At 67.3% G+C, this 105,173-nt stretch carries 91 protein-coding genes (1 of these 91 only partly in view); 53 read left to right on the top strand and 38 right to left on the bottom strand.

Going from position 1 to position 105,173, the window contains the following annotated elements; genetic code table 11:
- The 6 genes from IMX13_RS02080 to cyoD all read left to right on the top strand — a co-directional run.
- A partial coding sequence (locus tag IMX13_RS02080; protein ID WP_193395647.1) for an autotransporter outer membrane beta-barrel domain-containing protein occupies window positions 1-602 on the top strand: 602 nt, incomplete at its 5' end.
- A 415-nt stretch (window positions 603-1,017) separates the two neighbouring features.
- Window positions 1,018-1,605, top strand: a complete 588-nt coding sequence (locus IMX13_RS02075; RefSeq protein ID WP_181452134.1) for a hypothetical protein — start codon at window positions 1,018-1,020, stop codon at window positions 1,603-1,605.
- Between the two features lie 373 nt (window positions 1,606-1,978).
- Window positions 1,979-3,019, top strand: coding sequence for a ubiquinol oxidase subunit II (cyoA, locus tag IMX13_RS02070; RefSeq protein WP_193395646.1), 1,041 nt, complete (start codon window positions 1,979-1,981; stop codon window positions 3,017-3,019).
- 2 nt (window positions 3,020-3,021) lie between these two features.
- Window positions 3,022-5,019, top strand: a complete 1,998-nt coding sequence (gene cyoB, locus IMX13_RS02065) for a cytochrome o ubiquinol oxidase subunit I (RefSeq protein ID WP_053518988.1) — start codon at window positions 3,022-3,024, stop codon at window positions 5,017-5,019.
- A complete protein-coding gene (gene cyoC / locus IMX13_RS02060; RefSeq protein WP_065174633.1) occupies window positions 5,016-5,654 on the top strand; it encodes a cytochrome o ubiquinol oxidase subunit III in 639 nt (212 codons plus the stop codon). The genes cyoB and cyoC overlap by 4 nt, the downstream gene beginning before the upstream one ends.
- On the top strand, window positions 5,654-5,995 hold the full coding sequence (cyoD, locus tag IMX13_RS02055) for a cytochrome o ubiquinol oxidase subunit IV (RefSeq protein WP_053518984.1): 342 nt from the start codon (window positions 5,654-5,656) through the stop codon (window positions 5,993-5,995). The genes cyoC and cyoD overlap by 1 nt, the downstream gene beginning before the upstream one ends.
- A gap of 115 nt (window positions 5,996-6,110) precedes the next feature.
- On the opposite strand, the gene IMX13_RS02050 is transcribed toward cyoD, so the two are convergent.
- Entirely contained in the window at window positions 6,111-8,168 is a 2,058-nt protein-coding gene (locus IMX13_RS02050) for a bifunctional diguanylate cyclase/phosphodiesterase (protein WP_053518982.1), read from the bottom strand.
- A gap of 149 nt (window positions 8,169-8,317) precedes the next feature.
- Here IMX13_RS02050 and radA point away from each other — a divergent pair, with 149 nt between their 5' ends.
- From radA to IMX13_RS02035, 3 genes are all read left to right on the top strand, one after another.
- On the top strand, window positions 8,318-9,694 hold the full coding sequence (gene radA, locus IMX13_RS02045; RefSeq protein WP_053518980.1) for a DNA repair protein RadA: 1,377 nt from the start codon (window positions 8,318-8,320) through the stop codon (window positions 9,692-9,694).
- Between the two features lie 198 nt (window positions 9,695-9,892).
- Window positions 9,893-11,749, top strand: coding sequence for an ATP-binding protein (locus IMX13_RS02040; protein WP_193395645.1), 1,857 nt, complete (start codon window positions 9,893-9,895; stop codon window positions 11,747-11,749).
- Between the two features lie 48 nt (window positions 11,750-11,797).
- The gene (locus IMX13_RS02035) at window positions 11,798-14,104 is read left to right on the top strand and encodes a tetratricopeptide repeat protein (protein ID WP_193395644.1); all 2,307 of its coding nucleotides are present in this window, start codon (window positions 11,798-11,800) and stop codon (window positions 14,102-14,104) included.
- A 78-nt stretch (window positions 14,105-14,182) separates the two neighbouring features.
- Here IMX13_RS02035 and ccsA read toward each other — a convergent pair whose 3' ends face one another.
- Window positions 14,183-14,977 carry a cytochrome c biogenesis protein CcsA gene (gene ccsA / locus IMX13_RS02030; protein WP_053518974.1) on the bottom strand — a complete coding sequence of 265 codons (795 nt, stop codon included), beginning with the start codon at window positions 14,975-14,977 and terminating at the stop codon, window positions 14,183-14,185.
- 122 nt (window positions 14,978-15,099) lie between these two features.
- Here ccsA and ffh point away from each other — a divergent pair, with 122 nt between their 5' ends.
- The 11 genes from ffh to IMX13_RS01975 all read left to right on the top strand — a co-directional run bounded on the left by ffh (window position 15,100) and on the right by IMX13_RS01975 (window position 22,632).
- On the top strand, window positions 15,100-16,476 hold the full coding sequence (gene ffh, locus IMX13_RS02025; protein ID WP_053518973.1) for a signal recognition particle protein: 1,377 nt from the start codon (window positions 15,100-15,102) through the stop codon (window positions 16,474-16,476).
- A 93-nt stretch (window positions 16,477-16,569) separates the two neighbouring features.
- Complete coding sequence (locus IMX13_RS02020) at window positions 16,570-17,004, top strand: hypothetical protein (protein WP_128989447.1); 435 nt, start codon at window positions 16,570-16,572, stop codon at window positions 17,002-17,004.
- A 78-nt stretch (window positions 17,005-17,082) separates the two neighbouring features.
- Window positions 17,083-18,159 carry a nitronate monooxygenase gene (locus IMX13_RS02015; RefSeq protein ID WP_193395643.1) on the top strand — a complete coding sequence of 359 codons (1,077 nt, stop codon included), beginning with the start codon at window positions 17,083-17,085 and terminating at the stop codon, window positions 18,157-18,159.
- Entirely contained in the window at window positions 18,156-18,938 is a 783-nt protein-coding gene (locus tag IMX13_RS02010) for an aminotransferase class IV family protein (RefSeq protein WP_193395642.1), read from the top strand. Before IMX13_RS02015 ends, IMX13_RS02010 begins: the two co-directional genes overlap by 4 nt.
- A gap of 136 nt (window positions 18,939-19,074) precedes the next feature.
- A complete protein-coding gene (gene rpsP / locus IMX13_RS02005; protein WP_005415733.1) occupies window positions 19,075-19,335 on the top strand; it encodes a 30S ribosomal protein S16 in 261 nt (86 codons plus the stop codon).
- Between the two features lie 44 nt (window positions 19,336-19,379).
- Window positions 19,380-19,892 (top strand): ribosome maturation factor RimM, encoded by a 513-nt coding sequence (rimM, locus tag IMX13_RS02000; protein ID WP_053518968.1) that lies wholly within the window; start codon window positions 19,380-19,382, stop codon window positions 19,890-19,892.
- A 2-nt stretch (window positions 19,893-19,894) separates the two neighbouring features.
- Entirely contained in the window at window positions 19,895-20,653 is a 759-nt protein-coding gene (gene trmD / locus IMX13_RS01995) for a tRNA (guanosine(37)-N1)-methyltransferase TrmD (RefSeq protein ID WP_065181130.1), read from the top strand.
- A gap of 154 nt (window positions 20,654-20,807) precedes the next feature.
- Window positions 20,808-21,209: a 50S ribosomal protein L19 gene (gene rplS / locus IMX13_RS01990; protein WP_053518963.1), complete on the top strand. Its 402-nt coding sequence runs from the start codon at window positions 20,808-20,810 to the stop codon at window positions 21,207-21,209.
- 82 nt (window positions 21,210-21,291) lie between these two features.
- On the top strand, window positions 21,292-21,672 hold the full coding sequence (locus IMX13_RS01985; protein WP_053518961.1) for a DUF6404 family protein: 381 nt from the start codon (window positions 21,292-21,294) through the stop codon (window positions 21,670-21,672).
- Between the two features lie 79 nt (window positions 21,673-21,751).
- Entirely contained in the window at window positions 21,752-22,186 is a 435-nt protein-coding gene (locus tag IMX13_RS01980; protein WP_193395641.1) for a DUF1801 domain-containing protein, read from the top strand.
- A gap of 38 nt (window positions 22,187-22,224) precedes the next feature.
- Complete coding sequence (locus tag IMX13_RS01975; RefSeq protein WP_053518959.1) at window positions 22,225-22,632, top strand: DUF1801 domain-containing protein; 408 nt, start codon at window positions 22,225-22,227, stop codon at window positions 22,630-22,632.
- Window positions 22,633-22,651: 19 nt separating this feature from the next.
- Here IMX13_RS01975 and IMX13_RS01970 read toward each other — a convergent pair whose 3' ends face one another.
- The gene (locus IMX13_RS01970) at window positions 22,652-24,109 is read right to left on the bottom strand and encodes an MATE family efflux transporter (RefSeq protein WP_053518957.1); all 1,458 of its coding nucleotides are present in this window, start codon (window positions 24,107-24,109) and stop codon (window positions 22,652-22,654) included.
- 62 nt (window positions 24,110-24,171) lie between these two features.
- On the opposite strand from IMX13_RS01970, the gene IMX13_RS01965 reads away from it, so the two are divergent.
- Together IMX13_RS01965 and IMX13_RS01960 are read left to right on the top strand one after the other, a co-directional pair.
- The gene (locus IMX13_RS01965) at window positions 24,172-24,408 is read left to right on the top strand and encodes a hypothetical protein (protein WP_053518955.1); all 237 of its coding nucleotides are present in this window, start codon (window positions 24,172-24,174) and stop codon (window positions 24,406-24,408) included.
- 9 nt (window positions 24,409-24,417) lie between these two features.
- Window positions 24,418-24,825 carry an RNA-binding S4 domain-containing protein gene (locus IMX13_RS01960; protein WP_053518953.1) on the top strand — a complete coding sequence of 136 codons (408 nt, stop codon included), beginning with the start codon at window positions 24,418-24,420 and terminating at the stop codon, window positions 24,823-24,825.
- Window positions 24,826-24,933: 108 nt separating this feature from the next.
- Here IMX13_RS01960 and katG read toward each other — a convergent pair whose 3' ends face one another.
- The 3 genes from katG to mutS form a co-directional block, all read right to left on the bottom strand.
- Entirely contained in the window at window positions 24,934-27,174 is a 2,241-nt protein-coding gene (gene katG / locus IMX13_RS01955; protein ID WP_193395640.1) for a catalase/peroxidase HPI, read from the bottom strand.
- A gap of 147 nt (window positions 27,175-27,321) precedes the next feature.
- Entirely contained in the window at window positions 27,322-27,930 is a 609-nt protein-coding gene (locus IMX13_RS01950; RefSeq protein ID WP_053518949.1) for a DUF937 domain-containing protein, read from the bottom strand.
- Between the two features lie 137 nt (window positions 27,931-28,067).
- Entirely contained in the window at window positions 28,068-30,623 is a 2,556-nt protein-coding gene (gene mutS, locus IMX13_RS01945) for a DNA mismatch repair protein MutS (RefSeq protein ID WP_227255212.1), read from the bottom strand.
- A 294-nt stretch (window positions 30,624-30,917) separates the two neighbouring features.
- Here mutS and IMX13_RS01940 point away from each other — a divergent pair, with 294 nt between their 5' ends.
- Together IMX13_RS01940 and IMX13_RS01935 are read left to right on the top strand one after the other, a co-directional pair.
- Window positions 30,918-31,493 (top strand): DUF6624 domain-containing protein, encoded by a 576-nt coding sequence (locus IMX13_RS01940; protein ID WP_227255211.1) that lies wholly within the window; start codon window positions 30,918-30,920, stop codon window positions 31,491-31,493.
- Between the two features lie 152 nt (window positions 31,494-31,645).
- On the top strand, window positions 31,646-34,510 hold the full coding sequence (locus IMX13_RS01935) for a pitrilysin family protein (RefSeq protein ID WP_193395638.1): 2,865 nt from the start codon (window positions 31,646-31,648) through the stop codon (window positions 34,508-34,510).
- Between the two features lie 18 nt (window positions 34,511-34,528).
- Here the strand turns inward: IMX13_RS01935 and IMX13_RS01930 are convergent, their stop codons facing one another.
- The 5 genes from IMX13_RS01930 to IMX13_RS01910 all read right to left on the bottom strand — a co-directional run bounded on the left by IMX13_RS01930 (window position 34,529) and on the right by IMX13_RS01910 (window position 41,351).
- A complete protein-coding gene (locus IMX13_RS01930; protein ID WP_193395637.1) occupies window positions 34,529-34,810 on the bottom strand; it encodes a hypothetical protein in 282 nt (93 codons plus the stop codon).
- Window positions 34,800-35,456: a chemotaxis protein CheW gene (locus IMX13_RS01925; protein WP_193395636.1), complete on the bottom strand. Its 657-nt coding sequence runs from the start codon at window positions 35,454-35,456 to the stop codon at window positions 34,800-34,802. The genes IMX13_RS01930 and IMX13_RS01925 overlap by 11 nt, the downstream gene beginning before the upstream one ends.
- Before the next feature lie 229 nt (window positions 35,457-35,685).
- Window positions 35,686-37,071, bottom strand: a complete 1,386-nt coding sequence (locus tag IMX13_RS01920) for a GGDEF domain-containing phosphodiesterase (protein ID WP_193395635.1) — start codon at window positions 37,069-37,071, stop codon at window positions 35,686-35,688.
- 51 nt (window positions 37,072-37,122) lie between these two features.
- A complete protein-coding gene (locus tag IMX13_RS01915; RefSeq protein WP_193395634.1) occupies window positions 37,123-39,000 on the bottom strand; it encodes a S8 family peptidase in 1,878 nt (625 codons plus the stop codon).
- 59 nt (window positions 39,001-39,059) lie between these two features.
- Window positions 39,060-41,351 carry an ESPR-type extended signal peptide-containing protein gene (locus IMX13_RS01910; RefSeq protein ID WP_193395633.1) on the bottom strand — a complete coding sequence of 764 codons (2,292 nt, stop codon included), beginning with the start codon at window positions 41,349-41,351 and terminating at the stop codon, window positions 39,060-39,062.
- A 202-nt stretch (window positions 41,352-41,553) separates the two neighbouring features.
- Here IMX13_RS01910 and IMX13_RS01905 point away from each other — a divergent pair, with 202 nt between their 5' ends.
- Window positions 41,554-42,936 carry a HAMP domain-containing sensor histidine kinase gene (locus IMX13_RS01905; RefSeq protein WP_193395632.1) on the top strand — a complete coding sequence of 461 codons (1,383 nt, stop codon included), beginning with the start codon at window positions 41,554-41,556 and terminating at the stop codon, window positions 42,934-42,936.
- Here the strand turns inward: IMX13_RS01905 and IMX13_RS01900 are convergent.
- On the bottom strand, window positions 42,878-43,573 hold the full coding sequence (locus IMX13_RS01900; RefSeq protein ID WP_227255210.1) for a response regulator transcription factor: 696 nt from the start codon (window positions 43,571-43,573) through the stop codon (window positions 42,878-42,880). The two genes, IMX13_RS01905 and IMX13_RS01900, sit on opposite strands and share 59 nt — an antisense overlap.
- A 292-nt stretch (window positions 43,574-43,865) precedes the next feature.
- On the opposite strand from IMX13_RS01900, the gene IMX13_RS01895 reads away from it, so the two are divergent.
- Window positions 43,866-44,228, top strand: coding sequence for a glycine zipper 2TM domain-containing protein (locus IMX13_RS01895; RefSeq protein ID WP_081284341.1), 363 nt, complete (start codon window positions 43,866-43,868; stop codon window positions 44,226-44,228).
- Window positions 44,229-44,294: 66 nt separating this feature from the next.
- Here the strand turns inward: IMX13_RS01895 and IMX13_RS01890 are convergent, their stop codons facing one another.
- From IMX13_RS01890 to IMX13_RS01870, 5 genes are all read right to left on the bottom strand, one after another.
- Window positions 44,295-45,419: an ABC transporter permease gene (locus IMX13_RS01890; protein ID WP_053517363.1), complete on the bottom strand. Its 1,125-nt coding sequence runs from the start codon at window positions 45,417-45,419 to the stop codon at window positions 44,295-44,297.
- Window positions 45,416-46,603 (bottom strand): ABC transporter permease, encoded by a 1,188-nt coding sequence (locus IMX13_RS01885; protein WP_193395631.1) that lies wholly within the window; start codon window positions 46,601-46,603, stop codon window positions 45,416-45,418. Before IMX13_RS01885 ends, IMX13_RS01890 begins: the two co-directional genes overlap by 4 nt.
- A complete protein-coding gene (locus IMX13_RS01880) occupies window positions 46,588-47,598 on the bottom strand; it encodes an efflux RND transporter periplasmic adaptor subunit (protein WP_193395630.1) in 1,011 nt (336 codons plus the stop codon). Before IMX13_RS01880 ends, IMX13_RS01885 begins: the two co-directional genes overlap by 16 nt.
- On the bottom strand, window positions 47,591-48,943 hold the full coding sequence (locus IMX13_RS01875; RefSeq protein WP_227255237.1) for a TolC family protein: 1,353 nt from the start codon (window positions 48,941-48,943) through the stop codon (window positions 47,591-47,593). Before IMX13_RS01875 ends, IMX13_RS01880 begins: the two co-directional genes overlap by 8 nt.
- Window positions 48,944-49,075: 132 nt before the next feature.
- Window positions 49,076-49,969: a LysR family transcriptional regulator ArgP gene (locus tag IMX13_RS01870; RefSeq protein WP_065181141.1), complete on the bottom strand. Its 894-nt coding sequence runs from the start codon at window positions 49,967-49,969 to the stop codon at window positions 49,076-49,078.
- Window positions 49,970-50,075: 106 nt separating this feature from the next.
- Here IMX13_RS01870 and IMX13_RS01865 point away from each other — a divergent pair, with 106 nt between their 5' ends.
- Window positions 50,076-50,690 (top strand): LysE/ArgO family amino acid transporter, encoded by a 615-nt coding sequence (locus IMX13_RS01865; protein WP_193395629.1) that lies wholly within the window; start codon window positions 50,076-50,078, stop codon window positions 50,688-50,690.
- On the opposite strand, the gene map is transcribed toward IMX13_RS01865, so the two are convergent.
- The 5 genes from map to IMX13_RS01840 all read right to left on the bottom strand — a co-directional run bounded on the left by map (window position 50,687) and on the right by IMX13_RS01840 (window position 53,918).
- Window positions 50,687-51,469 (bottom strand): type I methionyl aminopeptidase, encoded by a 783-nt coding sequence (gene map / locus IMX13_RS01860; protein ID WP_111185887.1) that lies wholly within the window; start codon window positions 51,467-51,469, stop codon window positions 50,687-50,689. The two genes, IMX13_RS01865 and map, sit on opposite strands and share 4 nt — an antisense overlap.
- Before the next feature lie 7 nt (window positions 51,470-51,476).
- A complete protein-coding gene (locus IMX13_RS01855) occupies window positions 51,477-51,689 on the bottom strand; it encodes a ParD-like family protein (RefSeq protein WP_053517372.1) in 213 nt (70 codons plus the stop codon).
- A gap of 70 nt (window positions 51,690-51,759) precedes the next feature.
- Entirely contained in the window at window positions 51,760-52,119 is a 360-nt protein-coding gene (locus IMX13_RS01850) for a VOC family protein (protein WP_053517396.1), read from the bottom strand.
- Between the two features lie 62 nt (window positions 52,120-52,181).
- Window positions 52,182-53,312 (bottom strand): metallophosphoesterase, encoded by a 1,131-nt coding sequence (locus IMX13_RS01845; protein WP_080375256.1) that lies wholly within the window; start codon window positions 53,310-53,312, stop codon window positions 52,182-52,184.
- Window positions 53,313-53,480: 168 nt separating this feature from the next.
- Window positions 53,481-53,918: a helix-turn-helix domain-containing protein gene (locus IMX13_RS01840; protein WP_111185849.1), complete on the bottom strand. Its 438-nt coding sequence runs from the start codon at window positions 53,916-53,918 to the stop codon at window positions 53,481-53,483.
- An 81-nt stretch (window positions 53,919-53,999) separates the two neighbouring features.
- Between IMX13_RS01840 and IMX13_RS01835 the strand changes: the two genes are divergently transcribed.
- From IMX13_RS01835 to IMX13_RS01825, 3 genes are all read left to right on the top strand, one after another.
- The gene (locus IMX13_RS01835; protein ID WP_193395628.1) at window positions 54,000-55,208 is read left to right on the top strand and encodes an MFS transporter; all 1,209 of its coding nucleotides are present in this window, start codon (window positions 54,000-54,002) and stop codon (window positions 55,206-55,208) included.
- A gap of 219 nt (window positions 55,209-55,427) precedes the next feature.
- A complete protein-coding gene (locus IMX13_RS01830; RefSeq protein WP_193395627.1) occupies window positions 55,428-57,677 on the top strand; it encodes a TonB-dependent siderophore receptor in 2,250 nt (749 codons plus the stop codon).
- Window positions 57,678-57,834: 157 nt separating this feature from the next.
- Window positions 57,835-58,815 carry a cation diffusion facilitator family transporter gene (locus IMX13_RS01825; protein ID WP_053517376.1) on the top strand — a complete coding sequence of 327 codons (981 nt, stop codon included), beginning with the start codon at window positions 57,835-57,837 and terminating at the stop codon, window positions 58,813-58,815.
- Window positions 58,816-58,822: 7 nt separating this feature from the next.
- On the opposite strand, the gene nfi is transcribed toward IMX13_RS01825, so the two are convergent.
- A complete protein-coding gene (gene nfi, locus IMX13_RS01820) occupies window positions 58,823-59,497 on the bottom strand; it encodes a deoxyribonuclease V (RefSeq protein WP_193395626.1) in 675 nt (224 codons plus the stop codon).
- 93 nt (window positions 59,498-59,590) lie between these two features.
- Here nfi and gpmA point away from each other — a divergent pair, with 93 nt between their 5' ends.
- Together gpmA and IMX13_RS01810 are read left to right on the top strand one after the other, a co-directional pair.
- Window positions 59,591-60,340: a 2,3-diphosphoglycerate-dependent phosphoglycerate mutase gene (gpmA, locus tag IMX13_RS01815; protein ID WP_014036448.1), complete on the top strand. Its 750-nt coding sequence runs from the start codon at window positions 59,591-59,593 to the stop codon at window positions 60,338-60,340.
- Window positions 60,341-60,487: 147 nt separating this feature from the next.
- Entirely contained in the window at window positions 60,488-62,581 is a 2,094-nt protein-coding gene (locus tag IMX13_RS01810; RefSeq protein ID WP_193395625.1) for a M13 family metallopeptidase, read from the top strand.
- A gap of 78 nt (window positions 62,582-62,659) precedes the next feature.
- Here IMX13_RS01810 and IMX13_RS01805 read toward each other — a convergent pair whose 3' ends face one another.
- From IMX13_RS01805 to rlmJ, 4 genes are all read right to left on the bottom strand, one after another.
- A complete protein-coding gene (locus IMX13_RS01805; protein WP_065181148.1) occupies window positions 62,660-63,271 on the bottom strand; it encodes an HD domain-containing phosphohydrolase in 612 nt (203 codons plus the stop codon).
- Window positions 63,272-63,323: 52 nt separating this feature from the next.
- Window positions 63,324-66,788, bottom strand: a complete 3,465-nt coding sequence (mfd, locus tag IMX13_RS01800; RefSeq protein WP_193395624.1) for a transcription-repair coupling factor — start codon at window positions 66,786-66,788, stop codon at window positions 63,324-63,326.
- A 125-nt stretch (window positions 66,789-66,913) separates the two neighbouring features.
- Window positions 66,914-67,459: a GNAT family N-acetyltransferase gene (locus IMX13_RS01795; protein ID WP_053517384.1), complete on the bottom strand. Its 546-nt coding sequence runs from the start codon at window positions 67,457-67,459 to the stop codon at window positions 66,914-66,916.
- A gap of 95 nt (window positions 67,460-67,554) precedes the next feature.
- Window positions 67,555-68,412: a 23S rRNA (adenine(2030)-N(6))-methyltransferase RlmJ gene (gene rlmJ, locus IMX13_RS01790; protein ID WP_053517399.1), complete on the bottom strand. Its 858-nt coding sequence runs from the start codon at window positions 68,410-68,412 to the stop codon at window positions 67,555-67,557.
- A 34-nt stretch (window positions 68,413-68,446) separates the two neighbouring features.
- On the opposite strand from rlmJ, the gene creB reads away from it, so the two are divergent.
- From creB to IMX13_RS01755, 7 genes are all read left to right on the top strand, one after another.
- Window positions 68,447-69,166, top strand: coding sequence for a two-component system response regulator CreB (gene creB, locus IMX13_RS01785; RefSeq protein WP_180875692.1), 720 nt, complete (start codon window positions 68,447-68,449; stop codon window positions 69,164-69,166).
- Between the two features lie 3 nt (window positions 69,167-69,169).
- Window positions 69,170-70,630: a two-component system sensor histidine kinase CreC gene (gene creC / locus IMX13_RS01780; protein ID WP_193395623.1), complete on the top strand. Its 1,461-nt coding sequence runs from the start codon at window positions 69,170-69,172 to the stop codon at window positions 70,628-70,630.
- 81 nt (window positions 70,631-70,711) lie between these two features.
- Complete coding sequence (gene creD, locus IMX13_RS01775) at window positions 70,712-72,031, top strand: cell envelope integrity protein CreD (RefSeq protein WP_193395622.1); 1,320 nt, start codon at window positions 70,712-70,714, stop codon at window positions 72,029-72,031.
- Between the two features lie 10 nt (window positions 72,032-72,041).
- Window positions 72,042-72,452 carry a hypothetical protein gene (locus tag IMX13_RS01770; RefSeq protein ID WP_065181152.1) on the top strand — a complete coding sequence of 137 codons (411 nt, stop codon included), beginning with the start codon at window positions 72,042-72,044 and terminating at the stop codon, window positions 72,450-72,452.
- 98 nt (window positions 72,453-72,550) lie between these two features.
- Window positions 72,551-74,149 (top strand): M28 family metallopeptidase, encoded by a 1,599-nt coding sequence (locus IMX13_RS01765; RefSeq protein ID WP_193395621.1) that lies wholly within the window; start codon window positions 72,551-72,553, stop codon window positions 74,147-74,149.
- Between the two features lie 90 nt (window positions 74,150-74,239).
- On the top strand, window positions 74,240-75,643 hold the full coding sequence (gene gltX, locus IMX13_RS01760) for a glutamate--tRNA ligase (RefSeq protein WP_053517391.1): 1,404 nt from the start codon (window positions 74,240-74,242) through the stop codon (window positions 75,641-75,643).
- A gap of 33 nt (window positions 75,644-75,676) precedes the next feature.
- The gene (locus IMX13_RS01755; RefSeq protein ID WP_053517393.1) at window positions 75,677-76,168 is read left to right on the top strand and encodes a Fur family transcriptional regulator; all 492 of its coding nucleotides are present in this window, start codon (window positions 75,677-75,679) and stop codon (window positions 76,166-76,168) included.
- Between the two features lie 74 nt (window positions 76,169-76,242).
- Here IMX13_RS01755 and IMX13_RS01750 read toward each other — a convergent pair whose 3' ends face one another.
- The 4 genes from IMX13_RS01750 to IMX13_RS01735 all read right to left on the bottom strand — a co-directional run bounded on the left by IMX13_RS01750 (window position 76,243) and on the right by IMX13_RS01735 (window position 82,116).
- Entirely contained in the window at window positions 76,243-77,403 is a 1,161-nt protein-coding gene (locus tag IMX13_RS01750; protein ID WP_193395620.1) for an HlyD family secretion protein, read from the bottom strand.
- A gap of 10 nt (window positions 77,404-77,413) precedes the next feature.
- The gene (locus IMX13_RS01745) at window positions 77,414-79,087 is read right to left on the bottom strand and encodes an MFS transporter (protein ID WP_065174667.1); all 1,674 of its coding nucleotides are present in this window, start codon (window positions 79,085-79,087) and stop codon (window positions 77,414-77,416) included.
- Window positions 79,087-79,653: a TetR/AcrR family transcriptional regulator gene (locus IMX13_RS01740; protein ID WP_053518751.1), complete on the bottom strand. Its 567-nt coding sequence runs from the start codon at window positions 79,651-79,653 to the stop codon at window positions 79,087-79,089. Before IMX13_RS01740 ends, IMX13_RS01745 begins: the two co-directional genes overlap by 1 nt.
- A 273-nt stretch (window positions 79,654-79,926) precedes the next feature.
- On the bottom strand, window positions 79,927-82,116 hold the full coding sequence (locus IMX13_RS01735; RefSeq protein ID WP_193395619.1) for a TonB-dependent receptor: 2,190 nt from the start codon (window positions 82,114-82,116) through the stop codon (window positions 79,927-79,929).
- A 134-nt stretch (window positions 82,117-82,250) separates the two neighbouring features.
- Between IMX13_RS01735 and IMX13_RS01730 the strand changes: the two genes are divergently transcribed.
- The gene (locus IMX13_RS01730; RefSeq protein WP_053518754.1) at window positions 82,251-82,664 is read left to right on the top strand and encodes a MerC domain-containing protein; all 414 of its coding nucleotides are present in this window, start codon (window positions 82,251-82,253) and stop codon (window positions 82,662-82,664) included.
- Between the two features lie 110 nt (window positions 82,665-82,774).
- Window positions 82,775-82,954, top strand: coding sequence for a 30S ribosomal protein THX (locus tag IMX13_RS01725; RefSeq protein WP_004150462.1), 180 nt, complete (start codon window positions 82,775-82,777; stop codon window positions 82,952-82,954).
- Window positions 82,955-83,152: 198 nt separating this feature from the next.
- On the opposite strand, the gene IMX13_RS01720 is transcribed toward IMX13_RS01725, so the two are convergent.
- The 3 genes from IMX13_RS01720 to IMX13_RS01710 all read right to left on the bottom strand — a co-directional run bounded on the left by IMX13_RS01720 (window position 83,153) and on the right by IMX13_RS01710 (window position 86,477).
- Window positions 83,153-84,403 (bottom strand): ectonucleotide pyrophosphatase/phosphodiesterase, encoded by a 1,251-nt coding sequence (locus tag IMX13_RS01720; RefSeq protein WP_193395618.1) that lies wholly within the window; start codon window positions 84,401-84,403, stop codon window positions 83,153-83,155.
- Between the two features lie 107 nt (window positions 84,404-84,510).
- Window positions 84,511-85,002 (bottom strand): methylated-DNA--[protein]-cysteine S-methyltransferase, encoded by a 492-nt coding sequence (locus IMX13_RS01715; RefSeq protein WP_180875687.1) that lies wholly within the window; start codon window positions 85,000-85,002, stop codon window positions 84,511-84,513.
- Complete coding sequence (locus IMX13_RS01710) at window positions 84,999-86,477, bottom strand: DNA-3-methyladenine glycosylase 2 (protein ID WP_193395617.1); 1,479 nt, start codon at window positions 86,475-86,477, stop codon at window positions 84,999-85,001. Before IMX13_RS01710 ends, IMX13_RS01715 begins: the two co-directional genes overlap by 4 nt.
- Window positions 86,478-86,637: 160 nt before the next feature.
- Here IMX13_RS01710 and IMX13_RS01705 point away from each other — a divergent pair, with 160 nt between their 5' ends.
- The 4 genes from IMX13_RS01705 (at window position 86,638) to ubiM (ending at window position 90,074) form a co-directional block, all read left to right on the top strand.
- On the top strand, window positions 86,638-87,801 hold the full coding sequence (locus tag IMX13_RS01705; protein WP_193395616.1) for a hypothetical protein: 1,164 nt from the start codon (window positions 86,638-86,640) through the stop codon (window positions 87,799-87,801).
- Between the two features lie 58 nt (window positions 87,802-87,859).
- Entirely contained in the window at window positions 87,860-88,414 is a 555-nt protein-coding gene (locus tag IMX13_RS01700) for a DUF4019 domain-containing protein (RefSeq protein WP_193395615.1), read from the top strand.
- A gap of 11 nt (window positions 88,415-88,425) precedes the next feature.
- Entirely contained in the window at window positions 88,426-88,815 is a 390-nt protein-coding gene (locus IMX13_RS01695; protein ID WP_053518762.1) for an MAPEG family protein, read from the top strand.
- A gap of 80 nt (window positions 88,816-88,895) precedes the next feature.
- The gene (ubiM, locus tag IMX13_RS01690; protein WP_193395614.1) at window positions 88,896-90,074 is read left to right on the top strand and encodes a 5-demethoxyubiquinol-8 5-hydroxylase UbiM; all 1,179 of its coding nucleotides are present in this window, start codon (window positions 88,896-88,898) and stop codon (window positions 90,072-90,074) included.
- 11 nt (window positions 90,075-90,085) lie between these two features.
- Here ubiM and IMX13_RS01685 read toward each other — a convergent pair whose 3' ends face one another.
- Window positions 90,086-90,307: an RNA-binding S4 domain-containing protein gene (locus IMX13_RS01685; protein WP_014036469.1), complete on the bottom strand. Its 222-nt coding sequence runs from the start codon at window positions 90,305-90,307 to the stop codon at window positions 90,086-90,088.
- A gap of 267 nt (window positions 90,308-90,574) precedes the next feature.
- Here IMX13_RS01685 and IMX13_RS01680 point away from each other — a divergent pair, with 267 nt between their 5' ends.
- From IMX13_RS01680 to IMX13_RS01655, 6 genes are all read left to right on the top strand, one after another.
- A complete protein-coding gene (locus IMX13_RS01680) occupies window positions 90,575-92,509 on the top strand; it encodes a DEAD/DEAH box helicase (RefSeq protein WP_193395613.1) in 1,935 nt (644 codons plus the stop codon).
- A 149-nt stretch (window positions 92,510-92,658) separates the two neighbouring features.
- Window positions 92,659-95,082: an EAL domain-containing protein gene (locus IMX13_RS01675; RefSeq protein WP_065174677.1), complete on the top strand. Its 2,424-nt coding sequence runs from the start codon at window positions 92,659-92,661 to the stop codon at window positions 95,080-95,082.
- Window positions 95,083-95,190: 108 nt separating this feature from the next.
- Complete coding sequence (locus IMX13_RS01670; protein ID WP_193395612.1) at window positions 95,191-96,855, top strand: GGDEF domain-containing protein; 1,665 nt, start codon at window positions 95,191-95,193, stop codon at window positions 96,853-96,855.
- 34 nt (window positions 96,856-96,889) lie between these two features.
- Window positions 96,890-97,612, top strand: coding sequence for a pseudouridine synthase (locus IMX13_RS01665; RefSeq protein ID WP_053518769.1), 723 nt, complete (start codon window positions 96,890-96,892; stop codon window positions 97,610-97,612).
- A gap of 74 nt (window positions 97,613-97,686) precedes the next feature.
- On the top strand, window positions 97,687-98,757 hold the full coding sequence (locus tag IMX13_RS01660; RefSeq protein WP_193395611.1) for a sensor domain-containing diguanylate cyclase: 1,071 nt from the start codon (window positions 97,687-97,689) through the stop codon (window positions 98,755-98,757).
- Window positions 98,758-98,862: 105 nt separating this feature from the next.
- Window positions 98,863-100,023, top strand: a complete 1,161-nt coding sequence (locus IMX13_RS01655; protein ID WP_065174679.1) for an AAA family ATPase — start codon at window positions 98,863-98,865, stop codon at window positions 100,021-100,023.
- A 9-nt stretch (window positions 100,024-100,032) separates the two neighbouring features.
- On the opposite strand, the gene IMX13_RS01650 is transcribed toward IMX13_RS01655, so the two are convergent.
- From IMX13_RS01650 to IMX13_RS01640, 3 genes are all read right to left on the bottom strand, one after another.
- On the bottom strand, window positions 100,033-100,980 hold the full coding sequence (locus IMX13_RS01650) for a DMT family transporter (protein WP_193395610.1): 948 nt from the start codon (window positions 100,978-100,980) through the stop codon (window positions 100,033-100,035).
- Between the two features lie 60 nt (window positions 100,981-101,040).
- Window positions 101,041-101,796, bottom strand: coding sequence for a DUF72 domain-containing protein (locus IMX13_RS01645; RefSeq protein ID WP_227255209.1), 756 nt, complete (start codon window positions 101,794-101,796; stop codon window positions 101,041-101,043).
- 68 nt (window positions 101,797-101,864) lie between these two features.
- A complete protein-coding gene (locus tag IMX13_RS01640; RefSeq protein WP_128990037.1) occupies window positions 101,865-102,308 on the bottom strand; it encodes a VOC family protein in 444 nt (147 codons plus the stop codon).
- 110 nt (window positions 102,309-102,418) lie between these two features.
- Here IMX13_RS01640 and IMX13_RS01635 point away from each other — a divergent pair, with 110 nt between their 5' ends.
- Window positions 102,419-103,978, top strand: coding sequence for a serine hydrolase (locus IMX13_RS01635; protein ID WP_065174683.1), 1,560 nt, complete (start codon window positions 102,419-102,421; stop codon window positions 103,976-103,978).
- Window positions 103,979-104,108: 130 nt separating this feature from the next.
- Window positions 104,109-105,173: the 5' portion of a multidrug efflux ABC transporter SmrA gene (smrA, locus tag IMX13_RS01630; RefSeq protein ID WP_128990033.1), read on the top strand. It continues 768 nt past the right edge of the window; only the first 1,065 of its 1,833 coding nucleotides appear in the window; it begins with the start codon at window positions 104,109-104,111; its stop codon lies off the right edge, out of view.

Genomic DNA, 105,173 nt, shown 5'->3' with positions numbered 1-105,173 from the left:
ACGCGCGCGGTTATCTGTCCGCGGCGGTGCGCTACACCGACCTGCGCCACGACACCCGGCGCAGCATCGCCGGCATCGAGGGCCTGCAGGATCCGCTGCGTGCGAAGTACAGCAACGATGCGATCTCCGCGCGGGTGGAACATGCGTTCTCCTTCACCAGCGGCAAGGGCGTGGTGATCCAGCCGCTGCTGCCGGTGGCGGACTACGCGCGCACCTCCGCGACGCGGTTCAACGAAGGGCAGGGCGTGGCGGCGCTGGCCGGGCATGGCGGCAGCCTGGAGAGCATCCGGGTCGGTGCGGGCCTGCAGCTGTTCAAGACCTTCGAGGGCAACAACGGCGAGCGCATCACCCCGCGGGCGCGGGTGGTGTGGCAGAAGGAGCTGGGGGATACGCAGGCCCGCTACAGCACCGGCTTTGCGGCGGCGCCGGATCTGGTGTTCGGCAGCAACAGCCAGACGGTGGGCGAGCAGGTGCTGAGCTGGAACCTGGGTGTGACCAGCCGGGCCAGCGAGCGGCTGTCGGTGATGGTCGACTATGTGGGCGAGCGCCGCGACGGTCAGCTGCAGAATGGCGTGCAGTTGGGCCTGGGTTACCGGTTCTGAGTGGCCGGCCGCACCAGCGATGTCCGCATCGCCGGTGCCGCTGGCGCTACCCTGCAATCCTGACCGATGAAGTGGTCAGAGAGACCATCCGATGCACCCTCGACGTACCGCTGAGCCAGCGGGACGCTTTCCTCTGCTGTGACTGCTGCCGGTCCCGGTGTCCAAGGGCGCATGTCGCTTCCCGATGGATTATGGTGAAGCTTCTGGAAGCGCTGTCCCAGATGCGAAGGGCCGGCGATTGGATCATTTGTCCAGAGGATTTCCTCGCCGGGTGGACACACGGGCGCGGCACTCAAGCGAAATTCAGACGTCGACAGGGGGCAGGATGAACGATGCATCGGGGCAGACAGGACGGAAGTCATTCTGGTCGAGGTTCGGACGGTACGTGCTGGGATTGGGGTCGATAGTGGTGGCAGTGGGCACCAGCCTTTTTCTTGCCGAGGTGAGGGCATGGACATGCCTGGATGCTCCCAAGGCCGATGAGCTGCGGTATCCGGAGGCGAAAGGCAGTGTCTCCTACCGTGAGCTGGCATCGCAGTCGCTGCAGCCCTCCTTCGACGGAAGGGAAGTAACGTTCAATGCGAAGGCATACGGTGAGTATGATCGGACTGCATATACCGCCTATATGACCCCTGCACGCAGGAGCAGTTCAATCGCCTACGTGGTGGGGACGGACGAGAAGGTGCAGGAGGGACCGTTGGGACGCGAGATGCCGAAGGTGGCGGTCCTGCTCTCGCCGGAGCTGTCCAAGCAATGGAGTGCGCTCGCCAATGGCAGTGGGGTGCGGATAGATGGCCGCGCGGAGTTTCTGCATGACGCACCTCCCGGGTCTGACATGGCCAGAGGGCAGGAATCCATGCGCAGGCTCGGGCAGGACCCGTCAGTGATGCGGGTTCCGGAGTTTGCCGACTTCTGGGTAGTGGCGACCAGGATCACCCCTTTGAAAGCGCTGAACGACCCGCGTGATCGCCTCATGTGCAGGTGGCGCACTTTCGAGACGTAACCGGTACGCGGCGCAATGTCGTGCATGCCGGGTGCTGCAACTGCTGCCTGCCCAGCGACTGGGCAAGCAACTCCCGTCCGCAGTCTGAACACGTTCATTCGACTTTGCCGAACGAGGGATTCCGGCGTGGCGACACCTGCGGCTGCGATGCTCCGCGCCCCATTGCGCGCACGGTGCGACAACGTGTCGCAGCCAGAATGGGGCCTTTCCTGCGGAGGATCATTGTCAATGCCTTTCTTAAATGGTGGGTGACGGCCTAAAATTGCAAGGCTGACTCGACCCCACCTCCCTGCCTGTCTCCGGACGGGTGGGACCGGCTTTGACCGGAGCGGGCAGGACGGGGAACGGCATTCCCTCGCAATTGGATCGACCGATGATTCCGTTGAAAACCCTTGGGCGCTGGTTGCGCCCGGGCCTGCTGCTCGCAGTGCTGGTGATGCTCACCGGCTGCGATGCCGTGGCCATCCTCAGTCCGAAGGGCCAGATCGGCCAGGATGAGAAGACCCTGCTGATCACGGCCACCGTGCTCATGCTGCTGGTCGTCATCCCGGTCATCATCATGACCCTGACCTTCGCGTGGAAGTACCGCGCTTCCAACACCAAGGCCCGTTACGAGCCGAAGTGGTCGCACTCGACGGCGATCGAGGTGGTGGTGTGGTCGATCCCCTGCATGATCGTGCTGGTGCTGGCCGTGCTGACCTGGCGCTCCTCGCACGCGCTGGATCCGTACAAGCCGCTGGAATCGGACGTCAAGCCGGTCACCATCGAGGCGATCTCGCTGGACTGGAAGTGGCTGTTCATCTATCCGGAAGAGAAGATCGCGGTCGTCAACGAGATCAAGTTCCCGGTCAACACTCCGCTGAACTTCAAGATCACCTCCGACACGGTGATGAATGCCTTCTTCATCCCGCACCTGGGCAGCATGATCTATTCGATGGCGGCGATGGAGACCAAGCTCCACCTGATCGCCAACGAAACCGGTGAATTCCCGGGCATGTCCTCGCACTACAGCGGTGCGGGCTTCGCCAAGATGCACTTCACTGCCTATTCGGTCACCGATGACGAGTACCGCCAGTGGCTGGACCAGGTCCGCGCCGGTGAGCAGACGCTGGACAAGACTTCGTTCAAGGCCCTGGGTGAAGCGCGCAATGCCGAGTGGTATCCGGTGACCTACTACGGCCGGTCCGAGGAGGGCCTGTTCGACTGGGTCATCGCCAAGCACATGGGCGACAACAAGCACTACGGCATGAAGCACGCCCATGCGGGCGCCGCTGCCGCCGATGCTGCCAGCCATGAAGGGCACGAAGGCCACGCCCCGAGCGAAGAGCACAAGTCCAAGGAGTCCGGGGAAAACCTGGATGCCACTGAACACGAGCACGCCGGCCACGCCGGTCATGCGGGCTCGGGAGAATGAACATGCTGGGAAAACTCTCTCTTGAGTCGATCCCCCACGATCCGATCGTGCTGACCACACTGGTCGGTGCGGTGCTGGGTGGCCTGGGCGTCGTCGCCCTGATCACCAAGTTCAAGCTGTGGGGCTATCTGTGGAAGGAGTGGTTCACCTCGGTGGATCACAAGAAGATCGGCGTGATGTACCTCATCGTCGCCTTCGTCATGCTGCTGCGCGGTTTCTCCGACGCGATCATGATGCGCACCCAGCAGGCCATCGCCGTCGGTGGCTCCGAGGGTTACCTGCCGCCGCACCACTACGACCAGATCTTCACCGCCCACGGCGTGATCATGATCTTCTTCGTGGCGATGCCGTTGATCACCGGCCTGATGAATCTGGCCGTGCCGCTGCAGATCGGTGCGCGCGACGTCGCGTTCCCGTTCGTCAACTCGCTCAGCTTCTGGCTGTTCGTCGCCGGTGCGGTACTGATCATGCTGTCGCTGTGGATCGGTGAGTTCGCCGCCACCGGCTGGCTGGCATTCCCGCCCTTGTCGGGGATCGAATACAGTCCAAGCGTAGGCATGGACTACTACATCTGGGGTCTACAGGTGGCGGGTCTGGGTACCACGCTGAGTGGTATCAACTTCTTCATCACCATCCTCAAGATGCGCACGCCGAGCATGAAGCTGATGCAGATGCCGGTGTTCACCTGGACTGCCCTGGTGACCAACGTGCTGATCGTCGCTGCCTTCCCGGTGCTGACCATCACCCTGGTGCTGCTGACCCTGGACCGTTACCTGGGTACGCACTTCTTCACCAATGACGGTGGCGGCAACGCCATGCTGTACATCAACCTGATCTGGATCTGGGGCCACCCGGAGGTGTACATCCTGGTCCTGCCGGCGTTCGGCGTGTTCTCGGAAGTGATCGCCACGTATTCGCGCAAGGCCCTGTTCGGTTACAAGGGCATGGTCTACGCCACCGCCTGTATCGGCGTGCTGTCGTTCATCGTGTGGCTGCACCACTTCTTCACCATGGGTTCGGGTGCCAACGTCAATGCCTTCTTCGGCATCACGACGATGATCATCTCCATTCCCACGGGCGTGAAGATCTTCAACTGGCTGTTCACCATGTTCCGCGGTCGCGTGCAGTTCACCACGCCGGTGCTGTGGACGATCGGCTTCATGGTCACCTTCACCATCGGCGGCATGACCGGCGTGATGCTGGCCATCCCGGCCATCGATTTCGTGCTGCACAACAGCCTGTTCCTGATCGCGCACTTCCATAACGTGATCATCGGCGGCGTGGTGTTCGGCATGTTCGCGGGCATCACCTACTGGTGGCCGAAGATGTTCGGCTTCCGCCTCAACGAGTTCTGGGGCAAGTGCGCGTTCTGGTGCTGGTTCATCGGCTTCTACGTGACCTTCATGCCGATGTACGTGCTGGGCTTCATGGGCATGACCCGTCGCCTGCAGAGCACGGTCAATCCGGCCTATGAGCCGCTGCTGCTGGTTGCTGCTGCAGGTGCCTTCATCGTCGGTGCCGGCATCCTGTGCCAGATCATCCAGGTGGCCGTGTCGATCCGCGACCGCAAGAAGACCGTCGACCTGACCGGCGATCCGTGGGATGCCCGTACGCTGGAGTGGGAAACCTCTTCGCCGCCGGCGTTCTACAACTTCGCCACGCTGCCGGACGTCACCGAGCTGGACGATTTCTGGGAGCGCAAGCAGCGCGGTGAGGCCTGGCCGAAGCCGGCGAAGTACACCGACATCCACATGCCGCGCAATACCGGCACGGGTGTTGTCATCGGTGCCTTCAGCCTGGTGTTCGGCTTCGCGATGATCTGGCACATCTGGTGGCTGGCCATCGTCGGCTTCGTCGGCATGATCGCCACGTTCATCTACCGCACCTTCGACCAGGACGTGGACTACTGGGTCCCGGCCGCCGAGGTGGAACGCATCGAGAACGAACACCGCAAGCACCTGGAAGCCCAGGGCCTGGTGAAGTCGGAGCTGAAGGCATGAGCACCAATACCTCGACCCTGAGCCACGGGCACGCCGCGCATGCGGCGGCCCATGGCCATGACGACCACGAGCATCACGACACCGGCGGCAACACCGTCTTCGGTTTCTGGGTGTACCTGATGAGCGACTGCCTCATCTTCGCGTCGCTGTTCGCCACCTATGTGGTGCTGGCCGGCGGCACCGATGGTGGCCCCGGTCCGAAGGACCTGTTCGAACTGTCGTTCGTGGCCTGGGAAACCGCGCTGCTGCTGACCTCCTCGCTGACCTTTGGTCTGGGCATGATCGCCCTGCACCGCAAGCAGGTGGGCCAGATGTACCTGTGGCTGGCAATCACCTGGCTGCTGGGCTTCGGCTTCATGTGCATGGAAGTGTGGGAATTCCAGCACCTGATCCACCAGGGCTATGGTCCGGACCGCAGTGCCTTCCTGTCGGCGTTCTTCGCCCTGGTCGGTACCCACGGCCTGCACGTCAGCGCCGGCCTGTTGTGGCTGCTGGTGATGTTCGTGCAGCTGAAGAAGTACGGCCTGACCCCGACCAACAAGACCCGCATGGCGTGCCTGAGCCTGTTCTGGCACTTCCTGGACCTGATCTGGATCGGCGTGTTCTCCGTCGTCTACCTCAATGGAGCGCTGTAATGGCACATGACAACCACGCACACGATCATGGCACCGGTGGCGAAAGCCACGGCAGCGTGAAGTCGTACCTGATCGGCTTCGTGCTGGCAGTGGTGCTGACCGTCATCCCGTTCTGGATGGTGATGTCGGGCGACTTCTCCCGCACCGTCAACGGTGTGGTGATCGCGATCACCGCCGTGCTGCAGATGCTGGTCCACCTGGTGTTCTTCCTGCACCTGGACCGCTCCTCGGAGAGCCGCTGGAACGTCAACGCTGCTGCCTTCACCATCGTGGTGATCGGCATCATCGTGGTCGGCACCCTGTGGGTCATGCACAACATGAACGTGCATATGATGCACTGACGTCCCCGCGACGTTGCCACGCAGAAAGGCCGCCCCCGGGCGGCCTTTCTGTTGTCGGGTGGATGGGGTCGGATCCCATGTCGCAGGCGAGGGCTCCGACCTCGCACGCCGGGCCTCACCCCACCTTGCGCAGGAACTCCTCGGCATCCATCGGCCGACCCAGGTGGTAGCCCTGCAGCTGGTCGCAGCCCAGTTCGCTCAGATACTCGCGCTGGGCCTGGGTCTCCACGCCCTCGGCCACCACCTGCAACTGCAGCGTACGGCCCAGGGCGATGATCGAGGAGACGATCGCGGCGTCTTCGGCATTGCGTTCCAGGTCGTGCACGAAGGCCCGGTCGATCTTCAGCTCGGTGGCCGGCATGCGCTTGAGGTAGAGCAGGCTGGAATAGCCGGTGCCGAAATCGTCGATGGCGATGTGCACGCCCATCGCGGTGAGATCGTTGAGAATCGCCAGGCTCGCGTCGACATTCTTCATCGCAGTCGTTTCGGTGATCTCAAGCGTCAGCAGAGGCGGATCGATGGCGTGTCGTTCCAGCGCCGCACGCACGCTGGCCAGCAGCGTCGGCGAGGCGAACTGCAGGGGAGACAGGTTGACCGCCATCGTCCAGCCGCGATGGCCGGCATCATGCCACGCACGCAGCTGGGCGCAGGCGCGATCCAGCACCCAGTCACCGATCGGCAGGATCAGCCCGCTGCGCTCGGCGATCGGGATGAACACGTCCGGTGCCAGCAGGCCCAGTTCCGGGTGCTGCCAGCGCAGCAGCGCTTCGGCACCGCTGGCGGGGGCATCGGCGGCGGGAAATTTCGGCTGGTAGTGCAGCACCAGTTCGTCCCGGGCGATGGCCTTGCGCAGATCCTGCAGCAGCCGCAGCTGGCGGTTTGCACTGAGCTGCATCGAGGGAGTGAAGAACGTGTAGCCGTTCCGGCCGGTGTCCTTGGTGTGGTACATGGCTGCATCGGCGTGGGCCATCAGCTCGCGTTCGTTGCCGGCGTCGTCCGGGTACAGGGCGATGCCGAGGCTGGCGCTGACCTGCAGCTCTGCCGCGTCGAGAATGAAAGGCTCGCTGGCCGCGGCGATGATGCGCTCTGCGACGACCACGGCGTCATCCGGGATGTCGATCGCCAGCACGATCACGAATTCGTCCCCGCCCAGGCGCGCGAAGGTGTCCTGCGGTCGCAGCAGGCCGCCGATGCGTTGCGCGACGGCGACCAGCAGGCGATCACCCAGTTGATGACCGTAGGCGTCGTTGACCGCCTTGAATCCGTCAAGATCGCAGAACATCACGGCCACCGCGTGCTGGTGCCGGCAGGCCTTCTCGATGGCCTGTTCGATGCGGTCCTGCAGCAGCATGCGGTTGGGCAGCTGGGTCAGCGGGTCGTGCAGCGCTGCCTGGATCAGCCGGTTGTTGGCGTGCGCGAGCGAATCGGCCAGCAGCCCGGTGCGGACCCGCATCTGGCGATCGAACAGGGAGGCCACCAGCGCGATGCCAAGCGTCGCCACGGTGGTGACGATGACCAGTACCGCCAGCCAGCGGGCATCGATGCCGCCATTGACCACGGCACCGCAGATGCTGCCGTCCGCGAAGCGTGCGGCCGCCATGCCGGTGTAATGCATGCCGACGATGGCCAGCCCCATCACCAGCGAGGCGAGCAGGCGCAGGCGCAGCGTGTTGCGCTGCTCGGTGCGCAGGCGGAAGGCGATCCACAGCGCAGCGCCGGCTGCGCCGATCGCGACCACGATCGATGTCGCGAACCATCCTGGGTGGTAGTCGATGCCGGGCTGCATGCGCATGGCGGCCATGCCCAGGTAATGCATGGCCGCGATGCCGGTGCCCATCAGCACCGCACCGGCCAGCAGCCGCCGTCGCGGCAGGCTGGGGCGGGAGACCAGCCACAGCGCATAGGCCGATGCGCCGATCGACACGGCCAGGGAGTAGAGGGTGATGGCCAGGTCGTAACCGATCGGGATCGGCAGGTCGAACGCCAGCATGCCGATGAAGTGCATCGACCAGATGCCCAGGCCCATCGCGGCGGCGCCACCAGCCAGCCACCAGCGGGCGACGCGTCCCTGCGCGCTGGCGACACGCCCGGCCATGTCCAGGGCCGTGTACGAAGCAAGAATGGCCACCAGCAGAGAGATGGCGACCAGGCTCTGACTGTAACTTCCAGTCATGTTGAATCCAGTGGGAAAGGGAGGGGCGCCCGCAAGGCGCACGCCCGCGACCCCTATCGGCGCAGGTGGGCGGTACTTGAGCGGTCGCAGCACCTGCGACCGGGCTCGGCTATCCTGCCACGCCCGTCCCCGCCGCAGGAAATTCCCAGATGGCAAAAGCCCGCACCGCCTACGTCTGCAATGAATGCGGCGCCGAGTACAGCAAATGGCAGGGCCAGTGCACCGAGTGCAATGCCTGGAATTCGCTGTCGGAAATCGTCCTGGAAAGCGCGGCGGCGGCCAAGGCGCCGGCATCGCGGCGGGCCGGCTGGGCGGGCAAGGTCGATCCGCCGAAGATCACCGCCCTGAAGGACGTGGAGCAGACCGAGCATCGCCGGGTCAGCACCGGCATCGGCGAGTTCGACCGCGTGCTCGGCGGTGGCCTGGTGGAGGGGGCGGTGGTGCTGGTCGGCGGCGATCCCGGCATCGGCAAGTCGACCCTGCTGCTGCAGGCGGTCGCCAGGATGGCGGCCGAGCTGCCGGTGCTCTACGTCACCGGCGAGGAGTCTTTGGCCCAGGTGGCCGGTCGCGCGCATCGGCTGGAACTGCCCCTGGATGGCGTCAACGCGCTCGCTGAAACCGGCGTCGAGTCGATCCTCCAGCACGCGGCCAAGGCCGGCCCGCGCCTGATCGTGGCCGACTCGGTGCAGACGCTGTGGACGGAAAGCCTGACCGCCGCACCGGGGTCGGTCAGCCAGGTGCGCGAGAGTGCCGCACGGCTGGTGCGTTTCGCCAAGGAAACCGGCACCGCCGTGTTCCTGGTCGGCCACGTCACCAAGGAAGGTGGCATCGCCGGCCCGCGTGTGCTGGAACACATGGTCGATGCGGTGCTGTACTTCGAAGGCGAAAGCGGCAGCCGTTTCCGGCTGCTGCGTGCGTTCAAGAACCGTTTCGGCGCGGTCAACGAGCTGGGCGTGTTCGCCATGGGCGACAAGGGCCTGAAGGAGGTTTCCAATCCGTCGGCCATCTTCCTGTCCGGTGGCAGTACGCATCAGCCCGGCAGCTGCGTGATGGTGACCCGTGAGGGAACCCGTCCGCTGCTGGTGGAGGTACAGGCGCTGGTCGACGCGTCGCCGCTGTCGAACCCGCGCCGTGTCGCCGTAGGCCTGGAGCAGAACCGTCTGGCCATGCTGCTGGCGGTGCTGCACCGGCACGGCGGTGTGCTGGTGGGCGACCAGGATGTGTTCGTCAATGTCGTCGGCGGCATCCGCGTGCAGGAGACGGCCGCCGACCTCCCGGTGCTGCTGGCGGTGCTGTCTTCGCTGCAGGACCGGCCGTTGGCCGAGAAGACCATCGCCTTCGGCGAAGTGGGCCTGTCCGGCGAGATCCGCCCGGTGCCCAATGGTGAGGACCGGCTGCGCGAGGCGGCCACCCATGGTTTCAGGCGTGCGATCGTGCCGAAGGCCAATGCGCCCAAGGGGGGCTCGGTCAAGGGCATGGAGGTGATCGCCGTGGAGCGCCTGTCCGAGGCGATCGACGCAGCGTGATTCCATCGGAGGCGCGCCGGCGGCCGCGATCCTGTTGAGCCGGCCCACGCGCGTCTGCTTCACCGGCGAAGGACCGCCGGGCATGGGCCAGACCCTGCAGACGTCAGATGCGGCTACGGTCAGCCTCGCTGTGCTAGTTTTTCCCGCTCGACGAAGGCGCCCTGTGGCGCCTTTCCGCGCCCAGGAGTAAACGATTACATGCAGGACCCCGCGCTTACCGCCCCCGCCGCCGAAATCCGCCGTGCGGGCGTCGACCTCAATGGACTGATGACGGTGCTGGGCAAGCACCTGTACTCCACGCCGATGGTGGCCCTGCGCGAGCTGGTGCAGAACGCGCATGACTCGATCATCCGCCGTCGCATCGAGCAGCCGGGCAGGGACGTGCCTTCCCGGATCTCCGTCCAGGTCGACGCCACCGCCGGCGTGCTGCGCATCAGCGATACCGGGGCGGGCCTGACCCGCCAGGAGATCCACGATTACCTGGCGACCGTCGGTGTCGGCTACACCCGTGGCCTGCGCCAGGGCGGCGCCGACGAGGATGGCCTGATCGGCATGTTCGGTCTCGGCTTCCTGTCCGCCTTCGTGCTGGCGCGTCGGGTCAGCGTTCGCACCACCTCCTACCAGACGCCGGAACTCGGCCATCTGTACGTGTCCAGCAATGCCGAGCAGTACACGGTCAGCGAAGTGCCCGCGCGCGAGATCGGAACCGAAGTGGAGCTGGAACTGCACCCCGACTTCCTGCCGCTGGCCAACGAAGCACGCCTGCACGAGGTGCTGGGGCGGTACTGCGCGCTGCTGTCCGAGCCAATCTTCATCGGTGCCGCCACCTCGGCGATCAATCCGGAGCCGCCGCCGTGGCGGGTGCAGGGCCAGGTCGCGCTGCACCCGGTGCAGGCGCGCCGGCAGTCCCTGCAGTTCGCCGCGCGTTTCGAGCATGACTTCGAGCCCATCGTCACCCTGCCGCTGCGCGCCGATGGCGTCAGCGACGCCACGGGCCTGTTGTGGGTGCAGGACGGCGCCACCTATGGCACCAGTGACAACCGCAATCTGTCAGTGTTCGTGCGCGGCATGCTGCTGGACGACGATGCACGTGACCTGCTCCCGCCCTGGGCCGGCTTCATCGGTGGCGTGATCGAGTCCTCGCGGCTGACGCCCACCGCCAGTCGTGAGGATCTGCAGCGCGATGATCATTACCGCGCCGTGCAGCACGCCCTGCTGGAAGCGTTGATCGATGGGCTGGCCGAGGTCGCACGGCAGCAGCCTGAAGCCTGGCGCCGGGTGCTGGCCCGCCACAACGAAGCGCTGCTGGGCGCGGCGCTGTGTGATGACCGCCTGTTCGAACTGCTGGTGGAGCACGTGCGCGTGCCGACCTCGCAGGGCGATCTGCCGGCCAGCGTGCTGCCGGCACGCGGCGCCGTGCATGTGATCCTCGACAACGGTGGCGGTTTCGAAGAGATGCTGTTCCGCGCGATGGGGGTGCCGGTCGCGCATGGCCATCGTTATGCGGTGGTTCCGTTCCTGCGTCGCTGGGCCCAGGCCAAGGGCCTGCGCCTGGTGGAACTGGGCACCGAGCAGGGCAACCGCGCGCTGTTCCGTACCGATGACAGCCTCGATGAGGTGCAGCTGGCGTGGCTGCGTGAGCAGTTGGGCGATGGTGAGCAGCTGCTGCCGGCGCGCTTCAGTCCGGAGGCACTGCCGGTGGTGGTGGTGCCCGACCGCGAGGCCGAACTGAAGCAGCGGCTGGAGGACGACGAGAACGACAAGCGTGTGTCGATGGCCGCGCTGCGGCTGGCCCGCCAGTTCACTGCACGCATCGAATCGCGTGCACCGTCGCGGCTGTATCTCAACCTCGACAACACCGCGGTGCAGGCGCTGCTGCGCGCACAGCGCGAAGGCCACCCGCAGGCCGAAGCGGCTGCACGCCTGCTGCGCTCCCTGAAGATCATCGTCGCCGCGCAGGGCAGGCCCCTGGCGCGGACGACGGCAACCGCAGGCCCCGACCTCAATGGAGCCTTCACCGACATCGCGGGCGCGCTGCAGCAGATGCTGCGCTGACGCCCGCTCTCATCCAGCCTTCGCTAAACAGGAGCACGTAATCCCCTCATGGACATCTGGAACTGGGTAGAAAAACTGCAGGGCGACCTGCGCCAGGCCGGGCAGGCGCAGAACGCGCACCTGCTGAACCGCCTTGCAGACGACGTCAGCGAGCTGCAGGTCGACCGCGTCGATGCGCTGTTGCCCGAGGCGCGTGCGCTGGGCAAGGCGCTGGACAATCCCTGGGTCGATGTCTACGTCGGCCACTGGGCGCTGCGCAACCGCGTGGGCAACCGCGTCGAAGGTGAAAGTGCACTGGGCGAGGCGGTCGCGCTGTTCGAGCGTGCGCATCGCGAGGACACCCTGGAGTGCCCGCAGTCGATCTGCGTGACCCAGGATCTGGCGGCCTGCTACGGCAACATCGACGGCCCCGGCTGGGTGCCCGAACGGGTCGAGGTCTGTGACGAGACCCTGGCACGCATCGATCCGAGCTGGGCCTGCTTCCAGTGCCTGAGCTGCGAGAAGGCAGACGCGCTGCTGGACGACGGTCGGGGCCAGGAGGCGCTGGATTACCTGCAGGCACAGGCCGACGCGATCGAGGCCTGCGGCAAGGAGGTGTTCGACAGCTTCCCGGAGATGCAGATCAAGATCCTTCTGGGCCTGGGCCGCGCTGAGGAAGCGCTGGCGCTGATCGAAAAGCGGGAGGCCGAGGTGGTCGCTTCGGGCGAGTATGAGCCGGCCAACTGCACCGTGCCGCGCCGCCTGTCCAAGGCCTGGGCGCTGGCACAGCTGGGCCGCGACGAAGAAGCGCTGCAGCAGATGGTGCCGTGGAGCGAGCTGACGCCGAACTACTGGCGACTGTGGGCGAACACCGCCGCCGCGTTGTGCCGGCGCGATCCGGCGCGCAATACCTGGGACCTGGGTACGCGCTTCAACACCATCATCGAGCATTTCGCCCGCGTCGGTTCGCACCGGCTGTTGATCGAGGTGGCTGCGCTCAGCCTGGAGCTGGCGCTGCAACGGGGCGCGCGCTGGGTGGCGCAGCGGCAGCTGGGCCTGGCCCGTGCCCATCTTCCGCAGCTGCGCCAGGATCGCGGCGCGTCCGCGCTGGTGGCCGCCCTGGCTGCACGCGTGGAAAGCCTGCCGGAGGTCGCGCCGTTGCCGGTGCCGGCCATGGAGCTGTTGGCGTGGCTGGAAGCGCGCGGGGAGCAGAACCACGCGCGCGATCCCGAGCAGGAGGCGCAATGGTTGCTGCAGGCCCACGCACAGTGTCCCGATGATGAGCCGTTGGCCGACACGGCGGCTTCGGCGCTCAATGCCTGCGGCGCGCAGGCCGAAGCACGCACATTGCTGTGGGACTTCGTGGCGGCGCATCCGCAGCACGATGGTGCCGCGGCCTACACGCTGATGCGGTGGCTGGCCGAACAGGGCGATGACGCCGGCCTGCGCCGGTTGGCGGATGTGTTCCGCGACAGCGTGCCGGTGTTCGCCCACTGGTGCGAGGTGCAGCGCGCGCGCCGGGTGTCCGACTGGCCGGCGCTGGAGCAGGCGGCAACGGCATTGCTGGAGCTGTCGCCGGGATCGCATGGCGCGCGCGGCACGCTGGCCCGCATGTACATGGAGACCGGACGCTTCAGCGATGCCCAGGCCTGCTACGCGCAGCTGATCGAACTGCTGGAGGAGCCCAATGCCGCGCATTGGGACCACATGAGTGCCGCCAGTGCCGCGCATGACTGGGACGCCGTGCGGCGGTCGGCGACGGCGATCGGCATGGAACTGTCCAGCACCGAGGGTGTGGTCGAAGAGCCGTGGGGCTGGGTGATCATCCGCAGCGAGGAAGAGGGCGAGCCGATGGAGTACTACGCCCGGCGCAGTGGCCCGGTGACCGCCCGCATTGTCGAGAACGCGCCGGCCAACCGCGCCCAGCAGGTGGGTGACTGGGTGGTGTTCGACGCAGCGCTGGTGCATCCGGCACCGGAAGACGAGGAGGCACGCGAGCACTTCATCCCGACCTACGCACAGGTGCATGTGCTGGAGCGGGGCGGCTTCGCCCGCAGCTGGCTGATCGACGGCGCCCATCCGGGTGAGGACGCCTGGAATGCCCTGGTCGAGGCGGTTGAGGCGCAGGGCTGGAAAATCTGGGCCCACAGCCGCCCCGACTACACCGTGACCGACCCGGAGGCCGAGGATGGCACGCTGCCGGGGCTGCTGTTCACCATCGCCCAGCCTCAGGATCACGCACCGCTCGCGCTGCACCGGTTCCTGCAGCAGGCCACCGCCGGCTGGGCACATCCGCTGTGCTGGCTGCGCCTGGCCGAAGCCTGCGACCAGGATCGCCAGCCGCATCTGGACGTGATCGAGCGGTACGGCCTGTAGGCACGCCTCGCTCGCCGGGCATGGCCCGGCGCTACTGCTCTGCGCCGCCGGGCGATGCCCGGCGGACCTGTCATCCGATCAACGGGAGTGTCCGAACACCAGCTCGATCGCGAACTGGCTGCCGAAGAAGGCCAGCAGCAGCAACAGCATGGCCGTCAATGTCCAGTGCACCGCCTTCACCCCGCGCCAGCCGTAGCGGCGGCGGCCGATCAGCAGCACGCCGAAAACGATCCACGACAGCACGCTCAGTACGGTCTTGTGCACCAGCTTCTGTGCAAGCAGGTCATCGACGAACAGGACGCCGGTGACCAGGGTCAGCGTGAGCAGGGCGAAGCCCACCGCGATGACCCGGAACAGCAGCGCTTCCAGATCGGCCAGCGGGGGCAGGGCGCGCAGCCAGGGCCGGAATTCGCGGCGGCGCAGCGCGCGTTCCTGCAGCCACAGCATGATCGCCAGCAATGCCGCGATGCTCAGCGTGGCGTAGGCCAGCAGGGCCAGCCAGGCATGGCTGGCCAACCGCCAGCCCAGCACCTTGCTCGGCTCGTGGCCATAGCCGTGATAGGCCAGCAGCAACAGTGCCGCGAGCGGAAACACCACCACGCCCAGCGCGGACATGCGGCCGCGTGCACCCACCAGCGACGTCAGCCAGGCCATGCCCAGGCCGACCAGCGACAGCGCCGCGAAGAAATGCATGTCCGGCCCGCCGTTCGTGCGCATCGCCACCATCACGTGATAGCCGCCATGCAGCACGATGGCTGGCAGCGCCGGCCACAGCCAGGCGGGCGAACCTACGGCACCATCGCGGCCGAGCGCGCGCACCAGCAGGACGCTGGCGGCCAGGTAGAGCAGGACGGCGATGAGAACGATTGTCATCGTGGCAGTTTCGCATACCCCCGGGGTGCTGGCGACGGCCGCCGTGTCGCAGCCCGGGAGCAGGGGCGGACCGGCTATACTGTGTGCCTTATTGTCCCCCGTTTTCAGACAGGTCGCACCGCATGTTCGAGTCCCTGACCCAGCGCCTTTCCGGCACCATCGAGCGCCTGCGCGGCCGTGGCCGCCTGACCGAGGAGAACATCCGCGAGGCCACCCGCGAGGTCCGCATCGCGCTGCTCGAGGCCGATGTCGCGCTGCCGGTGGTACAGGCGCTGATCGAGCGCATCAAGGTGCGCGCCGTTGGCCAGGAAGTGTTGAAGTCGCTGACCCCCGGCCAGGCGCTGATCAAGGTCGTCCGCGACGAGCTGACCGCGGTGATGGGCGCTGAAGCCAGCGACCTGAACCTCAACGTGCCGGCGCCGGCCATCATCCTGATGGCGGGCCTGCAGGGCGCCGGCAAGACCACGACCGTGGGCAAGCTGGCCAAGCACCTGAAGGAAAAGCGCAAGAAGAAGGTGATGGTGGTCTCGGCCGACGTCTACCGTCCTGCGGCGATCGAGCAGCTGAAGACCCTGGCCGAACAGGTCGGCGTGCTGTTCTTCCCGTCCAGCGCCGACCAGAAGCCGGAAGCCATCGTCCGTGCTGCCATCGACGATGCGCGCAAGTCGTTCGTCGACGTGCTGCTGGTCGATACCGCCGGCCGCCTGGCCATCGACGAAGCGATGATGGCCGAGATCAAGGCCCTGCACGCAGCGGTCAACCCGGCCGAAACCCTGTTCGTGGTCGATGCCATGACCGGCCAGGACGCGGCCAACACCGCCAAGGCCTTCGGTGATGCGCTGCCGCTGACCGGCGTGGTGCTGACCAAGACCGATGGTGACGCCCGTGGCGGTGCCGCGCTGAGCGTGCGCTACATCACCGGCAAGCCGATCAAGTTCGTCGGTGTCAGCGAAAAGCCGGACGGCCTGGATGTGTTCCATCCGGACCGCATCGCCAGCCGCATCCTGGACATGGGCGATGTGCTGTCGCTGGTCGAGCAGGTCGAGCAGCAGGTCGACAAGGACAAGGCGGCCAAGCTGGCCGAGAAGGTCGCCAAGGGCAAGAAGTTCGACCTGAACGACATGCGCGACCAGCTGGAGCAGATGCAGAACATGGGCGGCATCGGCGGGCTGATGGACAAGCTGCCGGGCCTGGGCAACATCCCGGACCACCTCAAGCAGCAGGTCAGCCAGGGCAAGGAAGTGCCCCGCATGATCGCCATCATCAGTTCGATGACCAAGAAGGAACGGCGCAACCCGAACCTGCTCAACGGCTCGCGCCGCGCGCGCATCGCCAAGGGCTCGGGCGTGACTCCGGCCGACGTCAACAAGCTCATGAAGCAGTACATGCAGATGGAAAAGATGATGAGCAAGATGGCCGGCGGCGGCATGAAGGGCATGATGCGCAGCATGAAGGGCATGATGGGCGCCATGGGTGGCCGCGGCATGCCGTTCCGTTGATTTTCACCGGCGGGCGCGTGCGTGTCGGGATCTGCACTTGCGCGGCCGCTGCCGAATTGCTTGACTACCTGCGTGTCTGACAAGGGAATGTTCATGAACAGAACCATCATGGTGATCGCGCTGGCCTTGGGGCTGGTCGCATGCAAGGACGACACGTCCGTCTCGCAGAAGGCTGGCAGCGCCATCAGCGGTACGGCGGCGGATTTCGTCGCGGGACTCGGTGAAGGCGTGGACAAGCGCATGAACGTGACGCTGCAGGCCGATCCAGGCCTGGCTGCGCGCGGCCTGACCATCACGTTGGGCAAGAGCCGTGGCATGGGCTCCAAGGAGGCCGCGGTGTATGTGGTGGCTGACAAGGCCTTCAATGGCAAGCTGGTTGCGCGGGCACTGGACGCTGAGGGCTCCGAGATCGGTCGTGCCTCGGCTGATGTCGAATTCGCCGCCGACGACGCACGCTATGTGACTTTCCAGTTCAACGAGGAAATGGACAGCCAACTGGTCCGCAGCTACGCGGTGGCGGCGCGCTGACCTCCACGGTCGGATCTACGGATCAGACCGTGACGACTGGCGTATGCTGGGCGGCGACCTCTCCCGCAGGTATGTCGCGTGAACGCATCGCCGATTCTTGAACGCGCCGACGCCTTCTGTCGGCGTTTTTCATTGCAGCTTCCGATCCTCCTCGCCCCCATGGCCGGTGCCTGTCCGGTGCCGTTGTCGGTGGCGCTGGCCAATGCCGGCAGCATGGGCGCAATGGGCGCGGTGCTCTCCTCGGCCGCCGATATCGGGCGGTGGATGGATGAGTTCCGGGCCATCTCCACCGGCCCGGCGCAGGTGAACCTGTGGTTGCCGGACCCGGCGCCGACGCGCGACGTGGTCGCCGAATCCGCCAGCCGTGCCTTCCTCGCGCAGTGGGGACCGGAGGTGCCGGCCAGTGCGGCCGATGCCACGCCAGCCGATTTCGAGGACCAGTTCGCTGCGTTGCTGGCCGCGCGCCCGGCGGTGGCCTCGACCATCATGGGCGTGCTTTCCCCCTCGCATGTGCAGCGGTTGAAGGACGCCGGCATTGCCTGGATCGCCTGTGCCACCACGCTGGCCGAAGCGCGGGCTGCACAGGACGCCGGGGCCGATGCGGTGGTGGCACAGGGGGCTGAAGCCGGTGGCCATCGCGGGGCCTTCGATCCGGCGCTGGCCGAACGCCAGCTGGTCGGCCTGTTCGCACTGCTGCCGCGGCTGGCGGACCATCTTCAAATTCCGGTGATCGCGGCCGGTGGCATCGCCGACGGGCGTGGCATCGCCGCGGCATTGACGCTGGGTGCCAGCGCGGTGCAGATCGGCACCGCGTTCCTGCGCACACCGGAGGCAGCACTGGCGCCGGCCTGGGCCGACGCGCTGGCGATCACGGAACCGGAGGATACCTGGCCGACGCGCGCGTTCAGTGGCCGACTGGGCCGCGGCCTGGCAACGCCCTATGTACGCGCCGCTGCGGCGGCCGGTGCGCCGGCTCCGCGCCCGTACCCGGTACAGCGTGGACTGACCGGGCCGATGCGCGCGCAGGCCACACGCGAGAACCGGCTGGCGGCGATGCAGGCCTGGGCCGGGCAAGCGGCGTGGATGGCGCCGGCCCAGCCGGCCGCCGACGTGCTGCGCGGCATGTGGGAACAGGCGCAGGCGCTGCTGCGATGATGCTGACCTGCAACGGCCAGCCGGCGCAGGTGGAGGATCTGCTGCCGGCGCTGGTGAATTACGGTCACTTCACCTCGCTGCAGGTGCGTGGCGGAGCAGTGCAGGGATTGGACCTGCATCTGGCTCGACTGTCGCAGGCCACACGTGAACTGTTCGGCAGCGAGCTGGACACGGCGCAGGTGCGCGGCTGGATGGCGCAGGCGCTGCAGAGGGCCGGTCTTGCCGACGCCTCGCTGCGGGTGACGGTGTTCTCGCGTCACTTCGACTTCCGCGATCCACTGGCCCGCGTGGCGGTCGATGTGCTGGTGGCGGTATCCGCGCCGGTATCGCTGTCCACGCCGCGCCGCGTGCGCAGCGTCACCTGGCAGCGGGAGCTGCCGCAGATCAAGCACGTCGGCACGTTCGGCCTGTTCGCGCAGCGGCGCGCGGCGATGGCCGACGGGTTTGACGACGCGCTTTTCGTGGACACGCAGGGGCACGTCAGCGAGGGCACGACCTGGAACGTGGCCGTGCATGATGGGCACCAGCTGATCTGGCCACGCGCCGCCGCGCTGCGGGGTACCGCAGAGGCCCTGCTGCGTGCGCATTGGAACGGACCGCAGGTGTGCCGGCCCCTGCCGGCAGGCGCCCTGCATGGAGTGCAGGCTGCGTTTGCCTGCAACGCCAGCGGACTCTGGGCGCTGGAGAGCATTGATGGGCGGGCCCTGACCGGCTCGCTGGCGTTGGCTGAACAGGGCCGGGCGGTACTGGCCGGCGTGCCGTGGCAACCGCTTTCCTGAACGGATGCATGGCCTGCCGGCCGCCGGGCATGGCCCGGCGCTACCGTGACGCATGGGGTTGGCTCGGTCACGCTCTGCCGCTATAATCGCCCGCTTACCTCGCCATCCTGGCGACTGGGCAATAGGAAAACACACCATGGTCAAGATTCGACTGACCCGCGGCGGCGCCAAGAAGCGTCCGTTCTACCACATCATCGTCACCGACGTGCGCAGCGCGCGCGACGGCCGCAACATCGAGCGCGTTGGCTTCTACAATCCGGTCGCCCAGGGCGCCGAGAAGCGCATCGAGCTGGATCTGGCCCGCGTTGACCATTGGGTCAAGAACGGCGCCCAGCCGACCGACAAGGTCCGCAACCTGATCAAGGAAGCGACCAAGTCCCAGGCCGCTGCGGCCTGATCCTGACGGGCCACGCTCCGGCGTGGCCCTCCTGGTTGAAGCAGATGAAAGATATCGAGCGCCGCATCCTGCTGGGCAGGATTGTCGGCGCTTTTGGTGTGCGCGGCGAGATCAAGCTCGAGTCCTGGACCGAGCCACGTTCCGCCATTTTCCGTTACCAGCCATGGATCGTGCGCAGTCCGTCCGGCGTGGAAACCACGATTGAAGGTGTGCGGGGTCGCGACAGCGGCAAGCACCTGGTCGCGCGTTTCCCCGGCGTCGAGGACCGTGACGCGGTCGAAGCCATGCGTGGCACCGAGATCTATGTGCCGCGCAGCGCGCTGCCGCCGCCGAATCCGGATGAATATTACTGGGTCGACCTGGAAGGCCTGGACGTGAAGACGACCGAGGGCGTTGCCCTGGGCCAGGTCTCGCACCTGTTCAGCACCGGTGCCAACGACGTGGTGGTGGTCCGTGGCGACCGCGAGCGGATGATCCCGTTCGTGCTGCCGGACTTCGTCGTTTCGGTGGACTTCGAGGCGAACCTGGTCGTGGTCGACTGGGATCCCGAGTTCTGAGCATGCGTTTCGACGTCATCACCCTGTTCCCCGAGTTCCTCGCCCAGTCTGCTGGACTGGGCGTGGTCGGGCGCGCGCAGGAGAAAGGGTTGTTCAGCCTTCACGGCTGGAATCCCCGTGATTACGCCGAAGGCAACTACCGCCGGGTGGACGACCGTCCCTTCGGCGGTGGCCCGGGCATGGTGATGCTGATCGAACCGCTGCAGGCCTGCCTGCAGGCGATCCGCAATGCCGATCCGACCCCGGCGAGGGTGATCTACCTCAGCCCGCAGGGGGCGCCGTTGACCCAGGCCAAGGTCCGTGAACTGGCGGCGCTGCCGCGCATGGTCCTGCTCTGTGGGCGCTACGAAGGCATCGACGAGCGCTTCCTGGAAGCCAATGTCGACGAGGAGATTTCCCTCGGCGACTACGTGCTGTCCGGCGGCGAGCTGGGCGCAGCGGTCATCATCGACGCCGTGGCCCGCCTGCAGGAGGGGGCCCTGAACGACGCTGAATCGGCGGCACAGGACAGCTTCGAGGGCGACCTCGGCCTGCTCGACTGCCCGCATTACAGCCAGCCGGCCCAGCACCCGCTGGGGGACGTGCCGGAGGTGCTGCGCTCGGGCAACCACGCGGCCATCGCCGCCTGGCGCCGCCAGCAGTCCCTGGTCCGTACCGCCCAGCGGCGCCCGGACCTGCTGGATGAACATGCGCTGGGCAAGACCGACCGCAAACTGCTGGAGCAGGGCCGTCAGGCCCGGAAACAAAAGGCCAGCCCCTAGCGCAGGGCTGGCGTTATCGGCTATCATGGCCAATTCCCGCCGGCCCCGGCTGGCGTGCGCAGTACCCAAAACAAACGTGCAGCACAGTCCGGTGACTGCATGAGCCTACGTTGTCGAATCGACACGCCCACCCGAACAAGAATCGGTGTAACCCATGAGCAAGCTGAACAAGTCCATCGTCGCGGAATTCGAATCCGCCCAGATCACCCGCGAACTGCCGAAGTTCAGCCAGGGCGACACCGTTGTCGTCAACGTGAAGGTGAAGGAAGGCAACCGTGAGCGCGTGCAGGCCTACGAAGGCGTTGTGATCGGCACCAAGAATGCCGGCCTGAACTCCTCGTTCACCGTCCGCAAGATCTCGCACGGCTACGGCGTCGAGCGCGTCTTCCAGACCCACAGCGCCATCATCGACTCGGTCGAAGTGAAGCGCCGCGGCAAGGTCCGCGCCGGCAAGCTGTACTACCTGCGTGGCCTGGAAGGCAAGGCTGCCCGCATCAAGGAAGACCTGGCTGCCGCTGCGCAGGCCAAGGCTGCCCGTCTGGCCGAAAAGGCCTGATAGACAACTCCGGTTGTTGCCGCGACGGCCGCCTTCGGGCGGCCGTTTGCGTTTGTGCTCCTGCATCCGCTAGGTTCGTGCGATGAACAAGAACGACCTGCGCTATCCCGACCGCATCCGCGCGGCGCTTCGTCTGCTGGACGACAAGGGGCTGCCTCGCGCGCAGTCCGCACCGTTGCTGCATCGGACGCTGTGGCGGATGGGCGTCGCTGTGCCGCCGCCGATTCTGGCCGGTTTCCGCATCAACGCGCTGGTGCAGGGGCTGCTGTTCGGCCTGTTCTGGTGCGCGCTGATGTGGCTGCTGCTGTGGCAGGGCGGTGAGCGTCCACTCGGCCTGCTGCTGGGTGCCGGATTGCTGGCGGGCGGCCTGTTCGGTGTGGTGATGGCGCTTCTGATGCGCTCGCTTCAACGCCAACGACAGCTGCCCGAATGGCGCCAGTTCCTGGCCTCGCTGGCGGACTGAAGCGATGGCGCAGTGCGCCGTGACCGCAGGCCGCCGATGGCGTTAGTCTGCGGCTTCATTCCCATGCATGCGCCGTGCGATGCCTTCCAAGCGAGCCGCACCTTCCACTGCACCCCGGCTCCTGTCCGGGGGAAATCCGCAGATCGCCAAGGGCGAGGGTGATGCGCCGGTGCAGGCGTACATCGCCGCCATGCCGGACTGGAAGCAGCCCATCGGCGCACGCCTCGACGCACTGGTCGGCCAAGCCGTGCCCGGCGTGCACAAGGCGGTGAAGTGGAACTCGCCGATGTACGCGGTGGCCGCCGATGCCGGCTGGTTCCTCAGCTTCCATTGCTTCGCCCGTTACATCAAGGTCGCGTTCTTCCGCGGCGCGGCCCTGCAACCGATGCCACCGGAGCCGTCCAGAAGCGCCGATACCCGCTACCTGCACATCACGCAGGAGGGCATGCTGGATGAAGCGCAGTTCCTCGAGTGGGTCCGCCAGGCCGCTGCATTGCCCGGCGAACGCATGTAAGCCCGCCATTCCGGACGTTCCGCCGACGAGAGCACACGATGACCACGCATGCACCGAACCCCGACGACGCCGGAACACCCGCGGCCGCACTGATCGATGCGCGCATCGCGGAACTGGGTGACTGGCGCGGTGAAACGCTGGCACGCGTTCGGGCGCTGATCCATGAAGCGCTGCCGGAGGTGCAGGAAACCTGGAAATGGCGGGGCACACCGGTATGGGAGCATCACGGCATCCTGTGCACCGGTGAGACCTACAAGCAGGCAGTGAAGCTGACCTTCGCCCAGGGGGCGGCCTTGCCGGACCCGAAGCGCCTGTTCAACGCCAGCCTGGAAGGCAACACGCGGCGCGCGATCGACATCCATGAAGGCACCATGCCCGATGCCACGGCGTTCAAGACCCTGATGCGCGCGGCGGCCAAGCACAACGCCGCGAAGAACAAGCGGTAGCACCGGGCCATGCCCGGCGCTACCGGGTCACGGCATCCGGGTCCGCCACCGGTGACGGTGGGCAGGCGGGAATCTCCGACGGTGTGGCAATCGCCTCGGCCTTCGCGGGTGTGCTGATCATCTTCGCCTTGCGCCACCCCCCCCAGCGGTAGTACGCCAGCGACAGCAGCATCGACACCAGAGAACTGACCGGGAAACTCCACCAGATTGCATCTGCGCCCCAATAGGGCTGCAGCAGTTCGGCGAACGGAACGCGCACGCCCCACAGTGACGCGGCCAGGATCAGCAGTGGTGGAATCACCGCACCCGTCGAGCGCACCACGCCGGAAATCACGAAGCTCACGCCGAAGAACAGGAACGAGCCGACCACCACATGGTTGAGGTGGCGCGCGATCTGCAGCGACTCGCTGCCCTGCGGCAGGAACAGGGCCAGCGAGTACTGGTCCAGCAGCACCAGCGGCAGGATCAACGCACCGGTCAGCAGGAAATTGAACAGCACGCCCTTGCGTGCGGTGCCGCGGACGCGATCCCACTGCTGGGCACCCACGTTCTGTGCGGCCATCGTGGAACAGGCCGCGCCGATCGCCATCGCCGGCATCTGCACGTAGTTCCACAATTGCAGCGAGGCGCCATAGGCCGCTGCGGTTTCGGTGCCGTACTGGTTGACCATGGTCATCAGCAGGATCACCGACAGCGAGATCAGTACCATCTGCAGGCCCATCGGCACGCCTTTGACCACCAGTGCCTTGAGGATGGTCAGGTCCAGCTTGAACAGGCGCATGTCGGCGCGACCTAGCCACAGCGTGTGGCGCTTGTGCCGCATGTACAGCAGCAGGCCGCCCAGCGAGAGGGTCTGCGACACCAGCGTGGCCCAGGCCGAGCCGGCGATGCCCAGCTCCGGGAACGGCCCCATGCCGAAGATCAGTACCGGATTCAATGCGATGTCCAGCACGACCGACAGCAGCAGGAAGCGGAACGGCGTACGCGAGTCACCGGCACCGCGCAGCGCGGCGCTGAGGAAGGCAAAGGCATACAACGTCGGCATTGCCAGGAAGATGATGCGCAGATAGGCCTCGGCCAGTGGCAGCGAGGCCGCCGGCGTGCCCATCGCCGCCAGCAGCGGATGGGCCATGAACCAGCCGGCGATGGCGATGATCGCCGACAGGCCGATGAAGAACGTGGCACTGGTGCCGACCACGCGCCGTGCCTGGGCGATATCCCGTGCACCGATGGCCTGGCCGATCAGGATGGTGGAGGCCATGCCGAAGCCGAACACCGAACCGATCAGGAAGAACATGATGTTGTTGGCGTTCGCGGTGGCGGTCAGTGCCGCTTCGCCGAGGAAGCGCCCGACCCATACCGCGTTCACCGAACCGTTCAGCGACTGCGCGATGTTGCCCGCCAGGATCGGCAGCGAGAACAGCAGGAGATTGCGGCCGATCGGGCCGGCGGTCAGGTCAAGCGGCGCTTTGGCCATGGGGTGGTGATCGAATCCCGGGAGGCGCACACTAGCACCAAGCCGGTTCGCGGGATGTGGCAATGCATCAACGACAGCAGGTGAGGTCGATGACGTTGGCCTTGATTGGCGGCCTGTTGGCCGCATGTTCGTCGGGAGACCGGCTGGGCGATACCCAGGTGCGGCCGACCGACCGCCCCGAATGTCTGGTCGGCAGCCAGCGCCAGGATCTCGCTGCCGGAGCACCGACCCTGATCGGGGGCAGCGGCTGCCGCACCGACCCCGACAATCCGCGCCCCCTGAACAAGCGAACGGAGTAGTACCTGCCGATGCCTGAGCTTTCCCCGCTGTCGCCCAGTGTCCGTCTGGACATCTGGTTGTGGGCGGCCCGTTTCTTCAAGACCCGCAGCCTGGCCAAGCAGGCCATCGAAACCGGCAAGGTCAGCGTGGCCGGTCAGCGGCCGAAGTCCTCGCGCGCGGTGCGCGTGGGTGAGCACCTGCAGGTCGATCGCGGCGAGGAGCATTTCGAGATCCAGGTGATGGGCCTGAGCGACCAGCGCGGGCCTGCCCCGGTCGCGCACCAGCTGTATGCCGAGAGCGAGGCCTCGAAGGCACGGCGCGCCGAGCAGCGCGCACTGCGCATCGCCGCGCGCGACGGCTTCCAGCCACCGGAGCACAAGCCGGACAAGCGCGCGCGGCGTCTGATCCGCGCGCTGGGCGACATCGACGCGCTGTAACGCGAACGCCCCCAAGGCAGCGCCGGGCCATGCCCGGCGAGCCCTTCAGTGGTAGCGCCGGGCCATGCCCGGTGGGCCTTCCGACAGCAGCGCCGGGCCTGCCGGTGATCAGCCGTGCAGGTCGTAGCGGTCCAGCTCCATCACCCGGGTCCACGCCGCGACGAAGTCCTGCACGAACTTCTTCTCGCCGTCTGCACTGCCATAGACCTCTGCCAGCGCACGCAGCACCGCATTGGATCCAAATACCAGATCAGCACGGGTGGCGGTCCAGCGTGCGGCGCCGTCGTTGCGGCTGCGGCCTTCGTAGGTTTCACGACCGGTGGCCTTCCACTGCGTGCCCATGTCCAGCAGGTTGACGAAGAAGTCGTTGCTGAGTGTCCCGGGCCGATCGGTGAAGACGCCGTGCGCGCTGCCATCGGCATTGGCACCCAGTACGCGCAGGCCACCGACCAGCACGGTCAGCTCCGGGGCGGTCAGCGTCAGCAGTTGCGCCCGGTCGATCAGCAGCGCTTCGCCCGGAACGCTGTAGGCGCCCTTGAGGTAGTTGCGGAATCCATCGGCCGCCGGTTCCAGCACCGCGAACGATTCCACGTCGGTCTGCTCCTGGCTGGCGTCGGTACGGCCCGGCGTGAACGGTACGCTGATGTCATACCCACCGGCCTTGGCGGCCTGTTCGATGCCCACGCCACCGGCCAGCACGATCAGGTCGGCCAGCGACACCTGCCTTTCACTGCCGGCATTGAACCCGCTCTGCACCTTTTCCAGTGCGGCCAGCACCTTGGCCAGACGGGTGGGCTGGTTTACCGGCCAGTCCTTCTGCGGTGCCAGGCGGATGCGCGCACCATTGGCGCCGCCCCGCTTGTCCGAGCCACGGAAGGTGGAGGCCGATGCCCAGGCCGTGGAAACCAGTTCAGGGACGCTCAGGCCGCTTGCGGCGATCGCCTGCTTCAGGGTGGCCACGTCCCTGGCATCGATGAGCGGGTGCTTTGCGGCCGGCAGCGGATCCTGCCAGATGAACTCTTCGGTCGGCACTTCCGGCCCCAGATAGCGCGCGCGCGGCCCCATGTCGCGATGGGTCAGCTTGAACCAGGCGCGCGCGAACGCATCGGCAAACGCCTGCGGATCGGCCAGGAAGCGGCGCGAGATCTTTTCGTAGGCGGGATCCATGCGCAGCGACAGATCGGTGGTCAGCATGGTCGGGCGGTGCTTCTTCGAGGCGTCGTGCGCATCGGGAATGACCGCCTCGGCATCCTTGGCCACCCATTGATGCGCGCCGGCCGGACTCTTGGTCAGTTCCCATTCGTACTTGAACAGGTTCTCGAAGAAGTCATGGCTCCACTGCGCTGGAGTACGGGTCCAGGTGACTTCCAGGCCACTGGTGATGGTGTCGCCGCCCTTGCCGCTGCCGAAGCTGTTGGCCCAGCCCAGGCCCTGGCTCTCCAGATCGGCCGCTTCAGGCTCCTTGCCGACGTTGTCGGCCGGGCCGGCGCCATGGGTCTTGCCGAAGCTGTGCCCGCCGGCGATCAGCGCCACCGTTTCTTCATCGTCCATCGCCATGCGGCCGAACGTGTCACGGATGTCATGTGCAGCCAGTACCGGGTCAGGATTGCCGTCGGGGCCCTCGGGATTCACATAGATCAGGCCCATCTGCACTGCGGCCAGCGGGTTCTCCAGCTTGCGCGAATGCACGTCGCCATCGGCATCGTCATCGGACACCAGCACGCCGTGGGATTCCACCACGCCTTCGGAGCCGTGCTTGTAGCGCACGTCACCGCCCAGCCATGTAGTTTCGCGGCCCCAGTACACATCCTGATCCGGTTCCCAGGTATCGGGACGGCCACCGGCGAAGCCCAGTGTCTTGAAGCCCATCGACTCCAGCGCGACATTGCCGGTCAGGATCAGCAGGTCGGCCCAGGAGATGGCCTGGCCGTACTTCTGCTTGATCGGCCACAGCAGGCGTCGCGCCTTGTCCAGGCTGACGTTGTCCGGCCAGCTGTTGAGCGGAGCGAAGCGCTGCTGGCCGCGGCCGCCGCCACCGCGGCCATCACCGATGCGATAGGTGCCGGCGCTGTGCCACGCCATGCGGATGAACAGGCCGCCGTAGTGACCGAAATCGGCCGGCCACCAGTCCTGCGAGTCCGTCATCAGTGCTTTCAGGTCTGCCTTCAGCGCGGCATAGTCCAGGCTCTTGAACGCCGATGCGTAATCAAAGCCGGCATCGAGCGGGTTGGAGCGCGCGGAATGCTGGTTGAGCAGGTCCACGCGCAGCTGGTTCGGCCACCAGTCGCGGTTGGTCGTCGCGTCACCGACGACGGCATGGTTGAAGGGGCACTTCGCTTCGCTTTTCATGGGTCTCTACCTGTGGACTGGCGAAAGGTGGAATCGGGGGAGGCCCGACCCACATTAGGTGGCGCCTGTGGATCGGTAAATTCGATTGATTCAACCAATGCGATAGTGGCTGTCTATTAGGTCCGGGGCTTGTACGGGTGTGTGCGATCAGCGCTTGAGCAACCCCGAGCCGAGCTTCAGCAGGTCGCTGGCCCCGAACTGGCCGTCGCCGTCCTGATCGAGCACCCCGCCCAGCATGCTGCCGATGCCGCCGGACTGCTGCGCCTCCTGGCCGAGGGCGCTGCTGAGTTCGCTGGCGTTGCCCTGCTGGGCGAAGCGCTGGGCCAGGAAGGACATGACGATGGGCGCAAGGATCGCCAGCAGCTTGCCGGAGGTGCCGCTGTCCAGACCGGTCTTCTGGCCAAGCACCTGCGCGGCCTGCGGCTGCTGGCCACCGAAGATGTGGCCGAGGATGCCGGCCCCATCGGTGGCGCCGCTGCCGCCGCCACCCATCACTGCGCCGAGGATGCTGCCGAGGTCGAAGCCGCCACCCCCACCACTGCCCAGATGGTCACGCTGCAGCGCATTGAGCAGGGACTGCGCGCCCTGCGGCTCGCTGGCGTTCTGGCCCATTGCGCCCAGCAGCAGCGGCAAGGCGCTGCCCACCGCCTGGGTGGTCTGGCGGCTGTCCAGGCCGAGCTGCTGGGAAACCTGCTGCAGGCCCTGCCCCTGCTGCAGCTGCTGGAAGAGGGATGCGGCGAGGGATTCGGTGTTCATGGCGGTCTCCGTTCTGTGAAGGAAGGACCGCCCGAGCATAACGCCGCCTGCACGACGGAAATGCGAAGGCTGCCGGGCGCAGGCTCGCTCTGACCGGGGGCGGGAGGGGGGCCGGCGTTGCGCCGGTCCCATGCCGGTTACAGCAGTGACTTCAGCCGATACATCGCTTCCAGCGCCTGTTTGGGCGTCAGTTCGTCCGGATCGATGGCGGCCAGCGCCTCCTGCGCCTTGCTGGACGGGGCATTGAACAGGCCGAACTGCTGCGGGGCATCCAGCGCCTGAGGGGCCAGCTCCGCCGCGTGGCTCTCGCTGCCCCGTTGTTCCAGTTCGGCCAGGCGCCGCCGCGCCTGTGCCACGGTCGATCGAGGCAGGCCGGCCAGCGCGGCCACCTGCAGTCCGAAGCTGCGGTTGGCCGGGCCGTCTTTCACAGCGTGCATGAACACCAGCGCTTCGCCATGCTCGACCGCATCCAGGTGCACGTTGGCGATACCGCTGCGGCCGCCCTCGTGCTGCTCGTCGGCCAGCGCGGTCAGCTCGAAGTAGTGGGTGGCGAACAGCGTGTAGCAGCGGTTCTCGTAGGCGAGGTGGCGGGCCACCGCGTCGGCCAGGGCAAGGCCGTCATAGGTGGAGGTGCCGCGGCCGATCTCATCCATCAGCACCAGCGAATGTGGGCTGGCGTGATGCAGGATGTAGCTGGTCTCGGCCATTTCGACCATGAAGGTCGACTGCCCGCGGGCGAGATCGTCGCCGGCGCCGATGCGGGTCAGGATGCGGTCGATCGGGCCGATCACGGCGCGGCTGGCCGGTACGAAGGAGCCGATGTGGGCCAGAAGCACGATCAGTGCATTCTGCCGCATGTAGGTGGATTTACCGCCCATGTTCGGGCCGGTGATGACCAGCATCCGGCGGTCCGGGTGCAGGTCCAGATCGTTCGGCTCGAAGGGCTGCTCGCGCACGGCTTCCACGACAGGGTGACGGCCGCGCTCGATCTTCAGGCAGGGTGCCGTTTCCAGTTCCGGGCGCGACCAGTCCAGTGCCTGCGCGCGCTCGGCGAATGCGGCCAGCACATCCAGTTCGCTCAACGCGGCGGCACACTGCTTCAGCGGCTCCAGCTGTGCACCCAGCGTGTCCAGCAGCTGCTCATACAGGAACTTCTCGCGCGACAGCGAGCGGTCGCGCGCGGACAGTACCTTGTCCTCGAACGCCTTCAGTTCTTCGGTGATGTAGCGCTCGGCGTTGGTGAGGGTCTGGCGGCGCGTGTAGTGCACCGGTGCGCGGTCGGCCTGGCCCTTGCTGATCTCGATGTAATAGCCGTGCACACGGTTGTAGCCGACCTTCAGTGTGGCAATGCCGCTGCTTTCGCGCTCGCGCCGCTCTAGGTCGACCAGGAACTGGTCGGCGTTCGTGGAGAGGCGTCGCAGCTCATCCAGCTCCTCGTCGAAGCCATCGGCCAGCACGCCGCCATCGCTGAGCTTCAGCGGCGGCATTTCAGCGATGGCACGCGCGAGCAGCTGCGCGCAGTCGTCATGCTCGCCCAGCGCGGCGTACAGCGCCTGCAGGCGTGGCGAGTCCAGTGGCGCCAGCACGTCGCGCACCGCAGGCAACAGGCCCAGGCCATCGCGCAGTGTCGAGAAATCGCGGGGGCGTGCCGAGCGCAGGGCGACGCGGGTGAGAATGCGCTCGAGGTCACCCAGGCGACGGAACTGTTCGCGGATGTCGCCATCGCTGCCGCGATCGATCAGCGTCGCTACCGCATGGTGGCGCTGTACCAGCACCTCGCGCATGCGCAACGGGCGATGCAGCCAGCGACGCAGCAGGCGGCCGCCCATCGGCGTGACGGTGCTGTCGAGCACGCCCAGCAGGGTGTTGCGGGTATCGCCGTCGACCCGCGTATCCAGCTCCAGGTGGCGGCGGGTCGCAGCGTTCATGGCGATCGCCTCGCCGGCGGTTTCCATCGCGATCGAGGTCAGGTGCGGCAGGCGCTGCTTCTGGGTTTCTTCGACATAGCCGAGCAGGGCGCCTGCGGCGGCCGTGGCGCGTGGCTTGTCGTCGATGCCGAAGCCGCTCAGGTCATGCAGCTTGAAGAAGGCCAGCAGCTGCCGACGACCGCTGTCCGCATCGAACAGCCATGGCGCGCGGCGACGCACACCGCTGCGCTGGCGCAGGAAGTCCGGCCAGTTCTCCTCGTCCGGCACCAGCAGCTCGGCCGGCTCCAGGCGCGCCAGCTCGGCTTCCAGCGCGTCGTCGGTGTCGACCTCGTTGACCAGGAAGCGGCCACCGGCGAGGTCGGCCCAGGCCAGGCCGTAGCCCTGCCGGGTGCGCGACAGGGCCATCAGCAGGGTGTCGCGGCGTTCGTCGAGCAGTGCTTCGTCGGTGACCGTACCGGGGGTGACGATGCGGACCACCTTGCGCTCGACCAGCCCCTTGGCCAGGGCCGGGTCGCCGATCTGCTCGCAGATCGCCACGGATTCGCCCAGCGCCACCAGGCGTGCCAGGTAGCCCTCGTAGGCATGCACGGGCACACCGGCCATCGGAATCGGGGCGCCGCCGGAACTGCCGCGCTGGGTCAGGGTGATGTCGAGCAGGCGTGCAGCCTTGCGTGCATCGTCGTAGAACAGCTCGTAGAAGTCGCCCATGCGGAAGAACAGCAGCAGATCCGGGTACTCGGACTTCGCTGCGAAGAACTGCTTCATGAGGGGCGTGTGCTCTGCACTGGCCTTCGATGCAGACGGTTTCGCTTTTGAATCAGTGGTTTGCAAGAGAGCTTCCTACCGGTTGTAGCGGTCGATCCGGGGCCACGCCGGCGGCAGTGACTCAAACAGGATCACATTGATGGCGCGACAGGCACACAGCGGATCGACCATGGATACGGTTGTTGCGACGCAGGCAGATGCCCGGCGCCGCCGACGCACCAAGTTTAAGCCGACCTACCGGCAAATCTGCCAACTGGGCATTATCGGCTGAGACATCACGCAGGAGATGGAGCTGTGACGCGGCGATTCGGTCCATTGTGGGTGATTGCAATCCTCTTCGCGCCCCTGGCTGCCAGCGGTGGGACGCCCACTGACGCAGAGCTGCGCGGTGAGCTCCTGCGGATGAAGGATGCCGATCAGGCGGTGCGGGACCTCCCGCTGACCACCGAGGGCGAGGAGAGGGTGCTCAGTGCCGTCGATGCGGTGCACACCGCTCGGCTGAAGGCGATCGTTGCGGCCCATGGCTGGCCGACCGTGGCGCAGGTGGGCCAGGACGGGGCGGACGCGGCCTGGCTGCTGGTCCAGCATGCCGACAAGGATCCGGCGTTCCAGCGCTCTGTTGCCGAAGCCATGGAAACCTTGGTAGCGACGGGGCAGGTCAAAGCGTCCAGTTACGCCTACCTATGGGACCGCACCCACGACCCCCAGCGCTATGGAACGCAGGGGCGTTGTGCAGACCCGGGGCGTTGGGAACCACGCGCGGTTGAAGCCCCTGGGACGCTTGACGAGCGTCGCGCTCGAATGGGCCTGGCGCCCATGGCGGAGTATCAAGCGATGGTCTCCAGGCATTGCGGGCAGTTTGGGCGTTAAGATCGGATCAGCAGTTGGGGCACTGCGCGCGGCGAGGCAGGGGTGAGGCCTGATTTTCTGGAATGGACCTTGGCAGCCCCAGACAACTCCGGTGGGCCAACGTGGTGTTGCAGGGCTTGCGGGTGGGCAACGACTGGGCGGGGGATGGACGCATGAGCGCTTTCGTAGGTTGTGCGAAGAGGCTGCTTTGGACGGTGCTGGCAGTGGGCAATTTCACGGTGCCAGTGGCGGCGCGCGACATGGCAGCGGCGTCGCACGCTCCGGCTGCAGCTCCGCACGCGATGGACATCCCCTTCGAGCGCTTCACGCTCCCCAATGGGCTGCGTGTCATCGTGCACACCGACCGGAAGGCCCCCATCGTGGCAGTTCACCTGTGGTATCAGGTCGGATCCGGTGATGAGCCTGCCGGTCGCACGGGTTTTGCGCACCTCTTCGAGCATTTGATGTTCCGCGGCACCGAGCATTACCGCGACGCCTACTACGGCCCGCTGCAACGCGTGGGCGCCACCGACGTCAATGCCACGGTTACGCCGGAGCGCACCAACTACATGCAGGTGGTTCCATCGACGGCGCTGGACCTGGCGCTCTGGATGGAGTCCGATCGCATGGGTCATCTGCTGGGTGCCATCGATCAGAAGGCGCTGGATACCGAACGGGGCATTGTCGAGAACGAGAAGCTGCAGCGGCGTGGCGTGCCTTACGGACTCGTATGGGAGCAGCTTTCCCGTTCAAGCTACCCGCCGGGGCACCCGTACCATCATTCGACCTTCGGATCCGCAGGCGATCTGCAGGCGGCCACACTTGCCGACGTCCAGGATTGGTTCCGGACCTGGTACGGCCCAAACAACGCGGTGCTGGTGCTGTCAGGCGATGTCGGCGTTGAAGAGGCCAGGAAGAAGGTCGAGTCCTGTTTCGGGCATATCCCAGCGGCGCCCGACGTAACAAGGGATCCCGTGGACGTCGCCAAGCGGGCTTCCACCACCCGGGAAACGTTGTCCGATCAGGTCCCTCAAGCGCGCGTTCACCGCACATGGAACATCGCAGCTCGTGGGACGCCGGACTTTGATCAACTGCGGGTGTTGGCTCACATTCTGGGAGGAGGCAATGCCTCCCGGCTGGGCAAGCGCCTGGTGCACTCCGATCAACTTGCCACTGACGTCACGGCAGAGGCAGGGGGGCAGCTCGGATCGCGCTTCATGATCGTCGCCAACGTGCGCGACGGTGTCGACCCGTCGGCCGTGGAAACCGCCATCGAGGTGGAGCTTCAGCGTCTGCTGAAGGAAGGCCCCACCCTCGATGAGGTGCAACGTGCGCGGACCGCGATGCGGGCCGAGTTCGTGAAGAGCATCGAGCGTAACGGTGGGATGGACGGCAAGGCAGAAGTGCTCGCCGCCTGTGAGGTATTTGAAGGCGATGCAGGCTGTTATCGGCGGTCCGCTGACGTGGTGGCAGCCGCCGCGCCCGACCAGCTGATTCGCGTCGCTCGCCGTTGGCTGGGGCAGGGGGATCACATCCTGACGGTCATTCCAGGTGCCCGCGCTGCGTTCGCTGAGGAGGCCGAGCCGGCTGACGCGGTATCCCACGCGCAAAGCCCAGGCAAAAGCCATCGCGCTGAAGCACCGGGCGTGGATCGCAGCGCAGGGCCGCCGTTTCCTGAAAGCTATCCGGAGTTGAGATTCCCTGCGATCGAGCGGGCGGCGCTGTCGAACGGCACCCACGTGATACTGGCTCGACGGGAGGACGTCCCGCTTGTTCGCATGTCGTATCAGTTCCCGGTGGATCCCGCGGCAACTGCGGGTCTGGCAGACATGGCGTTCAGCATGCTGGCGGAGGGGGCAGGGGATTACGATGCCCTGGCGTTCGCGGCGCGCGCTGAATCGCTGGGGGCGGAGCTGGGTTCCAGTGTCGACGTGGGCAGCGGCGCGGTGACCCTGGTCGGTCTCAGAGACACGCTTGACGATTCGGTTGCGCTGTACGCGGACATGTTGCGCCGACCGCGTTTTGAGCCGGCAGCAATGGAGCGCATGCGTGTGGGCAGGCAGGGCGCCCTTCGAGAGGACGCGGCCAACCCGCAGCGCTTGGCCACGAGCCTTCTCCCTGCATTGCTGTTCGGGCTGGATCACCCTTACGCGCAAGCCTTCGGACGCGGCACCGTGGCCTCCGTGGAGGCTTTGCGCCGCGATGACCTCGTGGAGTTCCACCGCGCCTGGATCCGACCGGAGCGGGGCACGCTTGTCGTGGTCGGGGATACGACGCTCCAGGAGCTGGTCCCGGTCCTTGAGAGGCATCTGGGCGACTGGCGCGGGTCGGATGGGATCCCTGAGGTGCGCATCGACGACCGCCTGCCCGCGCAGGCGAGGCCACGGGTGTTTCTGGTCGACAGCCCTGGCGCTCTGCAGGCCACCCTGGTGGCCGGGCAGCTGGTCGCGCCGAGTTCAGACCCCCGGACGTTGGCCTTCGAGGTCGCCAATTCCGTCCTGGGGGGATCGCCAAGCGCGCGCCTCAACATGAATCTGCGAGAGGCCAAGGGCTGGTCCTACGGCGTGATCTCCCGTGCCGCCAATGCCCCGATAGCGCGACCCTGGCGCGTGGTGGCGCCGGTGCAGTCCGACCGCGTGGCGGAGGCCATGGCGGAGATTCAGCGTGAGATTGCGGAGTACGCGTCCGGACCGGCGCCTGCCAGACAGGACGAGGTTGCACGCTTCCGGGACAGCCAGGTGCGGCGTCTGGCGGGCAGTTTCGAGACACGGGAGGCCGTCGCTTCGGAGATCGCAGACATCGTGCGGTTCGACCGGCCAGACGATTGGACCACACAGCGCAGCAGCGCTCTCCGACAACTCGATCTCAACGAGGTCCGGGCCGCTGCTGCCGCGCTGGATGCCGACAGGTTGACGTGGGTCGTGGTGGGTGACCTGTCCCGTGTCGAGGCACCCGTGCGCGCCATGGGCTTCGGGGAGGCAACAGTGGTTGACTCACAAGGACGTCGTATCGGCGGGCGGCCCGACGAGACGCGCTGAGTCGCACACTCCTTCGGTTCAGGCCGATGGTGGAGGGGAGCGAATGCCGGCCCGCGGATCCCGCAGGATGCCGAGCCAGGGCTCGACGATCTGCTCGAATGCAAACACGTGTTCCCGGTGCAGGTCCATGCCGCTGAGGTAGTGGCGGATGCTGCGTTCGAATTCATCGGCCGCGTCCAGATTGCCTGCGTTCGTGCGGAGCAGAAGAACGGTGGCCGCTTCCAGTGCCGCCACACGGACATGCATCCGGTTCATGGCCCCCTGGAGGCGCAGCAAGGCATCCCGCGTCTCAGTGTTCATCGGACCTCCCGGGGAAGATCGCTGCATCGGTCCGCGAACCTGCGAGCCGCCGCTGGAGAGTGAGAGCGACGCTCGGATCAATGAGGGCAACCTCCTGGTTGGATGCCAGGCAGACCCGGTGGCTGCAGAGCGGCAATCCCTGCCCATCGTTGCTGATGGGGTGGACGTGGCCGAGCGGGACACTCTCGATGGTGAGCACCTGGTCAAGCGCCAGGGCGACAAGCTGGACGCCAGCCTGCACCAGCAGCATCGCCGGGCAGCGGGCACCGCAGCGGGTGCCGCCCGTGACAAGGCCAAGATCCACGACGGGCACCGTCTGCCCGCGTACGGACACGCTGGACAGGCCGTCCGTACCCCGGGTCAGAGCCTCCGGACCACGTATTTCCACCGCCGATTCAACATCGATCCCGAACAGCGCCGCACCGGCACGAACAACCACCAGTTCCAGGAACGGCTGCGGTGACGCGTGGTGCGCGGGAGCGGCGGCAAGCGCGAGGGCACTGTGGTCGATGGCATCCGCGCGGGGCAACCGCTTGACGAACTCCTCGAAGCGCATGCGGCTGACCGCCTGCCGGTTGTGGCAGCAGGGGCAGACCAGGATCCCTGCGCCGCGCAGATCGGTCAGGCCTGCGCCCGCCTTCAGCATCGAGGTGTGGTTGCATGCACGGCATGTTGCTTGCACGGCGTGCAGGCGTGTCAGCGCTCCTTCAGTGGTCAGGTCTCCCTGAACAAGGCGAAGCAGAAAGGAACCTGTGTTGGCCACTGGCAGACTTCTCGGATGGATCAGGAGCAGGCAACTGCCCCGGGATTCTCGGCGGCTTCCATGAAGGGATCAAACGCACGCCGCGCAGTCCATCCGCGGGTGCAGGCCTGGCTCATTCGAGCAGGTGGGGTGCAACAGTGAGTCTATCGGTCAGTTCGGTCGCACTGATGGGCCTGCACAATGCAAAGCCCTGGATCTGGTCGCATCCGAGCTCCCGCAGCGTGGTGACCTGGTCGGCGGTTTCAGCCCCCTCAGCGACGGCGGTGTAGCCCAGATCATGGGCCAGGCCGATGATGGCACGGACTTTCAGGCGGGCCCGCGTGTCGGTCGAGATTCCATCAATCAGCGATTTGTCCAGCTTCAGCGTGTGGATCGGCAGTTCGGTCAGGTAGGCGAAGTTGCTGTAGCCGCTGCCGAAGTCGTCCAATGCCAGGCGGATTCCCGCCGATGCCATCCGCCTGAGCTGCTCACCGGGCAGGGAGTTCACCCGCAACCATTCTCCTTCGGTGATCTCGATTTCGAGGTCGCTGCAGCGCAGCCCCTCGGCATGGATCCTGGCGACCAGCGCATCGGCCATGCCGGCACGGGCCACATTCCGTGCAGACAGATTGATCGACAGGGCCAGCGTGATGCCGTCGCGTTTCCAGCATGACAGCTGCTCCAGCGCTCGGCCGACGACCCACTCCGTGACCTTCTCCATCAGTGCGTTACGTTCGAATACCGGGATGAATTCGGCAGGGCTGACCGGGCCAAGCCGAGGATGATCCCAGCGGATCAGCGCCTCCGCTGACACCGCACTGAGATCAGACCCGCGGAAACGAGGCTGGTAGAGCAGATGGAATTCGTCGTGGCGCAGGCCGTCGCGGGCGCCGGCAAGCAGGTGATACTCGCGCCGCAGACTTTCATCGCGCGGGGCGGAGTACCAGCAGTAGGTGACCTGGCTGGACACTGCCCAGTGAAGTCCCACGAACATCCCGCGGATGATGTCGTCGGCGCTGTCCTTGCCGGTTTCGGCCTGGCAGAGGCCGACGTGGACGAGAGGCCGGAGGGGCTGCGCTGCACCCTCCCTGGGCTGCGTCAGGCGCAGGTGCAGCGCTTCCACCAGGCGCTCGACGGCGTCACGGGTGGGCAGCTCCACGATGAAGGCGAAACGGCTGCCGCCCATATGGTGGACGTCCGCCTGGCCGTCCAGGGCGGCCTCGATGCGTGCTGCGTCCTGCCTGACCCGCGTCTCCAGCGAGGCCATGCCGAAGGCCTGACAGGGCTCGGCATTCGGCAGGTCAAGGACATCGACGAGGACGGCGACGGGCGATCGGCCCGGTAACCGGGGTGATCGTGTGGTGTAGTCGATCGTGAAGGTATGTCTGTCCAGCAGCCCGCTGGAGGTCCCGTGGCGGCTGGACAACGCATGCGGCCGCAGGGGGCGTGTCACCGCCCCGATGAGGGACGGCAACGTGCGCCGATCAGTCAAGGAGAGTTTCCTGGGCAGGCTTTCCATCGAAGGACCCCGGGCATCGAGGGCGGCGCGGAGTGGCGCCGCCCTTGAGGCTTACTGCCGGGCTACCAGAGTCAACCCGGAATATGTTCCCGTGAGGCGGATCATGTAGGTGACCGCCGAGGGCGAGCCGATCCGCACCGACTCCGAATTGGTCGGTCGGGTTGATTTCGCATCGTAATCGGAGGCACTGGGGACGCGCTGCGCCGCTACATACAGCGATACGTCGCCTTTGCCGCCCAGCGTCATGATGGTCAACGGTGTGCCGGCCCGGGCGGTGAAACTGTAGGTCCGCTCTGCGGAGGTGCTTGACAGCCCGCGCAGTTCGACTGCATTGCTCAGTTCCACATTCGGCGGGGTGCAGCTCTCGACGGTGGGATCGCAGGGTTCGGTGGTCGCGGCGGTTACCAGTGCATTGGCGTCGAGGATTCCCGCGCCCATCGGTGTGCTGGTGGGAATGCTGGCCGGGAAAGGACGCGCAGTGGATTTCAGCAGGTCCCGCATCTGGTCCCAGCGCAGCGGCGTGGTGGCCACGCTCTGGACCAGCGCTGCTGCTGCGGCCACATGGGGCGATGCCATCGAGGTGCCGGTATATCCCCCGATGCCGAACTCGGTCGTGGGGCGGGTGGTGCCCGTGTTGACGATCTGGAAGATGTAGCCGTTCGGGTCTCCATCAACACCTCCACCGCCACCCGGCGCGGACAGATCCACCCGGTTGCCCCAGCTGGAGTAGCTGGCCTTGCCGCCGGTGACACGCGTGGCGCCGACGCTGATCACATCCTTGCAGGAGGACATCGTGTAGGTGCCGGCATCGGCGTTGGAGTTGCCGGCTGCCACCACCACCATCGCACCGCGTCGGTTCACTTCGTCGATGGCGTCCTGGTAGATCTGCGGGCAGGCGTCGGGCCCATTGCTGCCCAGGCTCATGTTGAGCACTTCTGCCGGATTGGCATTGACCGGCAGGCCGGCAACGGTCGCACCGACCGCCCACAACATGCCATCGGCAATGTCGCTGCCGTACCCGCCACACGAACCCAGCACACGCACCGGCAGAATCCTGGCGTTGTGGGCCAGACCGGCCAGGCCGACACCGTTGTTGGTCTGCTGCGCGACGGTACCGGAGACGTGGGTGCCGTGCCAGGAGCTGTCGCGGGCGGCGTGCGGAGGCGCGCCCAGCGCCGTGCAGTAATTGGCTTCCATCCAGTCGCCCTGGTCCCAGCCACCGGCGACGCGGGCGTCGGTGTCGCGACGGGAGATCAAGCGGTCGGAGATCATGTCATAGCCCGGCAGCACGTTGTCCTTCAGGTCGGGCGTGTTTTCCACGACGCCGGTGTCGATCACCGCCACCACGACGCCTGCGCCGGTGGAGATGTCCCAGGCCTGGTCGGCGCGTACTCCACCGGTCTGATCGTGGAAGTTCCACTGCAGCTGGGCATATTGAGGATCATTCGGGATCAGTTTCGGCTGCACCATGCCGCGCCCGGTGTCGAGCGCCTGGTAGAGCCGGTCCACTTCGACCGACGTCACGCCGGGTTCGGCCGCCAGCTCGCGGACGAAGGCTGCCGTCTCGGCGGAGTTGAGCCGGCGTGAGGTCTGCACCACGTACCAGCCAGGTACGGCCATATTGCGCAGGACACTGGCCCTGGCGGCCGGACGGGCGGCTGCGCGTGCCGTCGCCGCAGCCGCCGTGGTGATGCCTGAACGCTGCGCCGAGCTGGCGAGCGACTGCGTCAACAGGCTGCGTGACTGGGTGGTGGTGCCGGTGGTCTTGACGATGAAGCGCTGGCCGACCGACGGCTGGGCGGTCGATGTGGCGGCAGCCACGTTGCGCTTGATCACCTTGCTGGTATCCAGGCGTGGTGCGGCATGGGCGGCGCTGGCGGTGATCAACACCGAAGCGATTGCAGCGGCCAGTGAGGTGTGGATGGACATGGTGGGTCTCCAGGGAAAGGGTGAAGCGCGTCGGAGCGGGAGTGGTCGGTGTCGCTCTGTCACAGGTCGATGCCGAAGCCCACGCCTGCGGAGGATTCGCCACCACTGAAGGCCCCGCCCAGACTGAAGGAGCCGCGTTCCCCGATCTTCCGTGCATAGCCCACCGACAGCGCCTGCTCGCCGCTCTGGAAGCCCGCACCGACCGCGATGCGCCCGCGTTCGCTGCGGCTGCCTGCGGCGTTGGTCGCCATGTTCAGCATCGCCGCGCTCATCGCGCCCTGGCGGTCCAGGCGGCGATCGACCGAGCTGAGGCGGCGGTCCACGTCCGTACGATAGGTTTCGAAGGAATCGTTCAATGCGGTGAACCGTGCATCGGTATAGGATTTCGCCGCGTTGACACCGGCATTGACTTGGCCCACGTTCGCCGCATCGGTCGCCTGGGTACCGGCGGCCACATGGGTGATCTGGCGCTCCGCACCGCTGGCACCGACCGACACCGTGTCGGCGCGATCGGCGACCGAGCCGCGCCCCAATGCGACGGCGTTGTCGGCGGTGACGCTGGCACCTTGGCCGAGTGCGGTGCCGGAAGCGCTGCTGACGGAGGCCGACTCACCCAGGGCCACGGCGTTGCTGGCCTGGGCACTGATGCGGCTGTTGGCACCGACGGCCGTGCTGCCGTCGGCATTGACCCGCGCGTTGCCGCCCAACGCCGTGTCGTTGGGTCCATGGGCGTAGGCGCCGGCGCCCAGCGCCACGCTGTTGTCCGCGTTGGCGGTCGCGCCGGATCCCACTGCCACAGCGTTGGTCCCTTCGCCCGCCTGGGCTGCGGAATCGCCTCCCACGGCGACCTGATCGTTGCGGCCATGACCTGCACCGACGTCCGCCTCGATGTCATCCAGTCGGGTGGTCAGCCTGCCGATCTGCACATCGATGGCTGCGAAACTGTCGGCGAAATTGCCGAGCGCACCCGACACCGCATCCAGCTGTGCCTTGTTGACCGCATCGGTTGCCGCCGTACCGGCCGCCACGTTGACGATCTGGCGTTCGCTGCCTGCGCGTCCCACCGAGATGGTGTTGTCACGATCGGCGTAAGAGCCTGCACCGAGCGCCACCGCGCGGTCGACGGGGTGGGTCACGCCGTCGACGAACGACGGGTCGCCCACGGTTGCACCGCCGCCGATCGCCACCGACTCGCTGCCCCACACATCCGAATCCGTGCCGATCGCCACGCTGTTGGTGAACAGCCGCGGTGTATCCCCCCAGAAATCGCCATTCCAGGTCATGCCGTCACCGACCACCACGCTGCCTTTGCCGGCGGCCCAGGCGCCATAACCGACTGCGGTGGCGCCCTCGATCAGGGCCAGCGCGTTGGCGCCCAGGGCCGTGGTGTTGAGCGCGCCCGCCCGGGCATTGCTGCCCACGGCCACGGTCAGGTCGTACAGGGCCAGTGCGCCCGAACCGAACGCATTGGAGAACTCGCCCAGAGCCTGGGCCCGGTCACCGACGGCCATGGCGTCATACGCGCTGGCCACCGCGCGGTAGCCGATCGCGGTGGAGCGGATAGCGCTGGCACTGGCCAGCCCGCCCATGGAGATTGCTGCATAGGCGGTGGACTGCGCGCCGCCGCCGACGGCCACCGAAAGGCGACCGGTGGCCTGCGTGTTCTGCAGCAGCTGGCCGGCAAAACCTTCCCCGATCTGGTCCTCCAGATCGTCGGCAATGCCGCCGATCGCCACGCTGGATTTGCCGCTGCCCAGGGCGCCGGCGCCCCCGGCAGTGGCAAAGTCACCTTCGGCCTGCGCGCCGGCGCCCAGCGCCGTGGACGCCACGCCGGTGGCGGCGGTCTGCTGGAACAGCACTACGCCATACGGGTTCTGCGACTGGTAGTCGATGTCCAGCATGCCGCCGATCGCGGTGCTCGAGTCGGCGATGGCCAGCGCTTCATTGCCCACCGCGGTGGCGCGGTTGGCGTAGGCCACGCTGCCGGCGCCAAGCGCGGTCGTGCCTTCCCCGACCGCGGCGCTCGCCTCGCCTGCGGCCAGCGCGTTGTCGCCGTCGGCGTAGGCGCCGGCATTGCTGTCCTCGCTGCCGGTGGCGGCGAGGTAGGGCACTGGATCAGCCTCGACATCGGCGGCGTACACGATCTGCTCCGGCGCGGACACCTGCTCGACGCCCAGCGCCGTGACGATCCCGCTGGCCAGGGCGGAGCAGGACACCAGCAGCGAGCCGGTGGCCAGCAGCGCCGCGACCTGGCGGCGGCGCCCGGACCGCGTCCGGCTGCACGCGATTTCGGACACAACCACCTGCCGGCCCAGCGCGGCGTTCCACACGATACGGTAAATCCGGTTCATTGCTCTGATCCTCGATCTGGAGTGCAGGCCCTTCGTCGTGGCTGCCCGCAGGGGGTCGACGAGTGGGGCGGTGTAGTCGTCGTGTCACGGCAGTGGCGTAGGCGCCCGCCGACAACATGAACGTAGGCCCACCGAGGGGGCATGTCGACTGCAACTCCTGACAGAAATATGATCGGTTTCTCGCCATCTCTTCACGCCGCCCATGCTCCGTTCATTCCTGCGCTGGCTGGACCGGGCGCCGATCGAAGACCCGGTGGACCGCCGCAACGCGCGCGTCATCCAGCTGCTGCTCCTGTTCCTGGGGGTGACCATCCCGGCGACCCTGGCCTTCGCGGTGATCGTGGCCTGGTCCCAACTGGTCTCGAGCGAGGTGCACTGGTCGACGCATGCCTCGTTGGCGATGAGCCTCTCGATCGGCGCCGCCGCATGGATCGGACTGGCACTGACGCGGCGTGGTGCGTTCTCTGCGGCGGTCAAGCTGTTGATCGGTGCCATGCTGCTGGTCACGACGATCAATCTGGGCGTGAACGGCCTGCAACGGCAGATGCCCGACCAGCTCGCCCAGATGCTGGTGCTCGTGCTGAGTGGTCTGGTGCTTGGTCGTGGCGCGCTGTGGACCACGCTGGCGGTCCTGGTGGGCAGCGTGGTGCTGGGTGCAGGACGCGATGCGATGAGCGTCTTCGCCGATGCTCCGGCGCGTGCGTTCTACAACCTGCCCCCACTGCTGTTCACCTACCTGCTGGTCACACTGCTGATCGACCGGACGACCCAGGCTCTGCGCGAAAGCCTGCGCGAGTCGAACGAGCGGGGGCGGCAACTTGCCGAAGAGATGCGCGAACGAGAGCGCACCCATGCCCAGCTGATCCATGCGCAGAAGAAGGAGATCACCGAACGCATGGCCAGCGGCATGGCGCATGATTTCAACAACATCTTTGCGGTGATCGTCGGCTTCGCCAACCAGCGGCATGAAGACGACGGCGAAGGCAGCCGGCAGCGTCTGGTGCAGCTTGAAGGCCACCTGTCAGACGTGGAGGAGACCGCGCGGCGTGGCATGGCCATCAGCCGGCGGCTGCTCCGTTTCAGCCGTCGTGATGGCGAGCAGGCCGTCGTGTTTGATGCCGCGCAGGCGGTCCGGGAACTTGAGTCGATGCTGCGCCAGTTGCTTGGGCCGGGGATCGTACTGTCCGTGCGCAGCGATGGTGAAGCGGCGCCGGTGCGGATGGACCGCAGCCAGTTCGAGCTGATGCTGTTGAACATCGCGTCCAATGCCCGCGATGCGCTCAGCGATCACGGGCGGTTCGAGATCGACATCGACCGCGATGGAGATCGCGTCCGCATCCACCTGCGTGACAATGGCAGCGGCATGCGCGCCGAGGTGGCGGCCCGGATCTTCGAACCCTTCTTCAGCACCAAGCCGGCGGATTCGGGCACGGGACTGGGGCTGGCGGTCGTGAACGAGCTGGTGACAGAGGCCGGCGGTGGCATCGGCGTCGAGAGCATCTGTGGCGAAGGAACGACGTTCCTGATCAGCCTGCCGTGCGCCCGGCAGGATTCAGCATGTATCCCCGGCCATGAACCACCGTAAGAGGCAGTTCCATTCCACAGCGCTTGCGTGCCTTCACGCGCAGCCGGTAGACCATGGCGTCGAGCCGGTGCGCATCGAAGTCGTCTGAATCATCTGCAATGGCCAGGATCAGCTGCTCGCGTGACACCAGCGCTCCGGCGTGCTGGAACAGTTCCGCGCACAGGCTGCGCTCGCTGCGGGTGAGCGCGGCCGAGGTGCCGTCGGGCGCGATCAGGCCCCATTGGTCCTCACTCATCCTCCAGCCGGGCAGTGACCGGTTCGCTGTTGCCGGCGTGGCGATCCGTCGTGCCAGGCTGTGCAGTGCCGCCGCCAACAGATCGATCTCGATCGGCTTGGAAAAATACACGTCGGCACCTTCGGTCAGGCCGCGGATGCGATCACTCACATCGGCAAGGCTGGTCAGCATGATGACGCCGAGGCCCGGTTGTCGTTGGCGCATTTCGCGCGCCAGGCTGAAGCCATCGCCGTCAGGCAGGCTCACGTCGAGCACGAGCAGGTCGGCGGGCTGTCTCTCCATTCCGGCGCGGAAGGCGGCGACGCTGGCGTAGCCGGTCGCCAGGAATCCATAGCGCGCCAGGCCTGGCAGGATGATGCGCTCGCGCAGGGCAGGCTCGTCCTCCAGTACCGCTACCCTCAAGCTTTCTGATTCCTGCACATCCACGTCCAGATGCCTGCGCCCTTTGTCGGTTGATCATAGCCGCATGCGCGCTGCCCCCGGGAGGGGCCGCGCGGGTCGGCGCACCGATGCAGGGGGCCGATTCCCTTCGCGGCGACCGAACGGAAGCCTCTGCCAGGCGCTGGATCGTTCCATGGCCGCGGTTCTCTTCATGAACGACGCATGGCCGATGAAGTCCTGATGACACCGATTTCACTCGTAGTTGCCAGCGGCAGGCGGAGACTGGACCCATCCCGGAAGACAGGAGCTGGCCATGAAGACCTCGACCCGACTGCTCGTGCTGGGCACCCTGATGGCGGCATCGTCGATGGCGGGTGCGCAGACCTACGGGCCCCGCGACGAAGGCCGCAAGTTCAACGACGGCAGCCGTGTGGAATGCAGGAACGTTGAAGTCCAGCGCAACTCGCGCGATCCGAACCGCATTGCCGGTACTGCCACAGGTGCGGTGGTGGGCGGCCTGCTGGGCAACCAGGTGGGCGGCGGCAATGGCAAGAAGCTCGCCACCGTCGCCGGTGCAGTCGCCGGCGGCGCCGCCGGACGACAGATCCAGGGCAACCACCAGCAGAAGACCGGCGATCGGGTGGTGGAACGTCGCTGCGAGCGCGTCTACCGCTGATCGCCGTTTTCCCCTTCCACGTAGTGATGCAACGAACGCCGGCTCCGTGCCGGCGTTTGTCTGTGCTCAGGGGCGCACCCCGCCCGACGGCCTGCCATGCAGCCGCCAGATGGCAAGACCGCCGTAGATCACCAGCAGCGCCGCGAGCGTGGCAAGTTCACGGCTGACTTCGTCCAGGCGTGCGTCCATCTGGTTCAACCGCACCATCAGATTGATGCCGGAGGTGGTCGGCAGCAGCTGCGCCAGCCACACCAGCGGGCGGGGCGTCATCACCGCCGGCCAGGAGAGGTTGGCGAGGAAGAACAGCGGAATGGAGGTGGCGATGATGTACTGGAAGGCGCGTTCGCGGGTGCGGAAGAAGCTGCCGATGAACAGCCCGAAGGCCACGGTGGCGGCAATGAACAGCGTGCCGCCCAGCAGCTGGCCCAGCGGATTTCCGCCGCGCGGGTAGTCCTGTACCCAGGCGGTGAAGCCGGCGTAGTAGAACAGGCCGAACAGCCCGATCAGGCCGAAGCCCATCGCCATGCCTGCCAGGGTCGGCAGATCGAAGTGCAGCCGGCGGCCCAGTACCAGGCGCCGCCCTCCCAGCAGTACGCCGATGCCCATCAGCAGTGTCTGGTGCACGATCAGTTCGGCCACGCCGGGTACGATGGCGCTGCCATAGCCTTCCTGCGTGTTGTACAGGGGCCGCTGCACGAGAGTGACCGGCGCTGCCTGCGGCGCGCCCATGAACGCGGCCTGGGTCACGGCGGCGTCGCGGCCGAATGTGCCCAGCGCATCGGCGATGCTGCCCAGCACCCAGCTGGCGCGTCCCAGGTAGGCGCCATTGCCCAGCAGGACCAGCTTGGCTGGCTGGCCACGCAGGATGTCGCGCTCCAGGTTCGCGGGGATGAGCACGATGCCTTCGGCATGCCCCGCTTCCAGCTGCCGGCGCGCGCTGTCCAGATCCGCCGGCTGGCCAACCACGCGCGCCACGCGCAGGCCATCGAGGATGCGCAGCAGTTCGCGGCTGGTGGCACTGTGATCCTGATCGACCACCAGCACCGGCAGATTGCCGGCCACCTGGTGGCGGTACGCGGCGGGATAGAAGAACGAGTACAGGATGACTGCACCGACCATCACCACGATGGCATAGCGGTCGCCGAGCACCGCCAGCAGGGTCTGCCGCAGGCTGCGCCAGACCGCGCTCATGCGTCGGCCCCGGCCGGTCGCGCGGCCTCCGGGGTGCGGCCGAAAGCGATCAACCGCAGGCTGCCGATGCCGCCGGCCACCACCGACATCAACAACAGCGTGGCCAAGGGCCACAGCGAGACGGACAGCGGTGCGCCGACGAACTGCTGCTCGGTCTGCACCTTGATGTACGCGCTGAGTGGCAGCAGCTGGTGCCAGATGCGGGTGAACAGCGGGCCATCCAGTACCGGGAAGGTGGCACTGGAGAAGGCCAGCGCTGTGCCGATGGTCAGGCCGACCACCGACAGCGCGGTACCCATGTCACGGGCAAGGCCGACGAAGAACAACGCATATGCGGCCGTGGCCAGGTAGAACGCCGGCTGCGCAGCCAGCAGCAGGAGCAGACTGCCGGCGATGCCGTCCCCGCGCAGCCATGCGAGGTAGCCGACGCCCAGCGTGCCGTACAACGCGAACAACAGTACGTAGGGCGCGAGCTTGCCGGCGATCGATGCCCACGGGGTGTCACCGAGCCAGGCCGGCAGGGTGCCATCGCGGATTTCCCGGCCCACGCTTCCGGCCACGGCCAGTGCCAGCACCAGCGACAGGACGGCCGGGAAGATCAGCGGCAGCAGGAACAGCTCATAACTGCGTGCAGGGTTGTAGAGGATGTCGGACTGCACGGCGATCGGGGCGGCGCGCAGCTTTGCGGGCCCCACCTGCAGGCCGATGCGCTCGCGCAGCATGCGTGCATTCCAGGCCGACACCGCATCGGCGATATCGCGCGCGGCCGATTGTCCGGTGGTCATGTAGGTGGCGTTGTAATAAGCGAACACCGTGCCCTGGCGGCCGCGCAGGGCCTGACGGGTCACGTCGCGCGGCACCAGCACCACTGCGAACACCTCCAGGCTGCGCAGCTGCGAGCGCGCGGTGTCCATGTCGGCGGGCTGGCGGGCGATGCGGACCCCCGGGCTGGCATCGAGCATGCGCAGCAATTGCCGGCTGTCGCTGCTGTGATCGAGGTCGACCACGGCGATGGGTACATCGCGCATGACCGATGGCGTGAACATCCAGGCCATCAGTACCAGCATCAGCAGCGGCAGCACCGTGACCAGCGCCAGGTCGGCACGGTTGCCACCAAGACCCCGCAGCTCGCGCTGCCAGGCAGCAGCAAAGCCGTTGCCACCAGGGCTCAGTGCTGGGGCCATGCGAACAGCACGCTCATGCCGGGGCGGAAGCCCTCGATGCGGCGTACCGGGCGCACCCGCACCTCGAAGCTGCGGACATCGTAGCCGGACGACTGCCGGGTGGTACGCCAGGTGGCATAGTCGCCGGCCGGGTTGATGAAGTAGACCTTGAACTCGCTGTCCTCACCGAGGGCCGGCACGCTGCCACGCAGCGTGCTGCCGACCTTCAGGCCCTGCATCTGGGATTCGCGCAGGTTCATCGATACCCACATGCGGTCGATGTCGACCAGGGTGAATACCGGGTAGCCGGCGGGTACCAGTTCGCCGGGATCGGCCATGCGCTTGTTGATCTCGCCGGCCACTGGTGCACGGCCCTCCACTTCGACGCGGGCCGCATCCACTTCGGCCACGGCGCCCTGCGCCTGCTGTACCTGGCCCTGCGCGGCACGCTTGTCCTGTTCCCGCGCACCGGCCAGTGCCATGTCGTACTGGGCACGGGCGGCACGGGCCAGCTCGCGCGAACTGGTGGACTGGGCGAGTGCTTCGTCGCGCTTCTGCCGGGTCATCACTCCTTCGTTGAACAGGTTCTGCACGCGGCGGTAGGTGGCTTCGGCCAGCGTTGCTCCGGCTTCGGCACGCTTCCAATTGGCTTCGGCAGCACGGATGTCCTCACTACGTGCGCCTTCGGCAGCCTTGTCGGCCACCGCCTGCGCAGCGGCCAGAGCGCCGCGTGCCTGCTGTTCCTTCGCCGTCACTTCGGGGCTGTCGAGCAGGAACACGACCTGACCGGCCTGCACGCGGTCACCTTCGCGAACCTTCAGCTCGGCGACACGGGCGGTGATCTTCGCTGCGACGTTGATCGTGTCCGCGTCGGCCATGCCCTGGATCTGGTCGGCCGGGCTGCGCCAGGCGAGCCACAGGCCCAGCGCCACCACTGCCAGCAGCACCACGAGCAGGATCCGGCCAAGCCGGCGCTTGCCTGGTGGTGTCGCTTCATCCTGCAATACGTCACTCATGGTCGATCACCTCATCTGCGCGACGCCGGAATTCCTCGAAGCGGTCCATCTGCCCACTGATCTCCAGCAGCTGTGCCAGCGCGACATCGTACTGGTAGGCGGCCTGTGCACGCTCCACGCGAGCGCCTCCCAGACCCAGCCGCGCATCGATGACGTCCAGCGACGTGGACTGCCCCTCGCGGAATGCCAGCTCCTGCAGGCGCAGGTTCTCCTGTGCCTGGGCGATGCTGCTGTCGAGCAGCACGAACTGCTGGCGTGCCGTTTCCAGCTCGTTCCACGCCTTGCGCACGCCGAGCGCGACCTGGTTCTCGGCTTCACGCAGTCCGGCTTCCGCCTGCTCCTGCTGCGCACGTGCCGCGCTGATCTGCGCCGGTCGCGCGTTCGGCGACAGGAAGGTGTACTTCAGGCCGATGCCGAACGCCCAGTCCGGATCGGTCAGCATCTCGTCGCGGCGACGGAAGTCGTATTGGCCAAAGGCGAATATCTGCGGCTTGAGCTTGGCCTGTTGTACGCGCACGCCCTGTTCGGCCTGCGCCACCATGGCCCGCAGCCGTGCGATCTGGGGTTGCCGTGCCTGCGCGATGCGCTCGAAGCTGGCGGCCGGCTCCAGCGGCACGCGCTGCACGAACAGGGGTGATACCGGCTGCACCTCGCCGCCACTGCGCAGCAGGGTGGCCAGCGCGGCCTTCAACGTGGCCAGGTCGTTGACGGTCTTCTGGTACTCGCGCTCTGCCTTGTCGCGCGCCACGGTGGCCTGCAGTCGCTGCGCGCGGGTGGCGAAGCCTTCGCGCTCCAGCTTCAGCGCATCGGCCAGGTGGCGTTCCAGGCCATCACGGACGTCACGACGCACGTCCACCGCCTGCTCGGCCAGGCGCTGGCCGAAGTAGGCCTGGGCCAGCTGCACGGTCAACGACTGCCGCTGTGCTTCGCGTTCCGCGCTGGCCTGCTCGTGGGCTGCGCTGGCGGCACGCTGTGCGGCAGGAATGACGCCACCGGTGTACAGCGGCAGCACAGCGGTGACGACCGGGCGGGTGCGCCAGTCGCGTTCGGTGAACGACAGGGGGGAATCGATGCCAAAGGCCTCGGCCACCGGTGCCAGCGAGCCCAGTGGCAGGGTCAGGGTCTTCTGGAACTGCAGGCGGCGGACCTCGCCGGTGATCTCCGGCAGGCGCAGAAGGCGCGTGGCCTCCTGCAGATCCTGCTTGTTGCGGACGGCGGCGTCGGCCGCGGCCAGCGCGTCGGAAACCTGTTCCAACCGCTGCCGCGCCTGTTCCCAGTCCAATGCCGGTGTATCGGTGATGGCCTGCGCTGACGTGGCAAAGGGCAAGCAGGCCGCAAAGGCCATGCCGGCGACGCCCATCGCGCTGCGCATCCTTGTCCGTGGGCGGCTCACACGCATGCCGTTCCTGTAGTTAAGAAGTGAGCAAACGTTAGTGGTCTGCGCGTGAAGCCCGGGTCTGCGGTCATCGTATGGACCTCAGCGCAGGGCGCCGCTGGCCGCCGTGCGCAATGCCTGGGTGATGTGCTGCAGCGTGCTTGAGCGCACGGCCGCGTGCTGCCAGTACAAGGGCACGTCGAGCCAGCGGCGGGGTTCCAGTACCACCACGCGGCCGGCATGCACGGCAGGCCCCACCAGGGTTTCCGGGGCCATGCCCCAGCCCAGTCCGCACGCGGCGGCTTCGACGAAGCCGGTCGAGGAGGGCAGATAATGCAGCGGTGGCTGCAGCCGCGCACGGGTCAGCCGCCGCACGAAGCGCCACTGCAGTTCATCTTTACGGTTGAACACCAGCATCGGCGCACGTGCCAGCGCCGCAGCCTGCATGCCCTCGCTGAAGTGCCGGCGGGCGAAGCCGGGCGAGGCGATGGCGTGGTAACGCATGGCGCCGAGCGGATGCACGTTGCAGCCCTTCACCGGCTGGCTTTCGGCGGTGACCGCGCCGAGCACGCTGCCATCTCGCAGCAACTGCAGGGTGTGGTCCTGATCATCCATGCGCAGGTCGAACAGATACCCATGGCGCTGGTGAAGCTCGGCGATGGCCGGCACGAACCAGGTGTCGAGCGAGTCGTCGTTGACCGCCAACGGGATCGGTGTGCGCGGGGCATCGCTGCCGCGTTCGGGCAGCAGTTCGGCCAGCGCCTCGGCCTCCAGCGTCTGCATCGGTCGCACCCTGCGCAGCAGCGCTTCACCTGTGGCGGTGGGTCGGCACGGTGCCTGGCGTACCACCAGTACCTGGCCGAGCCGGTCCTCCAGTGCCTTGATCCGTTGCGACAGCGCCGACGGGCTGATCGACAGGCGTCGGGCTGCAGCGTCGAAGCTGCCTTCCTCCAGCACCGCAGCAAACGCAGCCAGTTGTGGATGTAGCAGATCCATGCCGGTGCCTCTTCAGTTTTTCTGCACAGGATAAAGAAGAATCAGATTGTCTAAACAGGGGCGGCGGCCGCACTCTGCGCGTCCCCTCCCTGCCAGGCCTGTCCCCATGTGGATCGCCGCTGCCGCCGCCGGCCTGTTCGCAGGTGCCGGCCTGATCATCGCCATCGGTGCACAGAACGCCTTCGTACTGCGGCAGGGCCTGCAGCAGCGTCATGTGGGAAAGGTGGTGTTGGCCTGCGCCGGCGCGGACATCGTGCTGATACTGGCCGCTGTCGGTGGCATGGGCGCGCTGGTGCTGCAGTGGCCGCTGCTGCTGCAGGTGCTGCGCTTTGGTGGTGCGGCGTTCCTGCTGTGGTATGGCCTGCAGGCGGGACTACGCGCGTGGCGTGGTGGCAGTGCGCTGGCCGCCGCCGAGGCGCAGGGCGGCAGCGGGCGCGAGGTACTGCTGACCTGCCTGGCCTTCACCCTGCTCAACCCGCACGTCTACCTGGATACCGTGGTGCTGCTGGGCAGCCTGTCCACGCGCTATCCGGGCGATCTGCGCTGGGCGTTCGCCACCGGTGCCTGCGTGGCCAGCGTGGCCTGGTTCTGCACGCTGGGCTATGGCGCGCGCCTGCTGCAGCCGGTGTTCCGCAGGTCGAGCGCGTGGAGGGTGCTGGATGCCGGCGTGGCGATCTTCATGTTCTGCCTCGCCACCCTGTTGCTGTTGCGTCCGCTCTAGGCCGCGTCCACCGCGCACAACGGCGTCTCGTCGGGGCGCAGCGTCAGCACCCGCACGCCCTTGCGGGTCACGGCCACGGTGTGCTCGAACTGTGCCGACAGCGTGCCGTCGCGGGTATAGACCGGCCATTCGCCCGCGCGCTGGCGGATCGCCGGCCTGCCCTGGTTGAGCATCGGTTCGATGGTGAACACCATGCCTTCTTCCAGCACCCTGCCGGTGTTGGGATGGCCGTAATGCAGGATCTGCGGTTCTTCGTGCATCTCCCGGCCGATGCCATGGCCGCAGTATTCCTTTACTACGCTGTAGCCGTGGCGGCGAGCGTAGCGGGCGATGGCGTGGCCGATGTCGCCCAGGCGCGCGCCGGGCCGTACCACGGCGATGCCTTTCCACATCGCTTCGTAGGCGGTCCGCACCAGCCGCCGTGCGGAAGGGGTGACCGCGCCGACCGGGTAGGTGGTGCTGGAATCGGCGATGTAGCCGTTCTTTTCCAGGGTGATGTCGAGATTCACGATCTGGCCCTCGCGCAGCACGTCTGCGGTACTGGGCACCCCGTGGCAGACCACGTTGTCGATGGAGGTGTTGAGCACGTACGGAAAGCCATACTGGCCCTTGCTGGCAGGCCGCGCCTGCAGCTCGTCGACGATCATCCGTTCGACGAAGTCGTTGATCTCCATCGTGCTGCGGCCCTGCAGTGGCCATCTGTCGAGCGCGGCGAACACCTGTGCCAGCAGGCGGCCGGATTCGGTCATCAGCGCGATCTCGTCGGGCCGCTTGATGATGCTCACGTCAGGCCCGTGCGGGTGCCAGCGGCTGTGGCTGCACGCCGGCGGCGCGCAGTTCGCTGGCCACGATGTCCTGGAAGCTCAGCGTCGGATTCATTTCGCACAGCATGCCCACGCGGATCCAGAAACTGGCCTGGGCGTTGATCGAGCGGCTGGAGACGGTGCAGGCACGGCGCAGCTGGTCGTGCAGGGTGTCATCGATGTTGACGATGCCCATGGGCGGATCCAGGTAAGAGGAATATACGCATCGTATATGTTTCGTATATCCCTCTCAAGCCTGCGGGGACTCACTCCGTTGTGGTGGCGAAGCGCAGGCGGTTGTGGTCCGGATCGAGCAGCAGCATTTCGCGGCTGCCCCACTCGGTGTCATGCGGCGGCTGTTCGATCGGTACCCCAGCGGCACTGAAGGCGCGGTGCAGGGCGTCGACATCCTCGACGATGAAGTAGACCGCGCCGCCCACTTCGCAGTCGCCGCTGTGCTCGGTGAGGAACAGCGTCTGGCCGTCGCGGGTGAGCTGGGCGAACAACGGAAACCCCGGCTCGAACCGATGCTCCCAGTCGACGACGAAGCCCAGGCCCTGCACGTAGAAGGGCAGGCTGGCATCGGCGTGGCGCATGCGCAGCTGCGGGATGACGGTCTGGCGCATCATGGTGGCTCGCAGGGGTGAGCCGGCAGTGTATCGCCGGCAGGGTGCCGCCACCTTCGTGGTCAGTCCTGCAGGCCGGGTTGCCCCTGGACCAGCGGCACCCGTGAGCCGTCCAGCAGACCGCGGCTGAGCCGGCCATCCTCGATGAACAGCAGCTCGCCGTTCTCGCCGTTCTTGATGCTGCTGTCGATGGCGATCACGCGATCACCATGGAACGTGCTGACATGCGGCATCGACGTGTGGCCGACCACGATGCGCTTGAGCTGCAGCGTGTCGAGCACGTCCTGCACGCCCCGTGCATCGAGACGGCCATCGAAGTAGCCGCGGTACCAGATGGGGCTGGTCTTGCCGTCGTACAGCGGTGCAGTTGCGGGGTCGGCCTTCACTTCGGCCTTGGGCAATCCCAGCGAGGCCTGGTAGGCGGCATTGGTGCGTGCCGGGTGCAGTGCCAGTTCCACCGCTTCGGGCGAGATGCCGCCATGCAGGAACAGGGTGTCGCCGATCTTCAGCAGCACCGGCCGCGTCCGCAGCCATTGCCCGATCACCGAATCGGCGCCGTACAGCTGCGGATAGCTGCGGCCGAGCAACTGCGCACTGCGCAGGTACTTCGGATTGACATAGCGCAGGTCGTCGTACAGAACCATGGTCTCGTGGTTGCCGAGCACGAAGTGCACCGCACCGCCGGCGGCCGCCGCCTGCTGCTGCAGGCCATACAACAGCCAGAACGCTTCGGTGACCTGCGGGCCGCGATCGAACACGTCGCCAGCGACCACCAGGGTGTCCTGGCCGAGGGCCCAGCGGTCCTGCGCATCGATCACATGGTGGGCGCGCAGCAGTCGTACCAGCAGGTCGTACTGGCCGTGGATGTCGGACAGGGCGACGATGCGCGGTACCGCAGGCAGCTCCGACACCGAAGGCGCGACCGGTGGCAGCACGTGCACGCTGTGCGGGTAGCCGCACAGGGGCGCGACATCGGCAGCTCCCGTGGCGGTGCCCAGCGAGCGGGTCTGCACAGCGTCAGCGCAGATCCATTTGGCCTGCAGCTGATCGCCGTTGCGGAACACGTAGGGGCCATCGGCCTCGACGTGGGCGGCAGGCGCGGCGACTTCGCGGCCCTGCGCGCCTGGCACGCCCCACAGCAGGAGCAGGGGCAGCAGCACGGACGCGGATCGGGGCAGGGCACGGCGGAGCATGGGCGGAGTCCTGGGCAGCAACGGAAGGGCGGGCCGCAGGGCCCGCCCGTGATCCTACGCTGGCATTGCTACACGCTGCATGCGCGGGCGGCGCGCAGGCTTTGCCGTGGGAGGCGGATCATCGATCCGGCGCATCGCGCTCAGGTGGAACGGCACGCGAGGCTCGGGCTAGCGGATGTCCACCTTGCGGACCGCGGTCTGTTCCGCCAGCAGCGGCGTACCGGTGTGGTCATGCGGCTGCATGTAGGGAAGGGGCGCGCCGCTGGCACGCTCGACAAGCTGCGAGTGCGCCTCACCCGTTGCGAAGCGGTGGCGCTCCCCCCATTGCCGCAGCGCCACCAGCACCGGGAAAAGTTCGCGTCCGGCTGGCGTCAGCACGTACTGCTGGTAGGCGCTGCCATCGCTGGCAGGTTGCTGCAGCAGCAGCCCGGCCTCGACCAGACGCCGCAGGCGGTCGCTTAGGATGTTGCGCGCTGCGCCGAGGCTGCGCTGGAAGTCACTGAAGCGGGTAACGCCATCAAAGGCATCGCGGATGATCAGCAGGGCCCAGCGATCACCGAGCAGATCGGCGCTGCGGGCAACGGGGCAGGGGCTGTCGGCGTGCATGGGCAAGGCTCGTGACGATGTGGTTGCATTTTAAAACCATTGTCGATAGGGTGCATCCAGTTTCAATATGCAACCACGTTCATGCCCGCTTCCGTCCTTCCGCGCGCCCTGCTGGGCCTGCTGGCCATCGCGGCGGGTGCCAGTGTGGCCAATGTCTATTACGCACAGCCGCTGCTGGAGCGCCTGGCGCAGGCCTTCGCCATGGAGCGCGCGACGGCCGGCGCTGTGGTTGCCGCCACCCAGGCCGGCAGCGTGCTGGCCCTGCTCGGCCTGCTGCCGCTGGCCGACCGCGGCGATCGTCGCCGCCTGCTGCGCGTGCAGCTGCTGGCACTGGTGATGGTGCTGCTGGGACTGGCGGCAGCACGCAGTACCGCCTGGCTGCTGGGGGGCATGCTGCTGGCGGGCCTGCTCGGGACGGCGCTCACCCAGGGACTCATCGCCTATGCAGCCACGCTGGCACCGTCGGGGCAGCGGGGGCGCGTGGTTGGCATGGTGCAGGGCGGGGTGTTCATCGGCCTGCTGGCTGCGCGTGTGGTATCCGGCGCGGTGGCGGCCCTGGCCGGCTGGCGCGCGGTGTACCTGCTGTCAGCAGTGATGATGGCGGCGTTGGCGATGCTGCTGTGGCGACGCCTGCCTGCCGTGCCTGTTCCCTCGCAGCCGCCGGCCTGGCGCGCCCTGCTCGGCTCGATGATGACGATGCTGCGCAGTGATCGCACGCTGCGCGAGCGTGGCCCTCTGGCGCTGCTGCTGTTCGCCGGCCTCAACGTGTTCTGGGCGGCCGTACCGCTGCCCCTGTCGGCATCACCGATGAACTGGTCGACCGCGGCCATCGGCGCGCTCGGTCTGGCCGGCATGGTCGGTGCGCTGCTGGCTGCACGGGTGGGGCACTGGATGGATCGGGGTTTCAGCCTGCGGGTGAGCCTGGGGGCGCTGCTGCTGATGCTGCTTGCGTGGTGGCCCCTGCTGGGTCTGCCGCACGCCCTGGCATGGCTGCTGCTGGGCGTGGTGGTGCTCGATCTGGGAGGACAGGCACTGCATGTGTCCAACCAGGCGTTGCTGCTGCGCGCGCCTGCCGAACAGCACGGTCGCCTGGTGGCGCTGTACATGCTGTTCTACGCGGTCGGCAGCGGCGTCGGTGCTGCGGCCGGTACGTGGATGCAGGCGCACCACGGCTGGACCAGGGTCTGTGCGCTCGGTGCAGGCATCGCGGTGACAGCGCTGGCATGGTGGGCGCTGCATGCCGCTGCACCGGCAGCGCGTCACCCCGGCGGCCACCGGCCTCCTGCGTAGTACCCATCAGCAGGGGGTACGGCGAACGAGCGTACTTGGCCCCATGCACATTTGCGAAGCGCTTGCACTGCGTTGACGCATTTGAGAATCAATCGCATTGATGGGAGAATGCGCGCATGGATCGGCCTGCGGAAGATGTGCGGCGCCGCTCCCACTTCCCCCGTCGTCGCCTCAAGCCCTTTGCCAGAGGTCCCGTTGCCCTGCCAGAAGGTGTTGAAGATGTCTGCCGTCCTTGTTCCGCCGCCGCGCCCGTTGGCGCTTGCCGTTGCTGCCCTGCTTGCGGGCAGTGCCCTGGGTGCCCATGCGCAGACCGACGCGACCGATATCGATACGGTGCACGTCACCGCCTCGCAGATCGCGCGCCAAGCACTGGGTACATCGACAATCACCGCCGAGGACATCGCGCGCCGTCCTCCTGCCAACGACATCGCCGAGCTGCTGCGGACCATGCCCGGCGTCAATCTCACCGGCAACAGTGCGTCCGGCCAGTACGGCAACAACCGCCAGATCGACCTGCGCGGCATGGGACCGGAGAACACGCTGATCCTGGTGGACGGCAAACGCGTCGGCGCCCGCGACGCCGTGCGCATGGGCCGCAGCGGTGAGCGCAATACCCGTGGCGACACCAACTGGGTGCCGGCGGAGATGATCGAGCGCATCGAAGTGCTGCGCGGTCCGGCAGCGGCGCGTTATGGATCCGGCGCCTCCGGCGGCGTGGTCAACATCATCACCAAGCGCCCGACGGGCGATCTGACCGGAGCGGTCGACCTGTACGGACTGGTACCCGAGCACAGTGCCGAAGGTGGCAGTGAGCGCGTGGGCCTGCAGCTGAGCGGCCCGATGACCGATGCGTTGTCCTTCCGCCTGTATGGCAACCTCAACAGGACCGACGCGGATTCGCTCGAACTCAATCGCGCGTTCGCCACCGCGCCGGGCACCGTACCTCCCGCAGGCCGCGAGGGCGTCAAGAACCGCGATGTCAACGCGCTGCTGCGCTGGGACATCAACGCCGGCCAGGTGGTGGAATTCGAAGCCGGTACCAGCCGCCAGGGCAACATCTATGCGGGCGACCGTGCCGTGAGCAACACCGGTACCTCCACGCCGGTCGATCTGGCGGCGCTGGCCGAGAGCGAGGCAGAGACCAACCGCATGTACCGCACCACCGGGGCGATCACCCATCGTGGCCGCTGGGGTGATGTGACCTCGCGCGTTACTGCTGCGGTGGAAGCGGTCAACAATTCGCGCATCAACGAAGGCCTGGCCGGTGGCCCCGAGGGCAGCTTCAACGGCACCGACTGGTCCACCTCCCGCCTGCGCAATTACCAGCTCGACGGCGAGATCAGTTTCCCGACCACGATCGGCGCGGCGGAGAATGTCTGGACGCTGGGCTTCGAGCATCTCGACAGCCGCTTGACCGATCCGTATTCGATGAGCCAGTCCGGCAGCAGTGGCGGTGGCCTGCCGGGCCTGTCGGCCGATCGTGCGCGCGGCAAGTCCGATGCACAGACCACGGCGGTCTTCGTCGAAGACAACATCTACCTGGGCGAACGCTGGATCGTGACGCCGGGCCTGCGCTTCGACCATCACAGCCAGTTCGGCAACAACGCCAGCCCCAGCCTCAATGCGCAGTTCCGCATCAATGGCGACTGGGTGGTGAAGGGCGGCATCGCGCGCGCGTTCAAGGCTCCCAACCTCTACCAGTCCAATCCGGACTACCTGTACTACACCCGTGGCAACGGCTGTCCCAACGCACTGCCGAGCCTGGGCGCGGGCTGCTATCTGCAGGGCAACGCGGAGCTGGACGCCGAGACCAGCCTGAACAAGGAACTGGGCGTGGAATGGGCTCCGGACAGTGGCTGGCAGGCCTCGTTGACCTACTTCCACAACGACTACAAGGACAAGATCGAGGCCGGGTATACCCAGGTCGGCCTCACCGCCGATACCCGTGGCCGGATCTTCCGCTGGGAAAATGCACCGAAGGCCATCGTGCAGGGCCTGGAGGGCAACCTGGTGGTGCCGCTGCTGGGCGAGCAGGGCGACCGGCTGAAGTGGAGCAGCAACTTCACCTACATGGTGGAGAACGAGAACAAGAGCACCGGCCAGCCGCTGTCGGTGATACCGCGCTACACGGTCAACACGATGCTGGACTGGCAGGCCACCGAAAAGCTGTCGCTGCTGCTCACCGGCACCTTCTACGGCAGGCAGGAGCCGGCCACCACCAACATCAACAACGATCCTCGCTGCACCGGAAGCTGCGATCCGTCGGTGGTGCTGCAGGATCGGGGGGCATACAACATCTGGGGCGTGAGCGCGCGCTACAGGGTTACCGGGACGGTCAGCTTCGGTTTCGGCGTGAACAACCTGGCCGACAAGCGCCTGTTCCGCGAAGCCAACAGCAGCGACGCCGGTGCGGCGACCTACAACGAACCGGGCCGCGCATACTGGGCCAGCCTGCGTTTCGGCTTCTGAGCGCGCGCGGTGCCTGACAGGCATGGCCCGGTGCAATCGGCGAGCGCCGGGCCACGCCCGGCGCGACCGGCGCCGCACAGCTGCAATGTTATAAACATCGTAATAGTCTCCCCCGCAGCCACGCCGTAGCCTGACCGCATCGCACAGGAGCTGTTGCATGGGCCACGACCACGATCACCTGCCGTCCCAGATCCGCCACGAGAAGCCGTTGTGGTGGGCGTTGGGGCTGACTTCCACCTTCCTTGTCGTCGAAGTCGTCGGCGCGTTCTGGACCAACAGCCTGGCGCTGCTGTCCGATGCGGCCCACATGGCCACCGACGCACTCGCACTGATGATCGCGCTGGTCGCGGTGCGCTTGAGCCGGCGTCCGCCGGACGCGCGCCGCACCTATGGCTATGCGCGGCTGGAAGCCCTTGGCGCGATGATCAATGGCGCGATGCTGTTCGTGGTGGCCGGCTACATCCTGTGGGAAGCGGTCGGCCGCTTCCGCGAACCGCAGGAGATTGCCTCCACCGGCATGCTGGTGATCGCCGCCGCCGGCCTGGTCATCAATCTGATCTCGATGCGCCTGCTGCAGGCCGGCAGCGGTGAAAGCCTCAACGTCAAAGGTGCCTACCTGGAAGTGTGGGCCGACATGCTCGGCTCGGTGGCGGTGATCGTCGGCGCGCTGCTGATCCGCTGGACCGGCTGGCAGCCGATCGACCCGATCCTGGCGGTGCTGATCGGCCTGTGGGTGCTGCCACGCACCTATGTGCTGATGCGCGAGGCGATCAACGTGCTGCTGGAAGGCGTGCCCAAGGGCATGGATGTGGCGAAGGTCCGCGACAGCCTGTCCGGCCATGCCGCGGTGCTGGACGTGCATGACCTGCATGTGTGGGCACTGGCCTCGAGCACGCCGGCGCTGACCGCGCATGTCGTGATGCGCGACGGTACCGACGCCGACGTGCTGCGCCGCGAGCTGGGAGGTCGCCTGCACGATGACTTCGGCATCGAGCATGTGACCCTGCAGATTGAAGCAGATCACTGCGGAGAGGCATGCGGAGATCCCGCGCCGCCCAGTGCGGCCGCACCGGATGCGCGGCACGATCACGACCACGGCGAGGACGCGCAGGGCCATCGCGGCCACGTGCACCACTGATCTGCCGCTACGCGCCCCGTCGCGACGCCAGCCGATCCGCCAGGCGGGTCGGCTCCGGCAGGCGATAGCCGCGCAGCGTCCGCTGCACCCACTGCAGTGCGGTATCGGCGCTGATGCGGTGCCCGCCAGCGACGAACAGCGGCCTGCAGCGGACCTTGCTGCGCAGCACCCAGCCGAGCTGTTCATCGCCATCGAGCAGGGGCGTATGCGCGCCAGCCTCGTCTGCGGGCTCGACGAAGCGACCGACCAGTTTCGACTTGGCCACGCCGATGCTCGGCAGATCGGTGACGACGCCCAGGTGCGCCGCCACGCCCAGCCGTCGCGGATGGCTGATGCCGTGCCCGTCGACGAAGACCAGGTCCGGCGAACGCGGCAGCAGGGCCAGTGCAGCGAGCAGGGCGGGCAGCTCGCGGAAGCTGAGCAGGCCAGGGATGTAAGGCATCACCGTGGGAATGCGGGCGATCTCCCGGGCCACCGGTTGCAGGGTGGCGGCATCCAGCAGCACGGCTGCGGCGCGGGTGGTGCGGCCGTCGTCCTTGAAGCCGACGTCCAGCCCGGCCAGCCAGCGTACGGTACCCGGCAGCCGGTCGCTGCGCTCCACCCGCGCCGCAAGCCGCAGCTGTTGCTCGCGTGCGGCGGCGACGCTGCCCTGCCAGCGCCCGGGATCGATCACGGTATTCATCGATCACAGCATCGCATGGGCCGCGCCACGGCACGGTGAGCGGCCCCGGGGCTACAATGGCGGCCTGCCTTTCCTCGCGTTGGAGATCCTGCAGTGACCCGTAAACTCGTACTGTTGCGCCATGGCCAGAGCCAGTGGAACCTGGACAACCGCTTCACCGGCTGGGTCGATGTCGACCTGACGGAGCAGGGGCGCCGGGAAGCGGCCGCCGCTGGCCGCCTGATGCGCGAGGAAGGCCTGCAGTTCGACGTCGCCCACACCTCGGTGTTGAAGCGCGCCATCCACACCCTGCAGGGCGCCCTGGCCGAGCTGGAGCAGGACTGGCTGCCGGTGAACAAATCCTGGCGTCTCAACGAGCGCCATTACGGCGGCCTGCAGGGCCTGGACAAGGCCGAGACCGCTGCAAAGCACGGCGAGGAGCAGGTCAAGGTGTGGCGTCGCTCCTATGACATCCCGCCGCCGCCGATGGATCTGGAAGACCCGGGCCATCCGATCCACGACCGTCGCTACGCCGGGCTGGACCGCAACGCGCTGCCGGGTACCGAATCGCTGGCCACCACCCTCGACCGCGTGCTGCCGTACTGGCACGACGCCATCGCGCCGCAGCTGAAGGACGGCAAGACGGTGCTGGTCACCGCCCACGGCAACTCGCTGCGCGCGCTGTACAAGTACCTCAACAATGTTTCGCGCGAGGAAATCCTCGAGCTGAACATTCCGACCGGCATTCCGCTGCTGTTCGAACTGAACGATGACCTGACCGTGCAGTCGTTCCGCTACCTGGGCGACCCGGAAGCGGCGCGCAAGGCCGCTGAGGCCGTGGCCAACCAGGGCAAGGCCAAGTAGGAATCGGAAGGCCGGCGCACGCCGGCCTTCGCTTTTTGTGGCGCAGAGCAGGGCTCGGCGCCACATGACGAGCGCTCTGTGACCTTTGGCCGGTCCCTGCCGCGGGCGTCCCCGTCTACCCTGTGGAATTACCCGCAGGAGAGCCTCATGAACGTCCGCAACCTGGCCCCGCTGGGCCTGACCATCGCCATCGCCGCCTCCCTGGCTGCGTGTGGCAAGAACGAAACTGCACCGGCGACCAGTGCCGACGCTACGCCGGCCTTCGACCTGTCACAGATCAAGACGCCGCTGATCTCGCTCAACAGCGCCGATCTCGATCCGGCCATCGCGGCCTGCACCGACCTCAATGGCTTCGTCAACAGCAAGTGGCTGAAGGCCAATCCGGTACCGGGCGACCAGACCACCTGGGGCAGCTTCGAAATCCTGCGCGAGCGCTCGCTGGAAGTGCAGCATGCGCTGGTACAGCAGGCTGCCGCCAGCCAGGCCAAGACCGGTTCGGTGGAAGCCAAGATCGGCGACATCTGGAAGACCGGCAACGACGAAGCGAAGATCGAGGCTGCGGGCCTGGCGCCGCTGCAGCCGCAGCTCGACAAGATCGCCGCGCTGAAGGACACCGCCACCCTCACCCAGTACCTGCGCGACAGCCAGGCCGAGGGCAAGGGCGTGCTGTTCTCGCTGTTCGCCAATGCCGATTACAAGGATTCGGCCAATGTCATCGCCTACGTCGGCCAGGGCGGCCTCGGCCTGCCGGAGAAGGGCTACTACTTCGATGATGCGCAGGCCAGGATCCGCGACGCCTACGTGGCCTACATCGCGCAGGTGCTGACCCTGTCCGGCGTGGACGCCGCGCAGGCCGCCGAGCAGGCCAAGGCCGTGATGGCCTTCGAAACCCGCCTGGCCAAGGCGTCCATGTCGCGCATCGAAATGCGTGACCCGGCCAAGCGCTACAACCCGCTCAGCGCCGCAGACGCCGACAGGCTGACCCCGAATTTCAGCTGGACCGCGCTGTTCGACACCCTGAAGGTGCCGGCCGCGCAGAAGTTCTCGCTGGCCCAGCCGGGCTTCTTCTCCGAGATGGACAAGATGCTGGCCGATGTGCCGGCCAGCACCTGGCAGGCCTACCTGCGCTTCCACACCATCGACGACGCCTCGCCGTACCTGAGCAGCCAGTTCGAGAAGGCCAACTTCGATTTCTATGGCACCACCCTGCGTGGCCAGAAGGAAATGCAGCCGCGCTGGAAGCGCGTGCTGGAGTCGGTCAACGGCGGCATGGGCGAGGCGCTGGGCCAGCTGTACGTCGACGCCGTATTCCCGGCCGAGTCGAAGGTGGCCATGCAGCACCTGGTGGAAAACCTGTCGCAGGCGTTGAAGGTGCGCCTGGAGCAGCTGCCGTGGATGGGCGAGGAAACCAAGAAGAAGGCACTGGAGAAGTGGGCCAGCTTCACCCCGAAGATCGGTTACCCGGACAAGTGGCGTGACTGGGCAGGCCTGCAGACCAACGGCGACAGCTACCTCGGCAACATGCAGGCGGCGCGTGCGTTCAACTACCGCTACATGCTGGACAAGATCGGCAAGCCGGTGGACAGGACCGAGTGGGGCATGACGCCGCAGACCGTCAACGCCTACTACAACGCCACCAAGAACGAGATCGTGTTCCCGGCAGCGATCCTGCAGGCGCCGTTCTTCGACGCCAAGGCCGATCCGGCACTGAACTACGGCGGCATCGGCGCGGTGATCGGCCACGAGATGATGCACGGCTACGACGATTCGGGCAGCCAGTTCGCCGCCAACGGCAACTTCGACAACTGGTGGACCGATGCCGACCGCAAGGCGTTCACCGAACGTACCGACCAGCTGGTCGCGCAGTTCGATGGCTACGAAGCGGTGCCCGGCGTGAATGTGAAGGGCAAGCTGACCCTGGGCGAGAACATCGGCGACCTGGGCGGCCTGACCGTTGCCTATGACGCGCTGCAGATGGCGCTGAAGGAAGATCCGAAGGCGAACGTCGAGGTCGATGGCTACAGCCAGGACCAGCGCTTCTTCATGAACTGGGCCACCGTGTGGCGTCGCAACTTCACCGATGGCGAACTGCGCGTGCGCCTGAACACCGATCCGCACGCGCCGGCCAACTTCCGCGCCAACGGTGCGCCCTCGAACATGCCGTCGTTCGCGGCTGCGTTCCAGTGCAAGGCCGGTGACGCGATGGTGCGTGCCGACGACAAGCGCGTGGTGATCTGGTAACCGATCACACGTGAAGCGTGATGCGAAAGGCCCGGCGCAAGCCGGGCCTTTCGTCTGTTTGCCCGGTGGCGCCGGATCTCAGGCCAGCGCAGGTTCCTGCGCCAGCAGGCGATGGAAGCGCTGCAGCACGTAGGGGTCGATCAGGCCGCCGGCCTGGTCATCGAGGATGCGCAGTGCCGTTCCGTGCGCCATCGCCGCCCGGTACGGACGATCACTGGTCATCGCATCGTAGGCGTCGGCGAGCGTGACAATGCGCGCGCCCAGCGGGATGTGCTCGCCGTGCAGGCCGTCGGGATAGCCGCTGCCGTCGAATGCCTCGTGATGGGCCCGGATCAGCCTGGCCACCGCGGCGGCATCGCTGCGGCCGGTGGTCAGGAAGATGTGCTCGCCACGCACGGGATGCTCACGCATGATCGCGCGCTCCTGTTCGGTGTGCCGGCGAGGGCTCAGCAGCACGTCGTCGGGAATGCCGATCTTGCCGATGTCATGGAATCGCGCGGCCAGCGCGACCCGCGTGCCGGCCTCCTGGTCCAGGTCGCAGTGCACGGCCAGGCGCTGGGCCAGCCGGCCGACCCGGTCACAGTGATGGCGGGTGTAGGCATCGCGCATCTGCAGCGACATGGCCAGGGCATCGATCAGGCAGGCCTGTGCGTGCAGCAGGTCGGGGGCGGGTACGGCGTCAGGCAGCATGGTCGTCCGCCCGCACCGGGTGGGGCCGGTGCGGGGTGGTGGCGGTGGGAAATCAACCCGGGGCGAGGGTCGTCAGCAGGGCGCGGGCCGCATTGAAGCGGTCTTCCGGCAAGGGTAGCGGGTGCTTGATGCGGAGCTTGTCCGGGCCTTCCATCGCATACAGGTTCGGCTGCTTCTGGATCAGCTGGATCACGGCCATCGGGTCGATGTCCGGCTTCGATTCGAACACGATGCGGCCACCGTTCTCGCCCAGGTCCAGCTTGCGGATGCCCAGCGCGTTGGCCCGCAGCTTCAGCTCGGCAACCGCGAACAGGTGCTTGGCCGGGTCCGGCAGCAGGCCGAAGCGATCGATCATCTCGACCTGCAGCTCGCGCAGCGCATCGTTGTCGCGCGCGCTGGAAATGCGCTTGTACAGCGTCAGGCGGGTATGCACGTCCGGCAGGTAGTCTTCCGGAATCAGGGCCGGCACATGCAGCTCGACGTCGGCACCGCGCACTTCCTCGCCGGCATCCAGGTCCGGCAGCTTGCCCTGCTTGATGCTGCGTACCGCGCGCTCCAGGAGCTCGGTATACAGGCTGAAGCCGACTTCGGCCATCTGCCCGCTCTGGTCCTCGCCGAGCAGTTCACCGGCACCGCGGATTTCCAGATCGTGCGTGGCCAGGGTGAAGCCGGCGCCCAGCTCGTCCATGGAGGCGATGGCTTCCAGGCGCTTCTCGGCATCCGGGGTGATCGCACGGCGGTCAGGCGTGATCAGGTAGGCGTAGGCGCGGTGGTGCGAACGCCCCACGCGGCCGCGCAGCTGGTGCAGCTGGGCCAGGCCGAAGCGGTCAGCGCGGTTGATGATGATGGTGTTGGCGTTGGGGATGTCGATGCCCGACTCGATGATCGTGGTCGACAGCAGCACGTTGAAGCGCTGCTTCTGGAAATCCAGCATCACCTTCTCCAGTTCGCGCTCCGGCATCTGGCCATGGGCGATGCCGATGCGCGCTTCCGGCACGAGTTCGGACAGCTCGCGCTGCATGCGGCCGATGCTCTCCACGTCGTTGTGCAGGAAGTACAGCTGGCCACCACGCGCCAGTTCGCGCTGGAAGGCCTCGCGCAGCAGCGCGTTGTCCCATTGCGTGATGAAGGTCTGTACCGCCAGCCGGTTCGGCGGCGGCGTGGCGATGATCGACAGGTCGCGAAGACCGGCCATGGCCATGTTCAGCGTGCGCGGGATCGGCGTGGCGGTCAGGGTCAGCAGGTGCACGTTGGCACGCAACGCCTTCAGCGCCTCCTTCTGGCGTACGCCGAACCGTTGTTCCTCGTCGACGATGACCATGCCCAGATCCTTGAACTTCACGTCCGGCTGCAGCAGGCGGTGGGTGCCCACGATGACATCGATGGTGCCGGCAGCGACCTTCTCCAGTTCGGCCTTGATCTCCTTGGTGCTCTTGAAGCGCGACAGCACTTCCACCTTGAGCGGGTAGTCGGCGAAGCGGTCGCGGAAGTTGCGGTAGTGCTGTTCGGCCAGCAGCGTGGTCGGCACCAGCACCGCCACCTGCTTGCCGGCACTGGCAGCGGCGAACGCGGCGCGCACAGCGACCTCGGTCTTGCCGAAGCCCACATCGCCGCAGACCACGCGGTCCATCGGCTGGCTGCTGGCGAGGTCGCGCAGGGTCGCGTCGATGGCGGCCAGCTGGTCGGGTGTCTCCTCGAACGGGAAGCCGGCGGCGAATGGTTCGTACATCGCGCGGTCGACCTGCAGGGCCAGTCCGGCACGTGCCTGCCGGCGCGCCTGGATTTCCAGCAGTTCGGCGGCGACGTCGCGCACCTTCTCGGCGGCCTTGCGCTTGGCCTTGGTCCACTGCTCGCCCCCGAGCGAATGCAGGGGGGCAGTCTCGGCGGAAGCGCCGGAGTAGCGGCTGATGAGGTGCAGCTGTGCGACCGGCACGTACAGGCGGTCGCCCTTGGCATACTCGATTTCCAGGAACTCGCCCGGCATGCCACCGACGTCCATCGCGATCAGGCCGCGATAACGGCCCACGCCATGATCCTCGTGCACGATCGGCGCGCCTTCGGTCAGCTCGCCCAGGTCACGGATGATCGCTTCCGGTTCGCGGCCGGCGCGGCGCGTGCGGCGGGTGCTGCCGGCGCGCTCGGGGAACAGCTGGCGTTCGGTCAGGACCGCCAGGCGCGGATCGTCCAGGGCGAAGCCATCTTCCAGCGGCGCCACGGTGATGGCAAAGCGCACATCGCTGGCGAGGAAGGCGGGCAGGTCGGCAACTACCGGCGGCTTCAGTTCGGCCGCCTGCAGCACTTCCAGCAGGGCTTCGCGGCGGCCCGGTGAATCTGCGGCGATCAGTACCCGGCCGGGGTAGTGGCCGAGGAAGGATTTCAGCGCGTCGCCAGCGGGCGCTTCGCGGGCCGCTACCGGTAGCGCCGGCAGGGGCTGGTCGCCCAGCGCATGTGCATCGGCGATGCGCGCATGGTCGGCGGCCCATACTTCGATGCGTGGCGCGTCGTTCAGCCGCTCGCGCAGCTGCTCAGGCGAAAGGTACAGCGCCGAGGGCGGCAGCAGTGGGCGCTCGACATCGTGGCGGCGCTGCTCGTAGCGTTCGCCGGTCTGTGCCCAGAACGCGTCGGCGGCTTCGCCTGCGCCGGCACACACCACCGGCAGGCTGCCGGCAGGCAGGTAGTCGAACAGGCTGGCGGTGCGATCGAAGAACAGCGGCAGGTAGTACTCGATGCCGGCCGGGGCCAACCCGGACTTGAGGTCCTGGTACAGCGCGCTGCGGCGCGTGTCGACATCGAAGCGTTCACGCAGGGTGGCCAGCACGCGGCCGATGCTGGCCTCATCCATCGGTACTTCGCGGCCGGGCAGCATGTGCACCGACTCGACCCTGTCCAGCGAGCGCTGGCTTTCCGGGTCGAAGGCGCGGATCGAGTCGATGTCCTCGTCCAGCAGCTCCACCCGCAAGGGCTCGTCGGCGCCCATCGGGAACACATCGAGCAGGCCGCCGCGCACGGCGAAGTCGCCGGGGTCCATCACCTGCGGCACGTTGCGGTAGCCCGCGCTCTCCAGGCGGCGTTTCTCGGCCTCCAGGTCCAGGCGCTGGCCGACCTTCAGGTCGAAGCTGCCGCCGATCACGTAGCTGCGCGGGGCCAGCTGCTGCAGCAGGGTCTGGACCGGCACCACCACCAGGCCGCGCTTGAGCGCAGGCAGGCGGTGCAGGGCCGCCAGGCGCTGCGAGATGATGTCCGGATGCGGGCTGAAGCGGTCGTAGGGCAGGGTTTCCCAGTCCGGGAAGGCGATCACCGGCAGCGCGGGATCGTTGCCCAGCAGGGTCTGCAGATCGGCTTCGAGCTGGTTGGCGCCGTGGTTGTCACGGGCAACCACCAGCAACGGCGCGTCATGCGCGCGCGCCGCCTGGGCCAGGTACCAGGCCAGGGCGGTCGGTGAAGCGGGGGCGCGCCACCAGGCGCGGAGCTGGCCGGCGCGCGGCAGCGGCGGGGCGGGGTATGAAGTACGCGACATGGACCGCGGATTTTAGCAGAAGCCTCCACCCGCCCCATGATTGCTGCGTGAGCGGGCAGCGCCGGGCCATGCCCGGCGTGCGCAGTGGCTGCAACGGCATCGCCGGGCCGCGCCCGGCGTCACCGTCAGTTGTCCAGTTCCAGCACCATGCGCACCAGCCCTTCCGTGCCGTTCGGGTGCGGAACGGGCTTGAAGCCCAGCGAGGCGGCCAGCTGCTTCATCGGCTCGTTCTCGGCCGCCACATCGCCGTACAGGCGATCCAGGTACTTGCCCCGACCCCACTTCACCAGCTTGCGCATCAGCTGCCGGCCCAGGCCCTGGCCGATGAGGAAGCGGCTGATCAGGATCGCGTACTCGGCTTCGCGGGTACCGGGGATGATCGAGGCCCGGGCGACCGCACCGACCACGGCCTCACCGGCGGGCAGGGACTCGGCCGCGACCAGGGTGATCTCGGTCTTGGGATTCGGATGGGTCAGGCGCTGGGTGGTTTCCGGTGACAGCTCGGTCACCGCCTGCAGGAAACGGTCGCGGATTTCTTCCGGCCCGAACAGGCTGAAGGCCGCTTGCAGCGGCGCGCTGTCTTCCGGGCGGATGGGGCGGATCAGCAGCTCGTGGCCGCTGGGAGCCTTGAAGATCTCATGCCAGGGCGGCATGCGGTTGCGAGTGGCCATACCGGGTGATTCCTTGGTGGTCCATCGATTGTGGCATCACCGGGGCTGTCTTCCGTGAACAAAAGGCTCACGGGCGTACAGCCTCGTGAAGGCCATTATTCAGGTGCCTTGAGCCAATCCAGGCGGGTGCTGGCGCCGGGCTCACCCAGGTGCTGGCGCAGCGCCGGCAGGGCCGGACCGACCGCCCGGTCGAACTGCCAGGGGGCGTTGAGCACCAGCATGCCGCTGCCGTTGAGGCGCAGCGGTGAGTCGTCGGGGCGTACCAGGAACTCGATGGTCACTGCCGACTTGACCGGCAAGGCAGTGGCCTTGCGCAGGAAATGCAGGATCGTGCGGCGCTGCTTGATCGGGAACCACACCGCGCAGGTGGCCTGCGGCCAGCGCGCCAGCGTCTCGGCCAGCGCTGCCAGGATGCGCTGGTACTCGGCGTCCTGGGCCTCGTAGGGCGGGTCGATCAGCACCAGGCCGCGGCCGATCTTGCTGCCGTTGACCTTCGGCGGCAGCAGCGAGCGCAGCAGTGCATAGCCGTCGCCCGGGTGCACGCCGACCCGGCTGTCATGGGCGAACAGGGCCTTGAGCGTGCCTGCTTCGTCTTCCTGCAGCTCGCATACCGCCATCCGGTCCTGCGCACGCATGGCCTGGGCGGTGAGCAGGGGCGAGCCGGGGTAGTTGGTCAGCGCGCCGACCGGATTGTCGGCCTGCACGGCCTTCAGGTAGCGCTCGACCACGTCCGGCAGCTTCGGCTGCGCCATCAGGCGCATGACCCCGGATTCGGCCTCCAGCGTCTTGCGGCTCTCTTCGCTGGCCAGCAGATAGCGGCCAGCGCCGCCGTGGGTGTCCAGCACGAAGAACGGGCTGTCCTTGCGCTTGAAGCTGTCGATCAGGGCCAGCTGCACGATGTGCTTGAGGACATCGGCATGGTTGCCGGCGTGGAAGGCATGGCGGTAATTCATGGGGGCAGTGTACGGGGCGGCGGCCGCAGCGGCTATGCTGCGCGCCATGACAGCTCCCGTTGCCCATGTCCTGGTGGTCGAGGACGAAGCCGCCATCGCCGAAACCGTGCTCTACGCGCTGCGCAGCGAGGGCTACCTGGCCAGTCACTGCCTGCTCGGCAGCGATGCCCTGCAGCGGCTGCGGGACGGTGGCATCGATGTGGTGGTGCTGGACGTGGGCCTGCCGGACCTGAGCGGCTTCGAGGTCTGTCGTCGGCTGCGTGCGCTGCCCGGTCCGCAGGCGCAGCTGCCGGTGATCTTCCTGACCGCCCGTAACGACGAGCTGGACCGGGTGCTGGGCCTGGAACTGGGCGCCGACGACTACATGGCCAAGCCGTTCTCGCCGCGCGAGCTGGTGGCGCGGGTGCGCGCGCGGCTGCGGCGGGCGGCGCCTGCCGCCAGTGACACCGATGCGGGCTGGCAGACGCATGGCGCCTTCGCCATCGACCGCGAGGGCCGGCGTGTCCGCTTCCACGGCCAGCCATTGGACCTGACCCGCTACGAGTACGCACTGCTGGAAGCCCTGCTGCAACGCCCCGGGGCCATCCTCAGCCGCGCCCAGCTGATGGACCGCGGCTGGGACAGCAGTGCCGACAGCGCCGACCGCACGGTCGATACGCACGTCAAGACCCTGCGTGCCAAGCTGCGCGCGGCCGGCGCCAGCACCGACCCGATCCGGACCCACCGTGGCCTGGGCTACGCCCTGGAGGTGTGAGCGATGCGTCTGGTGATGAAGCTGTTCCTGGGCTTCTTCCTGATCGTGGGCATCGCCGCGTTCTTCGTCATGCGCGTGTTCGTCAACGAAGTGAAGCCGGGCGTGCGCCAGGCGATGGAATCGACCCTGGTCGATGCAGCCAACGTGCTGGCCGAGATGGCGGCGGCGGACGTCAAGGCAGGCACCATCAACAGCGGGACTTTCACCCGCAATTTGGCCAAGGCGCGGCAGCGTGACCTGAAAGCGATGGTGTGGCGCTTTCCCAAGCGCGCCCTCGATTACCGGGTGACGATCACCGATGCGAAAGGCATCGTGATCTACGATTCGCTGGGCCGCGACGTCGGTCGTGACAACTCGCGCTGGAACGATGTCTACCGCACCCTGCGCGGCGAGTACGGCGCCCGCTCCAGCCCGGAGACGCCGGGCGAGGAGGGCAACACCGTGATGCATGTGGCCGCGCCGGTGTACGACCCGGGCGATGGCCGCACTCTCATCGGCGTGCTCACCCTGGCGCAGCCCAACCGCAGCATCGATCCGTTCATTGCGGCCAGCCAGCGCGCCATCATCGAACGCGGCGCATGGCTGATAGGACTCTCGGCGCTGGTCGGGGTGCTGGTGACGATGTGGTTGACCACCGGCCTGGGCCAGCTCAGCCGCTATGCGCGCGCGGTCACCGCCGGTGAGCCGGTGCCGCCGCCACGCCGCCGCCGCGATGAGATCGGTGATCTCGGCCAGGCGCTGGAGACCATGCGGCGCAAACTCGAAGGCAAGGCCTACGTCGAGCAGTATGTGCAGTCGCTGACGCACGAAATGAAGAGTCCACTGGCCGCGATACGCGGTGCCGCCGAGCTGCTGCAGGAACCGATGGCCGATGCCGACCGTGCCCACTTCGCGCGCAGCATCCTCGAGCAGCAGGAGCGGTTGACCGAAACCATCGACAAGCTGCTGGCGCTGGCCGAAGTGGAGCAGCATGGCTGGCTGCAGACGCGTGCTCCGATCGCACTGCCGGACCTGCTGCAGCAGACCGTCGCAGCCGCGCAGGTGCGCGCGCAGGCGGCCGGCGTCGAGGTACGCACTGATGCCGTGGCGGATCTGAGCATTCAGGGTGATGCCTATCTGCTGCGGCAGGCGCTGAACAACCTGGTCGACAACGCGGTTGCCTTCTCTCCATCGGGGACGGAGGTGGTGCTGCAGGCACAGGTTGAGGACGGCGGCGTGCGCCTGCAGGTGGCCGACCGGGGGGCCGGCATTCCCGACTATGCCCGTGACCGCGTGTTCGAGCGCTTCTACTCGTTGGCCCGTCCCGGCAGTGGCCGCCGCAGCTCCGGCCTCGGGCTGCCGTTCGTGCAGGAAGTAGCGCGCCTGCACGATGGCCGTGTCCAGCTGCAGGCCCGCGACGGCGGCGGGACCGTGGCCAGCCTGTGGTTGCCGCTGGGCATGCCCGTCCCGCGCACGCGGCGCTGACTTCACATCCGCTTCAAATTCGCCACAAACCCCGCTCACCGCGACGGTCCATGCTGCAGCCCTCTCCAACGAGGATGGACCATGAAATCCCTGAAGATGCTGCTGCGGTTCGCCATTGTCGGCGGACTGATCCTGCTGCTGCTGATTCCGCTGATAATGATCCGCAGCGTGATCAACGAGCGCAGCCAATACCGCGACGAAGCCTTCGCGCGGGTCGCTGACAGCCGCGCCGGCGCGCAGCAGCTGGTGGGGCCGGTGCGGGTGGTGCCGTGGGTGGAGCGCCAGCAGGTGGAAGTCGTCGACGCCAAGGGCAACAAGAAGACCGAGGTGCAGGTCAGCGAAGGGCACTGGCTGCAGATGCCAGCCTCGCTCGACGTTGGCGGCGAGATGCTGCCCAGCCAGCGTGAGGTCGGGCTGTTCAAGGTGCCGGTGTACAGCTGGAACGGCCAGTTGAAGGCCTCTTTCGCGGCTGACGACTATCCGGTCAAGCCAGGCCGGACCTATGGCCAGCCCTATGTGGCGTTGGGCGTGTCTGACGCGCGTGGCCTGGTCGGGACGCCCAACCTGCGCGTGGATGGCCGCCAGGTGCGCCTGCTGCCGGGTGTCGGCGCCGCTGCGGAACTGGGGCGCGGCCTGCATGCCCCCGTGGCGGGCTTTGCCGGGGTGCAGGGTGGACAGCTGGCAGCAAGCACGGTGGAGCTGGAGCTGCGGCTGGACGGCAGCCGGATGTTGTCGGTCGTGCCGGTAGGCGATGACAACCGCATCGCACTGCGTTCGCGCTGGCCGCATCCGTCCTTCGCCGGCGCCTTCCTGCCGAACGAACGCCGCGTCGATGCGCAGGGCTTCGACGCACGCTGGGCGGTGTCCTCGCTGGCCTCCGATGCCCAGCGCCAGCTGCGCAGCGATGGCGCGGTGGCGTCGCAGGCGGTGAGCGTGTCGCTGGTCGATCCGGTCGACGCCTACACGCAGGCGGATCGCGCCTCCAAGTACGGCGTGCTGTTCGTGCTGCTCACCTTCGTCGGCTTCATTCTGTTCGAGCTGATCAAATCGCTGCGCATCCACCCGCTGCAGTACCTGATGGTGGGCCTGGCGCTGGCGATCTTCTTCCTGCTGCTGATCAGCCTGTCCGAGCACATCGCCTTCTGGAAGGCGTATCTGGTCTCGGCGGCGGCCTGCATCGGCGTGCAGGCGGTGTATCTGGCCAACGTGCTCGGTCACTGGAAGCGCGGCCTGGGCTTCGCCGCGCTGCTGACCGTGCTGTATGGCGCGCTTTACGGGCTGCTGGTCTCGGAGAACAACGCGCTGCTGATGGGCTCGCTGCTGCTGTTCGTGATTCTGGCGCTGGCGATGTGGGTGACCCGCCGCGTGGACTGGTATGCGCTGGGCGCGGAAGCAAAGTGAGGAGAACGCGATGGGATGGCGCCAGGGATTGCGGCTGAGAGCCCAGCAGGGCATTCCGGCTCTGCTCGAAGTGGATGCACTGCTGCAGGCGCATGGCGTGCTGGCGGCCCTGCCGGGGGCGCGGATCGCCCCCGGCCTGGTCCGCTTCCAGCTGGCGGCGGCCACCTGCGAAGGAGTGCTGGGGCAGGGGCTGGAGTGGCTGGACGGTGCACGGCAGGGACGTGGCGTGCTGGGTGGAAAGGTGCCGCGCTACCGGCCCTGGAAGGCCGGGCCGGGGGCATTGGCCGAGATCGGCATCGCCGGCCTGCCCGGCGACTGGCCTGCGCATGCTGCGGTTTACGGCTGCAGCAGCATTGACCGGCGGCACTGGTTGCTGCTGCTGCCCATGCGCGCCCAGCTGTGGCTGGGCTGGAGCGGATGAGGCGCCTGCACCGCCCATGACCGATGGGACGGGGGTCGGGCGCCCCCGCTGGCTAGACTCGAGGGGTTGATGATCGAGCCGAAGGGCAGGGGTGGGATGTGCTGAAGTGGGGTGTGCTGGCGGTTGCGCTGGCGATGAGCGGCAATGCGATGGCGCAGCAGCGCGAGCCGGTGGACCTGGACATGGTCAGCCGCATCCGCCAGGAGGCGTTCCACCGTTCGCAGGTGATGGACACCTTCAGCTATCTCACCGAGCGCATCGGGCCGCGCCTGACCAACTCCCCGGCGATGGGGCGCGCAAACGCGTGGACCCGCAGCAAGTTCACCGAATGGAAGCTGGACAATGTCCACGACGAAGCGTTCGATGACTTCGGCCGCGGCTGGGAGTTCACGTCGGCCAGCGTGGAGATGCTCGGCGACCGCGTGATGCCACTGCACGCACTGCCCAAGGCCTGGACGCCGGGCACCCGCGGACCGGTCGAGGGCGAGTTGGTACAGGTGGACATCAAGAAGCCGGAAGACATCGAGAAGTACCGCGGCAAGCTGCGCGGGAAGATCCTGCTGCTCGGCGAGGCCCGCGAGTACAAGCGGGGTACCGAGCCGGACTCGCATCGTCACGACGCCACCTCGCTGGAGGGACTGCAGGAATTCACCCTGCCCAAGGACAAGGACGCCACCGCCGAGCGCGCCAAGCGGGTGAAGGAGTACCAGGAGCGGCAGGCGCTGGCGGCCAAGGTCAACGCCTTCTTCGTCGAGGAAGGCGCATTGGCCTCGATCAGCATCAGCAGCTGGGACAACGGCATCATCCGCGTGGCCGGTGGTGGCTCGCGCAAGGCCGGGGAGTCGGTCGGCATTCCGGAGCTGGCGATGATCGCCGAGCACTTCAATCCGCTGGTGCGTGCACTGGAGGCCAAGCAGCCCGTGCGCCTGCGGGTGGACGTGAGCGCGCGTTTCACCGACGACAGCGATCAGCCCGGCTACAACACGCTGGCGGAGATCCGGGGCAGCAGCAGGCCGGATGAGGTGGTGATGATCGGCGCGCACCTCGATTCCTGGCACAGCGGCACCGGCGCGGCCGACAACGCGGCCGGCGTGGCGGTGATGATGGAAGCCATGCGCATCCTCAAGGCCACCGGTGCCAAGCCCCGGCGCACCATCCGGGTGGCGCTGTGGAGCGGCGAGGAGCAGGGCCTGATCGGCTCGCAGGCCTACGTCGCCAAGCACTTCGGCCAGTTCCCGGAACCAGTGGACGCTGCGCAGAAGGCGTTGCCGGCCTCGCTGCGCGACCCCACCGGACCGCTGCGCAAGACCCGCGACTACAGCAAGTTTCAGGTCTACTTCAACATGGACAACGGCTCCGGCCGCTTCCGTGGCATCTACGCGCAGGAGAACCTGGCGGCGATGCCGATCTTCGAGGCCTGGCTCGCCCCGTTCCATGATGTCGGCGCCACCACGGTGGCGACCCGCAACACCGGCAGCACCGACCACATCAGCTTCGATCGCGTCGGCCTGCCCGGCTTCCAGTTCATCCAGGACCGGCTGGATTACTTCACCAATGTCCACCACAGCCATCTGGACACCTGGGACCACGCCGAGCCCGAAGATCTCAAGCAGGCAGCGGCCATCGTGGCCTCCTTTGCCTACAACGCGGCGATGCGAGAGCAGTCGTTCCCGCGCAAGGCCGAGCCGCAGCCGTGACGTGAGCCGGAGGGGCGGACCCCGTCCGTCCCTCCGTTCCGGCGCGGGGCTGGTGGTAAAATCGGGGAATTCCCGTTCCTCGAGCCCCACATGACCTGCCGCACCCGCTTCGCCCCCAGTCCTACCGGTTATCTGCATATCGGTGGCGCCCGCACCGCGCTGTACTGCTGGCTGGAGGCCCGCCACCGCGGCGGCGAGTTCGTGCTGCGCATCGAGGATACCGACCGTGAACGCAGCACCCAGGGGGCGATCGACGCCATCCTGGAGGCGATGGAGTGGCTGGGCCTGGACTACGACGAAGGTCCGATCTACCAGACCGACCGGGTGGCCCGTTACCGGGAAGTCGCCGAGCAGCTGATTGCCGACGGCAAGGCCTACTACGCCTATGAAACCCGGGAAGAGCTGGACGCGATGCGCGAAGCCGCCATGGCCAGGCAGGAAAAGCCGCGCTACAACGGTGCCGCGCGCGAGCTGGGCCTGCCGTACCGGGACGACCCGAACCGCGTCATCCGCTTCAAGAATCCGCTGCAGGGTACGGTGGTGTTCGATGACCTGATCAAGGGCCGGATCGAGATCGCCAACAGCGAACTGGATGACATGGTCATCTTCCGTCCGGACGGCTATCCCACCTACAACTTCGCGGTGGTGGTGGATGACTGGGACATGGGCATCACCGAGGTCATCCGCGGTGACGACCACATCAACAACACGCCGCGCCAGATCAACCTGTACGAAGGCATCGGTGCACCGGTGCCGAAGTTCGGCCACATGCCGATGATCCTGGACGAGCAGGGCGCCAAGCTGTCCAAGCGCACCGGCGCCGCCGACGTGATGCAGTACCGGGATGCCGGCTACCTGCCGGACGCACTGCTGAGCTACCTGGCCCGCCTGGGCTGGTCGCATGGTGACCAGGAACTGTTTACCCGCCAGGAACTGATCGACCTGTTCGATGTGAAGGACTGCAACTCCAAGGCGTCGCGCCTGGACATGGCCAAGCTGGGCTGGGTCAACCAGCACTTCCTGAAGACCGTGGAGCCGGCCGACATCGTGCCGCACCTGGTCTACCAGCTGCAGAAGCTGGGCCTGGACGTGGCGGCGGGCCCGGCACCGGTAGACGTGGTGATCGCCCTGCGTGAACGCGTGCAGACCCTGAAGGAAATGGCCGAGAAGGCCGTGGTCTGGTACCAGCCGCTGAACGACTACGACGAAGCCGCAGTGGCCAAGCACTTCAAGGCCGGGGCCGAGGTCGCCCTGGGCAAGGCCCGTGAACTGCTGGCGGCGCTGCCGGAATGGACGGCCGAAGCGGTCGGCACGGCCCTGCACGACACGGCCGCCGCGCTGGAGATCGGCATGGGCAAGGTCGCCCAGCCGCTGCGCGTGGCCATCACCGGTACCCAGGTCAGCCCTGACATTTCCCACACCGTGTACCTGGCCGGCCGTGAGCAGGCCTTGAAACGCATCGACGCGGCCATTACCAAGGTAGCAACGGTCTGAGGCATCCTTGCCAGGCCGAACCGGAGAACGCGCATGCCCGCCAAGACTGCCACTGCCTGTACCGCCCCCCACCACCACGTCCATGACGCATCGGATTTCGTGGCGGTGGTCGAGCGTGTCTCGCGCGAACGCGGGCTGCGCCTGACCCCCATCCGCGCCAACGTACTGAAGCTGATCGCCGAAGCCGGCAAGCCGGTCAAGGCCTACGAGCTGCTGGAATGGGTGCGCAACGGCAAGGGCGTGGGCGCCGATGCCCCGCCCACCGTGTACCGCGCGCTGGACTTCCTGATGGCCAATGGCTTCGTGCACAAGCTGGAATCGGTGAATGCCTTCGTGGCCTGCCACCACCCCAGCAGTGCGGCGCATTCGGTGCCGTTCCTGATCTGCAACAGCTGCCACAGCGCGGTGGAGCTGGAAGACCGCGAGATCGTCGGCCAGCTGGAGAAGCGGGCCAAGGAGCTCGGCTTCCAGCCGCAGGCGCAGACGCTGGAAGTGCACGGACTCTGCGCCCGCTGCGCAGGCTGAGCGGCCGGTGGGATTGGGGTCAGATCCCTTTTGCCTTGGCAAAAGGAATCTGACCCCGTTTCACGAGCTCGACCCTACCGGGCCGGCGCAGGCTCGGCCGCCGTATCCACCCGTGCGATCACCGACATGCCGGGACGCAGTCGCGCGGCCAGCTCCTGCCCCGGATCGATCGAGATCCGGATCGGCAGCCGCTGCACCACCTTGGTGAAGTTGCCGCTGGCATTGTCCGGGCGCAGGACGCTGAATTCCGAGCCGGTGGCGGGGGCGATCTGCTCCACATGGCCGCGCAGCACCTGGCCCTGGAACGCGTCCACGGCGAACGTCGCAGGTTGGCCGATGCGCATCTGCCAGGTCTGGCCCTCCTTGTAGTTGGCGACCACCCACAGCGCGTCGGGCACCAGGAACAGCAGCTGCGAGCCGGCGGCCACGTACTGGCCGGTCCGCACGCTGGCCTCGCTGATCTGCCCGTCGCGCGGCGCATGGATCACGGTATTGGCCAGGTCGATGCGTGCCAGTTCCAGTTGCGCCTGTGCGCTTTCCACCTGTGCCTCCAGGCTCTTGCGTGCCACCTGGGTGGAGATCAGCGTTTCCTCGGCGATGCGGATCTGTGCCTGTGACTGCTGCACGCTGGCCTGCGCCGACGCCTGGGTCGTGCGGAAGCGGTCGCGGTCATTGATCGATACGAGGCGTTGTGCGGCGAGCTGTTCGTATCGCTTCAGCTCGTTGCGGGAGCGCTCAAGCTCGGCCTTGCCGGCGGACAGGGTGGCCTGGGCCGCAGCGATCTGCGCGCGGTTCTGCGCCTGCGACTGATCGGAGTTGGCCAACGCCGCGCGCGCGCTGTCCAGCGTGGCCTGTGCCTGCGCCACGCGCTGCGCATAGATGCGGTCATCGATGCGCAGCAGTGGTTCGCCCTTCTTCACGTGCTGGAAGTCCTTCACCAGCACCTCGGTCACATAGCCATTGACCTGGGGTGCCATCACCGTGATCTGCCCGCGCACGTAGGCGTTGTCGGTGACCATCACGCTGCTGGCAAACGGCCACAGGTGCCACGCGCGCAGGATCAGTGCGATGCCCAGCAGGGCCACCACCACCATCACTGCCACGCTGCGCGCGCTGGGTCTGAGGTACTTCGGCGCGACCGCCGGCTCAACCGGCGTGGGCGCAGGTGCCGCGTCGGTTGGCGGCGGTGGAGTCACGTTGTCGGCATCGTCGGGACGGGGCGGGACGGGAGGCATGGCGAAGGACTCAGCGGGGCGCTGCGGGGGAGGCCGCAGCGGAGGAGGGCGGATGGCGCTTGCGCCACTGCTTGAGCACGGCGGTACGCAGCGACAGCAGCAGCAACCAGCACAGGAAGCCGATCGCCAGCCAGCCGCTCAGGGTGAACACATCATTGAACCCACGGACATTGGCCTCGCGGCGCGTCGTCTGTGCCAGCTGCGCGGTGCCCTGCGCGCTGCGCAGCACCGGATCGGTGATCTGCGCGGCGTACAGCTGCTGCTGGATGCGCAGGCGCTGCGCCACCACTGGGTCGGCGGGATCAAGCTGGCTGGTCAGCGCGCTGGAATACAGCTGTTCGCGATGCAGCTGGAAGGTTCCCAGCAGCGCCGAGCCGGCCAGCCCGCCCAGCGTCTGGGTGATCGACAGCGTTACCAGGAAGGTGATCATGTGGTCCACACCCTGTTTCAGGGCGGCGGAGATGCCCAGCATGATCAGCGGGCCCATGAACATCCCGGCACCGACCGAGGCCAGGAACTGGCTGAGGTAGAAATCGTGGGGACGGTCCATGCTGGTGCGGTTCTGGTCGAAGAACGCCGCCGAACCCAGCAGCAGGATCGCCATCAGCAGCTGCGGGATCAGCCGCTTCGGGCCGAAGGTCACGGCGGTACCGATGATGCCGGTGACAACCCCTGCCAGAATCACCACGAACAAGGGGCGCAGCTGGTCCGGGCCCATGCCCAGCGTGCGCATCAGGCTGACCACGCCGTAGGACTGCTCGGTGGTCAGGAAGCGGATGAGGAACGCACCCACGATGAAGTGCAGTACCGGCAGGCTGGCCAGCCAGCGCGTCTGCAGCAGTGGATTGCGCCGGTAGTGCTCGATGATGAAGGCGGTGGTCGACAATGCGATCGAGGCGACCAGCGCCCAGCCCAGCCACGGTGTGTCCAGCCACCAGCGCGTGTAGCCCTGGGCCAGCACCACCACCAGCAGCGCAACCGCCGGGGCAAGCAGGCTGAAGGTGAGGAAATCCATGGGCTCGAAGGCCTTGATCTGCACGCCTGGCGGCAGCTTCAGCACCACCACCGCCGCGAACGCACACAGCGCCAGCCCTGCTTCGAAGGAATACAGCTGGTGCCATTGCCCGGTATCGACCAGGCCGGGCGACACGATCCAGGCCAGCGGAACTGCCAGCTGCGACAGACCGACGCCGATCACCAGCAGGTTGCCGGTGAAGCGCCGCGGCAACGCCTGCAGCATGTACAGCGTACCCAGCGTCGAACACGCCGCACCGGCGAAACCGCTGGCCGCGCGCGTCAGCATCGTGGTTTCGAAGCTGCCCACGAACAGGTGCAGCACGGCCAGCGCGGCATACAGCCCCAGGCCGATCTCGGCGAACAGGCGGATGCCGTACTGCTGGCGGAACTTGAAGGCCAGCAGGTTGGCGGTGACGTTGACCATCGCGTAAGCGGCCACCAGCCAGCTGCCCTGGGTCGGGGTGAGCTGCAGTTGCCCCTGCAGGAACGGCAGGTTGGCGGTGACCAGCGCATTGCCGAGGCCGCCGGTGATGGCCACCAGCAGCGACACCAGGGCATAGGCTGCACGCCGGTAGGGTGGGTGCCACGGCATCGAAGCCGATCCGGGCATGGTCGGCTTCTCATGCTCCTCCCAGTCCGGCACCGGCTTCAGATACGGCTGCACCATCAGCGTGCTCCGCTGGCTGCTCCCTGGAGTCCTCCGCGCAGCAGTTGCAGGGCACGCCCGGCCAGACGGGCGCGCTCGTCACGGGTCTTGCCGCGAAGGGCCGCTCCCAGCATGCCGGAGATCAGTGAAATATCCGTTTTTTCCAGATCGGGACGGCACAGGCCTGCGGCGATGGCCCGCTGGATCGGTGCTTCCAGCAGGTCGCGTACGGTCTCGCGCGCGGCGCGCATGGAGGGCACGTCCGAATCAACGGCGCGCCAGTAATCGGCCAGCGCAGGTGAATCGATGATGCGCTGGGCCATCCCCTCGAACACCTCGAACAGGGCGTCGTCACGGTCGCCCAGCTGCTCCACCTGGCGGCGGATACGGTCGACCGCACGCTGCAGCAGGGCCTGGATCAGCGCGGTGCGGTCGGGAAAATTGCGGTACAGCGTGGCCCGGCCCACCTGGGCGCGTTCGACCACCAGGTCCAGCGGAGCGGTGACGCCGTGTTGCCCGAACACATGGTCGGCGGCGTCGAGGATGAGGGCACGGCGGGCAGCGGCATCAGCGCGTTGAGCGGTCATGGGTTCATTTTCGGACAGAAGTGTCCGATGTGCGAGACATTGAGTGACGGGATTGTCCGGTTGTTGTCCTACGCACATCTTTGTGATCGGTGTGTGAATTCGTATCCATGGCAGGTGGGAGGTGCCACCCGGCCGTGTTGATCACGTCACGATGCGGCTCACGACTGAAGCCGTACCGTGTCCAAAAAAACGGGGGGCCAGCAGGCCCCCCGGGAGAGAACGACAACGAGCGTCGTCAGGGATCAGTGGATCGGCGTCCTGCTGCTGGACGGGTCAGAAGTACGCACGGATGCCGAATGCGACACCGCGGCCCGGCAGCGGCGAGTAGTCGCGCAGCAGCGAGGTGTGCGGGCGCACTTCACGGTTGGTCAGGTTGCTGCCATCCAGGAACACCTCATAGCTGTTGCTGTCGTTGCGATCCCAGCGGTAGGCCAGGTGCGCATCGACCAGGGTGTAGCCGTCGCTCGGCTCTTCGTTCTGCGCCACGTCCTTCTGCCGGCTGTAACGCACGGCGCCCACCGACGCGCGCCAGCCGTCCTTCGCCCAGCGCAGGTCGGCACCAACGCGGGCCGGGGCGATGCGCGGCAGGTAGCCGGTGTTGGCCAGCTCCACGGTGTAGTTGTGGTTGTGGTCACCGTGCGGCACCGCGATGTCGAGGTTGCGGCTGCCGTTGCCGTCCAGCTTGGCCTGCACGTAATCGCCGAACAGGCGCAGATCCCAGTCGCCTGCGACGCCTTCGAACAGATGCACCAGGGCTTCCGCCTCGGCACCCTTGAACACCGCATCCTGCTGCGTCCATGCACGCACCGGCAGGCCTTCGGTGACGCCGGTGTCGGCCAGGTAGATGAAGTCCTTGAACTTCGTCTGGTAGATCGAGGCGGAGAAGTCCAGGCGATCGCTGTGGGTGTGGATGCCCAGCTCGACACGCTGGCCGCGCTCGGTCTTCAGGTTGGCGTCGCCGATTTCCAGCGAGCGGGTGGCAATGTGCGCGCCAGCGGCATACAGCTCTTCATTGGTGGGGGCACGTTCGGAGCTGTCCACGCCGATGCGCAGGTCGACCGCGTCGTTGAGCTTCCAGATGCCGGCCGCGGACAGATTGGTGGCATCGAACTGCCGGCGGCGGTAATCGCCGGTCGGGTCCAGCTTGACCTGGTCGTGGCGGCCGCCGAGTTCGAGCTTGAACGGGCCGAACTGCTTCTCCTGCAGCACGAACAGGCCGATGTTTTTCGTTCCGGTGTCCGGCACGAATGCTTCTTCGCCCTTGGCGCCGAAATCGCTGTTGCCGAACTGCACGCCGAAGGCGCCGTCCCAGCCACCGACCTGCTGCTGTACGGCTTCCAGGCGGGTTTCGATGCCGCGGTTAGTGAAGCGTGTGGAGGGCGTGCCGGCCTCCAGCTCGACATGCTCGTAGTCGGTGTAGGCCACGCGGGCATTGATGTTCTTCAGGAACGAGACCGGGTTGTAGATGCCGGCCTTGGTCTCGAAGCGGTTCTGCACCATGTCGATGCGTACGTCATGCTCGTCGCCGCCTTCCTCCTCCTCGCCGTGATCATGATCGTCGCCGTCCGCGTGGACGTGGGCGCCATTGGGGATGCCATAGTTGGTGCGATAGGTGCTGGCCGACACGCCGAAGTAGCCGCCCTCGCCCAGCCAGGTGGCACCCACACCACCGGCCCGGGTGCGGATGGAGCTGTTGTCCAGGCGGCCACGGCGCGGCTCGTCGCCTTCCTCGCCCGCGTGGTCGTGGTCATGGTCTTCGTGGTGGTCTTCCAGGCTGTCGATCACCGCGTAGCCGGGAATGCGGTAGTCGTCGCCGTTGCGCACCAGGCCGTCGACATGCAGCACGACGTTGCCGCTGACGCCGTCGAGGCGGAACATGCCACTGCGTTCGTCATTGACGGAGTTGCCGCGCAGTTCAGCGCGGCCGCTGAGCGGACGGTCGGGCAGCTCGCGGGCGATGCGGCCATCGACGACGTTGACCGCGCCGCCGATCGCACCACTGCCGAACAGCAGTGTCGCCGGACCCTTCAGCACTTCGATCTGATCAGCCAGGAACGGCTCGATGCTGGTGGCATGGTCGGCGCTGACGGTGGAGGCATCCATGTTGCCCATGCCGTTGGACAGCACGGCCACCCGCGGGCCTTCCTGGCCGCGGATGATCGGACGACCGACACCGGGGCCGAAGAAGGTGCTCTGCACGCCCGGCAGCTTGGCCACCGTATCGCCGAGGGTGCCTGCCTTCTGTTCGTCCAGGCGCTCGCCGGCGAGCACTTCGACCGGCCGCGCCAGCGACTCGGCGTCGCCCTGCAGCGGCGAGGCGGTGACCTGCACCGACGACAGCTCGGTCAGGTGGCGGTCACGGTGCGCATCGTCGTCGCCTGCGGCGAATGCGGCGGACGGCAGCAGCGCGGCGAGCGCCAGGGCGAGGGTGTGCGGCTTGAACCGCAGGGAAGGGGCGGGCATCGAGAAATCCTTGTTACTGTGTATCAATTGTGAAGCGCACGTATCCCGTCGCGGGACAGGGGGAGAGGAGATCGTGCGGACCAGGAAGGGATGTTATATTATTCCATAACGATTCGCCGACCCTGCTGGAAGTCATGTCCCTCTCCTCCCACCTGCGCCATCTGCTCGACCGTTTCGGTGCCACCGGATCGATGCTGTGCGCAGTGCACTGTGCGGTGATTCCGGTGCTGCTGGCCGCAGCGCCTTCGCTGGGCCTGTCGTTCTGGCTCAGCGATGGCGTTGAACAGGCGCTGGTCGTGTTCGTGACCCTGCTGGGTCTGTTCAGCCTTGTCTGGGGCTACCGCCGGCATGGCGCCCTGCGCGCGCTGGCGTTCCTGATTCCCGGGCTGGTCGCGCTGTGGGCTGGGGTTCTGTACGACCCGCTGCATCACAATGCCGTGCCGCACGCGGTGGTGATGACCATTGGCGGTCTGCTGGTCGGCGTTGCCCATCTGGTCAATCTGCGGCTCAACCACAGCCACGTACACGACGCCAGCTGCGCGCACTAGGCGCTCCGTGATAGGCTTTCCGATCGTGCGCGGGGGCGTCCAGCAAGGCGGCCCCGCCGAACCCGTGTCAGCACGGGGTAACCAGATTTCACATTTGAGGAGTTGAAGACATGGGTAAGGGTGACCGCAAGACCGCCAAGGGCAAGCGCTACAACGCCAGCTACGGCAACGCCCGTTCGCACACCGCGAGCAAGGTCGCCGTAGGCGCCGCTGCCCCGGTCGCCAAGAAGACCGTGGCCAAGGCTCCGGCGAAGAAGGCCGTGGCGAAGAAGGCCGTCGCCAAGGCCTGATCGGCCGGCCGATGGGTCAACGAAGAACGCGGCGCCTGGCGCCGCGTTTTTTTATGCGTGTCGTTGCGGCCGCCGCGTTCGCCGGGCATGGCCCGGCGCTACCCACATTGGCACGGTAGCGCCGAGCCATGCCCGGCGGAGACATCCGACGCCCCATTGCCGTGGTAGCGCCGGGCCATGCCCGGCGGAGACGCCCGATCAACGCAGCGTCTGCTTCAGTGTCTCGGCATTGCCGTCGTTCGGCGCGGCTGGAACCTGCAGCAGGTGCGCCAGCAGCGGATAGACATCGACGTTGTCGAAGCCGTCGATCAGCAGCCCCTGACGGAACGACGGGCCGCTCGCCAGGAACACCGCACGCATCGACGGCAGCGCCGGATCGTAGCCGTGCGAGCCGCCGTCGCGACGATCGCGCCTGGCGATCCAGTCCCGGGTCAGCGCGTCCCAGCCTTCATCCATCTGGCAGACGATGGCGGGTATGCGTGGATGCGTGCCGTAATGCCAGCGCGCAGGCAGGTTCTCCTTCTTCCAGCATTCGTAGTGGGCATGGCGGCCGAGCAGGGCACGTTCGGCCTCGGCTTCACGCCCCGCGACCGGCGCGAAGCCGACCGACTGGCCCTGGCTGACGTTGCGTGCGATGGCCGGGTCCACCATCGACTCGGTGGCGATCACCTGGCCGTCGCCCACCGCGGCCATGCCGTGATCGGAAACCACGATCACATTGGTGGTGGATGTCAGGCCACGCTGCTGCAGTCCGTCGAGCACCTGGCCGACAACCTGGTCGGCCCGCACGATGGCTGCCGTGTACTGCTGCGACTGCGGCCCATGGTGATGCCCGGCCTTGTCGACGTGTTCCATGTACAGCGTGGCCAGGCGCGGCGCCTCGGCATCGCTGCGTGCCAGCCAGCCCAGTACGGTCTGCACACGTTGCTCGAACGGTTCCTTGTCGTTATACGCCAGCCACTGGCTGGGGCGCACGCCCTTGATCTCCGCTTCGCTGCCCGGCCAGGACCAGGTCGCGGAACGCACGCCGGCTTTCTCCGCGCTGACCCAGATCGGTTCGCCGCCCCACCAGTCGCTGCGGGTGACCGCCTCGCGGTTGCTCAGCGCGAAACTGCCCAGCGATGCGTCGTCCATCGCATTGTGGATGATGCCGTGATGGTCAGGGCGCAGACCGGTCACGATGGTGTAGTGGTTGGGGAAGGTCAGCGAGGGATAGGAGGGCGTCATCCAGCGTGCGCGCACGCCGCTGTCGATCATCCGCTGCAGGTTCGGAGTCAGCCCGCGGTCCAGCGCGTCGGCACGCAGGCCATCGATGGAGATCAGCAGCAGCTTCGGCGGTGCGGCCGTTGCCGCAGGCGTGGAGACGGTGGCGGTCGGGGCGGGTGCGGTGGTGCAGGCGGCCAACGGCAGCAGCAGCGCCAGCGCGCAGGTCAGGCGTACGGAAGTCATCCGCCCATCATAGTGCGAGGTAATGACGCGCCCAAGACACGGCGTGCCAGGACCGTCCGCGGTCAGATCCCTTTCCCACGGGAAAAGGATCTGACCCCGATCTCCCATCAGGCGAACAGCGGTACCTGGCGTTGCTCAAGCCGCAGCAGTGCTGCCTTGGTCTCCAGCCCGCCGCCGAAACCGGTCAGCGCTCCGTTGCTGCCGATCACGCGATGGCAGGGCAGGATGATCGGCAGGGGATTGCGGCCGTTGGCGGCGCCGACCGCGCGCGTCGCGCTGGGCTGGCCCAGGTGCTGCGCCAGCTGCAGGTAGCTCCAGGTCTGGCCGAACGGTATCAACGCCAGAGCCTGCCAAACGCGCAGCTGGAACGGGGTGCCGCGCGGTGCCAGCAGCAGATCGAATGTGCTGCGTTCGCCATGCAGGTACTGCAGCAGCTGTTCGCGGGCCTCGGGAAACGCGCCGGGCGCATTGTGCCAGTCGCTGCGTCCGCGCGCGGGGTGGCGGTTTTCAGGAAACAGCACGTGGGCCAGGCCACGTTCGTCACCGGCGATGGTGAGCTCGCCGATCGGGCTGTCAAAACGGTCGAACAACAACGTCATGTCGGTTCTCCAACGAACGTGCCGGACAGATGCCACAGATGCAGCACCGCATACGAGCGCCAGGGGCGCCAGGGCTGGGATCGCGCTTCGGTGGCGCGTTCGCTCAGGCGCTGCCCCTGGGCATGGCCGAGCACCTGCTGCAGCACCAGGTCACCTGCAGGAAACGCGTCGGGCTGGCCCAGGCCGCGCAGGGCGATGTACTGCGCCGTCCACGGGCCAATGCCGGGCAGGGCCACGCAGCGGGCGACGAATTCCTCCAGTGCCTGGCCGGGCCCGAAGTCGAGCTGGCCACTGACGCAGGCTGCGGCCAGTGCGCGCACGGTGGCGGCGCGGCTGCGTGGCAGACCGATCGATTCCAGAGGGGCGTCCGCCAATACCGAGGGAGAGGGGAACTGGCGGTCGAACTCCGTCGGCATGCCCGGCAGGTGGGCGCCATGCGCGTCGACCAGCCGGCGCGCGAAGGTGGTCGCCGCCGCAACGCTGACCTGCTGGCCGAGCACGGCACGCACCGCCACCTCGAAGCCATCCCAGCCGCCCGGCACGCGCAGGCCAGGGCGTTCGGCGATGCCGCGCGCCAGCAGCGGCTCTTCACCGAGCGCGGCATGCACCTGCTGCAGGTCGGCATCGAGATCGAATACCCGCCGCACGCGTCGCACGATGTCCGGTATCAGCCGCGGATCGACCGCACCCAACTGCAGGCGCAGTTCCGGCCGCTTCGGATCAGCCGTCACCCGCAGCAGGGTGGGTCGTTCAGGCGTGCCGAGCACGCGCTGGTAGCTGTCGTCGCCGATCAGTTCGATGCCCGGCAGGCTGCGCTTGCGCAGGAACGCCAGCATGCGCGGAAAATCCAGCGGAGGCCGGTAGCCCAGGCGCAGCACCAGGCCACCGTCATCGGCGGCCAGCGGGACGTGTTGGCGGCGCAGCGTGGTCGGCGCCATCCCGCAGCCCTGCAGGAAGGCGGTGTTGAAGCGGCGCAGGCTGTTGTAGCCCGCCGCGAGCGCAACGTCGGTGACCGGCAGGGTGGTTTCGGTCAGCAGCTGCTTGGCCAGCAGCAGGCGGTGGGTGGCGTGGATCTGGCCGGGCGTGGCGCCCAGGTGCTCCACGAACAGGCGCTGCAGCTGGCGTGCGCTGAGGCCGATCTTCGCAGCCAGTCCGGCAACCGGCTGCTCCTGCAGGAAGCCGCCGTGGATCAACGCCAGCGACCGCTGCACGGCTTGGCCGGCCAGCGCCTGCTGTGCCTGCGGCGCCAGTTCGGGACGGCAGCGCAGGCAGGGCCGGTAACCGGCGGCAGTGGCTGCGGCCGCGCTCGGGAAATAGGTGATGTTGCGCGGCTTCGGCGGCGGCGCCGGGCAGACCGGCCGGCAGTAGATGCCGGTGCTGCGCACGGCGGTGAAGAACACGCCATCAAAGCGCGCGTCACGGGCGAGGCGGGCACGGTCGCAGGCAGCGGTGTCGAGGACGAGGGCGGTGTTCATGCGCCCAGTCTAGGCCGCTCATGTGGCGGATACTCGCCGGATTCGGACATGGATGCAGCGGGTCGCGATCCGGGGTCAGAACCGGTTCAGTGCCACGTGCTGAATGCGCGCGCCGGGCAGGTAGACTGTGATCCTTGTTCCTGCGAAATCCGGTTGCCCGATGTCCGCCTTGATCCGCTGGTTGCCCCTGTTGTGCCTGGCCCTTGCGGGCTGCAGCCAGTTGGAGAATCCGGGCAACGTGACCGCGGCTGACAAGGCGGCACGGGCACCGGCCAGCGATGGCGACAACATGGTGTCGATCAACGCCGCCGACGCCCCACCACCGCCGCCCCCGCCGCGCAGCCGCGCGGATCGGCCGTGGCCGCAGGCGCAGCTGGAGAACGGCCGGGCCTGGGTCAGCTGCAGCACCGATTACGCGGCCGAAGGCGGCGACGGCGTGGAGCTGGACGGGCTGCAGCGCGAGCAGATCAGCCAGGCGCTGCAGCCGTGCGCCGAGCGTGGCCTGCTGCGGGTGCGCTACAACGGCAAGATCAATCCCGGGTTCGCCGAAATGATGTGGCGCCTGGCCGTGGTGGCCGACGCGCTGCAGATCCACAAGCGCATCCTCGATCTCGACTCCAGTGGTGGCCAGGTCGAGTCGGCGATCATTGCCGGCGACAGCATCGGCGAATCGGGCTGGACCATCTGGGTGCGCGAAGGATCGATCTGCCACAGCGCCTGCGTGTTCGTTCTCGCGGCCGGCGACAACCGCCTGCTGACCGGCAAGGTCGGCATCCACCGCATGATGCGCATCAGCTCCAAGGCGACCTCGCGCGCCGAGCTCAACCGCGAGCTGCACGAGGTCTACGACAACGTGAAGGATTATCTGCAGCGCAACGGTGTGGCGGTGGGCGTTGCTGATCTGATGATGACCGTGCCCAACCGCAGCCTGCGCCTGCTGACCCCCGAGGAGCTGCGGCAGTTCGGCCTGGATGGCACCAATGCGGTGCAGGACGACCTGGAACGGATCAAACAGATGCGCGCGTGTGGCGACGATTTCGTGCAGCGCAAGGACGCGTTCCTGATCGCCTTCGACCAGCAGTGCAAGCGCGACGGTGCGGACATGGAATCGATCAACAGCTGCGGCCAGTCGCTCAAGCAGCGGTTCGGTTTCCCCGATCCGGTCTGCCCCGAGGAGAGCCCGCTGTCGGAGATCGACGTGGCCACGCTGCCACCGTCTCCTCCGCCGCAGGTTCCGGTGGCGGAACAGCCGGCAGTGGAGACGGAGACCCAGGCCTCACAGGCCGATGCCGAAGCAACCCAGGGCAGCGTGCCGCTGCGCTGACAAACGCCTCACCCGGCTGGCGTAGACTGCGGTTCCTTCCGATGAACCGGTGGTGTCCATGAAGCGCGTGCTCCTGCTGCTGTCCCTGTTGCCGCTTGCTGCATTCGCCCAGGTGCCCGCGCCCGCCACGCCGGCTCCGGCGCCGGCGCGCCCGGCGCCGAGTGCGCCGGCCGCCGCGCCAGCGGCGACAGCGGCACGGCCGCCCGCACCGGCCCTCAGCCCGGCACAGCAGGCGCAGGTGCAGAAGCAGGACGCGGAGATGGGGGCGGCCGCACTGAGGGCCGCGCAGATGGTCGACGCCAACCGCGCGGGCGAGTTGTGGGATGGCGCATCAGCCGTAGCGCGGCGCGCGGTGACCAAGCCGGCCTTCATCAGCCAGCTGACTGCCGACCGCACCCGTCTGGGGGCCTTGAGTGGTCGCGGCCAACCGTCCATTACCCGGGTGAAGTACGCGGCCGGCGCCGCCGTGCCCGAAGGCCTGTACATCAATGTCAGCTTCCCGACCCGCTTCGCCAACAGTGCGCAGCCCGTGCGCGAACTGGTCTCGTTCCGCTTCGATGAGGACCAGGTCTGGCGCCTGGCCGGTTACAGCCTGCGAGCACCCGGACCCTGAAGGAGAACAGCATGGCGGCCGAACTGACAATGCTGGCGTGGTCGACGCTGCTGGGGTTTGTCTACATCTTCGCCACCTCCACGGTGGTGACCCGCGAGCGGGGCATGAAGTGGAACGCGTCGGCACGCGACGAACAGGGCCGGCCACTCAGCCCGCTGGCAGGGCGGCTGCAACGGGCCCAGTCCAACTTCCTTGAGACGTTCCCGTTCTTCGCCGCCGCCGCGATCGCGGTGGTGGTGGCCGGTCGCAGCAGCGAGACCACGGCACTGGCCGCGCAGGCGTACTTCTGGGCACGGGTGGTCTACCTGCCGCTGTACGCCGCAGGTGTGCCCTACGTGCGCAGCCTGGTGTGGCTGGTGTCGCTGCTGTCGATCCTGGCGCTGGTGTTCGCACTGCTGTGAGCCGGGCCTGATCCAGATCAAGGCCGGTCAGCTGCGCGGCGCTATGCTGGCTGCGACTGGATCGATGGTGGGAGGCGCGCATGCGCAGGATGGATGTGGTGGTGGTCGGCGCGGGGCCGGCAGGACTGTGCTTCGCACGCGCGCTGGCCGGCAGCGGGCTGCAGGTCGGGCTGGTCGAAGCGCAGCCACGTCAGGCGCTCGCCGAAGCGGCATTCGATGGCCGTGAGATCGCGCTGACCCACGCGTCGCGGCAGAGCCTGGAGCAGCTGGGGCTGTGGGCACGGCTGCCGGAGGCCGAGATTTCCGAACTGCGCGATGCCAAGGTGATGAACGGCGGCTCGCCATTCGCTCTGACCTTTGCCAGCAGCCAGGTCGATGGCCAGCCGCTGGGTTGGCTGGTGCCCAATCATCTGATCCGCCGTGCGGCGTGGGACGCGGTGCAGCGCCAGGACGGCCTGGAGCTGTTCGACGGGCGCAAGGTGCAGGGCGTGCAGGCCGATGCGCAGGGCCATGTGGTCGCGCTGGATGACGGCAGCAGGCTGCATGCGCGGTTGCTGGTGGCCGCGGACAGCCGTTTCTCCGCAACTCGGCGCATGCTCGGCATCGGTGCGCAGATGCGCGACTTCGGCAAGTCGATGCTGGTGTGCCGCATGCACGTCGAACGCGACCATCACCACACCGCGTGGGAATGGTTCGGCTATGGTCGTACGATGGCGCTGCTGCCGCTCAATGAAGGCCAGGCATCTGCGGTGATCACGCTGCCCCCGCGTCGGATCGAGGATCTGCTGGCGATGGATGAGGTGGCCTTCGGTGAGGCCATCAGCGGCTTCTTCGAGCATCGGCTGGGGGGCATGCAGCCGGTCGCCACGCCGCAGGCCTATCCGTTGGTGGGTGTCTATGCACACCATTTCGCAGGCGAGCGCTCGGCGCTGATCGGCGATGCCGCGGTGGGCATGCACCCGGTCACCGCCCATGGCTTCAACCTGGGCCTGGCCAGTGCCCAGCGCCTGGCGCGGGGCATCGCCGGCCAGCAGCGCCGCGGCGCAGACATCGCCGCGGCCGGCATGCTGGCCAGCTACCAGCGTGGCCATCGGATGGCGGCGCGACCGCTGTACGAGGCGACCAATGCGATCGCCAGCCTGTACACCGATGATCGGCGCCCGGCGCGGCTGCTGCGGGCAGCGGGCCTGCGTGTCGCCCAGGGCGTGGCACCGTTCAGGCAGCTGATCGCCTCGCACCTGACCCAGCGCGTGGCCTGAACAGGATCAGATCAGCCGGCCGCCAGCACCCGGATCTGGCTGTCGGCGAATTCGACCACCTGGCCTGCGCGGATCTTGCAGGCCTTGCGCAGTTCAACTTCGCCGTCGACCCGTACCTGGCCCTCGCTGATGACCATCTTGGCCTCGCCGCCACTGGTGACCAGGTCGGCCAGCTTGAGCAGCTGCTTGAGTTCGACGTAGTCACCGTCGAGGTCGAATTCGAGAATCTGCATGGAGCGGGGGTTCCTGGGAAGGGGCGCAGGCCAGCGGCCGGGCCGGGAAGAGGGCGCGTATTGTGCGCCAGCACGGGGCCTGACGGCACGCGAAGGGAAAACTGTACGCCTCGTTCAGGATCAATGCGGTATCATTCCGCTCTGAGCGAGTGAAATCTCCTCCGACCGAGCAGCGCCAGGGCACGCGATAAGAAGGGCGCCCAAAGCGCGGACCATCACCTTTTTTATCGCACTGCCAGGAAGACGGCAGTGCCTTCGGAGTTCCCCATGTCCCAAGATTCCCAAGCGCAGCTGCAGTTCGCGCAGCTCGGCCTGTCCGAGCCCGTGATGCAGGCGGTCACCGCCATCGGCTACGAAACCCCGTCGCCGATCCAGGCCGCCACCATCCCGGCGATGCTGGAAGGCCGCGACGTGCTGGGCCAGGCGCAGACCGGTACCGGCAAGACCGCCGCTTTCGCACTGCCCGTACTGTCCAACATCGACCTGCAGCAGATCAAGCCCCAGGCGCTGGTCCTTGCGCCGACCCGCGAACTGGCCATCCAGGTCGCCGAAGCGTTCCAGTCCTATTCGTCGAAGATCCCGGGCTTCCGCGTGCTGCCGGTGTACGGCGGCCAGCCGTATGGCCAGCAGCTGTCGGCCCTGCGCCGCGGCGTGCACATCGTGGTCGGTACCCCCGGCCGCGTGATCGACCATCTGGACCGCAGCACCCTGGACCTGTCCGAGCTGAAGACCCTGGTGCTGGACGAAGCCGATGAAATGCTGCGCATGGGCTTCATCGACGACGTCGAAGCCGTGCTGAAGAAGCTGCCGGAGCAGCGCCAGGTGGCCCTGTTCTCGGCCACCATGCCGCCGCAGATCCGCCGCATCGCGCAGACCTACCTGCAGGACCCGGTCGAGGTCACCATCGCGGCCAAGACCACCACCTCGGCCAACATCCGCCAGCGCTACTGGTGGGTGAGCGGCATGCACAAGCTGGACGCGCTGACCCGCATCCTGGAAGTCGAGCCGTTCGACGCGATGATCATCTTCGCGCGTACCAAGGCCGGTACCGAAGAACTGGCCAGCAAGCTGCAGGCCCGGGGCCTGGCCGCTGCCGCCATCAATGGCGACATGCAGCAGGCCCAGCGTGAGCGCACCATCGCCATGCTGAAGGAAGGCAAGCTGGACATCCTGGTGGCCACCGACGTTGCCGCCCGCGGCCTGGACGTCGAGCGCATCAGCCACGTGCTGAACTACGACATTCCGTACGACACCGAAAGCTACGTGCACCGCATCGGCCGTACCGGTCGTGCCGGCCGCAGCGGCGAGGCGATCCTGTTCGCGACCCCGCGCGAGAAGGGCATGCTGCGCCAGATCGAGCGCGCCACCCGCCAGCCGATCGAAGAGATGCAGCTGCCGAGCGTGGAAGCGGTCAACGATACCCGCATCAACAAGTTCACCTCGCGCATCAGCGAAACGCTCGGGGCCGGCGGCCTGGACTTCTACCGCCAGCTTCTGGAGCGCTTCGAGAACGAGCAGAACGTGCCGGCCATCGAAATTGCTGCCGCGCTGGCGAAGATGCTGCAGGGCGACACCCCGTTCCTGCTGCAGCCGCCGGTGCGTGCCCCGCGGGAAGAGCGTGCGCCGCGCGAGCGCTTCGACCGGGGCGACCGTCCGGAGCGTGGCGATCGCTTCGACCGCAACGAACGTGGCCCGCGCTTCGAGCGTGGTCCCCGCCGTGACGACGCCGAAGGGGGTTTCGAGCAGCGTCCGCGCCGTGAAGTTCCGCCGCGCGGTGCGCCGGAGCAGGGCATGGAGACCTACCGCATTTCGGTTGGTCACCAGCATGGCGTGAAGCCGGCGAACATCGTGGGCGCCATCGCCAACGAAGCCGGCCTGGAAAGCCGTTACATCGGCCGCATCGACATCCACGACGACTTCTCGCTGCTGGACCTGCCGGCGCAGATGCCGCAGGACGTGCTGACCCACCTGCAGAAGGTGTGGGTGTCCGGCCAGCAGCTGCAGATGCGTCCGCTGGCTGCCGGTGAAGAGATCAATCCGGCACCGCGTCCGTTCAAGCCGCGCTTCGACAAGCGGGGTCCGGGTGGCCCGGGTGGCCCGCGTCGTGGCGGCCCAGGTGGCCCGGGTGGTCCGGGTGGCGACCGTGACGGCCGTCCGCCGCGTCGTGATGGCTTCAAGCCGCGCGGCCCGCGCAGCTACTGAGCCAGACCTGCCGTGATCGACAACGCCAGCCCCCGGGCTGGCGTTGCTCGTTTGTGGACCCCGGTTTCGCACCGCCCACACATTCAGGGTCATAGGCTGGGCCGGTTCGAAGGGAGGTTGTCACCGCAGCACATTCGGGGGGATCCGGGATGGGTAGGAGTGGCACGGACATTCACAGCCGCCGGGTACCCATGTCCCGTGGGCTGGGGCTGAGGTTTGCGCTGTTGACGGGCATGGCGATCGGGCTGGTCGCATTGTCGGCGCTGATCCAGGAACTGCAGGCGGCTTCGACGGCGTGGATCGCCGGCCAGGGCTACTGGTCGCGTGGCCAGCAGGACGCCACGGCCGCTCTCAGCCGCTACCTGGCGCGGGGGGATGCCCGCGATCTGGAAGACGCCCGCCAGGCCCTGCGCGTGCCGATGGGGGACCTGCAGGGACGCCTGGCGCTGGAGCAGCCGAGACCGGATATCGAGCGTGCCCGACAGGGCTTCCTGCAGGGCGGCAACGCGCGCGCCGATGTGCCGCGGCTGATCTTTTCATTCCGTCATGCCCGTGACCTCGGCGCCTTCCGCGAAGCGACCGCCCTCTGGCGGGCGACCGACGGCGACCTGATGGCCGTGCACCGGCTGGTCGATGAACTGCAGCATCGTCATGCCGACGGTCCACTGCCGGTCGCCGCGCGCGACCGGTACCTGCAGCAGCTCCGTGATCTCGACCGGCGGCTGCAGGTGCAGGCGCAGGCGTTTTCGCAGGCGCTGCTGCGGATGGCTGCCGCGGTAAGGATGGCGACCCTGGTTGTCGGCGGCCTGTCGGTGCTGGCGATCAGCCTGATGGCCGTCGCCCTGGCGCGACGGGTCGGCAAGGATCTGACGGAGCATGAAAGCCGCTTCCGCGCAGCCTTCTACCAGGCCAATGTCGGCATGCTGAAGCTTGATGCCGGCGGCCGGGTGCTGGAAGCCAACCAGGCGATGGCGGACATCCTCGACCATCGCCGTGACGCACTGTTGCAGATGTCGCTGGGTGACCTGCTGATGGAAGGAGAGCTGGTCATCGACGGTGTTGGCCGGATCGACTGGGAGCGGCAGCTGCGGCCGAGCGAGCTGCGCTTCCGCCGTCGCGACGGCAGCCTGGTATGGGGGCGCTGGAGCGGTACCGGCGTGCGCAACACCGGCGGCGGGCTGTCGGTGTTCGCGATTGTCGAGGATGTCAGCCAGAACCATGCGCTGGCCCGCGAGATCGAACACCACGCCAGCCACGATCCGCTGACGGGCCTTATCAACCGGCGCGAGATCGAGCGCCTGCTCGAGCGTGCACTGCTGCAGGTGCGCAGCGAGGGGGGCACGCATGCGTTGTGCTACATCAATCTGGACCATTTCAAACTGGTCAATGACAGCTTCGGCCATGCCGCCGGCGACCAGATGCTGCGCGGTTTTGCCGACTATCTGGTCGCCGCCGTGCGCGAGGGCGACTGGGTTGGCCGGTTGGGTGCCGACGAATTCGCGGTGTTCCTGGCCCATGCGGGCCAGGATGAGGCCAAGCGCGTGCTGCAGCGGGTGATCCGCAATCTTGGCCAGGCCACATTCCCGATCAGCGAAGGCAGCCTGCAGCTGAGCTGCAGCATCGGCGTGGTCGAGGTCAGCCAGGAGGCCCCTGATGTCAACTGGCTGATGAGCGCAGCCGACAGTGCCTGTTACGCAGCCAAGCAGGCCGGTCGCAACCGCGTGCACTGTTTCAACGAGGACCGCATGGCGCTGGACGAACGGCGCCTGGAGGCCGAGCGCCTGCAGGGCGTGAGCCGGGCGATGGCCGAGAACCGCATGCTGCTGTACGCGCAGCGCATCGCGCGGGTGGGTGACCCGGGCTATCTGCACTACGAGGTGCTGGTACGCATGCGCGACAGCGACGGCACGCTGCATCTGCCCGGCCAGTTCATGCCGGCCGTGGAGCGCTACGGCATGGCGGTGACATTGGACCGGCATGTGCTCGGCCTGCTGTTCCGGCACCTGCAGGTATGCCCGGCGCATGTGCGCCAGCTCGGCCTGTGCAACGTCAACGTGTCCGCACAGTCGATCGCCGAACCCAGCTTCCTGGCCTTCGTCTGCGACCTGCTGGAGCGTAACCGTGTACTGGCGTCCAAGCTCTGCTTCGAGATCACCGAGACGGCCGCGATCAGCAATCTGAGCCAGGCGCGGGCGTTCATCGATGCGGTGAAGGCGCGTGGCTGCCGGCTGGCGCTGGACGATTTCGGCTCGGGTCTGTCCTCGTTCGGGTACCTGCGCCAGTTGCCGGCCGACATGCTGAAGATCGACGGCGCATTCGTGCGCGACATGGATGTCGATCCGGTCAGCCATGCGACCGTGCGCGCGATCACCGAACTGGGCCGCGAACTGCAGATGGAGGTCGTGGCCGAGTGGGTGGAGAGCAGCGAAGTGGCAGGGGCACTGACCCGGCTGGGCGTGCAGGGTCTGCAGGGCTATGCGATCGAGCGGCCGCAGCCGTTGGAGCGGATGACCCTGACCGACCTGCGGCCGGTCAGGCTGAAGGCGGTGAAAGGCCCGCCGGCCGCAGGCTGAACGCTGGTCCGCGACGATTGTCTACACCTGCATGCCACGGACGGCTGCGATAATGCACGCCAGGGGCGACGCGCAGTGGGCGCGGGCGTAAGCAGAACAGGATGTGGCGTGGTCGTCAGGCAGTGGCAGTACGGAACTGGGGTGGTGCTGGTCGTGCTGCTGGTGTGGTTGGCAATGCCGTGGCCTGCGCAGGCCGGTGCGGCGATGCACGGTCGCGACTACCTGCTGGTGGGCGTTGCCACCGCCGAGCCTACGCCCCATCGCGCCTGTACTGCGCAGATGCTGGCCGGGCCACGCCAGCAGGTGCGGGTGCCGGCGCCGCCGGCGGGCTGGTCGGGCGAACCCCAGGCGCTGGATGTGTTCAATGTGTTCGCGGGCGAGGTCCAGGTACGGCACGGCGACCGCGAGATCTGCGGGGACATGCATGACGCGCGTACCCGCGACTCGCGTTTCCGTGCCGGCGTGGGCCTGGTTGCCGTGCCGCCGGCCGGCAGTCACGAGCCATTCCTGGTCTCGTGGCAGACGCCGCTGAAGGATCGTTGGGTACCGACGCTGCGGCTCGGCGCACCCAGCCCGGTGCAGCAGAACGACACTGCGCGGCTGCTGGTCCGCGCGGCCTGCATCGCGGTGGCGCTGGCCTTGGCGCTGTCGGCGCTGATGGCCTATCTGACCACCCGTGATCGCAGCTTCCTGGTGTACATCGCGGGTACCGGCGTGCTGGTGCTGTGGCAGGCCATCCTCGGGGGCCTCAGCGGTTATCCGGAGCCGTGGCTGCCGGTCGGCACGCGTGGCGCCTGGTGGCTGCTGGCGCTGACGGCAGCAAGCCAGGCACTGGTGCTGCCGGCCCTGTGGTGGCTGAACGGTGGCGACCGGTTGTGGCCGAAGTCACGCCTGCTCCAGCAGATGGTCCTGTGCGCCCTGCTGGGCGTAGCCGCGCTGGTGCCGTGGCTGCGCTGGGATCAGCTCGGATGGGTCGCGCAGGGGCTGCAGGTGACCTACCTGGCCGGCTGCGGCGTCTCCCTGCTGATGGGGATAGGGGCGCGGTGGCGTGGCGACCGCTGGGCACTGGCTGGATTGGCGGCGCTGGCGCCGATGCTGGTGCTGATCGGCGCCGACGCCTGCGCTGCGGAGTGGCTGCTGGAGTACCGGGTGGAGGCGCTGCAGCTGGCGATCACCTGGCTGCTGATGATGGCGGCCTACGCCCTGAACCTGCGGCTGGGACGCCTGCGCCAGCAGCGTGACGAGATGCGCCAGCTGGCCGAGACCGACGGCCTGACCGGGCTGCCCAACCGCCGCGCCGGCCTGCGCGAGCTCGGCCATCATCTGGAACGGGTGGATCGTGAGCGTGGCCCGATGGTGATCGGCTTCCTCGACATTGATCTGTTCAAGGACATCAACGACCGCCACGGGCATGAGGTGGGTGACCAGGTACTGGTCGCCGTGGCCCGTGCGCTGCGGGCCGCCGTGCGCAGCCAGGACCAGGTGGTGCGGATGGGCGGCGAGGAGTTCCTGCTGCTGATGCCGGGGATGCCGCGCGAGGCGGCGGCGGCGCGGCTGGATCGCCTGCGCCAGCGCATCACCGAGGCCTGCCAGGCCCTGCAGGTGCCGGGGCTGGAGGTGACCGCCAGCATCGGCCTGGCCCAGTGGCGGCCGGGCGAGGACGACCTGGCCGCGCTGCTGCGGCGGGCCGACCATGCCATGTACGTGGCCAAGCGCGCGGGCCGCAACCGGGTGTTCGACGGCGAAGAACTGGATCCACCCGCACCGGCATGAACCTGACAGGGCGGTGATGCCGGATAATAGGGCGATGACCACCCGACTCAACAAACATATCGCCGATACCGGCTTCTGCTCCCGTCGCGAGGCCGACCGCCTGATCGCCGCCCGCCGGGTCACCGTCAACGGCCATCCGGCCGGCACCGGTGCCGTGGTCGGCGAGGGCGACCAGGTGCTGGTCGACGGCCAGCCGCTGCGTGCCCGTACCGCACGCAAGCCGGGGGCGCGCCGCCACGTCTACATCGCGCTGAACAAGCCGGTCGGCGTTACCTGCACCACCGAAAGCTCGGTGAAGGGCAACATCGTCGACTTCGTCGGCCACGAGCAGCGCATCTTCCCGATCGGCCGCCTGGACAAGGAGTCGGAAGGACTGATCCTGATGACCAGCAATGGCGACATCGTCAACCAGATCCTGCGTGCCGAGAATGGCCACCAGAAGGAGTATCTGGTGGCGGTGAACAAGCCGGTCACCGACGAGTTCCTGCGCGGCATGGCCCGTGGTGTGCGCATCCACAACCAGATGACCCTGCCTTGCCGCACCTCGCGCATCGCCAAATTCGGGTTCCGCATCACCCTGGAGCAGGGCCTGAACCGGCAGATCCGCCTGATGGCGGCGGAATTCGGTTACCGCGTCACCCAGCTGCGCCGCGTCCGCATCGACAACATCAAGATCGGCGCGCTGAAGCCGGGCCAGTGGCGCAACCTGACCGAGCAGGAGCTGCACGGCCTGCTGCCGCAGCAGCAGGACTGGTAAACGACAGCGGTCGGACGTCGGCCCGGCCGCGCATCGGATAGACTCCGCCGAGACCTGCCGGAACATGACGCTGCATGATCAAGCCCGACAAGCCCGCCAATGAAGCGCTTCGCCTGGAAGCGCTGTACCGCTACCGCATCCTTGATTCGGAACGCGAGAGATCGTTCGACGATCTGGTGGTGATCGCCAAGGCGGTCTGCGGCACGTCGATGGCGGCCGTCACGCTGATCGACGTTGAACGGCAATGGTTCAAGTCGATCCAGGGCATCGATGCCACCGAGAACCTGCGCAGTGAATCGATGTGCGGCCATGCGATCCTGCAGCCGCAGGAGGTGATGGTGGTCGAGGACGCACTGCAGGACGTGCGCTTCCATGACAATCCGGTGGTGGTGGGCGATCCGCACATCCGCTTCTACGCCGGCGCGCCGCTGATCAGCTCCGACGGACTGCCGCTGGGGACGCTGTGCGTGTTCGATGCGCGCCCGCAGCATCTGGAACGGGCCAAGGCCGAGGCACTCAGTGCGCTGTCACGGCAGGTGATGCTGGTGATGGAGCTGCGCCGTTTTGCACTGGACATCCAGAAGCACATGCTGGAACGCGACGACTACGAACGCCTGTTGTCCGAGTATCACGATGTGCTGCTGGCACAGAACGCGGATCTGGCCGAACAGAGCCGTACCGATGCACTGACCGGGCTTCCGAACCGGCGGGCGATGGCGGTCGCGCTGGAAGAGTCCCTCGCCGATGCCGATGGCCAGCCACGACAGGTTTGCGTGGCATTGCTGGACATCGACCACTTCAAGAGCATCAATGATTTCCACGGGCATGCGACCGGTGACCGTGTGCTGGCCGAACTGGGGGCATTGCTGCGCGCGCATTTCGCCGGCGGCGGAACGGCGGCGCGGTATGGCGGCGAGGAATTCGTGGCGGTGATGCCGGACACGGATCTCCACGCGGCAGGCGTGCAGTGCGAGTTCCTGCGTATGGCCGTGGGCAACCTGCCGCTCGGCTTTCCGGTCACGGTCAGCATCGGCGTGGCCATGCATCGCGCCGGCGACAGTGTCGACCAGACCCTGGCCCGTGCCGACGCGGCGCTGTACCGGGCCAAGGGCAACGGACGCAACCGCGTGGAGTTCGCGGACTGAGCCGGCCGCCCGCAACCGGCGGCCCCATCGCTGCATGGCGCCGGGTCGCAGCGGGTGCGAACGCTCCGGGTCACCATGGTTGCCTTGTTTCCAAGGATGACCACCATGCTGCAGACCCTGGCCGTCGCCAATTATCGCTCGCTGCATACGCTGGTGCTGCCGTTGCAGCAGCTGAACGTGATCACCGGCGACAACGGCAGCGGCAAGTCCAGCCTGTATCGGGCGCTGCGCCTGCTGGCTGAAACCGCCCAGGGCGGGGTGGCCTCAGCGCTGGCGCGCGAGGGTGGGCTGGGCTCGGCGCTGTGGGCAGGGCCCGGCAGGATCGACCGCCGGGTAGCTGCAGGCGAGATTCCGCTGCAGGGAGGGCCGCGACAGGAGCCGGTAGGCCTCAGACTGGGTTTCACCACCGATGACTACGGCTACGCCATCGACCTCGGTTACCCGCCGCCCAGCCTGTCGGCATTCGCCCTGGACCCGCAGATCAAGGCCGAAGCAATCTGGGCCGGTCCCTTCCTGCGCACAGCCAGTCAGCTGGTGGATCGCCGGGGCGGGATGGTGCGGCAGCGCCATGCACGTGGCTGGGATGTGCTGGACGACCGGTTGTCGCTGTTCGACAGCCTGTTCACCCAGGTAGCTGATCCGCAGCGCATGCCGGAGACCTTCGCCCTGCGCGAGTACATCCGGCGCTGGCGCTTCTACGATCACTTCCGCAGCGATGCCGATGCCCCGGCACGGCAGCCGGCGATGGCCACGCGTACCCCGGTGCTGCACCACGATGGCCGCGATCTGGCCGCAGCGTGGGTGACCATCCTGGAAAACGGTGACCCGGTCGCGCTGGCTCGCACGGTGGACGATGCCTTTCCCGGGGCTTCGGTGGGATTCGAGGTGCTGGATGGACGGATGGTGCTGCGGTTCCACCAGCCCGGCCTGCTGCGGCCGCTGTCGATGGCCGAACTGTCCGACGGCACGCTGCGTTTCCTGCTGCTGGCCGCTGCCCTGCATACGCCGCGGCCGCCGCCGCTGATGGTGCTCAACGAACCGGAAACCAGCCTGCATCCTGACCTGCTGCCTGCGTTGGCGCGGCTGATCGTGGCGGCCAGTTCACGCAGCCAGGTGTGGGTGGTGTCGCACGCCAGCCGCCTGATCGCCGCTCTGGAGCAGGCGCCCGCATGCCATTCCGTGCATCTGCACAAGGAACACGGCCGCACGCTGCTGAGCGGGCAAGGCCTGCTGGACGCGCCGGCATGGCACTGGCCGCGGCGGTGACGTGCCCGCTCAATCGGCGACGTTGCGGGCCTCCGCGGTGCCGAGGATTTCCGGATGCTGCAACGGCTTGCGGCGGTTCAGCAGCGGATGCAGGAAGACCGCACCGACGATGATCGCCACGCCCAGGTAGAACCAGGGAGTGACTTCGTGCTGCTCGCGCAGCAGCAGTACCGCCAGCAGCACCGCATACACCGGTTCCAGGTTGGTCACCAGCTGCACGGTGTAGGCGCTGAGGTGGCGCAGCGCGACCAGGGCGAGGGCGAACGGCAGCAGGGTGCAGATACCCGCCAGTACCAGCAGCAGGATGCCGTCGTGCAGGTCCGGCACCACCCACAGCGGGCTGGCCAGGGCCGGCAGCAGGTAGGGCATCAGCGGCGCAAGCAGGGTCAGCGTCAGGGTGCCGGCCCCCAGTTCAAGCGCAGTCACCGTCAACGGATCGGCGTGGCTGACCATGCGCTTGTTGAGCGAGCCGAACACCGCCACCAGCAGTGCAGACAGCGCGCCAACCAGAACCCCCAGCCGCATGCCATCCGGCACGCCCCCCACCACCAGCGCCACGCCCGGCAGAACTGCCAATCCGAAGGCCAGTTCGCGCAGCTGGAACGGACGCTTGGCCACCCACGGCTCGATGATCGAGGTGAACACCGGTGCCAGCGCGATGCAGGTCGCCGCCACCGAGGCATTGGCCAGTTTCACCGCACCATAGAACGTCAGCCAGTGCAGGGCGACCAGCGCACCGATGCCGGCGTATCCGGCCACCACCCGCAACGGCAGCGTGCGCAGGCCGCGCCACACCCGTGGCAGCAGTGCCAGCATCGCCGTCACCAGCAGCATGCGCCACCACACCAGCGGCAGCGCCGGCAAGGTGATCAGCTTGCCCAGGATGGCCGTGATGCCCCACAACAGGACACAGAAGTGGATCTGCCAAAGTGCTTTGCGGGTGTCGGGCGTGCTCATCCGCCTATTGTGCGGCAAGGCGGTGACCGCTGGGCGTCGGCAGCTCGATCCTGGCCGCGTTTACCGCCCCTGAGACACGAGCAGGTCGTCCAGCCGCCGCTGCAGGGCCATCGCCGCGGCCGGATTGCGTGCCTTGCCGGCACCGATGCAGAGCAGGTACACCTCTCGTGGCGTCGATGGGGCGGATCCGGCAAGGCATGGCAGGTCGTCGACCGGCTCGCCGACGGCCCAGCGCCGGGCGCGTTCGGCCCAGCGCTGCTGCGTGGCGGCAGGCAGCCCCTGCAGCAGACGGGCCTGGCTGCGCTTGATGCGCGCGTAGACGAAGCTGGCGGTGACGTCGCCGTGCAGCGGGGCTTCGTCGCTGTCTTCGATGACCAACGCCACCCCGTGCCTGCGCGCGACAGTGACCAAGGATGCGCTGTGCACCTGCGGATTGCGGATTTCAACAGCGTGCTGCAGCGCCAGGCCATCGAGCTGCTTCGGCAGCTGGGCCATCAGCGCGTCCAGTGCCCCGGCATCGGCAGGATGGCGGGGATCGAACTGCCACAGCAGCGGCCCGAGGCGGTCGCCCAGGGCGATCGCTGCCTGCAGGAACGGCGCGGCGGCCTCGACGGTGCCGGACAGGTCGCGACGCTGCACCAGATAGCGGGGTGCCTTCAGGGAGAAGCGGAAGCCGGCCGGAGTCTGCGACGCCCACTGCGCGCACTGGGCCGGGGTCGGGGTGCGATAGAAGGTGCCGTTGATCTCGATGCAGCGCAGGGCACGGCTGGCGTGCGCCAGTTCCTCCCGCTGCGGCAGGCCGGGCGGATAGAACATGCCGCCGCGCCATTCCGGGAACACCCAGCCGCCGATGCCGCAGCGGATGGGGGCGGGTGCCGGCGCGGTCACTGGCGGTGGTCCGCGCGCCAGGGATCGTAGCTGCCGAACCACCACACGTAGCCTTCCGGATCGGCACAGGCGTAGCCACGGCCGCCATACGCCTGGTCAGCAATGTCGATCACGATGCGCGCGCCGGCCGCCTTGGCCCGCGCATAGTGCGCGTCGGCGTCGCTGACGATCACGCAGGCGCTCTGGGTCTGGCGGCCCCCTGTTTCGTCAGGCATCACCGCCAGCTTCGACCACGCGCTGTCGTTGCTGGTCGAACCCAGCATGATCATGCCGTGCCCGAACACCAGCTGCGCGTGGAACACCACGTCGCCATCGGCGTACACCGCCTGCGCCTGGAAGCCGAACGCGCGCTGCAGCCAGTCGATCGCCGCCAGCGCGTCGCGGTAGCGCAGGCATGGAATGATGGTGGATCCACTGCTTGATCGGCCGTTCTCGTCCATGGCACCCCTCCTATGGCACAGGGCACGATGCGCCGGCGACCGTTACCATCCCGCGAAACCCCGGTGATGGCCTGCACATGGCCGCGACCCCTGCTCGGAGATGGTTCTGGATGAATACCTGGATTGGAGGAGCCGTGCTGCTGGCCTGCACGACCATGGCGAATGCTGCAACGCCCCCGCAGCTGCAGGATCTGGATGCGACCGTCGAGCGCGTGCGTGCGCAGTTCGACGTGCCGGGTATCGCCGTTGCCGTGGTCAAGGACGGCAAGGTGGTGCTGGAACGCGGCTGGGGCGTGCGTGAGCAGGGCAGGCCGGATCCTGTGCAGGCCGATACCCTGTTCGCGATCGCCTCCAATACCAAAGCGTTCACCGCCACCTCGCTGAACCTGCTGGCCGAGGACGGCAAGCTGAAGATGGACGACAAGGTGATTGACCACCTGCCGTCGTTCCGCATGTCCGATCCGTTCGTGACCGGGCAGATGACGATCCGTGACCTGCTCTCGCATCGCAGCGGCCTCAGCCTGGGCGCGGGCGACCTGCTGTTCTGGCCGGCCACCGCCTACAGCAATGCCGAAGTGGTGGAGCGGCTGGGCAAGGTGCCGTTGAAAGGGGGATTCCGCGAGAGCTATGCCTACGACAACATCCTGTACGCCGTCGCCCAGCAGGTGATCGAGCACGTTTCCGGCATGAGCTACCAGCAGTTCCTGCAGACCCGCATCTTCGACAAGGTGGGCATGGCGGGCACGCGCTACAACGCCGACCACCTGCGGCCCGGCGACAAGGCGGCCGTCGGACACGCCAAGTACGATTTCAAGGATCTGCGCACCGTCGCACCGCTGACCTGGTCGAACAATGCCGGGGCCGGCGGCATCTATTCCAGCGCGCACGACATGGCGCGCTGGATGCAGGTGCAGCTGGCCGAGGGCGCGCTGGCCGATGGCAGCCCGCTGTTCACCGCGAAGAGCCAGCAGCAGATGTGGCGCATGATCACGCCGCAGTCGATTCCGGCGCCGAGCGTGCCGGAGCTGGCACCGGCGCGGCCGAACTTCGCCGGTTACGGCGAAGGCTGGAGCCTGAGCGATTACCGCGGGCAGAAGCTGGTCTGGCACACCGGTGGCTGGCCGGGCATGGTCTCGCGGCTGACGCTGGTGCCGGGCGAGAAGCTGGGGGTCGTGGTGCTGACCAACCAGGAAGTGGGCGCCGCGTTCAACGCGATCACGCTGAGCGTGCTCGATGCCTATCTGGGTGCGGAGAAGCACGACTGGGTGGACGCCTATGCCAAGGCCGTGGCCAAGGGCCAGGACAAGGCCGATGAGGCCTGGGCCAAGCACCAGGCAGCGCGTGTCAGGGGCAGCACTCCCTCGCTGCCGCTGGCCGGTTACACCGGCACCTTCCGCGACCGCTGGTATGGCGACATGCAGATCAGCACGGAAGGCAAGGGGCTGCGCCTGCGCTTCATGAAGACCGCGCAGCTGAGCGGCCGGCTGGAGCACTGGCAGCACGACACCTTCATCGTGCGCTGGGACGACCGTTCGCTCAATGCCGATGCCTTCGTGAACATCAGTCTCGACCCGGATGGCAAGGTGCGCGAGGTGCGCATGCAGCCGATCTCCGACCTGACCGATTTCAGCTTCGACTTCCAGGACCTGCTGTTCACCCCGGTCAACTGACGCCGCATGATCGGTAGCGCCGGGCCATGCCCGGCGAACACGGGCCGGCGCTACCGGCACCGCGCATCGTCGGTTGGCGTACACATCCGGCATGGGATACTCCGTCGGTTGCAAGAGGCGAGGGAATGCGATGTTCCGTTGGTTTGAATCCCTGATTCCGGTGTTCCCGCCCGTGGACGGGCGGATGCCGCCGCGCAGGGTGCTGCCGTTCTACCTGCACTACCTCCGGCCGGTGTGGCCGGTGCTCTTGGCCACGCTGATCGCTGGCCTGCTGCTGGCGCTGGTGGAAGTGGCGATGTTTGATTACCTGGGCCGCATCGTCGACATGGTCGCCGAGCAGCCCGGCGCCGGCTTTTTCAAACGTCACGCCAATGAGCTGGGCTGGATGCTGTTCATCACCGTGATCGCGCGCCCGGTGCTGGTCGGCCTGCACAACCTGCTGGTCAACCAGGCCATCGTGCCAGGCCTGAGCAATCGTTCGCGCTGGTTGATGCACAACTACGTGGTACGTCAGAGCCTGAGCTTCTTCCAGAACGACTTCGCAGGCAGCGTCGCCAACCGGGTGATGCAGACCGGCACGTCGCTGCGCGAATCGGCTGTGCAGATGGTCGACTCGCTCTGGTACATCGTGGTCTATACCGGCACCGCGCTGTATCTGTTCGCACAGGCCGACTGGCGATTGATGATGCCGTTGCTGCTGTGGCTGATTGCCTATGCAGTGATCATGGTCTACTTCGTGCCGCGCGCGAAGGAGCGGGCATGGATCGCCTCGGAAGCACGCTCCAAGGCGATGGGTCGCATCGTCGATGGCTACACCAACATTCCTACGCTGAAGCTGTTCGCCCATGGCGGCCGCGAGCAGGCCTACGTGGCCGAGTCGATCCAGGAGCTGGCGGTCAAGCACCGCGCGCAGACCCGGGTGACGACCGGCATGGACCTGGCCATCGCCATCGTCAACGGCTTCCTGATCGCCGGGACCTGTGGCCTGGCACTGTGGCTGTGGAACGGTGGCCACATCACCGTCGGCGCGATCACCTTGGCGACGGGCCTGGTCATCCGCATCCACAACATGTCGGGCTGGATCATGTGGACCATCAACGGCATCTTCGAGGACATCGGTACGGTGCAGGACGGCATCACCACCATCGCCCAGCCGCTCACCGTGCAGGACCGTGAGGACGCCGTGCCGCTGCAG

This window comes from Stenotrophomonas sp. B2 (genome assembly GCF_014947095.1).
GTDB lineage: Bacteria > Pseudomonadota > Gammaproteobacteria > Xanthomonadales > Xanthomonadaceae > Stenotrophomonas > Stenotrophomonas maltophilia_P.
Note: the sequence above shows the minus strand (reverse complement) of the source record. Positions and strands in the feature narration are given on the sequence as shown.

What these genes read in the sequence shown, in the direction of transcription:
- IMX13_RS01655 (WP_065174679.1), top strand. Translation starts at nt 98,863, where the DNA reads ATGCTGCAGACCCTGGCCGTCGCCAATTATCGCTCGCTGCATACGCTG.
- IMX13_RS01640 (WP_128990037.1), bottom strand. Translation starts at nt 102,308, where the DNA reads ATGGACGAGAACGGCCGATCAAGCAGTGGATCCACCATCATTCCATGC.
- ubiM (WP_193395614.1), top strand. Translation starts at nt 88,896, where the DNA reads ATGCGCAGGATGGATGTGGTGGTGGTCGGCGCGGGGCCGGCAGGACTG.
- creC (WP_193395623.1), top strand. Translation starts at nt 69,170, where the DNA reads ATGCGTCTGGTGATGAAGCTGTTCCTGGGCTTCTTCCTGATCGTGGGC.
- IMX13_RS01960 (WP_053518953.1), top strand. Translation starts at nt 24,418, where the DNA reads ATGCCTGAGCTTTCCCCGCTGTCGCCCAGTGTCCGTCTGGACATCTGG.
- IMX13_RS01895 (WP_081284341.1), top strand. Translation starts at nt 43,866, where the DNA reads ATGAAGACCTCGACCCGACTGCTCGTGCTGGGCACCCTGATGGCGGCA.
- trmD (WP_065181130.1), top strand. Translation starts at nt 19,895, where the DNA reads ATGCGTTTCGACGTCATCACCCTGTTCCCCGAGTTCCTCGCCCAGTCT.
- IMX13_RS01965 (WP_053518955.1), top strand. Translation starts at nt 24,172, where the DNA reads ATGCATCAACGACAGCAGGTGAGGTCGATGACGTTGGCCTTGATTGGC.
- ccsA (WP_053518974.1), bottom strand. Translation starts at nt 14,977, where the DNA reads ATGACAATCGTTCTCATCGCCGTCCTGCTCTACCTGGCCGCCAGCGTC.
- IMX13_RS01975 (WP_053518959.1), top strand. Translation starts at nt 22,225, where the DNA reads ATGACCACGCATGCACCGAACCCCGACGACGCCGGAACACCCGCGGCC.
- IMX13_RS01725 (WP_004150462.1), top strand. Translation starts at nt 82,775, where the DNA reads ATGGGTAAGGGTGACCGCAAGACCGCCAAGGGCAAGCGCTACAACGCC.
- cyoA (WP_193395646.1), top strand. Translation starts at nt 1,979, where the DNA reads ATGATTCCGTTGAAAACCCTTGGGCGCTGGTTGCGCCCGGGCCTGCTG.
- IMX13_RS01680 (WP_193395613.1), top strand. Translation starts at nt 90,575, where the DNA reads ATGTCCCAAGATTCCCAAGCGCAGCTGCAGTTCGCGCAGCTCGGCCTG.
- IMX13_RS01660 (WP_193395611.1), top strand. Translation starts at nt 97,687, where the DNA reads ATGATCAAGCCCGACAAGCCCGCCAATGAAGCGCTTCGCCTGGAAGCG.
- IMX13_RS01695 (WP_053518762.1), top strand. Translation starts at nt 88,426, where the DNA reads ATGGCGGCCGAACTGACAATGCTGGCGTGGTCGACGCTGCTGGGGTTT.
- IMX13_RS01720 (WP_193395618.1), bottom strand. Translation starts at nt 84,403, where the DNA reads ATGACTTCCGTACGCCTGACCTGCGCGCTGGCGCTGCTGCTGCCGTTG.
- IMX13_RS01835 (WP_193395628.1), top strand. Translation starts at nt 54,000, where the DNA reads ATGCCCGCTTCCGTCCTTCCGCGCGCCCTGCTGGGCCTGCTGGCCATC.
- IMX13_RS02050 (WP_053518982.1), bottom strand. Translation starts at nt 8,168, where the DNA reads ATGACTGGAAGTTACAGTCAGAGCCTGGTCGCCATCTCTCTGCTGGTG.
- IMX13_RS01850 (WP_053517396.1), bottom strand. Translation starts at nt 52,119, where the DNA reads ATGCGCCAGACCGTCATCCCGCAGCTGCGCATGCGCCACGCCGATGCC.
- IMX13_RS01985 (WP_053518961.1), top strand. Translation starts at nt 21,292, where the DNA reads ATGAACAAGAACGACCTGCGCTATCCCGACCGCATCCGCGCGGCGCTT.
- IMX13_RS01795 (WP_053517384.1), bottom strand. Translation starts at nt 67,459, where the DNA reads ATGGCCACTCGCAACCGCATGCCGCCCTGGCATGAGATCTTCAAGGCT.
- rlmJ (WP_053517399.1), bottom strand. Translation starts at nt 68,412, where the DNA reads ATGAATTACCGCCATGCCTTCCACGCCGGCAACCATGCCGATGTCCTC.
- IMX13_RS01950 (WP_053518949.1), bottom strand. Translation starts at nt 27,930, where the DNA reads ATGAACACCGAATCCCTCGCCGCATCCCTCTTCCAGCAGCTGCAGCAG.
- IMX13_RS01920 (WP_193395635.1), bottom strand. Translation starts at nt 37,071, where the DNA reads ATGGAAAGCCTGCCCAGGAAACTCTCCTTGACTGATCGGCGCACGTTG.
- mutS (WP_227255212.1), bottom strand. Translation starts at nt 30,623, where the DNA reads ATGAAGCAGTTCTTCGCAGCGAAGTCCGAGTACCCGGATCTGCTGCTG.
- cyoC (WP_065174633.1), top strand. Translation starts at nt 5,016, where the DNA reads ATGAGCACCAATACCTCGACCCTGAGCCACGGGCACGCCGCGCATGCG.
- radA (WP_053518980.1), top strand. Translation starts at nt 8,318, where the DNA reads ATGGCAAAAGCCCGCACCGCCTACGTCTGCAATGAATGCGGCGCCGAG.
- IMX13_RS01650 (WP_193395610.1), bottom strand. Translation starts at nt 100,980, where the DNA reads ATGAGCACGCCCGACACCCGCAAAGCACTTTGGCAGATCCACTTCTGT.
- creD (WP_193395622.1), top strand. Translation starts at nt 70,712, where the DNA reads ATGAAATCCCTGAAGATGCTGCTGCGGTTCGCCATTGTCGGCGGACTG.
- IMX13_RS01715 (WP_180875687.1), bottom strand. Translation starts at nt 85,002, where the DNA reads ATGACGTTGTTGTTCGACCGTTTTGACAGCCCGATCGGCGAGCTCACC.
- IMX13_RS01730 (WP_053518754.1), top strand. Translation starts at nt 82,251, where the DNA reads ATGTCCCTCTCCTCCCACCTGCGCCATCTGCTCGACCGTTTCGGTGCC.
- IMX13_RS01880 (WP_193395630.1), bottom strand. Translation starts at nt 47,598, where the DNA reads ATGAGTGACGTATTGCAGGATGAAGCGACACCACCAGGCAAGCGCCGG.
- IMX13_RS01770 (WP_065181152.1), top strand. Translation starts at nt 72,042, where the DNA reads ATGGGATGGCGCCAGGGATTGCGGCTGAGAGCCCAGCAGGGCATTCCG.
- IMX13_RS01970 (WP_053518957.1), bottom strand. Translation starts at nt 24,109, where the DNA reads ATGGCCAAAGCGCCGCTTGACCTGACCGCCGGCCCGATCGGCCGCAAT.
- IMX13_RS01870 (WP_065181141.1), bottom strand. Translation starts at nt 49,969, where the DNA reads ATGGATCTGCTACATCCACAACTGGCTGCGTTTGCTGCGGTGCTGGAG.
- IMX13_RS01980 (WP_193395641.1), top strand. Translation starts at nt 21,752, where the DNA reads ATGCCTTCCAAGCGAGCCGCACCTTCCACTGCACCCCGGCTCCTGTCC.
- IMX13_RS01890 (WP_053517363.1), bottom strand. Translation starts at nt 45,419, where the DNA reads ATGAGCGCGGTCTGGCGCAGCCTGCGGCAGACCCTGCTGGCGGTGCTC.
- IMX13_RS01935 (WP_193395638.1), top strand. Translation starts at nt 31,646, where the DNA reads ATGAGCGCTTTCGTAGGTTGTGCGAAGAGGCTGCTTTGGACGGTGCTG.
- IMX13_RS01805 (WP_065181148.1), bottom strand. Translation starts at nt 63,271, where the DNA reads ATGCTGCCTGACGCCGTACCCGCCCCCGACCTGCTGCACGCACAGGCC.
- rimM (WP_053518968.1), top strand. Translation starts at nt 19,380, where the DNA reads ATGAAAGATATCGAGCGCCGCATCCTGCTGGGCAGGATTGTCGGCGCT.
- IMX13_RS02020 (WP_128989447.1), top strand. Translation starts at nt 16,570, where the DNA reads ATGAACAGAACCATCATGGTGATCGCGCTGGCCTTGGGGCTGGTCGCA.
- IMX13_RS01710 (WP_193395617.1), bottom strand. Translation starts at nt 86,477, where the DNA reads ATGAACACCGCCCTCGTCCTCGACACCGCTGCCTGCGACCGTGCCCGC.
- IMX13_RS01865 (WP_193395629.1), top strand. Translation starts at nt 50,076, where the DNA reads ATGTGGATCGCCGCTGCCGCCGCCGGCCTGTTCGCAGGTGCCGGCCTG.
- katG (WP_193395640.1), bottom strand. Translation starts at nt 27,174, where the DNA reads ATGAAAAGCGAAGCGAAGTGCCCCTTCAACCATGCCGTCGTCGGTGAC.
- IMX13_RS01855 (WP_053517372.1), bottom strand. Translation starts at nt 51,689, where the DNA reads ATGGGCATCGTCAACATCGATGACACCCTGCACGACCAGCTGCGCCGT.
- IMX13_RS02040 (WP_193395645.1), top strand. Translation starts at nt 9,893, where the DNA reads ATGCAGGACCCCGCGCTTACCGCCCCCGCCGCCGAAATCCGCCGTGCG.
- IMX13_RS01810 (WP_193395625.1), top strand. Translation starts at nt 60,488, where the DNA reads ATGAACGTCCGCAACCTGGCCCCGCTGGGCCTGACCATCGCCATCGCC.
- IMX13_RS01745 (WP_065174667.1), bottom strand. Translation starts at nt 79,087, where the DNA reads ATGGTGCAGCCGTATCTGAAGCCGGTGCCGGACTGGGAGGAGCATGAG.
- IMX13_RS01740 (WP_053518751.1), bottom strand. Translation starts at nt 79,653, where the DNA reads ATGACCGCTCAACGCGCTGATGCCGCTGCCCGCCGTGCCCTCATCCTC.
- nfi (WP_193395626.1), bottom strand. Translation starts at nt 59,497, where the DNA reads ATGAATACCGTGATCGATCCCGGGCGCTGGCAGGGCAGCGTCGCCGCC.
- IMX13_RS01645 (WP_227255209.1), bottom strand. Translation starts at nt 101,796, where the DNA reads ATGTTCTATCCGCCCGGCCTGCCGCAGCGGGAGGAACTGGCGCACGCC.
- rplS (WP_053518963.1), top strand. Translation starts at nt 20,808, where the DNA reads ATGAGCAAGCTGAACAAGTCCATCGTCGCGGAATTCGAATCCGCCCAG.
- IMX13_RS01750 (WP_193395620.1), bottom strand. Translation starts at nt 77,403, where the DNA reads ATGCCTCCCGTCCCGCCCCGTCCCGACGATGCCGACAACGTGACTCCA.
- IMX13_RS01875 (WP_227255237.1), bottom strand. Translation starts at nt 48,943, where the DNA reads ATGGCCTTTGCGGCCTGCTTGCCCTTTGCCACGTCAGCGCAGGCCATC.
- mfd (WP_193395624.1), bottom strand. Translation starts at nt 66,788, where the DNA reads ATGTCGCGTACTTCATACCCCGCCCCGCCGCTGCCGCGCGCCGGCCAG.
- IMX13_RS01885 (WP_193395631.1), bottom strand. Translation starts at nt 46,603, where the DNA reads ATGGCCCCAGCACTGAGCCCTGGTGGCAACGGCTTTGCTGCTGCCTGG.
- gltX (WP_053517391.1), top strand. Translation starts at nt 74,240, where the DNA reads ATGACCTGCCGCACCCGCTTCGCCCCCAGTCCTACCGGTTATCTGCAT.
- ffh (WP_053518973.1), top strand. Translation starts at nt 15,100, where the DNA reads ATGTTCGAGTCCCTGACCCAGCGCCTTTCCGGCACCATCGAGCGCCTG.
- IMX13_RS01675 (WP_065174677.1), top strand. Translation starts at nt 92,659, where the DNA reads ATGGGTAGGAGTGGCACGGACATTCACAGCCGCCGGGTACCCATGTCC.
- IMX13_RS01905 (WP_193395632.1), top strand. Translation starts at nt 41,554, where the DNA reads ATGCTCCGTTCATTCCTGCGCTGGCTGGACCGGGCGCCGATCGAAGAC.
- IMX13_RS01635 (WP_065174683.1), top strand. Translation starts at nt 102,419, where the DNA reads ATGAATACCTGGATTGGAGGAGCCGTGCTGCTGGCCTGCACGACCATG.
- IMX13_RS01665 (WP_053518769.1), top strand. Translation starts at nt 96,890, where the DNA reads ATGACCACCCGACTCAACAAACATATCGCCGATACCGGCTTCTGCTCC.
- IMX13_RS01840 (WP_111185849.1), bottom strand. Translation starts at nt 53,918, where the DNA reads ATGCACGCCGACAGCCCCTGCCCCGTTGCCCGCAGCGCCGATCTGCTC.
- IMX13_RS01910 (WP_193395633.1), bottom strand. Translation starts at nt 41,351, where the DNA reads ATGAACCGGATTTACCGTATCGTGTGGAACGCCGCGCTGGGCCGGCAG.
- IMX13_RS01845 (WP_080375256.1), bottom strand. Translation starts at nt 53,312, where the DNA reads ATGCTCCGCCGTGCCCTGCCCCGATCCGCGTCCGTGCTGCTGCCCCTG.
- IMX13_RS01925 (WP_193395636.1), bottom strand. Translation starts at nt 35,456, where the DNA reads ATGCTGAAGGCGGGCGCAGGCCTGACCGATCTGCGCGGCGCAGGGATC.
- IMX13_RS01735 (WP_193395619.1), bottom strand. Translation starts at nt 82,116, where the DNA reads ATGCCCGCCCCTTCCCTGCGGTTCAAGCCGCACACCCTCGCCCTGGCG.
- IMX13_RS02010 (WP_193395642.1), top strand. Translation starts at nt 18,156, where the DNA reads ATGATGCTGACCTGCAACGGCCAGCCGGCGCAGGTGGAGGATCTGCTG.
- IMX13_RS01700 (WP_193395615.1), top strand. Translation starts at nt 87,860, where the DNA reads ATGAAGCGCGTGCTCCTGCTGCTGTCCCTGTTGCCGCTTGCTGCATTC.
- IMX13_RS01685 (WP_014036469.1), bottom strand. Translation starts at nt 90,307, where the DNA reads ATGCAGATTCTCGAATTCGACCTCGACGGTGACTACGTCGAACTCAAG.
- rpsP (WP_005415733.1), top strand. Translation starts at nt 19,075, where the DNA reads ATGGTCAAGATTCGACTGACCCGCGGCGGCGCCAAGAAGCGTCCGTTC.
- IMX13_RS01915 (WP_193395634.1), bottom strand. Translation starts at nt 39,000, where the DNA reads ATGTCCATCCACACCTCACTGGCCGCTGCAATCGCTTCGGTGTTGATC.
- IMX13_RS01705 (WP_193395616.1), top strand. Translation starts at nt 86,638, where the DNA reads ATGTCCGCCTTGATCCGCTGGTTGCCCCTGTTGTGCCTGGCCCTTGCG.
- creB (WP_180875692.1), top strand. Translation starts at nt 68,447, where the DNA reads ATGCTGCGCGCCATGACAGCTCCCGTTGCCCATGTCCTGGTGGTCGAG.
- IMX13_RS01755 (WP_053517393.1), top strand. Translation starts at nt 75,677, where the DNA reads ATGCCCGCCAAGACTGCCACTGCCTGTACCGCCCCCCACCACCACGTC.
- cyoB (WP_053518988.1), top strand. Translation starts at nt 3,022, where the DNA reads ATGCTGGGAAAACTCTCTCTTGAGTCGATCCCCCACGATCCGATCGTG.
- IMX13_RS01930 (WP_193395637.1), bottom strand. Translation starts at nt 34,810, where the DNA reads ATGAACACTGAGACGCGGGATGCCTTGCTGCGCCTCCAGGGGGCCATG.
- IMX13_RS01830 (WP_193395627.1), top strand. Translation starts at nt 55,428, where the DNA reads ATGTCTGCCGTCCTTGTTCCGCCGCCGCGCCCGTTGGCGCTTGCCGTT.
- IMX13_RS01825 (WP_053517376.1), top strand. Translation starts at nt 57,835, where the DNA reads ATGGGCCACGACCACGATCACCTGCCGTCCCAGATCCGCCACGAGAAG.
- cyoD (WP_053518984.1), top strand. Translation starts at nt 5,654, where the DNA reads ATGGCACATGACAACCACGCACACGATCATGGCACCGGTGGCGAAAGC.
- IMX13_RS02035 (WP_193395644.1), top strand. Translation starts at nt 11,798, where the DNA reads ATGGACATCTGGAACTGGGTAGAAAAACTGCAGGGCGACCTGCGCCAG.